At 48.6% G+C, this 115,343-nt stretch carries 86 protein-coding genes (2 of these 86 cut by a window edge); 45 read left to right on the top strand and 41 right to left on the bottom strand.

Features of this window, described 5'->3' with window-relative positions:
• The 12 genes from WBJ53_RS10770 to WBJ53_RS10715 form a co-directional block, all read left to right on the top strand.
• On the top strand, positions 1-37 hold the final stretch of the coding sequence (locus WBJ53_RS10770; protein ID WP_338876120.1) for a glycosyltransferase family 39 protein. The gene continues 1,757 nt to the left of window position 1, outside the view; 37 of the gene's 1,794 nt are visible here — the last part of the coding sequence; the start codon falls outside the window, past its left edge; it ends in the stop codon at positions 35-37.
• Positions 38-67: 30 nt separating this feature from the next.
• Positions 68-886 (top strand): transketolase, encoded by an 819-nt coding sequence (locus WBJ53_RS10765; protein ID WP_338876119.1) that lies wholly within the window; start codon positions 68-70, stop codon positions 884-886.
• Between the two features lie 86 nt (positions 887-972).
• The gene (locus tag WBJ53_RS10760) at positions 973-2,973 is read left to right on the top strand and encodes an NAD-dependent epimerase/dehydratase family protein (RefSeq protein WP_338876118.1); all 2,001 of its coding nucleotides are present in this window, start codon (positions 973-975) and stop codon (positions 2,971-2,973) included.
• A 70-nt stretch (positions 2,974-3,043) separates the two neighbouring features.
• The gene (locus tag WBJ53_RS10755) at positions 3,044-3,952 is read left to right on the top strand and encodes a transketolase (protein ID WP_338876117.1); all 909 of its coding nucleotides are present in this window, start codon (positions 3,044-3,046) and stop codon (positions 3,950-3,952) included.
• 121 nt (positions 3,953-4,073) lie between these two features.
• Positions 4,074-5,858, top strand: coding sequence for a hypothetical protein (locus WBJ53_RS10750; RefSeq protein WP_338876116.1), 1,785 nt, complete (start codon positions 4,074-4,076; stop codon positions 5,856-5,858).
• Positions 5,859-5,871: 13 nt separating this feature from the next.
• Positions 5,872-7,035, top strand: coding sequence for an acyltransferase (locus WBJ53_RS10745; RefSeq protein ID WP_338876115.1), 1,164 nt, complete (start codon positions 5,872-5,874; stop codon positions 7,033-7,035).
• Between the two features lie 138 nt (positions 7,036-7,173).
• Entirely contained in the window at positions 7,174-9,510 is a 2,337-nt protein-coding gene (locus tag WBJ53_RS10740; RefSeq protein ID WP_338876114.1) for a right-handed parallel beta-helix repeat-containing protein, read from the top strand.
• Positions 9,511-9,977: 467 nt separating this feature from the next.
• Positions 9,978-10,739 carry a glycosyltransferase family 2 protein gene (locus tag WBJ53_RS10735; protein WP_338876113.1) on the top strand — a complete coding sequence of 254 codons (762 nt, stop codon included), beginning with the start codon at positions 9,978-9,980 and terminating at the stop codon, positions 10,737-10,739.
• A gap of 124 nt (positions 10,740-10,863) precedes the next feature.
• Positions 10,864-12,261: an FAD-dependent oxidoreductase gene (locus tag WBJ53_RS10730; protein ID WP_338876112.1), complete on the top strand. Its 1,398-nt coding sequence runs from the start codon at positions 10,864-10,866 to the stop codon at positions 12,259-12,261.
• A gap of 137 nt (positions 12,262-12,398) precedes the next feature.
• Positions 12,399-15,116, top strand: a complete 2,718-nt coding sequence (locus WBJ53_RS10725) for a hypothetical protein (protein ID WP_338876111.1) — start codon at positions 12,399-12,401, stop codon at positions 15,114-15,116.
• Between the two features lie 53 nt (positions 15,117-15,169).
• Complete coding sequence (locus WBJ53_RS10720) at positions 15,170-16,171, top strand: hypothetical protein (protein WP_338876110.1); 1,002 nt, start codon at positions 15,170-15,172, stop codon at positions 16,169-16,171.
• A 383-nt stretch (positions 16,172-16,554) separates the two neighbouring features.
• Positions 16,555-18,297 carry a histidine kinase dimerization/phosphoacceptor domain -containing protein gene (locus WBJ53_RS10715; RefSeq protein WP_338876109.1) on the top strand — a complete coding sequence of 581 codons (1,743 nt, stop codon included), beginning with the start codon at positions 16,555-16,557 and terminating at the stop codon, positions 18,295-18,297.
• A gap of 71 nt (positions 18,298-18,368) precedes the next feature.
• On the opposite strand, the gene bshB1 is transcribed toward WBJ53_RS10715, so the two are convergent.
• Positions 18,369-19,088 (bottom strand): bacillithiol biosynthesis deacetylase BshB1, encoded by a 720-nt coding sequence (gene bshB1 / locus WBJ53_RS10710; RefSeq protein ID WP_338876108.1) that lies wholly within the window; start codon positions 19,086-19,088, stop codon positions 18,369-18,371.
• A gap of 176 nt (positions 19,089-19,264) precedes the next feature.
• On the opposite strand from bshB1, the gene WBJ53_RS10705 reads away from it, so the two are divergent.
• Positions 19,265-20,272: a nitrilase-related carbon-nitrogen hydrolase gene (locus WBJ53_RS10705; RefSeq protein WP_338876107.1), complete on the top strand. Its 1,008-nt coding sequence runs from the start codon at positions 19,265-19,267 to the stop codon at positions 20,270-20,272.
• A gap of 34 nt (positions 20,273-20,306) precedes the next feature.
• On the opposite strand, the gene WBJ53_RS10700 is transcribed toward WBJ53_RS10705, so the two are convergent.
• Together WBJ53_RS10700 and WBJ53_RS10695 are read right to left on the bottom strand one after the other, a co-directional pair.
• Entirely contained in the window at positions 20,307-21,440 is a 1,134-nt protein-coding gene (locus WBJ53_RS10700; RefSeq protein ID WP_338876106.1) for an AI-2E family transporter, read from the bottom strand.
• 78 nt (positions 21,441-21,518) lie between these two features.
• Positions 21,519-22,541 (bottom strand): LD-carboxypeptidase, encoded by a 1,023-nt coding sequence (locus tag WBJ53_RS10695; RefSeq protein ID WP_338876105.1) that lies wholly within the window; start codon positions 22,539-22,541, stop codon positions 21,519-21,521.
• 256 nt (positions 22,542-22,797) lie between these two features.
• On the opposite strand from WBJ53_RS10695, the gene WBJ53_RS10690 reads away from it, so the two are divergent.
• Positions 22,798-23,814, top strand: a complete 1,017-nt coding sequence (locus WBJ53_RS10690) for a substrate-binding domain-containing protein (RefSeq protein ID WP_338876104.1) — start codon at positions 22,798-22,800, stop codon at positions 23,812-23,814.
• Between the two features lie 61 nt (positions 23,815-23,875).
• On the opposite strand, the gene WBJ53_RS10685 is transcribed toward WBJ53_RS10690, so the two are convergent.
• Positions 23,876-24,709, bottom strand: a complete 834-nt coding sequence (locus WBJ53_RS10685; RefSeq protein ID WP_338876103.1) for an SdiA-regulated domain-containing protein — start codon at positions 24,707-24,709, stop codon at positions 23,876-23,878.
• A gap of 288 nt (positions 24,710-24,997) precedes the next feature.
• Here WBJ53_RS10685 and WBJ53_RS10680 point away from each other — a divergent pair, with 288 nt between their 5' ends.
• Positions 24,998-26,125, top strand: coding sequence for a histidine kinase (locus tag WBJ53_RS10680; RefSeq protein ID WP_338877180.1), 1,128 nt, complete (start codon positions 24,998-25,000; stop codon positions 26,123-26,125).
• 53 nt (positions 26,126-26,178) lie between these two features.
• Positions 26,179-26,955, top strand: coding sequence for a LytTR family DNA-binding domain-containing protein (locus tag WBJ53_RS10675; protein WP_338876102.1), 777 nt, complete (start codon positions 26,179-26,181; stop codon positions 26,953-26,955).
• 33 nt (positions 26,956-26,988) lie between these two features.
• Here WBJ53_RS10675 and WBJ53_RS10670 read toward each other — a convergent pair whose 3' ends face one another.
• Genes WBJ53_RS10670 through WBJ53_RS10660 form a run of 3 tightly spaced genes read right to left on the bottom strand, consistent with a single transcriptional unit; the run spans position 26,989 to position 30,088 of the window.
• Positions 26,989-27,369 (bottom strand): Hpt domain-containing protein, encoded by a 381-nt coding sequence (locus WBJ53_RS10670; protein WP_338876101.1) that lies wholly within the window; start codon positions 27,367-27,369, stop codon positions 26,989-26,991.
• A gap of 46 nt (positions 27,370-27,415) precedes the next feature.
• Positions 27,416-28,945, bottom strand: coding sequence for an ATP-binding protein (locus WBJ53_RS10665; RefSeq protein WP_338876100.1), 1,530 nt, complete (start codon positions 28,943-28,945; stop codon positions 27,416-27,418).
• Between the two features lie 3 nt (positions 28,946-28,948).
• A complete protein-coding gene (locus WBJ53_RS10660) occupies positions 28,949-30,088 on the bottom strand; it encodes an FIST N-terminal domain-containing protein (protein WP_338876099.1) in 1,140 nt (379 codons plus the stop codon).
• 345 nt (positions 30,089-30,433) lie between these two features.
• Between WBJ53_RS10660 and WBJ53_RS10655 the strand changes: the two genes are divergently transcribed.
• The 4 genes from WBJ53_RS10655 (at position 30,434) to WBJ53_RS10640 (ending at position 35,632) form a co-directional block, all read left to right on the top strand.
• Positions 30,434-31,354 (top strand): RluA family pseudouridine synthase, encoded by a 921-nt coding sequence (locus WBJ53_RS10655; RefSeq protein WP_338876098.1) that lies wholly within the window; start codon positions 30,434-30,436, stop codon positions 31,352-31,354.
• A 155-nt stretch (positions 31,355-31,509) separates the two neighbouring features.
• Complete coding sequence (locus WBJ53_RS10650) at positions 31,510-34,284, top strand: TonB-dependent receptor (RefSeq protein WP_338876097.1); 2,775 nt, start codon at positions 31,510-31,512, stop codon at positions 34,282-34,284.
• Positions 34,285-34,442: 158 nt separating this feature from the next.
• Positions 34,443-35,186, top strand: coding sequence for a DUF4405 domain-containing protein (locus WBJ53_RS10645; protein WP_338876095.1), 744 nt, complete (start codon positions 34,443-34,445; stop codon positions 35,184-35,186).
• A 146-nt stretch (positions 35,187-35,332) separates the two neighbouring features.
• Complete coding sequence (locus tag WBJ53_RS10640) at positions 35,333-35,632, top strand: hypothetical protein (protein WP_338876093.1); 300 nt, start codon at positions 35,333-35,335, stop codon at positions 35,630-35,632.
• Between the two features lie 64 nt (positions 35,633-35,696).
• Here the strand turns inward: WBJ53_RS10640 and WBJ53_RS10635 are convergent, their stop codons facing one another.
• The gene (locus WBJ53_RS10635) at positions 35,697-36,674 is read right to left on the bottom strand and encodes a helix-turn-helix domain-containing protein (RefSeq protein WP_338876092.1); all 978 of its coding nucleotides are present in this window, start codon (positions 36,672-36,674) and stop codon (positions 35,697-35,699) included.
• 647 nt (positions 36,675-37,321) lie between these two features.
• On the opposite strand from WBJ53_RS10635, the gene dtd reads away from it, so the two are divergent.
• From dtd to WBJ53_RS10615, 4 genes are all read left to right on the top strand, one after another.
• Positions 37,322-37,774, top strand: coding sequence for a D-aminoacyl-tRNA deacylase (dtd, locus tag WBJ53_RS10630; protein ID WP_338876091.1), 453 nt, complete (start codon positions 37,322-37,324; stop codon positions 37,772-37,774).
• 144 nt (positions 37,775-37,918) lie between these two features.
• Positions 37,919-38,560: an O-methyltransferase gene (locus WBJ53_RS10625; RefSeq protein WP_338876089.1), complete on the top strand. Its 642-nt coding sequence runs from the start codon at positions 37,919-37,921 to the stop codon at positions 38,558-38,560.
• 6 nt (positions 38,561-38,566) lie between these two features.
• A complete protein-coding gene (locus WBJ53_RS10620; RefSeq protein WP_338876088.1) occupies positions 38,567-40,954 on the top strand; it encodes a LysM peptidoglycan-binding domain-containing protein in 2,388 nt (795 codons plus the stop codon).
• Between the two features lie 291 nt (positions 40,955-41,245).
• Positions 41,246-41,812, top strand: coding sequence for a DUF3109 family protein (locus WBJ53_RS10615; RefSeq protein ID WP_338876087.1), 567 nt, complete (start codon positions 41,246-41,248; stop codon positions 41,810-41,812).
• A gap of 16 nt (positions 41,813-41,828) precedes the next feature.
• Here WBJ53_RS10615 and WBJ53_RS10610 read toward each other — a convergent pair whose 3' ends face one another.
• From WBJ53_RS10610 to WBJ53_RS10585, 6 genes are all read right to left on the bottom strand, one after another.
• Positions 41,829-43,394 (bottom strand): serine hydrolase, encoded by a 1,566-nt coding sequence (locus WBJ53_RS10610; protein ID WP_338876086.1) that lies wholly within the window; start codon positions 43,392-43,394, stop codon positions 41,829-41,831.
• Positions 43,395-43,557: 163 nt separating this feature from the next.
• Positions 43,558-44,403, bottom strand: a complete 846-nt coding sequence (locus WBJ53_RS10605; RefSeq protein WP_338876085.1) for a ThuA domain-containing protein — start codon at positions 44,401-44,403, stop codon at positions 43,558-43,560.
• Between the two features lie 96 nt (positions 44,404-44,499).
• Entirely contained in the window at positions 44,500-47,352 is a 2,853-nt protein-coding gene (locus tag WBJ53_RS10600; protein WP_338876084.1) for a TonB-dependent receptor, read from the bottom strand.
• Positions 47,353-47,522: 170 nt separating this feature from the next.
• Complete coding sequence (locus WBJ53_RS10595) at positions 47,523-50,090, bottom strand: TonB-dependent receptor (RefSeq protein WP_338876083.1); 2,568 nt, start codon at positions 50,088-50,090, stop codon at positions 47,523-47,525.
• A gap of 304 nt (positions 50,091-50,394) precedes the next feature.
• Positions 50,395-50,988: a YbhB/YbcL family Raf kinase inhibitor-like protein gene (locus WBJ53_RS10590; protein WP_338876081.1), complete on the bottom strand. Its 594-nt coding sequence runs from the start codon at positions 50,986-50,988 to the stop codon at positions 50,395-50,397.
• A gap of 117 nt (positions 50,989-51,105) precedes the next feature.
• Positions 51,106-51,786, bottom strand: coding sequence for a hypothetical protein (locus tag WBJ53_RS10585; RefSeq protein ID WP_338876080.1), 681 nt, complete (start codon positions 51,784-51,786; stop codon positions 51,106-51,108).
• 277 nt (positions 51,787-52,063) lie between these two features.
• On the opposite strand from WBJ53_RS10585, the gene WBJ53_RS10580 reads away from it, so the two are divergent.
• Together WBJ53_RS10580 and WBJ53_RS10575 are read left to right on the top strand one after the other, a co-directional pair.
• A complete protein-coding gene (locus tag WBJ53_RS10580) occupies positions 52,064-52,177 on the top strand; it encodes a hypothetical protein (RefSeq protein ID WP_338876078.1) in 114 nt (37 codons plus the stop codon).
• A gap of 23 nt (positions 52,178-52,200) precedes the next feature.
• The gene (locus tag WBJ53_RS10575) at positions 52,201-52,401 is read left to right on the top strand and encodes a hypothetical protein (RefSeq protein WP_338876077.1); all 201 of its coding nucleotides are present in this window, start codon (positions 52,201-52,203) and stop codon (positions 52,399-52,401) included.
• 134 nt (positions 52,402-52,535) lie between these two features.
• Here the strand turns inward: WBJ53_RS10575 and WBJ53_RS10570 are convergent, their stop codons facing one another.
• Positions 52,536-52,982, bottom strand: a complete 447-nt coding sequence (locus tag WBJ53_RS10570; protein WP_338876076.1) for a helix-turn-helix domain-containing protein — start codon at positions 52,980-52,982, stop codon at positions 52,536-52,538.
• 102 nt (positions 52,983-53,084) lie between these two features.
• On the opposite strand from WBJ53_RS10570, the gene WBJ53_RS10565 reads away from it, so the two are divergent.
• The 8 genes from WBJ53_RS10565 (at position 53,085) to WBJ53_RS10530 (ending at position 60,991) form a co-directional block, all read left to right on the top strand.
• The gene (locus WBJ53_RS10565; protein ID WP_338876075.1) at positions 53,085-53,933 is read left to right on the top strand and encodes an SDR family oxidoreductase; all 849 of its coding nucleotides are present in this window, start codon (positions 53,085-53,087) and stop codon (positions 53,931-53,933) included.
• Between the two features lie 169 nt (positions 53,934-54,102).
• Complete coding sequence (locus tag WBJ53_RS10560; RefSeq protein ID WP_338876074.1) at positions 54,103-55,674, top strand: amidase; 1,572 nt, start codon at positions 54,103-54,105, stop codon at positions 55,672-55,674.
• A 79-nt stretch (positions 55,675-55,753) separates the two neighbouring features.
• Complete coding sequence (locus tag WBJ53_RS10555) at positions 55,754-57,964, top strand: penicillin acylase family protein (protein WP_338876073.1); 2,211 nt, start codon at positions 55,754-55,756, stop codon at positions 57,962-57,964.
• A gap of 153 nt (positions 57,965-58,117) precedes the next feature.
• Positions 58,118-58,420, top strand: coding sequence for a DUF1330 domain-containing protein (locus WBJ53_RS10550; protein WP_338876072.1), 303 nt, complete (start codon positions 58,118-58,120; stop codon positions 58,418-58,420).
• A 93-nt stretch (positions 58,421-58,513) separates the two neighbouring features.
• On the top strand, positions 58,514-58,963 hold the full coding sequence (locus WBJ53_RS10545; RefSeq protein ID WP_338876071.1) for a hypothetical protein: 450 nt from the start codon (positions 58,514-58,516) through the stop codon (positions 58,961-58,963).
• Between the two features lie 6 nt (positions 58,964-58,969).
• Entirely contained in the window at positions 58,970-59,422 is a 453-nt protein-coding gene (locus WBJ53_RS10540) for a DinB family protein (RefSeq protein ID WP_338876070.1), read from the top strand.
• 24 nt (positions 59,423-59,446) lie between these two features.
• Complete coding sequence (ugpC, locus tag WBJ53_RS10535; protein ID WP_338876068.1) at positions 59,447-60,553, top strand: sn-glycerol-3-phosphate ABC transporter ATP-binding protein UgpC; 1,107 nt, start codon at positions 59,447-59,449, stop codon at positions 60,551-60,553.
• Between the two features lie 21 nt (positions 60,554-60,574).
• Positions 60,575-60,991: a DoxX family protein gene (locus WBJ53_RS10530; RefSeq protein WP_338876067.1), complete on the top strand. Its 417-nt coding sequence runs from the start codon at positions 60,575-60,577 to the stop codon at positions 60,989-60,991.
• Between the two features lie 79 nt (positions 60,992-61,070).
• Here WBJ53_RS10530 and WBJ53_RS10525 read toward each other — a convergent pair whose 3' ends face one another.
• The 3 genes from WBJ53_RS10525 to WBJ53_RS10515 form a co-directional block, all read right to left on the bottom strand.
• Positions 61,071-61,643, bottom strand: coding sequence for a DUF2911 domain-containing protein (locus tag WBJ53_RS10525; protein ID WP_338877179.1), 573 nt, complete (start codon positions 61,641-61,643; stop codon positions 61,071-61,073).
• Between the two features lie 206 nt (positions 61,644-61,849).
• A complete protein-coding gene (gene glmS, locus WBJ53_RS10520; RefSeq protein WP_338876066.1) occupies positions 61,850-63,688 on the bottom strand; it encodes a glutamine--fructose-6-phosphate transaminase (isomerizing) in 1,839 nt (612 codons plus the stop codon).
• A gap of 138 nt (positions 63,689-63,826) precedes the next feature.
• Complete coding sequence (locus WBJ53_RS10515) at positions 63,827-64,633, bottom strand: glycogen/starch synthase (protein WP_338876065.1); 807 nt, start codon at positions 64,631-64,633, stop codon at positions 63,827-63,829.
• A 136-nt stretch (positions 64,634-64,769) separates the two neighbouring features.
• On the opposite strand from WBJ53_RS10515, the gene panC reads away from it, so the two are divergent.
• Positions 64,770-65,609, top strand: coding sequence for a pantoate--beta-alanine ligase (gene panC / locus WBJ53_RS10510; RefSeq protein ID WP_338876063.1), 840 nt, complete (start codon positions 64,770-64,772; stop codon positions 65,607-65,609).
• A 73-nt stretch (positions 65,610-65,682) separates the two neighbouring features.
• On the opposite strand, the gene WBJ53_RS10505 is transcribed toward panC, so the two are convergent.
• Together WBJ53_RS10505 and WBJ53_RS10500 are read right to left on the bottom strand one after the other, a co-directional pair.
• Positions 65,683-70,551 carry a putative Ig domain-containing protein gene (locus WBJ53_RS10505; protein ID WP_338876062.1) on the bottom strand — a complete coding sequence of 1,623 codons (4,869 nt, stop codon included), beginning with the start codon at positions 70,549-70,551 and terminating at the stop codon, positions 65,683-65,685.
• A 300-nt stretch (positions 70,552-70,851) separates the two neighbouring features.
• Positions 70,852-71,544, bottom strand: coding sequence for a M15 family metallopeptidase (locus tag WBJ53_RS10500; RefSeq protein ID WP_338876061.1), 693 nt, complete (start codon positions 71,542-71,544; stop codon positions 70,852-70,854).
• Between the two features lie 144 nt (positions 71,545-71,688).
• Between WBJ53_RS10500 and WBJ53_RS10495 the strand changes: the two genes are divergently transcribed.
• Positions 71,689-72,924: a nucleoside recognition domain-containing protein gene (locus tag WBJ53_RS10495; RefSeq protein WP_338876059.1), complete on the top strand. Its 1,236-nt coding sequence runs from the start codon at positions 71,689-71,691 to the stop codon at positions 72,922-72,924.
• 54 nt (positions 72,925-72,978) lie between these two features.
• Positions 72,979-73,158, top strand: coding sequence for a hypothetical protein (locus WBJ53_RS10490; protein ID WP_338876057.1), 180 nt, complete (start codon positions 72,979-72,981; stop codon positions 73,156-73,158).
• On the opposite strand, the gene WBJ53_RS10485 is transcribed toward WBJ53_RS10490, so the two are convergent.
• Complete coding sequence (locus WBJ53_RS10485; RefSeq protein WP_338876056.1) at positions 73,155-73,817, bottom strand: DUF1345 domain-containing protein; 663 nt, start codon at positions 73,815-73,817, stop codon at positions 73,155-73,157. The two genes, WBJ53_RS10490 and WBJ53_RS10485, sit on opposite strands and share 4 nt — an antisense overlap.
• A gap of 374 nt (positions 73,818-74,191) precedes the next feature.
• On the opposite strand from WBJ53_RS10485, the gene WBJ53_RS10480 reads away from it, so the two are divergent.
• The 6 genes from WBJ53_RS10480 (at position 74,192) to WBJ53_RS10455 (ending at position 83,456) form a co-directional block, all read left to right on the top strand.
• Positions 74,192-77,233 (top strand): TonB-dependent receptor, encoded by a 3,042-nt coding sequence (locus WBJ53_RS10480; RefSeq protein ID WP_338876055.1) that lies wholly within the window; start codon positions 74,192-74,194, stop codon positions 77,231-77,233.
• A 28-nt stretch (positions 77,234-77,261) separates the two neighbouring features.
• On the top strand, positions 77,262-78,665 hold the full coding sequence (locus WBJ53_RS10475; RefSeq protein ID WP_338876054.1) for a RagB/SusD family nutrient uptake outer membrane protein: 1,404 nt from the start codon (positions 77,262-77,264) through the stop codon (positions 78,663-78,665).
• 186 nt (positions 78,666-78,851) lie between these two features.
• On the top strand, positions 78,852-81,848 hold the full coding sequence (locus WBJ53_RS10470; protein WP_338876053.1) for a glycoside hydrolase family 3 N-terminal domain-containing protein: 2,997 nt from the start codon (positions 78,852-78,854) through the stop codon (positions 81,846-81,848).
• Positions 81,845-82,300 carry a DinB family protein gene (locus WBJ53_RS10465; RefSeq protein ID WP_338876052.1) on the top strand — a complete coding sequence of 152 codons (456 nt, stop codon included), beginning with the start codon at positions 81,845-81,847 and terminating at the stop codon, positions 82,298-82,300. Before WBJ53_RS10470 ends, WBJ53_RS10465 begins: the two co-directional genes overlap by 4 nt.
• A 5-nt stretch (positions 82,301-82,305) precedes the next feature.
• Positions 82,306-82,845, top strand: coding sequence for an adenylate kinase (locus WBJ53_RS10460; RefSeq protein ID WP_338876051.1), 540 nt, complete (start codon positions 82,306-82,308; stop codon positions 82,843-82,845).
• Positions 82,842-83,456 carry a class I SAM-dependent methyltransferase gene (locus WBJ53_RS10455; RefSeq protein WP_338876050.1) on the top strand — a complete coding sequence of 205 codons (615 nt, stop codon included), beginning with the start codon at positions 82,842-82,844 and terminating at the stop codon, positions 83,454-83,456. Before WBJ53_RS10460 ends, WBJ53_RS10455 begins: the two co-directional genes overlap by 4 nt.
• 283 nt (positions 83,457-83,739) lie before the next feature.
• Here the strand turns inward: WBJ53_RS10455 and WBJ53_RS10450 are convergent, their stop codons facing one another.
• Positions 83,740-85,632: an amidophosphoribosyltransferase gene (locus WBJ53_RS10450; protein WP_338876049.1), complete on the bottom strand. Its 1,893-nt coding sequence runs from the start codon at positions 85,630-85,632 to the stop codon at positions 83,740-83,742.
• Between the two features lie 168 nt (positions 85,633-85,800).
• A complete protein-coding gene (locus WBJ53_RS10445; RefSeq protein WP_338876048.1) occupies positions 85,801-86,370 on the bottom strand; it encodes a hypothetical protein in 570 nt (189 codons plus the stop codon).
• Positions 86,371-86,643: 273 nt separating this feature from the next.
• Between WBJ53_RS10445 and lpdA the strand changes: the two genes are divergently transcribed.
• Complete coding sequence (gene lpdA / locus WBJ53_RS10440) at positions 86,644-88,044, top strand: dihydrolipoyl dehydrogenase (RefSeq protein ID WP_338876047.1); 1,401 nt, start codon at positions 86,644-86,646, stop codon at positions 88,042-88,044.
• A 60-nt stretch (positions 88,045-88,104) separates the two neighbouring features.
• Here lpdA and WBJ53_RS10435 read toward each other — a convergent pair whose 3' ends face one another.
• Positions 88,105-88,743, bottom strand: coding sequence for a hypothetical protein (locus WBJ53_RS10435; protein WP_338876046.1), 639 nt, complete (start codon positions 88,741-88,743; stop codon positions 88,105-88,107).
• Positions 88,744-88,790: 47 nt separating this feature from the next.
• The gene (locus WBJ53_RS10430; protein ID WP_338876045.1) at positions 88,791-89,015 is read right to left on the bottom strand and encodes a hypothetical protein; all 225 of its coding nucleotides are present in this window, start codon (positions 89,013-89,015) and stop codon (positions 88,791-88,793) included.
• 123 nt (positions 89,016-89,138) lie between these two features.
• Between WBJ53_RS10430 and WBJ53_RS10425 the strand changes: the two genes are divergently transcribed.
• Positions 89,139-90,503 carry a M20/M25/M40 family metallo-hydrolase gene (locus WBJ53_RS10425; RefSeq protein WP_338876044.1) on the top strand — a complete coding sequence of 455 codons (1,365 nt, stop codon included), beginning with the start codon at positions 89,139-89,141 and terminating at the stop codon, positions 90,501-90,503.
• Positions 90,504-90,552: 49 nt separating this feature from the next.
• On the opposite strand, the gene WBJ53_RS10420 is transcribed toward WBJ53_RS10425, so the two are convergent.
• The 16 genes from WBJ53_RS10420 to WBJ53_RS10345 form a co-directional block, all read right to left on the bottom strand.
• Complete coding sequence (locus WBJ53_RS10420) at positions 90,553-92,217, bottom strand: hypothetical protein (RefSeq protein WP_338876043.1); 1,665 nt, start codon at positions 92,215-92,217, stop codon at positions 90,553-90,555.
• A 157-nt stretch (positions 92,218-92,374) separates the two neighbouring features.
• Positions 92,375-93,961 (bottom strand): glycoside hydrolase family 43 protein, encoded by a 1,587-nt coding sequence (locus tag WBJ53_RS10415; protein ID WP_338876042.1) that lies wholly within the window; start codon positions 93,959-93,961, stop codon positions 92,375-92,377.
• Between the two features lie 77 nt (positions 93,962-94,038).
• The gene (locus tag WBJ53_RS10410; RefSeq protein ID WP_338876041.1) at positions 94,039-95,322 is read right to left on the bottom strand and encodes a glycoside hydrolase family 71/99-like protein; all 1,284 of its coding nucleotides are present in this window, start codon (positions 95,320-95,322) and stop codon (positions 94,039-94,041) included.
• An 18-nt stretch (positions 95,323-95,340) separates the two neighbouring features.
• The gene (locus WBJ53_RS10405) at positions 95,341-96,285 is read right to left on the bottom strand and encodes an alpha/beta hydrolase (protein ID WP_338876040.1); all 945 of its coding nucleotides are present in this window, start codon (positions 96,283-96,285) and stop codon (positions 95,341-95,343) included.
• A complete protein-coding gene (locus tag WBJ53_RS10400; protein ID WP_338876039.1) occupies positions 96,275-98,527 on the bottom strand; it encodes a c-type cytochrome in 2,253 nt (750 codons plus the stop codon). Before WBJ53_RS10400 ends, WBJ53_RS10405 begins: the two co-directional genes overlap by 11 nt.
• Before the next feature lie 117 nt (positions 98,528-98,644).
• Entirely contained in the window at positions 98,645-99,715 is a 1,071-nt protein-coding gene (locus WBJ53_RS10395; RefSeq protein WP_338876038.1) for a bile acid:sodium symporter family protein, read from the bottom strand.
• A 63-nt stretch (positions 99,716-99,778) separates the two neighbouring features.
• On the bottom strand, positions 99,779-101,143 hold the full coding sequence (locus WBJ53_RS10390; RefSeq protein WP_338876037.1) for an enolase C-terminal domain-like protein: 1,365 nt from the start codon (positions 101,141-101,143) through the stop codon (positions 99,779-99,781).
• Between the two features lie 52 nt (positions 101,144-101,195).
• Positions 101,196-102,191: a hypothetical protein gene (locus WBJ53_RS10385; RefSeq protein ID WP_338876036.1), complete on the bottom strand. Its 996-nt coding sequence runs from the start codon at positions 102,189-102,191 to the stop codon at positions 101,196-101,198.
• Between the two features lie 8 nt (positions 102,192-102,199).
• Positions 102,200-104,404, bottom strand: coding sequence for a PQQ-binding-like beta-propeller repeat protein (locus tag WBJ53_RS10380; protein WP_338876035.1), 2,205 nt, complete (start codon positions 104,402-104,404; stop codon positions 102,200-102,202).
• Between the two features lie 70 nt (positions 104,405-104,474).
• Positions 104,475-106,514, bottom strand: a complete 2,040-nt coding sequence (locus WBJ53_RS10375) for a hypothetical protein (protein WP_338876034.1) — start codon at positions 106,512-106,514, stop codon at positions 104,475-104,477.
• Positions 106,515-106,683: 169 nt separating this feature from the next.
• Positions 106,684-108,216, bottom strand: coding sequence for a RagB/SusD family nutrient uptake outer membrane protein (locus WBJ53_RS10370; RefSeq protein ID WP_338876033.1), 1,533 nt, complete (start codon positions 108,214-108,216; stop codon positions 106,684-106,686).
• A 46-nt stretch (positions 108,217-108,262) separates the two neighbouring features.
• On the bottom strand, positions 108,263-111,760 hold the full coding sequence (locus tag WBJ53_RS10365; RefSeq protein WP_338876032.1) for a TonB-dependent receptor: 3,498 nt from the start codon (positions 111,758-111,760) through the stop codon (positions 108,263-108,265).
• Positions 111,761-111,937: 177 nt separating this feature from the next.
• Complete coding sequence (locus WBJ53_RS10360; RefSeq protein ID WP_338876031.1) at positions 111,938-113,191, bottom strand: FecR domain-containing protein; 1,254 nt, start codon at positions 113,189-113,191, stop codon at positions 111,938-111,940.
• A gap of 134 nt (positions 113,192-113,325) precedes the next feature.
• Positions 113,326-113,916 (bottom strand): RNA polymerase sigma-70 factor, encoded by a 591-nt coding sequence (locus WBJ53_RS10355; RefSeq protein WP_338876030.1) that lies wholly within the window; start codon positions 113,914-113,916, stop codon positions 113,326-113,328.
• A 165-nt stretch (positions 113,917-114,081) separates the two neighbouring features.
• On the bottom strand, positions 114,082-114,573 hold the full coding sequence (locus WBJ53_RS10350; protein WP_338876029.1) for an NADH-quinone oxidoreductase subunit C: 492 nt from the start codon (positions 114,571-114,573) through the stop codon (positions 114,082-114,084).
• 58 nt (positions 114,574-114,631) lie between these two features.
• On the bottom strand, positions 114,632-115,343 hold the final stretch of the coding sequence (locus WBJ53_RS10345; RefSeq protein ID WP_338876028.1) for a M1 family metallopeptidase. 1,235 nt of this gene lie beyond the right edge of the window; 712 of the gene's 1,947 nt are visible here — the last part of the coding sequence; its start codon lies beyond the right edge, outside the window; its stop codon occupies positions 114,632-114,634.

Raw genomic sequence — 115,343 nt, 5'->3', positions numbered from 1 at the left:
TGACTTCAAAGGTTCAACCTATCGTTACGGCGAATAAGTCTTGCCTTCAAATCAACCAACTACGACTTTGACAACAGAAGCCATCGATCTGCAAACACTTCAGGGCCAGCTTCGGCTAAAAATTCTGGGTTTATATCATCAGGCTCATGCTGGTCATATCGGCTGTTCACTCAGTTGCGTCGACCTGATGATTGGCACGCTGGTGATGCGCAAACGCGAGCAGGATACGTTTCTGCTTTCGAAAGGCCATGCAGCGGCCTCACTCTATGCCTGCCTGAATTATACAGGCGAAATTTCGGACGAGGTGCTGGAAAGTTACTACAAGAACGGAACGACGCTCCCGGCTCACCCCGCCCCCAATCAACATAAAGGCATTCCTTTTGCCACCGGTTCACTCGGCCATGGTTTACCCATTGGATCGGGTATTGCTCATGCCAGCAAATTGCTGAACGACGATTCACGCGTGTTTGTGCTGATGTCTGACGGCGAAACCAATGAAGGAACAACCTGGGAAGCAGCTCATTTCGCCGTTCAGCGAGGCCTCGACAATCTGGTTGTGCTGATCGATAAAAACGGATTGCAGGGATTCGATCAAACAGCCAATGTGCTGGGCGACACCGCCGATGTACGTACCTGGGCAACTATGGGTTTCGACACCTACGAGGTCGATGGTCATAATGTGCCGGAAATTCTGAAAACCATAGATCAGGTCACCCAATCGGCAAACGGTAAGCCCAAAGTCGTCATCGCCAAAACCGTGAAAGGGAAAGGCGTTTCGTACATGGAAAACCGGCTCGAATGGCACTATCTGCCCATGACACCGGCTCAGTATGAACAGGCTCATGCCGAAGTGAGCGAGCGCTATTTATCGGCTCAGGTAGCCTGATCAGGAAATTTGTTTCATAACCGTTGGCTATAAAACTGTTGTCAGATACGACACATCCACCCTTTTGCCGTAATATTGCGGCCTGAATGAATCAGTCTGCCCCCATTTTGCTACCAGAAAAAATTGCCCGTCTTCAGGGACCCATTGTTGTTTTCGGAGCCAGTGGCTTCATTGGCGCGAATCTGTTCGAACAACTGTTTCGCGCTCGCAAGGATGTTTTCGCACTCACACACGACGCTACAAAAGCCTGGCGGCTAAAGTTGCTCGATGTGCCCGCCGAGAATATTGTTCACTGCGATATACTTTCCAATACGTCGGTTCAGGATGTGTTTGGAAAGCTAAAGCCCAAAACGATCTTCAACCTGGCGGCCTATGGTGCCTACAGCAAACAGAAAAACGTTAGCCTGACCTACGAAACCAACGTTTTGGGAACAGTAAACATTCTGGAGAACTGCTCCCCCGATATGGTGTATATCCACGCCGGAAGTAGCTCAGAATATGGGTTCAACTGCACCGCCCCCAAAGAAACGGACCCTGTTGAACCCAATAGCCACTATGCCGTTTCGAAAGTCTCGGCGGCTTACACGCTCCAATTCTACGCAAAAGTTCATGGGCTAAACACCCTCAACCTACGCCTGTATTCGATTTATGGCGGCTGGGAAGAACCCGACCGACTCATACCCCGCCTGATCGAAGAAGCGCGTGGCGGAAAATTACCTCCGTTGGTTTCGCCCGATATCAGCCGCGATTTTGTGTATGTCGATGACTGTGTCGATGCCTTTGTACAAGCAGCGCTTCGAGTCAATGAAACCATTCGCGGTCGATCATACAATATTGCTACCGGCCAGAAAACCACCATGCGCGAGCTGGTAGAAGTTACCCGGCAAACATTCGGGCTGGCTATAGAGCCAATTTGGGGAAGCATGAACAACCGCAATTGGGACCTCCCCGACTGGTATGGCGACCCCAATGCGGCCGAAGCTGATCTGGGCTGGAAAGCAACGACATCACTGAGCGATGGACTGCGCCAAACCGCCGATTGGCAGCTTTCGCATGAATACGAAAGTCGGGTTATTCCGGCCTTCAATACACCAACGCTCAACCCGGTCATCTCGCCAATTATTGCCTGCTACAAAGACGCTCAGGCTATTCCGTATATGTACGAGCGGCTGGTGAAAACCTTCAACGAAATGAAGGTTCGGTACGAAATCATTTTCGTCAACGACAACTCCCCCGACAATACCGACGAAGTACTGGCAGGTATTTGCGCCAAAGACCCAAACGTGATTGCCATCAAGCACTCGCGCAATTTTGGTTCGCAGTCGGCGTTTTTGAGCGGTATGGAAATCGCCACGGGCGATGCTGTGGTACTGATGGACGGCGACCTACAGGACCCGCCCGAAGTTATTCCGAAATTTTATGAAAAGTGGCAACAGGGCTACGACGTGGTGTATGGCGTTCGTGTACAGCGCGAAATGGCTCCTCATGTTCATTTCTTCTATAAACAGTTTTACCGGCTGTTCCGCAAAACGGCCTACATAAATATTCCGGTCGATGCGGGCGATTTTTCGATCATTGATCGGAAAGTGGTTCGCGAATTGGTCAACCTGCCCGAAACCGAGCAGTTCCTGCGCGGACTACGGGCCTGGGTGGGCTTTAAACAAACCGGCGTCGATTACGTACGCCCGGAACGTATGTTCGGTGTATCGACCAACAACTGGACCAAAAATATCTGGTGGGCCAAGAAAGCCATTTTCTCGTTTAGTTTCGCCCCACTGGAGCTGATGACCTACGCGGGTTTTGTGCTGACCGGATTGTCGGTGCTGGGTATTATCTGGCAAATACTGGCTAAGTTCGTATTCTTCCCCGACACGCCAGCCGGTTTATCAACCGTTATTATTTTGGTGATGTTCTTTGGCGGAATCAACCTGCTGGGGATTTCGTTTCTGGGTGAGTATATCAGCAAGATTTTTGAAGAGACGAAGAAACGGCCGAAGTTCATCCGCACGATGGTTCGGAAAGGGCAGCAGGTCTATAAAACGGCGGCCGAAATCAGCGCCCTGGTCGAACAACGGAAAAGTAAGTAATTTTAGTCCATCGGAAAATCAATCCTGACTCAACGCTGCTCTTTTAAGGGTAGTCTGTCTGCTGTTTAGTATGCGAAACGAATTTTCAGCCGCTATCGAGCGCCTGGCGCGTGAAGACGATAAAGTAGTATTTATTACCGGCGACCTGGGCTATAATGCGCTGGAAAATGTTGCTGAATCAATGGGCCCCCGATTTATCAATGCGGGGGTAGCTGAGCAAAATATGGTCGGCGTTGCGGCCGGAATGGCCTATAAAGGCTATAAAGTGTTTTGCTATAGCATTGCTCCTTTTGCCGTATATCGGTGCCTGGAACAGTTCCGAAATGATGTCTGCCTGCACAAAATGCCCGTTTTTCTGGTAGGCAATGGCGGTGGCTACGGCTACGGCATCATGGGCAGTACGCACCACGCGATCGAAGATCTGGCCTGTTTGAGTAGTTTGCAAAATGTAAACACCTACATTCCTGCTTTTTCGGACGAAGTTGCACCTATGTTAGAGCAAATCCTGACAGAAAGCGGACCGGCTTACCTTCGATTGGGGGTAGGCCCCAAAACACCCGATGGCGCCGAAAAGCTGGGTACCTTCAAGCATATTGTGCGGAGCAATGCCCCCGTTGGCACAGTAGTAGCCCTTGGCCCTGTAGCTGGTAATGTGCTGACTGCCTTACAGGACGAATTACTGGCCGGTCAGTTTGATGTTTACACGGCTACTAATTTACCGCTCAATCTGCCTTCTGGCCTGGCTCACCGCTGGGCTGGTAAACCGTTGCTCGTTGTCGAAGAGCACGTATCCATTGGTGGTTTAGCCCAGCAACTTTCGGTAAAACTGCTTGCCGATGGTGCTGCTCCGAGTCATTTCGTCAGTTTGTCGGCGCAGGGTTATCCGAATGGGCTGTATGGCGACCAGAAATATCATCAGCAACTATCAGGGCTCGATCCTGCCAACATTGCCCGACACCTGGCTTCGTTCACAAACTAAATCGGTTTTCAGTTTATGGTTCATCGTTTATAGTTTTTCGTTGCTCGGCTTATCAGCACACACCCTGCTCATGCAACGCAACCGTAAACGATAAACCGTAAACCATAAACTTTTCAACACTTTGCCAACGCTGCAACACGAATCTGCCCATACACTTGCTCCGATCCATTCGCGGTCGGCAGGTGGGCTATTGGGTGGTGCTTTGCTGGCGGTACCGGTTCTTGCGTTTGCCGTTATCTGGAATTACTACGCCGTTAACGTGCCGAAATGGGACGATCACGCCTTGCGTAATTTTCTGTATTTGTTCGATCAGGAAGATACTGTTTCGGGAAAAATCTACCAGTTTTTCCGGCAACACAACGAGCACCGCATTGTCTATGATCGGCTGATCGCGTTTCTGGATTATAAACTTACCGGAAAGCTCAACTTTCGGCATCTGATGGCAGTTGGTAACCTAAGTCTGGTTGGCCTCTTGCTCGTTTGCATCGGTGTGTTTCGTCGCGAAGGACGTTCGCCCCTGTATGCGCTTCCGGTTGCACTGATACTCCTGAATCTGGCTAACTGGGAGAATATGTTTTGGGGTATGGCCTCTCTTCAAAACTTCTCCGTCGTGCTCTGGGTTGTTCTCAGCATTTACTGGCTTACCTACACAAAACGCTGGGAGTTGGCGATAGCGTCGGCAGTGCTGGCAACACTCACCAGCGGCAATGGAATATTGGTCTGGCCCATTGGTGCCGTTCTGCTGATTCTTCAACTGAGCGAGTCGCGTATATCATCGAAAAATAAGTTCAGGCCGCTTATTATCTGGCTTTGCTGTGCAGCCCTGATTCTGGCTCTCTATTTTACGGGCTATGAAAAACCAGCCGGAAACCCACCAGACCGGGGCTCGTTTACCGACCTGACAAAAGGCTGGCTAGCTTTTCTTGGTGCTTCGGCAGATGTGCTCCCCATCAAATCGCCTTTACAGAACAGTATTCTTCTGGGTTGTTTTATGGCAATACTTGCTGCCGGGTTATTGGGTTGGGGCCTGATCAGGTATAGCCAATCAATCGTTCGTTCCTTACGTCAGTTAAACAACCCCAAAGCCAGAATTACAGCAAAGTCAATTCCAGCGATCACGTTGTTTTTCTGGGGATGCGTTGCATTTATTATTGGTACAGCCGCTGTTGTGGCCTGGTCGCGCACGGGCTTTGGTCTCGACATGATCATTACGAGTCGTTATAAAATTTACTCGCTGACGCTGCTAGCCCTGCTTTATGTATATTGTACCCTTGTTGGTGGGGACACTTTGGGGCGATGGATAATGGGCATCAGCTTAGCAGGAAGTATACTATTCTACTGGGCTTCTTATTTTTCGTTTCTGGACGATACGATCTGGTTTCGGCATTGGCAAACGACGAACCAGTTTAACTGGACCTATACGAACACTCAACCGATTGCTACGTCCGATTCGATCACCAATCATTATACCGACCCATCGCCTGCCTTCTACGACAATTTCTTACCGGTGCTTTACGGCCCCGCTCAGTCGATGGTTGTTCCCATAACGCTCTCCAAAGCGCCACATGGCTACATTGTTGAGACCAGCTCGCTCCTTCGGCCTGAACTCTTGACCCGGCAAACAACCGATGCCGATGCTGGCTGCTATCTGCTGGCGCGGTCTCCAAAACGGTCGTACCTGTTTCCGGTATGGCCTAACCGGCTTTCGCTCATACAGGCCCGATTGTGGCCAGCGAATCAATTTACTAACGGTTTCAAAGCCGACATCTGGACAGCCGAGATGGATGCAGGCACCTATCATTTATTTATCGTAAACCTTTCGAACGCTCATCAGTGTATGCTGTTGGCTACAAACCAGCTCATCACTTCGGCGGGCCGACCTAAGGATATTCAAAAAAACTGGTAATCAGTATCGAGTTATGCAAACAAATGCACCAACGACGACTGCCGCCCGCCCGGCTCTGAATCATCTCCAGCAACTGGATGGAGTTCGATTTATTGCCGTTGCGCTGGTGCTTTTCGATCATTGGATGGCCGGACGTATTGAAATGCCATTGGGGGCGCTGGGCGTAACGATCTTTTTTGTTCTCAGTGGTTTTCTGATCACCCGTATTTTATTATCCAGCAAAGACAAACTCAGTAGTGAACCCAACGGGGGCTTAGGAAAATACCTTAAAACATTCTACATCCGCCGAACGCTTCGCATTTTCCCAATCTATTATCTGGTCCTGTTTGTGCTCTATGCCATCAACGAACCCCCGGTTCGTAAAACGTTTGGGTGGCTGGCACTCTATGCAACCAATCTGTACATGGCCTATCACTCTACCTGGATGGGCACTGTCGATCATTTGTGGTCGCTGGCGGTAGAAGAACAGTTTTATTTGTTTTTTCCGCTACTCCTGTTCGTAGTGCCGCGCTCCTGGGTTCCGTTTACGGCTGCCCTTATGATTGTAGGAGCCGTTACGATGCGTTACGTGCTTTATCGCGCACACATGCCCTGGTTCATTGGCTACGTAACGATGCCTGCCTGCCTCGATTCATTCGGTCTGGGAGCCATCATGGCCTTCTGGTGGCTCTATCAGCGCGAGCGATTCAAACAGGTATTTCAGAATACCATCTGGCTCTGGATTAGTATTGTACTCTTTGCTACAGTCGTGATTGGTACCAAAATCTTACCCGCCATTCCTGATCCGCAGGGCTGGCTTGGCCATCATAACATCATGTCGGATGTGTGGGAACGGCTGGCGGGTTCGCTGATCGGTTTTTTCCTGATTGGCAGGGCGGTGCTGGGCTTTGGAGGACCGATGAAATGGATACTCGAAAATCCGGTTAGCCAGTATATGGGCAAAATCAGTTATGGCCTCTACCTCTACCATAACTTCATCTTCAACGTATACCACACACAACCAACCCATTTCACGCTCCGGTCGTGGCGACGGATTACGGACATTCTACCGTTTCTGAACAGCTCTTATTTCTTTCAGTTTAGTTATTATCTGACCTTAACCCTGCTGTTGGCAACGCTGTCGTGGTATCTGATCGAAAAGCCAATCAATAATCTGAAAGATCGGTTCTCCTACTAGTTTGGGCCGATTCGGTATAACTCTACTACGTTAGCTACTGAAACAAGGGCATAGCTCTAATTTTTTCAGAATTAGGATTATATAAACAGTCTCAATAAATTCCCTTCGTATTTCACCTGAAAATACTATACGGTGACAATGAGACTTACCCTTTTCCTATTCCTGGCCAACATTTCATGGGCATTTGCCCAACTTCAGTTTTATGTCTCTCCCAACGGTCAGGATACCAATCCGGGAACGCTATCCAAGCCTTTTGCTACCATAGAGAAAGCACTAAGCCGCGTTAAAACTGCTCCGTCTACCCGTGTTCAGATCAATTTGCGAAAAGGCACTTATTATTTATCGGCACCGATTCGTATTAGCCCAGACCTTACGGCAGGAAAAGCTCTTTCGGTGCTAGCCTATCCGGGTGAAAAGGTTTACCTGAGTGGTGGGCGACGATTGCACCTTACCTGGACGAAGAAACCCAAAGGAGTCTGGACGGCAACCATTTCGGGTGACCCATTTGAGCAGTTGTTCGTAAACGGCAAACAACAGATTCTGGCCCGTTACCCAAACTACAATGCACAAGCCCGCGTATTTAACGGAACATCCGCCGATGCCATCAGCGAAGATCGTATTAGCCACTGGAAGAATCCAGTTGGCGGCTATGTGCATGTTCTTCACCAGCATGAGTGGGGCGATATGCACTACCGGATTGCAGGCAAAGAAAACGGACACCTCGACCTGGAAGGCGGCTGGCAAAATAACCGCCCGGCACCGATGCATGCCCGCTATCGGTTTGTCGAAAATATTGCCGAAGAACTGGACGCCCCCGGAGAATGGTTCTACGACAACGTTTCGCATACGCTCTCGTTTATCCCCCCCGCCGGTGTCGATCCGCGAACTGCAACGATTGAGGTATCCCGCCTGAAAGACCTTGTTGAACTGACTGGCACGCCAACAACGCCGTTAAAAGAAGTCCGGTTCGATGGCATCCGGTTCGTTCATACCGAACGAACATTCATGGAAGTATATGAACCGCTACTTCGCAGCGACTGGATGATTTACCGGGGTGCTGCCGTCTTGCTCGCACATACAGAAAATTGCTTTATCGAAAACTGTGAATTCACCAACCTGGGCGGCAATGCCGTATTTCTGAGTGGCTATAACCGAAACTCCGGCATTCGCGGATCGCATATTCACCATATAGGAGCCAGTGGCATTTGCTTTGTAGGCGATACATCGGCCGTTCGTTCGCCCGCTTTCCGATACGAACAGTTTGTACCGTATGAAAAACTGGATCGCCAGGCAGGCCCCAAAACCGATGCTTATCCAGCCCAGTGCACGGCCGAAGATAACCTGATTCATCACATTGGGCAGATCGAAAAGCAGTCGGCAGGGGTTCAGATGTCGATAGCATCGGGCATTGTTGTCAGGCACAACTCCATTTATCAGGTTCCCAGAGCCGGTATCAACATTGGCGATGGCACCTGGGGCGGGCATGTGCTGGAGTTTAACGACGTGTTCGATACGGTACTCGAAACGGGTGATCATGGCGCATTTAACTCGTGGGGCCGTGACCGATACTGGCACCCCAGCCGCGACACAATGGACAGCCTGGTCAGCGTTCATCCTGAGTTGATTTTGCTTGATGCCCAGCAACCCACCATTATTCGAAATAACCGCTTTCGCTGCGATCATGGCTGGGACATCGACCTCGACGATGGCAGCAGCAATTATTACATTTCAAATAATGTATGTCTCAACGGTGGATTGAAATTGAGAGAGGGGTTCAAGCGGGTAGTTGAAAACAATATCCTGATCAACAATAGCTTTCATCCGCATGTCTGGTTCAAAAACGACGGCGACAACTTCCGCAGAAATATTGTGATGCGCCCCTATGCCCCCATCGGCATTCACGAATGGGGCAAGGAGATCGATTACAATTTATTTCCGAACGAAGCGGCCCTACAGAAAGCGCAGGCAAACGGGACCGATAAGCATAGCCTCTTTGGCGATCCTCGTTTCAGGAACCCAGCACTGGGAAACTACCAGGTCGGCACGGATAGTCCAGCCCTGCAACTTGGTTTTCAGAATTTTCCCATGAATCAGTTTGGTGTACAGAAGCCAGCGTTACGGACACTAGCTCAGACACCCCGGTTCCCGGCCCTGCTCAATGCCCAACAGGAAGTAACCGTCAGAGAAACAACCTGGCTGGGCGTTTCTCTTCGAAATGTACAAGGTTTGGGCGATCGGTCGGCCTATGGCCTGCCCGATGAAAAAGGTATTGTTGTTGTGGCCATTTCTCCGCAAAGCCCACTGGCCACTTCGGGCCTGAAAAAAGGCGATGTTATTCGAATGGCTAATAACGACGAAATGGCAAGTATTGGAAACCTAATGGCGATTCAGCAGCAAGTGAACTGGACCGGGCATATGACATTAACTGTTATTCGCAATCAACAGCGCATCCGTTTAACTGTTCCGCTAAAATAGGGCTGGGTTTTCGTTCATCTTCCCTGAAGATCAGTAGAAGGCAGGGTATTGTTTTCACCAATTTTATTACCTCACTAATAGTTCGTTACCGTTCACTCAGAGGTTGTGCAAAAAAATAACTATCCGGCACCTACCTCTAAATGAATCAAAACGGCACTAAATAAATTCGCGGGATAGGCTAACTCATTCACAACGAGTTAACATCCACTTCATTATAAGCGAAAAACCGGCTCACATATTACTAAAGCGAGCCTAAGCAGAAACCAGAATAAATGAAATCGGTAATTGCTGGTGCATTCTTCCCGCTGAATAAAGTCCTATTCAGTTTAGAAAACCACCAATAACATTTCCCTATATTTGCAGGGTTTTGTATCCGTACACCATCTGCGTCGCGGCTCATTGATTGCTCGGCGTTTTTTGGATCGGCCCTTACGGCCCACCAGTTACAAACTCCATAAATACGCTGCATGAGCATTCTGCTATCTATTGTAATGCCCGCTTACAACGAAGAAGAGGTAATCGATGTTGTTGTTAAGCAATGGACCGACCTATTGGCCCGCCAATTCCCCACCGAAAATACCCGGTTAATCGTTGTCAATGATGGTTCGCGTGATAAAACGGGAGCTATTCTGGATCAGATTAAGAGCAAGTATCCTAAACTGATTGTGGTTCATCAACCCAATGGCGGCCACGGCAACGCCGTTGTCAATGGCTATCGGCAAGCCATCGCGCTGGATTCGGAGTACGTATTCCAGACCGATAGCGACGATCAGTTTATTACGGATGATTTTGGGAAGCTTTGGGCCAGACGCCACGAATCGCCGTTTATTCTGGGCTATCGCGAAGAACGATACGATGCTCCTGCCCGATTAGTAATCACCCGTATATTGCGGCTCAGTATTGCGTTTATCTATGGTACGTATATCATGGATAGCAACATTCCGTTTCGCCTTATTCGGGGTAGCTTTCTAAAAAAATTATTGGCTCAACTGCCTACACCTACCCCTTTTGCCCCCAATATTTTCCTGGCTGTAATGGCTAAAAAAGCAGGGTGCAATACGTTCGATATTCCGATTACGCACAAGGAGCGGCAAACAGGCACGGTGTCTATTTTAAAATGGAAGCTGCTAAAAGTATGTATTCAGAGCTTCAAAGAACTCGCCCAATTCCGTCTTGATCTAAGTGGAAAGGTTAAAGAACTAAAGAAACCAGAGCCAGTAACGGTTTAAATGGGATTTCGGTTTATAGTATTGGGGTTATGATTTATGGTTATTCCGCCTAGTAGCACACATTCTATTGAGGCAACGCAACCATAAACCGAAACCCATAAACCGAATACCAAATGCTCAACCCATGAATTATAAATATGTAATTATTGGCTCAGGTCCAACAGGTCTTGGCGCAGCATATCGCCTGAAAGAATTAGGCATTACAGACTTCATTGTTCTGGAAAAAGAAAACCGGATTGGTGGACTCTCGAAAAGTTTCGTAGATGAAAAAGGGTTTACCTGGGATGTTGGCGGACATGTTCAGTTTTCGCACTACAAATATTTTGATGACCTGATGCTGAAGGCACTGGGCGCAGACGGCTGGCTCAGTCACCAACGCGAATCGTGGGTCTGGATCGAAAATCGGTTTGTTCCATATCCGTTCCAGAATAACATCAAATACCTCACGCCCGAAACCATGTGGAAATGCCTGGAAGGCATTATCCACAACTACAAATTTCCCAACAACCAGAAACCGGCCAATTTCAGGGAGTGGATTCTGGCAACCTTTGGGCCAGGGCTGGCCGAAACGTTCATGTTCCCCTACAACTTTAAGGTGTGGGCTTATCCACCCGAAGACATGAATGCGGTGTGGGTCGGCGAACGGGTTGCGATCACAGACCTTCAACGTGTCACGAAAAACATCATTTTTGACCAGGACGATTTTTCGTGGGGTCCAAACAGTACGTTCCAGTTCCCCAAAAATGGTGGAACAGGCGGTATTTGGGAAGCTGTTGGAGATCTGGTTGGCCGGGAGTATGTAAAACTCAACGCAACCGTTGAGAAAGTAATTGGACCAGAGAAAAAAATTGTGCTGGCCAGTGGCGAGGAGATTCACTACGAATACCTGATGAGTACCATGCCACTCGATCTGTTTACGCAACGGGTCGACGGATTGGACTCGAACATTGTTCAGACGGCGCAGGGATTAAAGCATTCTTCTACCAACGTTGTCGGCATTGGCCTGAAAGGGAAGCCTAAAGAAAGCCTGAAAACGATGTGCTGGATGTATTTCCCCGAATACAATAGCCCCTATTACCGCGTGACGGTATTCTCCAACTACAGTCCAAACAACGTTCCGGATATCAATCAGCACTGGTCGCTTATGACCGAAACCAGCGAATCGTCGGCAAAACCCGTCAATCGGGAAACATTGATTGACGATACGATTCGGGCACTGCTGGAAGATGAGCTGATTGAGTCGGCCGACGATGTAATTTCGACCTTTCATATGGCGTTTGACTATGGTTACCCAACACCATCGATTGAACGGGATGCTATTCTGAAAGTAGTATTGCCACAACTGGAGCCGTTCGGAATTTACTCACGGGGCCGGTTTGGAGCCTGGAAATATGAGGTTAGTAATCAGGACCATTCGTTGATGCAGGGAGTAGAATGGGCTAACCGTGTGGTGGCTGATGTGCCCGAATTAACAATGCCTTTTCCTGAAACGGCCAACGCCATGTGGGGAAAAAAACTATAGTCGAAAGCCCGTAATGTTGTAAGTTGCCAAAGTTGCAAGAATCGTAAGTCTGAAACGTCGCCAAAAGGTACTAATGCACTTACGACTTTCAGCCTGCGACGCTTGCAACTTTATGTTTTCGACGCTTACAACTAGTTATGAAACGACGCACCTGGATCGGTATTGGCGCACTTTTGCTGGTAGTTGGCGGTTGGCTGGGTTATCGGCAGCTTTTTTCGCCCCCCCCTACCGTCTGGTCTTTGATGCCAGCGGGGTCGCTACTGGTACTAGCCAGCGACCGACTACAGGACACCGTTTCTGCCCAGGATTTGCGGACGCATATTTCACTACAGCAACTGCCCATATTCAGTGAAGCCAGCCAACGACTCGATCAGTTCATTTATGCAGCAACCGACTCAGCAACGGCTATTCGTTTTGTAAAAAATAAAAACATCCGGTATTCACTTCATTCTATTTCCAAAACTACCCTCGATTTTATCTTTTACATTCCGACGTCGGAAGTAGATCAGGCTTACCTGCATCGTCTGACCAATCCAGACCCACGCCAATATCGTATACTGCGCCATACGTTTGCCGGCGAAAAAATTCTGGATCTGGTAACCCGTTCCAATGATCCCGTCGGATCGTTTATTCTGACCGAAAAGTTTCTGGTTGGTAGCCCTTCGGGAATCCTGATCGAGAACGTGGCCAAACGAATGAACCAATCGTTTCGGCTCTCACAGAACGAACCTAAGTTTCAGGTCGATGCCGACCACTGGGCTGGGCTATCCATTCGGCCAGAAGTGCTTCAGTCGCTGTTTGGTAATGCCAGTTCGCTGGTCCGGCTCTTTCTTCCCGAAGAGCTTAATTTACAGTTTCGCCCATCGGCGTCCCAATCTCATCTAATCGGTTATGCCGTCGACGAAATTGGTGCCCGGCAGGATGTTGCGTCGTTGTTTACCAACCAAACACCCCGACGGATACAGAATGCCGATCTGATTCCACAAACAACGGCAACGCTATATCACATTGGCGTTAGCGATGCTACCCGCTTTGGCAACTCACTTCGTAAACTGCTCCGCTCAGCATCCAGCAATTTTCTGCGCGAGCGATTCCAGCAAATCGAACCCAGCACCGAGGCTATTTACCGCTCGCTGGGCCCCGACATTCTGCTTTGTCGGATGGAGTCGCCAACAGGTGCTCGCCAACAGGTACTGGTTATTACCTCCAAAAACATTAAGGAACTTTCGAATGCGTATCAGCAGGCTGCCTACCGCGCCGGAGCCCAGGCTCCGGCGCCGTTGAAAAATTTTCTGGGGCACAAAACGTTATTGCTCAATGTCCCCGAGCTTCCGGCATCGCTTTTCAGTAGTCTGTTTACGGGGTTTCAACGGAGCTGGATCACTCAGCACGGCACGTCGCTTATTATTGCCAATGCCGAAGATGCCATGCAGGAATACCTCCAGCAGATCCAGCGCAAAGCGGTCTGGTCGACCGATGAACGCCAGGCCGATCTAGTTCGCAATACGCTTCGTCCGGCTAATTTTACAGCCTTTGTCCGGTTAAATCGAATCAATACCGATCAATCGCAAACCCTGTTGACCTCTACCTGGCCTCTGGCCTGGCAAAACCTGCTAACGAATACCGAAACCGGTTCGGCGCTATCGAATCTGGAGAACATTGCTTACCAGGCCAGCTATGGCAACGAAAAGATTCTGTCGACGTTAATACTAGGGCGTACGACCCGCCGGGCCAGCAATGCCGTATTGAATAAACTACTGCTTCAGAAAAAAGTAGACTTCAACGCTCCGCTCATAGCAGCTCCGGTTGTAACAGGCAGTTTAAGCGATGGCTCAGCTCAGTTTTATGCCCAAAACAACGCGGGCCAGTTTGTTCTGGTAACTCCTCAGGGCGACAAAATTGTACAGGATACAACCGATGGGCCCATTCGTAGCAATACCCTGGCAGTCGACTTTCTGGACAACGGTAATCTACAATATCTGTTCATGACCGATCGAACGCTGTACATTGCCGATCCTCGCAAAAAATCGGTACATTTGAATACGATCCGGATTCCAGAAGGTATTGATCCAACGTTTCTGAGCCGCCCACGGGGAAGTTTACAACGAAACTGGGTGGCGCTTGCGGCTCATCGGGACGGTCATATATACGCAATAGATCGCCAGCGCAAAGCCTTTGTACGTATCATTACAGCCCGCCAGAAAGGTTCTCTTCTGCTGCCTTTTCAGGCGATTGCCACGCCAGCCGGTATGGAAATCCTGGCTGCCCAACCTAACGGTACACTGAACCGCTGGCGGGAAAATGGCACTCAACTTCCGCACTATCCCATACGGATTGAACGAACCAATGAAGAAGAGCTCGAAGTTCGGTTTGCAGGTCCGGCCCTGTTGCCACCGGGACAATCGACCATACATACCATTACGGAAGAGGGTCAATTGATAACATTGAATCAGAATGGCCTGATTGCCAGCCGGACGCAACTATACAGGCCCGTTCGGAATGGTGTTTTTAGCCTGTTTCCCGACGAAGCCCAAACCAGTTGGCTATTACTACGCAAAACGGATACGGAAGTGGCTATTCTGGATCAGAAAGGACAGCGCCGGTTCGATGTCCGGGCGTTGCAATCGGGGCGCAATTCTGTTCGTTACCACCGGCTGGGCGCTGGTGTTGAATTGATTAGTGTTCAATCGGGAGGATTTACGACGCTCTATAACCTGAATGGACAAATTGTTGGCGACCGGCCCATTCCGAGCGATTTTCCGATTGCTCTACAATTTGACGAACGAACCAACGAATTATATATATTAAGCGGGGCCAAACAGGCTGTGCAGCTATTTAGTATCCGAATTCGGTAACTCCATTGAACAGGCTTTGCGGTTCAATGCTCTCAACTCCGAGCCACTACACTATGCGTTTTCTTCGATACACTGTTCTGACCATCGCCATTGTTCTATGGGCTGGTGGCCTTTCGTCAACAATCTCGCACTGGTTATATAACCTGAACGTTATTGTCGACGATTATCGCTATGGCGATTTATATCGTATTTCAGCATTACCTCAGTTTAAAGATAGTCAGCCCGTTTGCCCGGCATCGAACCGATCGAGCGATACAGCCACTACACATCTGTATATTATTGGCGATAGCTTTTCAGAAGAACAGCGAATTGGTCAGAACGATTTCCGGGTAAGTTATTATAAACGGGTAAAATGGGGATTCCCTGCCCGTATTCAGCTCGACTCAACCAAACGGAATGTACTTTTGCTCGAAACGGTAGAGCGGCATTTCCGGGAACATTTTGCCCAGCCAGTCAATGAGTTAATTGTTGAAACCGATACGGCCGCATCGCCCACGCCTACCCCATCAGTATGGCGTCGACTTTACGACGATCTGCACCGTAGTGATGTAGAAGAACGGTTATCGTCTGCATTGTTTAGCCACGACTGGGCTTTCTGGTTTAAAGAACTTAAAGCTTCTCTTACCCTAAACTGGTTCGACCGGGCCAGTTCGGGCGTGAGTTTGTCGCGCGATAAACAAAAGATTTTTCTGGATTTCGATACCGACACGACCCGCAAAAAACTATCGTCGTTCGTCGACTTTCCGAAATCAGAAGAAAAAACCCTGATCGATAGCCTTAATTCGGTTGCTAACCACTATAAACAACTGGGCTTCGATGCGGTGTATCTGTCTATAATACCCAACAAAGCGACCATCCTTGAGCCAAACCGAGGCAACTATAACCAGTTAATTCCTCGTATACAGAATAACCCGGCTCTGAAGATAAAAACCGTGGATGTGTATAATCCATTTAAGGAGTTGACGGAGTCGCCTTATCTGAAAGGTGATACGCACTGGAATTGTCAGGGACGATCGGTCTGGCTCACTGCAGTTCGCCAGCAACTGGCGATCTAGCACCATTCGCAAACTAATTAGTGCCCAAAAAAGTCAATATCATCAACAAAAAATACCGATAACTAACAAAATTTTATATTCTAGCCGCTAAAGTCTTTGTAGTGCTTAGATTCAAACCTTGTGACCACAACAAGAAAGTGGTTATGGCAAAAAACAGACAACTAGTGGATTCACCGGGCCAGCGTCGGTTATTGCATCGAATGGTACAGATACACGTAACATGTATCCTGTCTGCGCTGCCTGTTCGACGATCTCAGGCTCTCTGGCAAAGCCATTTTAGTTATCTGATTCGTTTATATGCAGTAGTGATACTTTTTAATGTACCAGTCCATACTACTTTCTGCCAAACCAGGCTTACCGATAGTTTAAAGCATCAATTAACCGTGATAAGCCATGATTCGAGCCGCGTGTTGCTGCTATCGGAATTATGTCTTCAGTATCGATTGTCGATGCCAGACTCGGCCATGTGGTATGGTCAGCAGGCTCTTCAGCTAGCCCGCGAAATCAATTATGTAAAAGGAGAAGCCGATGCATTAGGAAGCATCGGTTTTGTTATGCGCGAAGTTGGCAACTTGCCCAATGCATTGAAGACCGAATTTAAGGCTTATCAGATTGCGGAATCTCATAAACAGGTTTATGAAATGGCCCGTAGTCTGAATATTATCGGGAATATTTATTTCGACCTGAAAGACTATTCGCAGGCACTTATCTACTACCATAATGCCCAGCGCAAACACGCCAGTATTCGCAGCGAAACGGGTCTGGCCATTACACAATCGAACATTGGCAGTATTTATGAGCAGACGAATCGGCTGGATTCGGCCTGGCATTATGAGTGGCAGGCTTATCAGAAAATGAAACGGCTAAACCTGATCAACAATCTGCCATATGTATTGCGCGTTCTGGGAAATATTCAGTCTAAACGTGGTCGTATACGGCTGGCAATGCATTACTACCAGCAGAGTTTAGCCATTGCCCAGCAGGAAAATAATTTACGAAATCTGGCCTTTGCCAATACGGCTATTGCGCGCTTATATAAAAAAACCAACCAACTAGATTCCTGCATTTATTATGCTCAAAAAAGCCTCCTCGAAAGTGAAGAAGGCTCCTATAAACGCGGGGTTCTAATGGCAAGCAGCCTTCTGGCCGAAGTATACGAATCTCAAAATAGCCTGGAAGCCCTTCGCTATTACAAACTGGCCACAGTAACTAAAGACAGTTTATATGGTGCCGAAAAAATACAGGCGCTCCGAGGTATATCGTTCGATGAGCAGGAACGACAACGGGAAATGGAAGCCTCACAACTGGCTTATAAACAGAAAGTAAGTCAATATATCTTACTAATCAGCCTGGCTATTCTGCTGCTCATTGCCCTGATTTTATGGCATAACAATCTGCAAAAACAGAAAGCCAATGCAATGCTGCTCCAGCATCAGGAAAAAATTGGCCAACAGGCCCACCAACTGACTCTGATGATGCAGGAACTGCACCACCGGGTAAAAAACAATTTCGCCATCGTGGCCAGTTTGCTCAAGCTCCAGTCGATCCGGCTTCAGGACGAAAAAGCCATTCAGGCCATGCTGGCCGGGCAACAACGGGTAGAAGCTATGTCGCTTATTCACCAGCGGCTCTATCAAAGCGACCGCGTTACTTCGGTGAATATGGAAGAATACCTGACCGACCTGGCCCGAGGCTTAATGGATGCCTATGGCTACCATCCGGCCGATTTCGACCTTATTCTTACTGTCGAACAAAAAACGCTGGATGTCGATGTAGCCATGCCACTTGGCTTGATCGCCAATGAACTGATTACGAACGCATTCAAACATGCCTACACAGTTGTGGAGCGACCGATGCTTCGAATTGGCCTATACAAAGGCAACGGCATTACGCTGGAAATACAGGACAATGGTCCTGGCTTCGACATCGAACACTGGCAAACAAGCAGTAGTCGCACCACATTCGGTAAGCAATTAATCGTATCGCTCAGCGATCAGTTGGATGCTCAAACCGAATTACTTTATCAGAAAGGGACGTTGTTCCGCATCCATATTACCCATTTTCCGGTAAGTAGCCTACGGGCAACCATTGCCCGGCATTCGGCCGAGATTATGCCTCAGCATTAGAAGGATGCTCAGGCTCGCTGGCGATTGCGTTGCAGACGTACGTCTAGGGCATCTGCAACGCAATTGATCGCTTATCTTAACTGAAACAGATCGTTAACGCCCAGCATTCGTTTGGAAATAAATCCTTCACCAAACTCAGCCCCAATCATGTGGCCATGTTCGCGGGTACGGGCTTCGAGGAATTTCCAGAACGGTTCACTTGAGATATAACTTGCGGGCTCGCTGTTGTCAGGGTCAAAAAACTGACTCTTATAGGCTTTGATAGCCGCCAGTTTGCGCTCCCAATAGGGCGTCACATCAACCACAAAATCGGGTTTTAGCGATCGGTCCTGAATAAAATAGTAAATATAGTTTGGCCGAAACGCTTCCTGGGGCTGGCCATCTTTTCCAACGGTTTTGATCTGCCGAAGGCCTGCATAAAAACAGGCTTCTGTGACTAGCTGAGCAGCCCGGCCATGATCGGGATGACGATCATCGACAGTATTGGTCAGAATAATCTCGGGCCGATAATGACGAATAATGGGTATCAACGCCATTTGGTGTTCTTCGTCGTTCCGAAAAAAACCATCGCGAAAGCCCATATTCTCACGAGCCACCAGATTCATGATTCGTGCCCCTTCGGCCGATTCCTGCAAACGAATTTCGGGAGTACCCCGCGTTCCCAGTTCCCCTCTTGTTAAATCGACTCCGGCTACAGTTCTGCCGCGTTCAACTAACGACAGGATCGTTCCGGCGCAAGTCATTTCAATATCGTCGGGGTGGGCCGCAATGGCCAGTACATCAACCTTCATATAGTTTTGTTCTGTTATACGGGTAATTTAGTTAGGGCAGTATCCCTGATACCCTGACAATCAAACAAACATAGAATTTGTTCGCACTACCGGGTTTTATAGGCTATCATTTTTTCAATTGAAACCCCTAAATTTAGCCCTGAGACGGCAAAGTTTCACCCCACCCAAACCCATCTATGTCGTATAAAGCCCTTGCCCTACAGGCAACCTGTCAAACTGTCAATAGCTACCAAACCCGCGACGAAGTCGAAGCGGTTATGCTTCAGTCCATTGAACGTCTGGAAAAACAACTAGTCGCATCAATCAATTTTATTGGCCGGGATACTCTTCTGGTGGTTGTGCCAGAATATTTTCTGACGGGCTCTCCCCTGCACGAAACAACCGAACAATGGCGCGAAAAGGCGGCTCTCGAAATCGACGGACGTATTTACGAAGCCCTTAGCGCTATGGTGCAGCGGCAACAGATTTATTTTTCGGGGAATGCCTACGAACAGGACCCCTTTTTCCCAGAGCTCTATTTTCAGACCAGCTTCATTATTGGCCCCAGTGGCGATATTCTGCTCCGCTACCGACGGCTTAATTCCATGTATGCTCCCACACCACATGATGTTTGGGAACTGTATCTGGACGCCTATGGATACGATTCGCTGTTTCCAGTCGTCAAAACAAACATCGGCAATCTGGCCTGCATCGCGTCAGAAGATATTTTGTACCCAGAAGTAGCCCGATGTCTGGCCGTACGGGGAGCCGAAGTGCTCCTGCATTCTACGTCCGAACCAGGTAGTCCACTCCAGACACAGCGCAAAGTAGCCAAAGTGGCTCGGGCCATCGAGAATATGGCCTATGTTGTCTCGGCAAATTCGGCAGGACTGGCCAACAGCCCGATCCCGTTTGGCTCAACCGATGCAGGCTCCCGAATTATTGATCCGAAAGGCCTGATACTGGCCGAAGCCGGGTATGGCGAAAGCATGGTCGCCAATGCCGATATTGACCTGGCCGCTCTGCGCGAATTCCGTCAGCGGCCAGCAGCCGCCAACCTGCTGGCGCGTCAACGATTTGAGCTATACATTCAGAGCTATTCCGAGCATAAAATTTATCCGCCCGGCACCCTGTTAAGTCAACCCGCCGAGCGGCAGAATTTTGTTCGTACGCAGCAGGAAGTTATCAAGAAACTTTATAGCTAAGTACTGGGGTATTACTGCCTATTACCTGATATGCTTACGACGGATTGGCCTTAAGATTTTCAGCCTCTGCTGTTTTCCGGCGTCGTCGTGATAGCCGAAGCAGGTTGTTTCCCAATTCTTCGGGGCTCTGATCGCCCAGCAGTATTCCCCAGGCACGCAAACTCTCAACCCGATCGAAAATAACTTTCAAAATGGCGATGGCCGGAATCGACAGAAACATTCCCGATACACCGGCTAAAGCCCCACCTATCAGTACTCCAACAATTGACACTAACGCATTGACCCGGACTTTGGAGGCAACAATGAGTGGTACCAGCACATTGTTATCAATAAACTGCACGAACAGAAAGACGCCAACAACGCCCAGCAATACGCCAATATCTGGCTGATTACTAAATGTGATTAACACCGTCAGGGCAGTTGCAATGAGACCGCCGATATACGGAACCAGATTTAAAATAGCGGCAAACACGCCCAGCAACACCGCATATCGGACGCCCAACAGCAACAAGCCCACCGAATTCAGAACAGCAACGGTAATTGTTTCGACTAGCAATCCAACCATATAGCTCTGAATCACACCTTTAATTTCGGTCAGCACCTCGCGCACCTGAGCGGCATGTTTTTCGGGAAATAGCACAACCGCAAAATAGAGCAGCATTGAGCGATAGTACAGCAGCAAAAACACATAGATTGGAATGAGCGTCATGGTTCCCAGCGGGCCCGCCAGTACACTGATCGTATCTGGGCTCTGTAAGGTATCGAGTGTTTGCGTCTGCGCCTTCTCGATGTATTTGTTCTGTTGTCGGTAACTGACATTGTATTCGCGTCGAATCCACCGCTGGATGTCGTGATATACATCGTTGATATTCCGTTTCAGCTTAGGAATATCGTCCGTAAAATCGGCCAGTTGCATCGACAACAAAACCGTAACGCCCGCCAACAGAATGATCGCCAGTAGTAAAGCCAGGCTAATGGAAATTACTTTGTGCAGCCCCAGTCGGTTCAGACGATTTTCAACAGGACGGAGCAGTACGGCTAACAAACCTGCCATAGCCAATGGAACCAGAATATCCTGTCCCAGATAAATAGCCACTGCCAGAATAGCCAGCGATAGTAACGAATGCGAAAAACGGTGATAATGCGGGGGTAAGGTGTTGGGAAGCATGGTCCTGTTCCTGGAAAAACTCGTTCGATTTATGCGGGTTGGATAGTAGACAAAAAAAGGAAGTATGCGACTTTCGAGTTATAGTACGGCGCTTTCCAGCAACCGAATCGTGCCCTTATCGGCGTCGATTTCGGCATTGATCCCAATTGGAACCGTAAATTTGTCGGTGATGTGTCCAATCATGGCCCCCGCAAAAGCAGGCACGTTCAACGGTACAACCTGGTCGGTCAACACATCGTCGAACGTTAGCGAGCCATAGCCACCGCTACCGGGCTCGCAGGAAGTACACTTCCCAAACACAAAGCCCGCCAGTTGCTCCAATACACCCGCCAGTTTCAGATGCGTTAACATCCGGTCTACGCTGTAAATATCTTCGTGTGTGTCTTCTACAAACAGAATCTTGCCTTTCCAGTCGGGCAGGTAAGGCGACCCAAGCAAATGCGACAGCACCGTCAGATTACCACCTACCAGTTGACCACGGGCCTGGCCAGATCGCAGGGTAAAAATCCGATCTTTTGTCTGAGTCAGGTTATCTTCTTTTTTTTCAGGATTCTGGAACGTTACGGCCCGACCATCAATCAATACCTCCCGCAGCCAGCCTACACTAAATGAATTCCAGGTAACGGCTCCCACGGGCCCATGCATGGTTGCTAATCCTGTTTGGGCGTGAATGCCCAGCAGCAACGCTGTGATATCGCTATAACCAATCAAAATTTTCGGATTACGCCGAATGAGCTCATAATCGAGCAGTGGCAAAATACGGGCACAGCCCCAACCACCGTGCATGGCCATGATCATACTTACCGACGAATCGGCAAACATTGCATTCAGATCCGCTGCCCGGTCGGCATCGTGCCCGGCCAGATATCCGTATCGGTCATAAAAATGCGTTCCAAGTTTCGTTTTAAAACCCAATGCCTGCAACGACTCAATGGTTATCTGAACGGTTTCGCGACTGTAGGCCGGAGCCGCCGGACAAATTAGCCCTACCGTATCGCCAGGCTTTAGCCGATTTGGCTTAGTTGTTGAGAACCGCTCAGACGAGAACGGCAAAAAAGGAGCAAAAACCGCTGTTTTAAGCAGCGAACGGCGGGTTGGCATCGCTTATTGGTGGCGTTGATGATTGAGGTGGCTAAAATTAACAGCTAATTGTGAACTCATAGACTGAAACCTAAACTATTCTTCCAAATCAGAAAACTGGTTTACCTTCAAAGAATCTAATTTTATTTACTAAAATTCCAGTATTTTAACTTATCCATTGGTAAATGAGTAATTTGGCGACTGTTACTGGATACCACCCAACAGTATTTTCGCTTAATTATTCTGAAAACCAGCCAACCTAACCCCTGCACGCTTTATGCAATTGACTATAAATGAACGTTCCAGTACGCCAAAGTACCGCCAGATTGTAGAAGCGGTATTACATGGCATCGAAACAGGTTCATTACATCGCGACGAACAGCTCCCCTCTATTAATGAACTTAGTGAGGAGTTTTATCTGGCCCGCGACACGGTCGAAAAAGCATATAAATTTCTAAAAAAAGAAGGCATTATTCAGTCGGTACGGGGAAAGGGGTACTTTATCCGGCGAGAAAGCCCCGATCAGTTACGGGTTCTGCTCCTGATGAATAAGCTCAGTGCCTATAAAAAAATCATTTATTACGCCCTGCTCGATGAATTAGGACCAGGAACGGTTGTTGATCTGCGCCTGCATCACCACGATGCCGCTCAGTTTGCCCACTTAATTCGCGAAAATCAGGATCTGTATCAGTACTATGTTGTGATGCCCCATTTCTACGAACAGGCATCACGCCCCGTCAATCTTCAGGCTCTCCTGGCCGGGATTCCTTCCGAAAAACTGGTCTTGCTCGATAAAAACATTCCCGATCTGACGGGAAATCATGTCGCTGTTTATCAGGACTTTGAACATGATCTATATGAAGCGCTGGAAGCCGGGACCGATTTACTGGAAAAATACCAGAAACTGATTCTGATTTTCCCGAAAGATGTTCATTACCCAACAGATATTGTACGTGGCTTCCGGAATTATGCGATTCATCACAAAAAAGATTTCGCCATTCTGGACACAACCAACCAGTATACCATTGAATTACATACGGCCTATATCGTTCTTGAAGACAGCGATCTGGCCGAACTTGTCCGTCAGGCTCGTCAGCACGGCATGATTCTGGGGCAGGATGTTGGCATTTTGGCATTCAACGAAACTCCGCTCAAAGAAGTACTGGCCAATGGCATCACGGTGGTGTCGACCGATCATGAACAAATGGGCCGTACGGCCGCCCAGCTAATGCTTAGCCGACGATTTGAGAAAATAAAAAATCCATTCGGCCTCATCCGCCGAGGTTCGTTGTGAAATAAGTTTTCAGTGCGCTGCATTTAATTATCGTAAGACGATAGGCGGAGCCACTATAAACTTACCGCTTATAGTCAAACTTCAGAATATATCCTTTTTTGCCATCGCCCTCGCTGGAAATAAACATATCGCCATTAGGCGCAAAGCAGATACCTTCTGGCTGACGAAATTGCTTGGGGTCAAGCGGCTCGGAATACAAAATTTTAGCCTGTCGATTTGTAATCAGCAACCGTTTTCCGGCCGATGTCAGCATATACCACTCACCCGTGAGTGGATGCACCGCAATAGCTGAAGGCTTGTAGGTTTTCGGATCGATGCCTGCCGCTTCGAGTTGGTCGTCATTAAGGCTCATATCCTTAAAAACCGCTTTATTAAGCAGATCGAATGAATAAACTGCCTTATCGCTAGACTGACTCCCGTTCTTAACTGCAATCAGCAAGCGTTTGGTTTTGGGATCGTAACCCAGTCCTTCCACTTCCGTTTTTTTGGGTAAGTCGGTTTTTGTACGTCCTATCTGTTTCGACTCAGGCTCGAACCGAAACAGGTTTCCGTTGCTTTCGAGCACATACACCTCACCGTTTACGTACTCAATACCTTCAAAATCGCCATATCCGCCAAACCCGAAGCTATTGGCAACGGCTTTCTTTTGCGTATCGTATACAAACACCACCGCTTCTTCGTCCTGCACGCACAACAACTGGTCTTTTTTGTAATATGTTAGTCCCGAAATTTCCTCTAGTTCTTTGGGCAGCGTATACTTTTCGGTAGAGGCTGTTAATGTATAGGGCAATTTGAACGGAGCAGCCAGTTGGCCTGCTTCTGGCTTGTCATTTTTTTTCGATGACGTGCCGCAGCCTGCCAAAAGCACAGCTATTCCCAGCAAAAAACGATTCATATTGGATCAGATTTGCAACAAATGTACATCCGATGTAGCACAATTGTATGTACTGTTCAAAGCAGCCTCGCCACTTTAAAGGCAGACCCAGATAGCCCAACTTTAAGAAAATAGCCGTAGAATAGCGGTTCAATCCCTAAATAACCTCAATAAAAGACGTTTTCATTTCTCTAGTGACCTGCTCACAAACAGAATGGCGTCATTCAGATTAGCGAAATGGGCATTCCGCTCGTTTCATTTTTGTCGGTTATTAGCTATAATTAGATTTGTATAATGGCTATTCCCCCCCTGACATATCGCCTGACCAATCGGCAAAAGTGGCAACTCGCTTTAAGTGTGTTTGTCATTTACTGGCCTATTCGGCTCTATGTAGCGATTGCGACCTTTAGTTGGGCGCTGATTGTCCGGAGCATCCCTTTCTGGATTCTGGAAACAATATTGAGTGTTTTATTTTTCTATGCCTGGATAACAGTAACAGAATGGCTACAGCAACGGCTTTTTAAAAGCTTTGGCGATGGTTTTCTAATTGAATTCAGAATTCCGGCACAACTAGCTACACTTGGTATTGCCAGTGCGCTGGCAGTAGTGTTCAATATTGGCTTTTATACGCTCTGGCATAGTGTTGACGATACCCTTCAACAACGTTTTGGAATTGTCCGCGATCAGGATGCTCAACGTACTAAACCCAGCCCAAACGTTGTAGAAGAACGTCGCAAACGAACCGAACAACGACGGCGCAGCAATAACGGTATGACTGTTATGGCCATGTTATCGGCCTTTTATCTGGCAGCCAACCGCCGGGCCTACCGCCAGTTGGAAGATGTTCAGGTGCGGGCCGAACGACTCGAAAAGGAAAATGTTCAGGCCCAGTTTGCGGCCCTGAAAAGTCAGGTAAACCCCCATTTTCTGTTCAATAGCCTGAGCATCCTGTCGTCATTGGTTCATGCCGATGCCGATTTATCCGAAAAATTCATCGACCAGTTATCCAGAGCGTATCGCTATATTCTGGAACAGAAAGATAATGAGCGGGTGCTGCTCAAAACCGAGCTGGAGTTTATTCAGGCCTATCGGTTTTTGCTGAATATCCGCTTTGAAAACAAATTTGATGTTGTTATCAATGTACCGGAAGCCGATCAGAATCGCTATAGCATTGCTCCGCTGACATTGCAGTTACTGGTCGAAAATGCGGTGAAACATAATCGCATGTCGGCCAAAGAACCTTTACATGTACACATTCGGGTAGAGGGCGAGTGCCTGGTTGTTCAGAACAATCTGCAAATACGTCCTCAATCTGAAACATCAACAGGAGTCGGATTACAGAATATCATTACCCGCTATGCCATGCTCACAGAACGATCGGTTTGGGTTGGCGAGAATGAGGGCAGTTTTATTGTAAAAGTACCGCTACTAAGCTAAACAGAATGCACGGCTGCCATCTACCTCTTTCGTGCATTCGCTCTTGAACAATTATGAATGTAGTCATTATTGAAGACGAGAACCTAACGGCCAAACGACTTGAAAGTCTTCTGCTCAAATACGATCCGGCAATTAAGGTACTTAACCGGATTCCGTCGGTAGCCGAGGCTGTAGACTGGCTAAATGAACCCGACCGGCCCACTATCGATCTGGTATTTATGGATATTCATCTGGAAGATGATCTGGGATTCCGAATTTTTGAACAGGCCGAGCTAAACACCCCCGTTGTTTTTACGACCGCCTACGATGAATACATGATTCAGGCGTTTAAGGTAAACAGTATCGATTACTTACTTAAACCGATTAACTACGATGAACTTGTTGCTGCCATCGAAAAATATAAAGCGCTAAAAAAGCAATTTGGCCAGGCCAGCTCTGCCCCCGACCTGGAAACCATTTTAAACCTTATTGGCAGACAGAAACAAACCGAATATAAAGATCGGTTCATGATTACGGTGGGCACCAAAATCAGAAGTATCGACACAAACGATGTCGCTTATTTTTTCCTGGAAGAAAAAGTGGTGTTTCTTGTCACGAAAGATGGGCTGACTCTGCCAGTCGATTATAGCCTCGATAAGCTCACTCAATTGCTTAACCCAAAGCAGTTTTTCCGAATCAGCCGACAGTATCTGGTATCGTTGCCTGCTATACAGACTATTCATACCTTTTCGGCGGGCAAACTAAAACTGGATTTGGTGCCCAAAACGAAACACGATGTTTTTGTGAGCGGAGACCGTATGACCGAGTTTAAGGAATGGTTAGGAAAATGATCCGGGAAATCGGCGTTGTCCTGAAAAACCATTCTATGCCAGGTCATTCATTCGGGCTAGCTCGTCTCTAATCTTCACAACTCCCAGATCAAATCCCGACTTGAACTGACCCCAGGCCGTAAGAAACGGTTCTGATTGGGGGTTTCCTTTCACCATATCCTCCAGATTCCGAAAATCTGTTTCCAGTTGCGTAAGGCCAACCATACCCAGCCAGGGCAGTACCTGATGCATGGCGTTTGCTATTTCCGGCCATTGCTGCAAATAGACATCACGATCAAGTTTTTCAAAATCCGGCAATACACTGTCCAGAAACAGCCCAAAGGTATTTCGAATTAACCTTGGGTTATCACCATATAAACTAACCAGTCGCTCATAGTCGATAACCGCTACGAGATTTTTATCTGATGCCTCCATAGCACTTCGTTTATGAAGTATTGAGCAGCATCAGAGCCAAGCACGGTTAAGCACTTATCTGACGCTGGCTATACTTGGCAATTTTATTAAATAAATCTTTAGGATTAAAGGGTTTTGTAACGTAATCGCTCATTCCGACTAATACAGCCCGGTCGCGGTTGCTAAATGTAGCAGATGCGGTGAGCGCTATTATGGGTACATCGGCATTAATTTTTCGTATTTCCTGAGCGGCCGTGTAACCATCCATTACGGGCATCTGCAAGTCCATCAATATCAGGTCAAATTGTCCCTCCCGGCATTTGTCGACACCGATCTGACCATTTTCGGCTGTTTCGACGTTAATACCCCACATCGACAGAAATTTCAGTGCTACTTTTACATTGACTGGATAATCTTCTACAAGCAGAATTTTTAAGCCTCTCAACGTTTTATTATCAACCGTATCGGGCACCACTATTGCCGGAGCCGATGTATTGCCAATGGCAAGGTCAAGAATAAACGAAAAGGTAGCACCCTTCCCTTCTTCGCTCTCAATGCGAATAGTACTGCCGTAGAGTTCGAGCAATTTTTTGGTAATTACCAGCCCCAGGCCCGTTCCACCAAACTTACGGGTTGTGGCCGAGTTTGCCTGAGTAAACATTGTGAAGATGGCCTGCTGCTTTTCTTTAGGTATGCCGATGCCCGTATCCTGCACAGACACAAAAATGGAAGCCCGATCGGCAGTTCGGTTTTCCAGCGATAGCTCAATGGTTATTGTACCATTGCGGGTAAATTTAATTGCATTCGAAACGAGGTTGGTAAGCACCTGGCCAATTCGTAGCGAATCACCCATTAACGAATCCGGAATGTCATCATCGATCATCAAGCGAATACGGTTGCCATTTTCCTGCGCTTTCGCCTGCTGAGCCCGTTTGATATTCGAAACCAGGTGTTTCAGGTCAAAATTTATATCTTCCAGTTCAACTTTTCCGGCTTCAATTTTGCTGAAGTCCAGAATATCGTTGATCAATGCCTGGAGATGTTCTATTGAGAACTGGAGGGTTTTCAGGTTTTCGGTCAGGGCGGGTGGCACTTCTTCCTGAAGCATGAGATACGTCATACCTACAATACCATTCAGTGGCGTCCGAATTTCATGACTCATCATCGACAAAAAATCCGACTTAGCCTGAGTAGCCTGTTCGGCTACCTCTTTGGCATGGCGTAGTTCATCTTCAATTTTTTTCCGGTATTCGATCTGGCGTTGTAAAAAAGCCACTAATCCAACCAGATTATTAGGATCAAAATCGGCCTTTCCCTCATCGTCGGGAACTTCAATGAGATGAATGGCTTCTATTAGTTTCTCAACCGATTGTCGTCGCTGACTAACTTCTTCCTTTAATTTATCGTTAATCTCCGAATAATCGCGCTCATTTATGAGCGCCGAATGTTCGAGTAATTCTTTATCACGGTCAAAGTTTAGGTACGATTCATTTACAGCCTGAATAAACTGCAGAAAGCGTTCATGCTGCAAACACTCTGTTGTCAAATGCCGGTTGATCTGACGTTTTAGTATTTTATGTAGAGAATTTACCTCCATTGTTTATTGTTCAGACAGAATAGTAATTGTCATGGTTTGGTTGTGCAGTTCGCCGGGGGTAGCGGGGCCTGCCGGTGCAATTTCGCCGTAAGAATAAAAACCCGTCATAATGGGTTGGTTGCCAAAAATATCACGGGCTACTTCCACTTCTTCTTCCGTACGTTGGCCCAGCACCAGTTTACGTCCAACACAGCTAATCAATAAAGCCAGCTCGGGAGTCTTTCCTAGCTGTTGAAGCGATTTCTGAGCGGCCGTTGCCGAAGCTTCGACCAGCCGGTCCATATTTGCCCGCATAAACCGGACTCGGGCTCCTTCGGGAATGTCGCCCGCAAAAGTCATACTCTTAGCCGTTTCATCGATCGACAAAATAGTACGAACCAGCGGTTTCGAATCGGGTGTAACCCGAATCGACAGAGGAAAAAGCAACGCCGTTCCGGGCAGTCCATCGGCATATTTCCCAAGATAGTCTTTATATAGATCCAGGGCAATTCGATCGTCGATCTGGTATAGTTCGTTATAAGACGATTTGGTCACTTCCCGCTCCGGTCCAAACACATCCCAGCCCCCCATTGAACCATGACCAACTTTCAGGTCAGCACCGTATAAGCCAATACCAACAACTTTCCCAGCCGCAGGGTCCTGATTCACCCCCACCAATGTTCGTTCGAAACGGTCGGCATCGCCAGCCAACCCCCCTATCACGGGCACCAGGCGATTCAGACTTCGGTTTGTACCTTCTATTAAATCGCTCCCATTTACAACGCCACCGTCCGAAATAAGGATAATAGCAGCCAGATTGGCATCATCGAGTGCGTGCGCAATGGCCTCTCCTGCCTGGTAGCTTTCTTTATGATCGAAAATATCGACCTGAACCGTTCGAACCGTCGATTTTTCGAACTCAATGGCCGTAACTACGAGTGAATTATCCTGTACTTTGTCGGAAATTATTTCGCCCGATGTCGAATTGATAACAATCTGAGCGTTGGGGTACAAAGCATGCAGGTATGAATAGGGGATTGTGGATTCAAGCAGTTTACGCTCGCCAAAGGTTAAGACTAAATGTGCTTTCTCGGGCTGGAAACCCGGCGTTTCTGAGATTTGCTCCCAATTTCCATCCACAAATCTCAACTGCCCTATCTTCATAGACGTATAATAAACCTATTTATTAAAGTATAAATTTACTTTATCGACAAATTTCACGGACGAAAATATAAGTAAGTTTACTATTAATCATTAACTCTTGCGGTTATTTTACTTGTATTTTTTTTACCTACCGTATAATCCGCAAATTCAGCCGATCTTAGTTACTAAATCAGGTAGTTATGACTGAAAAAGTAACTTTCGGTAACTAGTCCAAACGCAAAAAAGTTATTTTTTGTCTCCTTGTCTTTGTTAGTGCTTTCTCTTTCTTAAGCATACGAACCGTCAACTCACAAGTATAAATTCGTTTCAACCGTAGTATACGAGGTCGAATCAGTATCTTTGCCAATGGAAAAATCCGATCTGCCCCGCTCACGACGCGGTCAACATAAAGATATCAGCTTCACGGTAGCTGAACCCTCTGAACTGATGACGTTTCTGATTCGTCAGTTACCGCACAAGAATCGTAACAACATTAAATCATTACTGCGTAATAAACAGATCACCATTGACGGAAAGGTGTATACGCAATTTAATCATCCGTTACGGGCAGGCCAGACAGTTACCATTGGCGCTACCCGAGCCTCGGTTTCTACTCAATATCGGGGTCTTACGATGCTGTATGAAGATCCTTTTCTGATTGTTATCAACAAACAGGCCGGGCTGCTCTCAATGGCTACCAACAAAGAAAAAATTCGGACAGCCTATAGTATTCTGAGTGATTATATCAAGCTGGAAAACCCTAAAAACCGGTTGTTTATCATCCATCGGCTCGACCGGGAAACCTCGGGCGTTATGATCTTTGCCAAAAGCGAAAAAGTCCAGCAGCTAATGCAGGAATCGTGGAATTCGACTACCAAACAGCGCACGTATGTTGCTCTGGTAGAAGGGATTCCTAACCCAAAAGAAGGCACAATTACCTCTTATTTGCGAGAAAGCAAAGCTCTGATTGTATACTCGAGTCAGAACCCGGAGAATGGTCAGCTAGCCACCACCAATTATCGGGTTCTGAAATCGGCCCATAATTTTTCGTTACTCGAACTGGAGCTGGAAACTGGCCGTAAAAATCAGATCCGGGTACATATGCAGGATATTGGCCACCCGGTGGTTGGCGACGCCAAATATGGTGCCACCTTTGACCCAATTGGTCGCCTGGGGCTTCATGCCGAAGTGCTTGCCTTTGAGCATCCGATTACGGGCGAGCCAATGCGGTTTGAGGCCTCGATTCCCAAGAGCTTTCTGACTGTCGTGAAAGAACGTAACGAGTAAGACCAACCACTGTTATAAGTAATTTACCTGAACCCGGCAACATTGCCTTCCCCTGCTCAATCGCCCGTTTCAGCACTAAAAAATCGGCATTCGGCCAGATTGATTTTCGGACGTACTATATAAGCCCCAATTTTGAGGCACCAATTCCGAACATCATGAAAACGCTATTACTGTCTATACTCATCGTTAGCTCAACAACTGCCTGGGCACAGGTGTCAACGACACCTGGGTCGCCAGCCAGTGGAACAGCAACAACACCGGCAAATACTGCCCCTGACCCTTTTGCCACACCAGCCAATCCAACTCCCAATAGTACAACAACAGCCCCTGACACATTTACTCTACCAGCTAATCAAACACAATCTGCCCAACCAGCCAAAATCCAGCCACAAGCCGCTCCAACGGCTTCTGAATCGGAGCCAATTGCCCGCGGCAATGGCAAGGTATCGGGGGTTATCATTGACTCAACGAGCAATCAGCCTGTCGAATTTGCAACAGTCGCTGTTCTGAGTACAACTACCAACAAACCAATCGATGGAACAACGGCCGATGCTTCGGGCAAATTTAGCCTCAATAAGCTGGCTCCGGGCCGCTATCGGCTTTTATATACGTTTATTGGCTACAAGGATAAACGTTCTAAAGTAATTACCATTGGCAAGGGGACGGATATCGACATGGGCACCATTAAACTTGCTTCGGATGTAAAAACCCTGAAAGAAGTAAACGTAGTTGGGCAGGCGGCCATGATTGAAGAAAAAGTTGACCGTCTTGTTTACAATGCCGATAAAGATATTACGGCCAAAGGGGGTGATGCCAGCGACGTAATGCGGAAGGTTCCTATGCTTTCGGTTGACCTGGATGGTAATGTTAGCCTCCGTGGTAGCAGCAACGTAACTGTGTTGATCAACAACAAGCCGTCGACCATTATGGCCAGCAGCGTGGCCGATGCGCTGAAGCAAATTCCGGCCGACATGATCAAGACGGTAGAAGTCATTACCAGCCCGTCGGCCAAATACGATGCTGAAGGGTCGGCAGGGATCATTAACATTGTTACGAAGAAAAATACCTTACAGGGCGCTACGCTGAACGTAAACGGTGGTGTTGGAAACCGGGGTAGCAACCTGGGGCTGAACGGCAATTTGCGGACCGGGAAAATGGGCTTTAGTCTGGGAGGATTTGGCCGGGCCGAATACAATGTCCGTGGCTCATTCAGCAATGACCAGACAACAAAATCAAGCACGGGTGATGTGCATACGCTACAAACGGCCAACACCCTGTCGAGCCGGTTGTTTGGCAATTATCAGTTAGGCTGGGATTACGATATTGATAAAAACACGTCGCTGACGGCCAGCCTTCGCTACGGTGCCCGCAATGGAACAGCCAATCAATATAATTTGCTGACTCAGACCTTCCAGCCTACGGGGTATTTTCCATCGGTAAACGACCGGAATGTGCAAACCAAAGATCTATCGGGTACAGTTGATGCTAACATAACGTATACCCGTACGTACAAACCGCAGCAGGAATTTAGCCTGTTGGCCTTATACAGCCGGAATAACCGAACCAACAATTTTGTAGCCGATATTCTGAATAATACCGATTTCGAAACGATTACATCCCGCCAGAAAAACGACAACAATAGCTATAACCAGGAAACAACACTCCAGGCCGATTACCAGACGCCGATCAAGAAAAATCAGATGCTGGAATTTGGTGCCAAAGGTATTTTCCGGCAGGCCAATAGCGACTATCAATACTTTATTGCGAGCGGTGCCGAAGGTGATTTCCAGACCGACCCGACCCGCAAAGGCAATACTTTGTTCTACAATCAGAACATAGCCGCTTCTTATTTGTCGTATACCCTGTCTACCAAAAACAAATACACCATCAAGGCCGGTGCCCGCTACGAATATACCTTCATCAATGCTAAGTTCAGCAACGAAACGGCAGGTCAGCAAACCGACATTCCAGATTATGGAAACCTGGTGCCGAGTATCAATATTTCGAAGAGCCTGAAAGGAGGCAAGATTATTAAACTGGCATATAACCGCCGGATTCAGCGCCCAGGCATTCAGTTTCTGAACCCCAATATTAATATATCGAACCCAACCAATATCTCTCAGGGAAACCCTCTGCTATCGCCCGAATTGACCGATAACTTTGAGTTCGGTACCAGCACAAATATCAAAGGTCTGTATCTGAATGCAACGTTGTTTGCCCGGCGCACTAACAATGAAATTACGGCCGTACGCGACGTAACTCAGCAGTTAATTGGCGACGTCAATACGCAGGTCATTCGGACTACCTATCAGAACGTAGGCCATCAGAATGCTTATGGTCTAAACCTGTTTGGCAACGCCAACCTGTTTTCTAAACTACAAATTGGTGGTGGTATCGACCTCTATCATGTTAGTCTGACCAACAACAATGCGAACCCCATTTATGCGGCTTCAAACTCGGGTTGGGTCATTTCGGGTCGGTTAAATGGTAGTGTGTCGCTTTCGAATGGCTGGGCTTTCCAGGTCTTCGGTGGCATGCGCGGCAAACAGGTACAGCTTCAGGGCTATCAGACCAGTATGTACTTCTACAACCTGGGTATTCGAAAAGAATTTAAAGATAAAAAAGCCAGCATTGGCCTGGCTGCCGAGAACTTCCTGAACCATCCGTTCACGATGCATTCAGAACTGTCGTCACCAATTCTTATGCAGAATACAACAACGAACTACTACAACGCAGGCGTTCGTCTGACATTCAGCTATCAGTTAGGTAAAATGAGCTTCGACGCTCCCCGCAGAAACCGCAAATCGATTAACAACGACGACCTGAAAAATGGCGAAGGTGGTGGCGATGACAATGGCGGTGGCCAGCAACAACAGCAATCTGGACAAGGTAGTACTGGAGGAAGTCGTAGTGGGCGTCCACGCAAATAAAAGCCCAACCTCTGATCAAAAATCTTAATTAGAATAGGTTGGTGGTTAATCCCTCTGGCGGTGCCGGAGGGATTCCTTGTTTTAAAGCAAAATTAAATTTCTTTAATCACCCAATGCGTGCCATCCAACGCTTATTTTTGCCTGTTAATTAACCTAAAATGAAATCAAAAAACTTAGTTAGCCTCTCTGTTGCACTGGCCTTTCTCGTTTTAGCCAGTACTGGCCTGTTAATTTATTTCGGGCAGGGTACTCATCCCGTCGAACACACGCATGCCTGGTTCGGCATTCTGTTTGTGATTGCCGCTGTATTCCACATCGTCAATAACTGGGCTTCGCTCAAAGGCTATTCCCAGGACCGTAAAACAGGTGGTATTCGAAAAGAGTTTATTATTCCAACGGCACTGGCTGCTGTTTTCGCCATTGGTATTGCTGCCGATGTACCCGTATTCGATAAGCTGGCAAATGCCGGAAAAATGCTGGTTCGTGGCAACAAGCCCAAACCCGGTGGCCCGCTCTCTCAACAAGCCGTAGATTCCATTGCGCACAGCACAGAAGCGACTTACCTAAAGGCATACAGCACAAGCGATACGGCCAGCCTATGGTCTGTGGTCGATAAAAAAGCTCTTATCAGAAATGAATCAGGTGCAGTTGGTACTGGCTCAGAAACGCTGCCCGACCTGATGAAACTAGCCAGCACTTCGGCATCACAACATACCGTCGATCGGGCCGAATCGATTGATAATAATTTCATTATGGTCTATGGCACCCTCACAAACCCGAGTAACCCGGCCAAACTCTTATACAGCCATTTACTGAAACAAAAAGATAACGCCTGGAAAATTGTAGCTATCCAAACGGCTCAACCCACATCATTGCCAGGCACTCCCGTTGCTTCGAAGTAATGCTCATCTGCGGCTTGTTCGTAATTGTATTGCGAACGGAGCCGCAGATGTCTACTACTAATTACCTTTGGTGCATAGCAAGGCCGCTAGGTTTGCACCTAATATAGTTTTTTTATAATTTTCACACCAAAATAAAAGCATTTTCTATGAGCGATATTGATTGGAATACTCTTGATAATCCTGATGTTCCTCAATCTGATAACCCTTCAGGTGGAAAGACCAGCCTTTCAGACAAAGAGACACTCGAAGAAATGTTCATCGAGGCAGGATGTGCAATTTACCAAAAGTATATAGACGGGGGGTATCTCGATAGTGATGGTATTCCAGATTTGGCAAAAGCTCCCGAAAGTCTCCAGAAGAAACTAATGGATTTTGCAAAAGAAGTTGAAAAAGCCGGACTGGACGTAGATGATATTATGACAAAAGTAGAACAAAAATTCTCATAAATTTGGCTTTGTTGCATGAGCTAGGCGGAAGGGATTGTAGTATAACCCATGCAACAAAGTCCCACTAATTTAGTGCTTCTTTATTGTATTTATTTCGATAATCTAACGGTGAAATTCCGGTTATTTTTTTAAATACCGTTCGAAAGGCTTTTGTATCATTATAGCCTACATCATACATCAATTCGTTGATTGTTTTCCGGCTGGTTTCCAGTCCTTTTTTGGCTGCTTCAATTTTCACGCGCTGTATGTATTCGGAGACCGTATTTGCTGTAGCTTTTTTAAACCGTCGCTCCAGGTTTCTCCGGCCAAGTGCAAACATAGAAGCTAATTGATCGACTGTTATTTTTTCCTGAAAATTTGTCTCTATAAATTCCTGTGCTTTTTTTATTGGTTCGTCTTCATGCCCTTTTTGCCCCTGAAAAATAGTAAATGGTGATTGCGTTTCCCGATCTATTTCAATAGCGAAAACTTTGGCCGACAGAATGGCAATATCACGGCCTGCATACTTCTCGATCAGGTATAAAATGAGGTTCAGATACGAGAATGCTCCACCGCTTGAATAAATGCCCTGTTCATCGGTGATGATTTTCTCGGTCACCAATTCCACATCCGGAAACATCTGCTTAAAGTTGTTGGCAGCCATCCAGTGAGTAGCACACCGTTTTCCCGTCAAAAGCCCCGTAGAAGCCAGCAAAAAGGCTCCAAGGCACAAACTCGCTACTTCAGCCCCGTTTTCATACTGCCTGATAATCCAGGGAATAAATGCCCGGTTTATTTCGATAGCGTTGTTAATCTCACCATCGATCGCTGGAATAATAATGAGGTCGGTTTTCTGCACATCGTCGATTAGTAGGTCTGTGTTGACCGTAAAAAGGCCACCCCCTAGCCGAGTCTCCTTCGATAGGCCTACAAGCTGCACTTTAAACATGGGTGATTCGCCCCTGCCTTTCATAAATTCATTTACCTGGCTAAGCAGTTGTCGGGAGCCTTCAAGACTCCCTAAAATAGCGCCTTTAGGGACTAGGATTGATATGTGCTTCATAGCTCAAATATAAAAAGAAGCCGCCGAAAAACCAATCCTTTTCCTCATCAATAAGATTAACTTTTTCAGTATTTTCATTTCAATAAATTAGGAAAAATTTATCAGCTAAACAACAAAAAATAATCCATCTACAAGCACCTATTATGCTCAAAAACAAAAGGCAAATTCCATCATCCAACATCAACAAAGTTTAGAATTTTTCCAACATTTCCCTCACCCGCAAAAATCATCGACGAACACTACCGTTCGCTCAAAACAAGCAATCCGGCTGGTGACTCTGTATCCGATACGTCGGTCATAAACTCCCGGTTCAGCATACAGGCCTCCCGTGTTGCTTCCGGGCACAAAGTGCTAATTTTTTCGGAAACTTAGATCCATAGAGCAACGGCCTTCGATCAATGGTTTCCGTTTAAAGGCATCATAACCGATTATACCCAGCCTATCTGGTTTTACCAGCAGAATTCGCAGGGGAGTCCTCTGATCGATATTCGGGGAGTGCAGGGCTTATGGATAGCTTGGCTACGCGTTTTATTGGATGGCTAATTGAGTCTTTTTTTCGACTTCCGCCAGTTCGTCACTAATTTTAAGCCCGGTATGCCCAACCCACGATCGGGCTTTCATTGATCCATTGCTTTCCCTTTTGAATTATGCTTGCTGTTATTCAACGCGTTTCTCAGGCTTCGGTCACGATCGACAACCAGACCAAAGGCCAGATTGAAACAGGCTTTCTGATTTTACTTGGCATTACACATACCGATAGCCGCGAAGATGTTGAATGGCTTAGCAAAAAAATTGTCGGTATGCGTATTTTCAGCGATTCCGACGGCAAAATGAACCTGGACCTGGCTACAGTTGGAGGCAATATTCTATTGATCAGCCAGTTTACCCTACATGCCAGCACTAAAAAAGGAAATCGGCCCAGCTTCATCGACGCGGCCCGGCCCGAAGTAGCCATTCCGCTCTATGAAACCATGATCGCTCAATTGTCGGCTGATTTGGGGAAGCCCATTCAGACCGGCGAATTTGGTGCCGACATGAAAGTATCCCTCCTGAACGATGGTCCTGTAACGATTCTGATCGATTCTAAAAATAGACTATAGCCTTCGTTTTGCTACCTAATACTATTTTTTTAGTACTACGATCTCATTTTGAACGTTCGTTACCTAAAAAATACTACTTTTACTTAAACCAGCCCATTGGTTATTTCGCTCTGGCAAACGAGATGGTATAACCGAGTCAGCCGAATGGATTTTTTGCCCTCCAATCTTACTGCTTATGCCGAAGCACATACGTCGCCCGAAAGCGATCTGCTTCGTCAGCTCAATCGCAATACCCGTGCTCATATTATGGCTCCCCGAATGCTCTCGGGACATATGCAGGGTCGCTTTCTGTCAATGATTTCATGGATGGTTCGGCCCCGACGTATTTTGGAAATAGGGACTTATACGGGTTATTCAGCACTTTGTCTGGCCGAAGGCTTAACCGACGATGGTGTGCTGATTACTATCGATCATAATGAAGAGCTCGAAGATTTTGCCCGTTCCTACTGGCAGCAATCACCGTTGAATAGCAAAATCGATTTTCGCCTTGGCCTGGCTGCTGACCTTATTCCAACACTCAACGAAACCTTCGATCTGGTATTTATTGACGCTGATAAACGGAATAATTCGCTCTATTTCGATTTGATTTTCGACAAACTCAGACCGGGGGGCCTCATCCTTGCGGATAATGTTCTATGGAGTGGCAAGGTTATTGAGCCCATAAAACCATCGGATCAGGATACGCCTGCAGTGCTGGCTTTTAACGAAAAAATACAGGCCGACCCACGCGTTGAAAATGTGCTGCTGCCCGTCCGCGACGGGATAATGATGATACGCAAACGCTGAATTACGATGACTAAACAAGCCGCCGTAGCGGTACGATTTATGAAAAAACAGACGTACTCTCTAACCCTCTTACTTACTCTAATCAGTCTGATCGTATCGGCACAGACGTCGGTGCCCCTAGTGCCCGAACAGCTAACGTTTGCTGATATTTCGGTCCGGCTCGACCCCGATGCCCGCCGTATTGTTCAGCAGGATGTGAATGCACTACTGGCCAATCGGCAGTATTGGACAGCCAAACTCGATCGGGTGGCGCTCTATTTCCCGATGATCGAAGCCATTCTGATTGACGAAGATGTGCCGACCGATTTCAAATACCTCGCGGTTCAGGAAAGTTCGCTCACACCGGATGCGGTATCGGCTTCGGCAGCTGTCGGCTACTGGCAGTTCAAGCGCGAAACAGCCACCAGCCATGGTATGCGTGTTGATGATGAGATTGACGAACGGAAAAGCATTACCGCATCAACGCACGGAGCGGCCAAATACCTGAAAAAAAGTAATGCTCAGTTTAATAACTGGGTAGCGTCGCTTTATTCCTACTACCTTGGAGCAGGCGGCATTGCCAAACTGATTCCTCCCGACTGGTCGTATGCCCGCGAAGTAGCTCTCGATGGCCGAACAGACCGCTATATTCTGCGGTTTTTTGCCCACAAGGTTGCCATCGAAAATGCACTCAAATTTCATCAGTCTGGCAACCAGTTCGCCCTGATCGAATATGCCAATGGTGGTGGCAAAAGCATGCGCACCATTGCCGACGAATTAGGGGTAGATGAATTTGAGCTTCGTAAATATAACCGCTGGGTATTGGGCGAAAGCGTTCCGACAGATAAGGCGTATGTAATGGCTATTCCCGTTGGTAATAACCAAATCAACGATGTTCGTCAGAAAATTGCCAGCAGTACCTCTCAGAAACCTCAGGATTACGCCCAGAACGATGTAGGGTTTCCGGTATTACGCCGGGTAACAACAGGGTTGAGCAGCAAAAACGAACCCGTTCTGTATGAAATTAACGGGCTGCCCGGAATTCAGGCCCAGGCCGGCGACAATAGTGCTTCGCTGGCCCGAAAGGCAAAAATCAGTCTGTCGAGTTTCCTGCGCTACAATGATATGGGCGAACGCGACCCGATTATTGTTGGGGATGTGTATTATCTGGCCAAGAAAATGAAGAAAGCGCTGGTGCCCTTTCACACGGTTCGGCCCGATGAAACAACCCGAAGTATTTCGCAACGCTATGGTATCCGGCTCAAAAAACTGATGCGCTACAATCGTATCGATCGATTGCAAAAACTAACCGTTGGTCGGGTAATGTGGTTGCGCGAACGTCGGCCTGCCAACAAGCCAATTGAGATCATCAATGCGCCAACCGCCCCCGTTTACGACCAAACGCCTACCCCTCCTACCCGTTCCGACGCTACAGTAGCCGACCGCAGCTCAACAGGATCGCCCCGAACGGTAAGCGGGATGGACAATATTCCCCGTAATCCTTCAGAACGCAAAAAATACCAGCCTAAACTCGTTGGTGGTGGCGTAACACCCAATGACGGCACATCGGAACCCGCAACGACGCCCGCTCCTGAACCAACCCGTACGACCACCAGCCCCTCGGTTGAAGTGCCGACCACTCCGGCACCCGATAATCGTCCGGCCACAACGAGCAGCAATCGCTCAACAACTGACGATGGCACACAGCGCGTTGTTATTGTTCGCTCCAGCGATCCCTCAGAAGCACCACGAACTGTTCCGGTAGCTACTGCTCCCGAGCGCGAAAAAGCGCCTGCGCCTAAAAAACCAGCCGATACGTATGCCAGCAGCCGCCCAGTCAAAACGTCTTCGGTTTCTCAACCCGATCGGAACTACGAAGGCCCTAGCGAGCAGCAGGCCGATGGCAGCATAACCGACGTATCGTCCGTTCCGAGCCGGTCGGGTAGCCCAGCCGTAGTTAAAAACAATCCGCGGTCTGCTTCATCGGGCAATAAGCCCTTGCCCGAACCCGTCAAACCCTCGCCATCTGCCGTTAGCCGGGGGGCTGCCATCAGCGGTTCTGCCAGTCGCTCAGCCGCAACACACACCGTAGAAGCCGGTCAGACATATTATAGTATTTCAAAAATGTATGACCTAAGTGTCGATGAACTGCTTGCCCTCAATAATCTGACAACGAACGATGTGCTCGAAGTGGGGCAGAAATTAACGGTAAAAGCAGGCAATGGCCAGGCCCAGACCGCGCCACGCACCGATAGTCCTCAACAGGGATCGGTAACTTACCATACTGTGGCTAAGGGTGAAACGATGTTCCGCATTTCAAAACAGTATGGCGTAACCATCGAACAAATTCAGGAATGGAATAATCTTAGTGACGTTGGGGTAAAAGAAGGCCAGAAAATCAAGATCATGAAGTAAGTTCCTTCTTAGTTTTTCAACACAAAAGCCGTTCTTAATTGACTGAGAGCGGCTTTTGTGTATGCAACCTATTTTCGCCAGTCAGCGATTGGCTCCAGCCTTAGATCAGGTTTGCTTTTTCGTGAAATAACAAACCTTTGTTTGCAGAGATGTATCTTTACATACTGAAACGATCGCCAGCCGACTCTTTTCCGGAGCACTGCTACAAATCTGATCCACTTCGGTTACGGAAGTATGGGCTAATAACCCACAATTACTACAATCTGGCGGGTTGCGGCTCGCCATATGGCTATGATTCTTATTGAAAATACCTGTATAAGCGACGACGTCGCCGAAAAATTTTTCGTCTGCAATTTAGATAAATGCAAAGGAGCCTGCTGTGTTGAGGGCGATATGGGTGCCCCGCTGGAAGGCGACGAACCGGCTATTCTCGACCGCATTTTCGACGAGATTAAACCCTATCTTTCGCCCGAAGGAATTCGGGTAATCGAACAAAAAGGGGGCTACGAATCCGATGGTGACGGCGGTTTTGTTACCACAACGGTTGGTGGTCGCGAGTGTGTATATGCCACCTGGGACGAACGCGGCATTCTGAAGTGTGGTATTGAAGAAGCCTATAACGACGGCAAAGTTGACTGGAAAAAACCGATTTCCTGCCACCTATATCCCATTCGTGTTACCAAATACGAGTCGTTTCATGCGCTCAACTACGACCGTTGGCCTATCTGTAGCCCAGCCTGTAGCTTCGGCGAACAACTCAATGTACCTATCTACAAGTTTGTCCGTGAGGCTCTCATCCGCGCTTATGGCGAAGAATGGTATGCGCAACTGACAAAAGCAATCGAAGAGAAGGAATAATTAGTCAATTGACTAATTATTCCTTAACCCGTTGCAGATCGAGGTCCTGAAAATCGAAACTAAAGTCGGTCAGGGGCGAGATCGGCTTCATTTTTATGGAGCTGGGTTTCATTCCATCATCGACGGAGAAGGTCACAAATGCATCGGCATCCAGGCTCCGGTTGTTCCATTTAACCACAAATGTATTGCCTTTGTAATAAAAAAGCTCACCGGTTAGCTTTGGCGAACGCACCGACCGAAACCACCATTTGCCGCCCTGCTGGCTTAGCACTACATCGCCAAACCAACGGTCGCGATACGTTCCGGCATAGTTCGAAAAATCAATTGACTTTGTGTTTTTGCTCTGCTCGCTGGCAATTCCTTCCCAGATTTCCTTAGCAATTTTGTCGGCTTCTTGCTGCCCCTGCTTCACGCGCTCGCCGTAACGGCTAACCCAGTCGGTTGCAGGTAGCCCCAGATAGCTATCTTTTATGGTGTTCGTAATGGCACTGAAAGCTGCGCCCGATTGCTGGTTCGTAAAAACAATAATTCCGAGTTGTAGTTCAGGAATCAGAGTTACCTGCGTGGCCATGCCAGCCAAACCACCCGTGTGTGTTACTTGCTTGTAGCCTTTCACATCGCTGAGTCCCCAGCCTAATCCATAAGCAGAAAAATGCGTATTATAAGGCGGAATGGGCGTTGGGCTTACGGGCAGAATGGTTTGCGGACTCCACATATCGGCGTGTATTTTCTCCGAAAACAACTGCTTATTATCGCCGTATTTCCCTTTATTTAACTGTGCAATAACCCATCTACTCATATCGGCCACGCTGGAGTTGATCCCCCCGGCCGAATACCCGAATCGAAACATATCACGACTGATTACCTGCACTTTTCCGTTAACTGGCGCGTGGGCATCAATCACGTTAACCTTGTCGGCCAGCCGTTCGTAAGACCCCGCACTGCGGTTCATGCCGAGTGGTTTCATAATCCGCTCTTCCACAAACTCAGACCAGCTCTTGCCGCTAACCCGCTCAATCACTTCTCCGGCCACCATGTAGAGCAGATTATCATAATCATATTTCGTCCGAAAGCCCGACACGGGTTTCAGGTAGCGCAGATTATGGATAATGTCTTTCATGGTGAAATTGCTGGAATCGGGCCAGAACATCAGATCGCCCGCTCCAAGACCTAAGCCGCTCCGATGAGTCAGCAGATCCCGAATGGTAAACTCCTCGGTCACGTAAGGATTATACATACGAAACTCCGGTATGTAATCAATGACCTTATCGTCCCAGGTCAGTTTACCTTCTTCCATCAGCATTCCCAGTGCTGCTGCCGTAAACGCTTTGCTATTCGAGGCAATACCAAACAGCGTATTTTCATCGACTTTAGCGCCTGTTTTTAACGAACGCACGCCATAGCCTTTCGAATGGATAACCTTGCCATCTTTGATAACGGCGACGGCTATGCCCGGCACATCGAATGTGGTTAAGGTTCGCTGCACTAAGGCGTCAATCTGCGGAGCGTTGATGGGCTGAGCTATAGTGGAGCCTACAAGCAGCAGGCCTGTTAAGAGCGTGATCAGTAATCGGGTTGTCATGAGATCGTGAATGGCAGAAACTACGTATGGTTAGCCTTTTCGGTTAGGTTGCCTAAAATTAGCCGAATCAGACCAATAGCAAGACAGATTAGCAGAAAAACAAGCTCTGCTGTAGCTAATTGCAGCCCAGCTCCCCGGCAAAAGAGCGACACCAGCGAAGTAATTACTTCGTTTTCTTTTTTTGCCCTCTACCCAGCCACAGTAAACTATTGATAATAAGCTGGTTCTGAGTTTCGTTGGCGAAGGTAAACGACAGTTCTTTGTTCGTTTTATTTTCGTAGTCTATGTCGTTATGACCCATATTTACATACACCATTCTGTACTTTTTATTGGTCCAGACAACCGGATAATAGCCACTATGCCATATTTCGTGCGGCTTAGGGCCGGTTCCTAACGGAAAACTGGCCGGATCGATTGACAGCAGAATACGGATATCGGGATTCGTTCGTAAGTCGTTTTCCCAACGATACCATTCATTGGGTGCTGATTTGAAGGTTTCGGGCAATTTTTTGGTGACGGGGTGCTTTCGGTCTTCAACCCGTAGTATTGCCGAAGTGGGACGCCAGGTATTGCTTTTATATTGCCCCGATCCCAGAAACTGATTGTGATACCAATCCCAGTTTTGTGGATAGGCAGATGGCGTTAGGGCAAAAGCGGCAAAATGGAAACCAAGCCAACCCCCTCCATTCTCCATATATTTTTGAAAAGCCTCCCGCTGAGCGGGTTCTTCGGGGCGCGTATCCAGGAACAGAACGACCTGATAAGTAGCCAGAAAATCGGCATTCAGATTATTCCAGTTGTCGGTCGAGTCGTAGGTGAAGTTGTATTGAGCAGCCATTTCAGGAAACCATCGATTGGCCTCGTGCACAAAGCTAATGTGTGCACGATCGTTTTTGGCCGTGTAGAAGGCAATTACTCTGAACGACGAAGCGGTAGACTGTGCATACCCGCTGCCCCAAAAACACAGGCAGCAAAAAACAAGAACTGACTTCCGAAAAAATGAAGGCATCGTTAATCTGTAATAAGTAGCGAAAAATACATTCCTTTAAAGCAAAGAAACGCTCTTATCAATAAGTCCATATATCCATCCATTTTACCCACTCTGTTAGAGCAGTTCGTCGAATAACACGCTCACATAATACAGTCCGCCGATCCGGGCAAGGCCATACCCCTGCGCATAATACTGGTTTAGTAGATTTGTCCCTCCCAGCTTCACAATAGATTTGTAGTGCGGCAAACGGTACGAAACCTGTGCATCGAGGCTCCCCCACGAGGGCAACCAAACATCGCCAGCCGTAATGCCCTGCTCATACCAGGTCCGTCCGGTCCAGCGGTACAACAAAGTAGCCCCGATTCGGTCGGTCAGGTGCGCATTACTCAGGCTGATAGTAAAGCGATTTTCGGGCGAATTAAAGTAATTACGGCCTTTCTGAATAACTTCAGGGTTGCTCATCCGGCGCCTGACAATATCATTTCCCGCATTGTCTTTACTGAGTTTACCCTGTGCATCGCGCAAGGTAATGGTCCCTACCTGATACGCATAATTTCCGCTCAGCAGATACCCTCGCCCTGGCTCATAATTCAGACTAACGCCAGCTCCATTGACAAATACCTTGCTGAAGCTGTTAAAATTGATTTGCAGGGTTCGGTAAGCTCCGCTTGTCAGATCGCTTATCTGGGCAGTATTGGTCTGGAAAAAGGGCTGAGCTGTAATCAGATCGGTATAAGCGCTATGGAAGAAATAAGCATCGAACGTTAGTTTATTCGTTAGCAACACATTATACCCCACCTCCCAGGTCTGCATTTTTTCGGTTGTCATTGGAGCAGGAATATAGGCCTGACTCCGGAGTCGATCTTCCGTAATCAGTTTATCCATAAAACTAGCAACACTGGTTGCCGGATAGGCTGGATGCGTCAGTAAACCTGCCGATTCGATGGCAGAGGCATCTCCGCCATCTTCGCCATTTTTTCCGGGTGCCGGAGCCGCAAACAGTTGCATAGGGGATGGATTGCGAAACGCCGTTTGCCACGATACCCGAAAGGCATGATTCCCTGCACTAACGACAGCAGCAGCCCTGGGCGAAAACCGCCCGTCTACATATTGATTTTTGTCGTACCGAAGCGTAACCGTTGGTTTTACGATTACAGAAGAACCTACCTCCAACGCTTTGGTAGCCTGCACATAAGCCCCATATTCGTTGATTGAATACTCCGATCCGTCGGCTTTCAGGGCAAATAACGTTCCTGCCGAATTTAACGCATAGTGCCGAACACTGGCTCCGGCAATCACATCGGCAAACCCAATCAGGTTCGTGAAATTATACATACCTTCATAATGCCAGAGCGACGAGTTATCACGAAAACGGGTTCCGGTCGTATTTTCGAATCCAGCAATGGTATCGGTATTGAACGTAGTTGACAGCCGATCGCGGGCTCTATTGAACGCACTAGTACCAGGCAGATAGCTCCCCCGATCAGCTTCATTACGGGCCAGTCCGGCACTGACTTTATTGTCGATATATACCTGTCCGAATTCCGTTGCCCATTGATCCAGCGATTTCCAGGCATTATTAACCCCAACAGCCGTTTGGCCGATACTCCAGCCTTCGGCTTTCTGCTGGGTTGTGTAGGCTCGCAGGAAGAAATTTTCGCCACGAATTTCGGCTTTGAACTGATTTTGCCGATAATCGGGGAAATAATTACGGTAGTTTCCGGTCTGAATAAAATTACCATTCCCATAATACCAGCCCAGCGATGCTTCAACCTTATCGGCAAGCTTATAGTGTATGGACACGTTTGCCCGGTTATTAAACACGCTGCCGCTATTACCCAACATGGCCAGTTCCGAATATCCCGTCCGGGTTACCAGCTTGTTTTGCAACGACACATTGGCATAATCGGACGGAAACAGATACGCCCCTCCGGCATTTATTTCATCGCCATAAACATTTACTCCGTCATATTGCAGATTCGCGCTGGCATTACTGTTGGGCCGATAAGCAATGCCAGTAGCAATATTGCTCTGTCGGCTATTGGTAGCAAAAAAATTATCGCGGGCGCGGGTCGAGCGGTCATCATAATTGTCAGCAATAAAGTCGGTTGCGCTTATGTGTTGAAAATTGATCTTTATGGCCAACCGGTCGTTGATTTCTTTGGCATACCGAATAGCAATATTGCCGTAGCCTTTGGGCCCAAACCCTGGTTTACCAAAATTGTTAGCTCCTGCTTTTAGCTGAGCACTCAATCCCTGGTAGGTGAAAGGATTTTTGCTGGTGGTCGATAATAATCCCTGCATGGCACCTGGGCCATACAACGCCGACGAAGCCCCCGGCACCAATTCAATCGTTTCGACATCCAGATCAGGCAAACCAGCAACATTTCCAAAGCCGAAACCAAGCCCTGGCGAACGGTTATCCATACCGTCGGTCAGTTGCAGAAACCGGAAGTTGTCGGTTGCACCGAAGCCGCGCATATTTACCGATTTAAAAAAGAAACTCTGCGTAAAGAAATCGACTCCCCGGAGATTTTGTATGGCATCGAAGGGGCTGATTGCGGGCGATTGCCGAAATTGATCAACACCAAGTTTCTCGGTCGTTACGGCCGCCATACGACGGGGTTCCTGCACCCGGCTGGCCGCTACAATCCGATCGTCGGGCACAATGGCATCGGCTACGAGTGTTGCCAGAACACGACGGAAATTATTGCCCCGAACCTGAATGTTCTGACGTTGATAACCATCTAATGAAGCCAGCAGAACGAAAGGCAGCGCTTGAGCCGTTGGTAGCATGAAATGGCCATCGGTCTGAGTAACGGCACTTTCGCTGGTTCCCCGAACAACAATTGTTACGCCGGCTAACGGCTGTTGGTTCGCATCAGTAACGATTCCCTCCACATTGATCTGCGCCAGTACGGATAATCGGCTCGTTAACGCCAGTAACAGTAAAAGAAATTTCTTCATAGGTGAGTAGTATTAAAAATATAGCAGGATAAAACGCCTTAAAATTACAAAAGCTGCCCGCGTTTAGTAAACACGAGCAGCTTGAAGCAGGGCAAAACTTAGGATAGAACCTTAATTTCTACTTAAGGACCTTTTTTGTCATTCGACTACTCCCATAATCAATGACCAATTCAGAATGTATACCGGAACGTAATGCCATAGGTGCGCGGATCGCCTACGATGCCTGCATAATGCCCGGCACTTCCGGGAGCCGCCAGCAACTGCTCATAATAATTGGTATTGGACAAGTTGCGTCCCCACAGAAAAACCGAAATTCCGGTCGATGCTCTAAACCCAAGGCGGCTATTCGCCAGACTATAACCATCAATATTTAAATACTGAGAAGGCGATGGACTCGATGAAAATGTTGACCGATAGAAGGCATCAACACCAAAAAAGTAATTTCCTTTTAAGCTAATGAGCTGCCCTTTGGCAGTCACTTCGCCCCCTACCGAACCCGACCATTTGGAGATCCCTGGCAACACACCTCCCGAAATATCTTTAAAAGCCTGTTCGCCACCGACTTCTTCGAGGGGTACGGGCGCATTTTTAAATGACACATATAGTCCATCGGTATACGCCAGGGCCGCATTCAGTGTCAATCGATTGGCCACCCGTATGTTTCCATCTACTTCAACTCCCAACACACGCACCTTTTCGGCATTGGCCAGATAGCCCCGGTTTACGCCCGGTTCCGGCGTTTGCACCTGGGTCTGGTAGTCTTTAATATCGGTATAATGGAACACCACATTCAGGAGTGAGTTGGGCGTAGGTCTTGTTTTGATCCCTAATTCGCGATGGGTTACAAACTCAGGCTTCACTTTAGCCAGATCGAGTAATACCTGTCCATTCGCTGTTGGCAAACCGCCAATGTTAACACCTACAGGTTTGTAGCTTATCGAGAAGGTCCCGAATGCATTGATCGACCTATTGATTTTGTATTGCAGCGTTAATTGTCCAGATAAATTACCCGACGATACATCCGTATCGAACGCCTGATTAGTATAAACAGCATTCTTCAGGGCCAGCAACGCAGCGTCGGTAGTCTGAAGCCCGCCATAGGTCTCACGTTTATAGTTGGCAATTTTCCGGTCATAATTATACCGGATTCCGGGTAATAGGTGAATCTGATCGGTTATGGCCCAGTCGGCCTGGCCAAAAATAGCCAGACTTGTGCTTTGAATTCGGTTGGTCGTATGGATACCAAAATTATCGAACAGACCCGGTGTTTGCCAGAGCGGGCTAATGGAACTTTGGGCAAACCGCCACTGGGCCGAACCGGCTTCTTCGGTCTGAACAGGATCGGATTTCAAATCCTGCCAAAGCCCAAATACCCCAACAACGCCATTTAATTTAGCAGATACTTTACCAGCATACCGTATTTCCTGCGACCACTGGTTATGGACCGAATTGCCAGACGAAATGGTGAAAACTGGTAATCCAATATAATCCCGATCGTTCAGCGGGTCCCATTTCCAGTATCGCCAGGCTGTTGTAGACGTCAGCGTTCCAGAACCTAGCTTAATGTCGGCGTTCAACGATACACCCCCAAGCTGATTATCGGCCTTTGAGGGTGTGTCGAGGTCAACGATCCGTTGAAAAGCACTCGTGTAAGGGATTGTATAGTTCAAATCGGCAATTATGGCATTAAACTGACGGTAGGCAGCTCGTTTTGTGGCGACAACCCCCGCTATTGGCCAACCGTACCCATTGGGCTTCTGATCGGAAACATCTGCGATCAGGGTAAATTTTACGTTGTCGGAAGGCGTATACAACAGTTGCCCCCGCACTCCAATATTGTTAATGTCATTAATACGCTCCTGGGTGTGCACATTGTAGAACAAACCATTTCGCTGCGTTCCGGTAAACGATATACGGGCTGCCAGCTTACTGCTCAAGGGGCCCGTCAGCGAACCTTTTGCCTGAATGAATCCGTAGTTGCCATAACTCAGCTCAAAACTTCCACTCGGCGTAAAACCCGCCGGTCGCGTTGAAATATTAAAAGCGCCCGCCGTTGTGTTTTTCCCAAACAAGGTTCCCTGCGGGCCTCTTAATACCTCTACCTGTTCAATATCGATAAAATCGAGTGCCGTAGCCGCCGGACGAGCATAGTAAACCCCATCGACATAAAAGCCAACCCCAGGGTCGATACCATCGTTGGTTAAGCCGAATGTAGAACCCAACCCCCGAATATTAAGCGTAGTATTGCGAGCATTGGAGGAATATAACTGTACAGTTGGTACCAGCTCTTTCAGGCGATTTACATTAAAAGCTCCGGCATCTTCGGCACGAGTACCGCCCACAATTGAAATCGGAATGGGTACATCCTGCGACGATTCCTGACGACGCCGGGATGTAATGACGACATCGGCCAACTGATTGGCGGCTTCTTCGAGCTGGATTTCGGTCTGATTATCAGTCATAACAACTTCTTTTGTCTGATACCCTACAAAAGAGACCACAACCGTAAATGGAAGCTTCTGGCCAGTAAGCAGTTTAAATTGTCCCTCCAGATCGGTAGTGCTGCCATTGGTTGTTCCTTTGATGGTTACTGTTGCCCCAACCAATAGTTCTTTGGTGCGGGCATCGATGATTTTCCCAGAAACAGTTGAGTTGATAACGGGTGCATGCTGAGCAGATAGTGCGAACGGGATCAGTAAGGCCCCAATCAGAAACGATGATGTTAAAATTTGCTTCATTCTATTTATTTGACAGGTTATATAGTTTTTAAGGTCATGCAATAGACATTTCATGGCTGCCATCGGCCTTTCAGCCTATGTACATGACTGGGTGGTTTTGCATTGCTACCTATTCTCCGATTACTCCCGGTATTAGATAGACTATTAGTACTTATAATCTATTGATTTAATAGATTTATCACAAAGAAACGGAAAGCCTGCTCTTATTTCCAACTATTTTTATGGAAAAAGAGTGGGTTTTCCGTTTCTGCTACCCGAAGGCAGCTCCCGGAGGCAGGTTAACTAGTTCTGGCAGAAGGCAATACTATTCGAAATACCCCCTTAACTCTCCATAGCCAAGAATATGGCCTTTCATGGCTTCAATAACCTGCTGCTTCGTCGGAACATCGGTAAAGGAGAGCGATTCATCGAGGGCGTAGATCCGAAACCAATAAGCATGGCGCCCGGCAGGTGGGCAAGGGCCAATAAATTTGAGATTCCCGGCAGAGTTTTTACCTATTTTCCCTCCCAGCAATTGCATTTGCTCCGCTGTAACGGCTTCAGGAATACTTCTGACCGAAGCCGGGAGGTTGTAAAGCACCCAGTGGGAGATATTAAAGATAGGCAATGTCGGTGTGGGCACGTCGTAGTCCGTCGCCAATAGTACATATGATTGGGTATCGGGCAAATTATTTTCCCAGGCTAAAGCGGGCGATGCCTCTGCACCACGACAGCTACAGTTTACGGGCATATCGCCATTGGGTGGAAATGAACTACTGGACAGGGCAATATTCTTATGCAATGTTGCCAGATAAGCCTCTTCATCGTCGCGTTGGCCCTTTGCCCGATAATGCATTACGACCATAAATAACCCAAACAGGACGATCAATCCCAGAAGAATTCTCGTAGAAGAGCGCATAAAAACAGCCGGCTAAGTACGTACGCAACGTTAACCGGCTGAATATAAATAAAGTTTATTAAGTTTTGAGCTGCTTTAGCGAAAGGACACGCAGCTGTCATTGTCAGGCAATCTGACCTACGCGGCTCGACTACTTTGTGGGCGACGCAGCGCCGGACGCAGCGATTGGGTGCTGGACCGAACTTCTTCAATCACCTGCTCCGATACCAGACCCAGGTGGTTGGCGCGTTTCAGCACATAATCGAAGGGCAGATTGAAATAGTTGGCTACTTCGCTACGAAAACTATCCGGAAATTTCGACAGACGAAGGCCAAAGAATTTACGCACTTCTTCTTCTGGCAGCATAGCCGCCAGGGCAACCCGCTCGGCTTCGGCCAGTAGCTCAACCCGCGAAGGATAGAGGTATTCGAGGCCAATTGACGCCCCCAGAATATTCAGAAACAGATTCTTATACATTGCCGATAGTTCGGCAGGTAAAATAACCCAGCCCTGTTCGCGAAACTTAGCCGAAAAACCGGTTAATCCCTGCTCACCCCGAAGTTCTCCGGCAATGAGCTCATGGGGAAACTGCAACCGCTCATCGGTTTTTTGAAGCCGGAACACAACCGCTTCGATTGGGCTTTTATGAAACAACAAATCAGCAGGCATAACCTGAGTGCTTTCCCACTGGTCGGTCATGCGCATAAACAAACTTTCATTGACGGGCAGGTTTTCGGCACTGCCCAGGCTAATAAGCATCCGGCGGAATGCGGCCAGAAAATCGATCTGGAGTTGATTCGAAATGGAACGTCGCTTCATGCGGTTTGTATTGCCGGTTTGGTTTATGTTTTATCCCCAAACCGACATCATTAGTATGGTTGTCTGTTGGAAATTGGGGAGGTAAATATAAACAACAAACGTCTGATTTCAAAGCAGTAAGCGTGCCAAAACGAGCCAGCTTATCGATTTACTTATTTTTTAATTCTGGCCTGCGAACGCGTGTTCCTTCCGGCACACATGCTCGCCCGTTTTCTTGTTTCATAGCTGTTTTTCGTCCAAGAATCGCGGTTCCGGAATTTGTGGGTGAAAAACAGCTATGAAACAAGAAAACCGAACCAATATGCTTTGGGTATCGGAAGGATTTACGGTTTATTTCGAATACCTGATTCTGCACAGAGCCGGACTTATGACCGAAACTGAACTAATTTAGCCATCGACACAACGCTCCGCGAAATGCCCGCTGCCTGGACGGGTTTAAACCTTCAGCCAAAAGCAGATAGCCTGCTCATTTCGAGCATCGACTGGGAATCACCAGCCTGGAAAGCCGGAATCCGTAGTGGCGCCGTACTGCCAAAAGTCAATGATCTGCCCGCTACGTTGGCTGCCATGAAAGCCTCCAGACCCGATGAAACCCTGAAACTGCTCGTTTATTAAGGTGGACAAACCGAAGAAAAAACAATTGTCCCGACAAAGAAATCGGAACGGAGTTTCCAGATCACCCGCCTTCCAAACCCCAATAAACGCCAGGCCGCTATTCTGGAAAGCTGGCTAAATCGAAACTAACACAGCTACAACTCTGCCATCACAACATTACGCTCGCGGGTGTCATAACGCTCGCGGGCCTGTATAATCTGTTGGCTGTGGTTGCTGGCCCAATCGCCCAGCTCGATAATCTGCACCAGTAAACTACGACCCAGATCGGTCAGTTCGTATTCGACGCGGGGCGGAATTTCGGCATAGACCCGGCGTTTCACCAGCCCGTCGCGTTCGAGGGTTCGAAGCGTTACGGTAAGCATCCGTTGCGATACACCATCGATTCGTTTCTTCAGTTCGTTGAAACGAAGGGTTCCGGCATCGCCCAGATGAATGATCGATAAAGTTGACCATTTATCGCTAAACCGATCCAGAATATTTCGAATTGGACAGGACGACAGCAACGGCCCGGTTCTTTTCAAAATATTTTGCAATTTTTTTTGCAGATCATCCTGCTGATTATCAACAATAGTTCTGTCCATGTTCCTGACTTACAAATAAATGCCTTCTTGTGTATACTTTAGTTACTAAATACTTTTGAGTTACCAAAAGTAACTAAGACACAAATATAACCAGCACACACAATGATTGCAATAACTGGCGCTTCTGGCCATCTGGGAAAAGCCACGCTCGAATTTTTAGTAACCCAAACCAGCCCCGAAACGCTGGTTGCTCTTGTTAGAGATCCCGAAAAAGTCACCGACCTTTCTGCCAAAGGCATTCAGGTTCGAAAAGGTGATTATGACGACTCTGCCACACTGGTTTCCAGTCTGGCCGGGGTTGATAAATTAGTCCTTATTTCTGGTTCTACCATTGGTGAAGAACGCATTCGTCAGCATACTACCGTTATCGAGGCTGCTAAAGAAGCCGGGGTTAAGCACGTTTTCTATACCAGTTCGCCGAGTCCATCGGCCAATGCGCTGTTTGGAGCTGCTATTGACCATTTTCATACCGAAAATGTGCTGAAAGAGTCTGGGCTAACGTATACCATTTTCCGCAACAATCTCTATCTGGATATTTTGCCGATGGTTATTGGCGATGCGGCACAATCGGGTAAGCTCTACTATCCGGCCGGTGATGGTAAGGTTAGTTTTGTGCTTCGTGCCGACATTGCCGAAGGTCTCGCCAAAGCATTGACTACCGACGGTCATGAGAACCAGGTCTATGAGATTGGCGCGCCTACGGCCTGGTCTTTTGGCGACATTGCCGAAGCATTGAGCCACAACGGCAAACCGGTGGCGTACATCGATATTCCAAACAGTGCGTATGAAGCCGAATTGCTCAAACATCTGCCTGCTCCTATCGCCACGCTCTATGCGGGCATGGCCGAAGGCATGAAGCAGAATGATTTCAACAAGCCCGATATAACGCTGGAAAAGCTGTTGGGCCGAACGCCGGTTAGTTTGGGAGAATTCCTGAAAAATCTGGCCTAGATCTTAGTCATTGGTCATTAGAATGATGTTTTCTAATGACCAATGACCAAGAATTTCATAAAGCCTTCTTTCAGCCTTATAAACACGAACTTAATCTCCGATTAATTGCCCTAAAAAATCTGGAAAGCGTATTTTTGCCATACGATCATCTGTTTCATCAACAAATCGCATGGCAAAACTATTGCGTTTTCTTTCTCTATTTCACTTTGTTGTTTCCATTCTGTGGCTATCGTCGGTGGAAGCGCAACCTAAGCCGTCAAAAGCCCCTGCGTTCAATCTAATTGACGCAACGATCAGCGATATACATCGGGCCTTTCGGGCTGGTTCACTAACCAGCGAACAGTTAGTGAATGCTTATCTGAACCGCATTCGGGCGTACGATCAGCCCAAAAAACTCAATTCGATCATTATTATCAATCCAGAAGCCATCGCTACGGCCCGGCAACTGGATGCCGAATTTCGAAGAACCGGCAATCTTCGGCCACTCCACGGCATACCGGTTATTGTCAAGGATAATTACAACACCAGCAACCTGCAAACAACCGGAGGTTCGATAGCCCTGAAAGGTTTTCAACCTACAGAAGATGCTTATCAGGTTCGTAAACTCCGCGAAGCAGGCGCTATTGTACTGGCCAAATCGAACATGGCCGAATGGGCCTTTACGCCCATGCATACCCAAAGTTCAATAGCGGGCGAAACACTCAATCCCTATAATCTGGCCTATGTTCCGGCCGGATCGAGTGGCGGCACGGCTGCGGCAGTGGCTGCTAATCTGGGAGCGGTTGGATTAGGCTCTGATACGGGCAATTCCATTCGTGGTCCATCGTCGCATAATGCGCTGGTTGGTTTTCGAACATCACTTGGCTTAGTTAGTCGATACGGTATTATTCCGCTCTATTCGCGCAATGATGTTGGCGGCCCCATGTGCCGAACCGTTGACGATGCCGTCCGTCTGCTTGAGGTTACGGCCGGTTATGACCCGCATGATCCCATTACGCAAAATAGCCAGGGCAAGGTTCCTAAAAACTACAGGCAATTTCTGCGGAAAGATGGGTTGAAGGGCGCTCGTATCGGTGTATTGCGGCAACTGACTGAGAAAAACATTCATCCTGAAATCAAACAGCTTTTCGAGCAGGCCATCGCCAACCTGACTCGGATGGGTGCTCAGGTAGTTGATGTCACGATTCCTGATTTCGATTCGCTACGTGCCAACCAGTCGTGTGCTGAGTTTAGAACCGATATTGAAAACTACCTCCAGACATTTGTTAAACGAGATACCCTGAAAACGCTGGAAGACATTATTCGGGTTGGTGGCTATTCGGCTATTGTGCGCGATCGGCTGACCTATCAGCAAACGCATCAGGGTCGGGCCAGGCATCCCGAAATTCCCTGTGGCGATCCTTTTACCGATCCATTGCGAATCGCTTATCGAAAAGCAGTAGAAACCGCAATGGCCCAGCAGCATGTCGATGCCCTGATTTATCCAAGCTGGAATTACCCACCGGCTCTGGTGGGCGATGCCAAAGGCTACAAAGGTGATAACAGTCAGTTGATTGCCCCCGCAACCGGCCAGCCCGCCTTCACGATTCCAATGGGATTTACGACCAGCAACTTGCCCGCCGGACTTCAGTTTCTGGGACGCATGTTTGATGAACCAACCCTAATCCGGCTAACGTATGCCTATGAACAGGGAACGCATCATCGGATTCCTCCGCAACAATTTCCGGCTCTTGGTCAGTAAATTGGGTTAATCCGTTTTTTTTACCCTCTTTTCGCGTAGTATTATGGTTCCGTCAAACTCACTCCATCATCGATCCTGCATGAATCACTTCTGGTTGCTATCCGTTTTCTCTTTCGCCTTTGTTACTGCTGCGTTTTCGTCGCTGACAGCCACAGGCCAACCCTTTAACAAAAGTGAAATAGCCCGTTGGCAGCAACAAGCTAAACAAATTACCATCACGCGCGACACTTGGGGAGTGCCACACATCTATGGCAAAACTGATGCCGATGCCGTTTTTGGCGTTTTATATACCCAGTGCGAAGATGACTTTGCCCGCGTTGAGGAAAATTACCTCGACGCCATTGGTCGACTGGCCGAAGTTGACGGCGAAGCGGCTCTTTACCACGATTTGCGGGCGCGGTTGTTTATGGATACAACGCAGGCATTGGCGGTCTATAAAAAAAGTCCGGTTTGGATGAAAAAACTGCTGGATGCCTTTGCCGATGGCGCCAATTATTACCTCTACACGCACCCAAACGTGAAGCCCCGGCTCCTGAACCGGTTTCGACCCTGGATGCCTTTGATGTTCAGCGAGGGGAGTATTGGCGGCAACATTAGCGTTGTATCGACCGATCGGTTAAAGGATTTTTATGAGAAACGTAAAACGTCCTGGCTCTACGATTTCGACAAGTTTGAGCGCGAGCCGGTAGGCTCCAATGGTTTTGCCATTGCCCCTTCTAAAAGTGCAACCAAACATGCGCTCCTGCTCATCAATCCACATACCTCGTTCTACTTTCGGTCTGAAGTGCATCTGATTAGCCAGGAAGGGCTAAATGCCTATGGGGCGGTTACCTGGGGTCAGTTTTTCATTTATCAGGGTTTCAACGAAAATTGCGGCTGGATGCATACCTCCAGCGGTGCCGATTCGATGGATGAGTACCTGGAAACCATCGAGAAAAAAGGCAACAACTACTACTATCGCTACGGCAACGAATGGAAACCTGTTCGGACCCAGAAAGTGCGGCTTCCCTACAAAGTAGGCAACGATATTCAGTACAAAGAGCTTACAATGTACTTTACGCAACATGGCCCCGTGGTTGGTCAGAAAGGCGATAAGTGGGTAACCGTCAGCATGATGAACACGCCTTTGAATGCGCTGGAGCAATCGTATCTGCGCACCAAAGCCAAAGGCTATGAGAGTTACAAAGAGGTGATGAAGCTGAACGGCAATGCCTCCAACAACACCGTCTTTGCCGACCGCAATGGAACAATCGCTTACTGGCATGGCAATTTCATGCCTAAACGCGACCCACAATTCGACTGGCGCCAGCCCGTAGATGGCAGCAATCCCAAAACCGATTGGAAAGGTTTACACGCGGTGGAGGAACTGGTTCAGGTGCGTAACCCAGCCAGTGGATGGATTCAGAACTGTAATTCAACGCCCTTTACGGTTTCGGGCAATAGCAGCCCCGATAAGAGCAAATACCCGGCCTATATGGCTCCCGACGCCGAAAACTACCGGGGCATCAACGCGGTGCGCGTATTGTCGCAGAAATCTATTTTTACGCTTGATACGCTCATAGCAGCCGCCGACGATCCACATCTGGCGGCCTTCGACGACCTGCTCCCCTCCCTCCTCTCGGCCTACAAAACCGTATCGGGCGAAGAAGCCAATAAAACTGCCGATTTACGGGAAGCCATTCAGGTACTGGAAAGCTGGGACAAGAATTACGGCGTTTCGTCGGTTGGTACGGCGCTGGCTATTTTCTGGGGCGAAAAAATTCAGAAGTTGGCTCGCAGCCGCGTTCCGGCCGACCAGCGTCTCGACTACCTGACACTGACCGAGTTTACCATTAGTAATACAACGGCTCAGGAAAAAATTGACGCGCTGAAAGAAACCCTCTCGGAACTAACGCGCGATTTTGGCACCTGGAACACCCCCTGGGGTGGCATTAACCGTTATCAGCGGCTCACGGGCAACATCCAGGAAGCCTTCGACGACAATCAGCCGAGTATTCCGGTTGGGTTTACGCCGTCGGCCTGGGGGTCGCTGGCAGCTTTTGGTGCCCGAACGGCGCCCAATACCAAAAAGCGGTATGGCTATGTGGGCAATAGTTTTGTGGCGGTTGTCGAGTTTGGTCCTAAAGTAAAAGCGCGTTCGGTCGTGACGGGCGGTCAAAGCAGCCAACCCGGAACGCAGCATTTTACGGATCAGGCTCCGCTGTTCTGCGCTGGTAAATTCAAAGATGTCTGGTTTTATCCTGAAGACGTGAAACAACACGTAGAAAAAACGTACCATCCGGGCGAGTAACAACTGGCGATTTTCACCTTTTTTTCTGCTCATACGCCATACAATCGCGTATGAGCATGGCTCGCGTCTGTGACGCATCGTTAGCCTTATAAACACGAACCTCGGCCATACGCGATACAATCGCGGACGAGCGCCATCATTAACAATAAAACTATGATCTATTTCACTCAACTGATCTATATCAACGAAGGGCAGGAAGACATTTTCCATCAATTTGAAGAGGTTGCTATTCCGTTGATCGGGAAATATAATGGACGTTTGCTAGCCCGAATCCGTCCTACCGACGAATCGGTTATTGAACACCAGATCGAAAAACCCTACGAAATTCACCTTGTCGAATTCGACAATGAGCAGGACTTTCATGCCTTTAGCCGCGACGAAAGCCGTAAGCAGTTCCTACACTTAAAAGAACAGTCGGTTAAAGAGTCTATTCTGATTCAGGGCATCAGGCTTTAAGCGTTCGCAGCTTAAAGCCTATAGCTTCCTGGCGTTACTTCCGTTAACTTGCCAAGCAGTAGCCCTGTGTGGGCATTAGGCTATTCCAAAACGATGACGACCAAAACCTTACTTACTCTAGCAGCATCTACGTTTACATTCTGGGCTTGTGAGACAAAAAAAACAGATACTCCCCTTGTTGGTACCTGGGAATTAGTATCGGCCACAACGATCGAGAACGATTCCAGTTTTTCGACGTTCGACCCCACTCACAAAATGATCAAGATCATTAATCCCACCCATTTTGCCTTTCTGAATCATGCCATCAGTCCCAAAGATTCAGCCAGCAACGAATTTTCGGGGGGCGGTGGCAACTATACGCTGGTCGATAGCACTTACACCGAGCATCTGGATTACTACATCGACAAAGCCTGGGAGAATCATACCTTTGACTTTGTGGTCAATATTAAAGGCGATACGCTCACGCAGAAAGGTGTTGAAAAACTCGAAAAACTGGGCATCGACCGGATCATTATCGAAAAATACAAGCGCATCAAAAACTAGTCCCTAATGCAAAAAGAAATTTTGCTGGAAATTCTGACCCAGAATCAAACGACCTGTTCAACGGTTTTCCATAAAATTACACCCCAAAATGCAGCCTTTCGACTAAACGAACAGGCTGCATCCGCTGGCTTCATCTACCGCCATATCGGTGAAACGATCAACCTGTTCGGCTTATTTTTTGGCATACCGACAACCATCCAGAATACAACGATGGGCAAATCCGACAATGGGCAGGGGCGCGATATTGAAGCCAGTCGCCTGCTGATTGAGCAGGGCTTTGACTGGCTTCGGCAATATATTGAAACGACACCCGATTCGGCCTGGCTCGACCCGATCGATACCCCATTTTTCGGCACCGTTTCGCGAGCCCGGCTCTTTTCTCACATTCTATCCCATAATTCACATCATGCCGGGCAACTTGCGCTGACGCTGAATCGGGGAAGCACTGTATCGGAGTAATTTGCTTCAAATGAATCCCTATCTATGGCAACAGTAGAAATCCGTAACCTTATCAAGCAATACCCCGGCGCTACTCAGGCTGCCATTCCTAATGCAAACCTTACTATTGACGATCAGTCATTTGTTGTATTGGTAGGCCCATCGGGTTGTGGCAAATCGACCCTTCTGCGTATGATTGCGGGTCTGGAAGATATTTCGGGTGGGGAGTTGCTCATTGATGGAAAACGGGTTAATGACCTTTCGCCCAAAGACCGCGACATTGCGATGGTTTTCCAGAACTACGCGCTCTATCCGCACATGAGCGTATACGAAAACATGGCATTTGGGCTAAAGCTTCGCAAGTTTTCCAAAGTTGAAATTGAGACGCGGGTTCGGGCCGCTGCCGATATTCTGGATATGAACGAGCTGCTGGATCGCAAGCCTAAAGCCATGTCGGGAGGGCAACGGCAACGAGTGGCCATTGGTCGGGCCATCGTTCGCGAACCAAAGGTATTTCTGTTCGATGAACCGTTGTCGAACCTCGATGCCAAACTGCGGGTACAGATGCGGGTCGAAATTAAACGGCTTCACCAGCGACTCAAGGCTACAATGGTCTATGTTACCCACGACCAGATCGAAGCCATGACAATGGGCGACAAAATTGTAGTCATGAAGGCAGGCGTCATTCAGCAGGTCGATTCGCCCATGAACCTCTATCACCAACCGGCTAATTTGTTCGTTGCAGGCTTTATTGGGAGCCCATCCATGAACTTTAGTAGAGGCAGGCTGGTCGGCGAAAGGGGTGGCTTACGGTTCGTTAACTCCGCCTTTAATTTCCAGCTTCCGACGGATAAGGCCGATGCGCTGAAAACTCATAGCGGCAATGAGGTAATTTTAGGCTTCCGGCCCGAAAGCATCTGCGACGTTCGATTCGCCAATGAGAAAGTACTAACCGAACCGCAACGAATTACAGTCGACGTAACCGAACCAATTGGTAGCGAAACCTTTGTTTATTTCACGCATACCGACCAAACCGCCTGCATGCGTGTATCGTCGGATATTGGGTACGCTCCTGGCGAAGGTATTGAGGTTGGTTTTGATAGCGACCGGCTCTATTTCTTTGATCCGCAAACCGAGCAGCGCTTGTTTTAAACAGAATTCCCTCCGTACTTTATGATGAACTTCTTTACTGCAGCAGGCCTTTTCCGGGAAAGTGGCCTGACTCTCATTCGAATCGTTCTTGGAATATTTCTGATCTATCATGGCTGGGAAGTGTTCGACCCGGCCCAGATGAAAGAATATGCAGCCTGGGACACCTTCCGGCAATCGGCTTCACCTTTGTTTATGGTTTATCTCGGCAAAGGGTCCGAATTTGTGTCGGGCCTATTGCTTCTGGTGGGGTTTCTAACCCGAATTGGTTGCCTCATTGTTATCGGAACCATGCTCTACATTGTCTTTTTCATTGGGCATGGAAAAATTTTCTACGAAGATCAGCACCCATTTCTGTTTGCATTGCTGGCCCTGGTCTTCTTCTTCTACGGACCAGGCCCCTGGAGCCTCGATGCTCTGTTTTGGAAAAACAACCGTTGATGTAACGAAACCACAGAGTGGCCGTTCTGACTTTTCGGCAAAAAAGTCAGAACGGCCACTCTGTGAGCTAATCAATTCATTATAACGCAATTGGAACGACAACCACGGTTGTGTCCCAGCCCATATACATAACTGCGTTTTTGGCGTCCTTTTTCGCAAACTGAATCGAGAAATTTTCAATCTCGCTATCGGCTTTCTGAACCGGTACGTTCACCCGGGCCACATCCAGTGCTTCATTATAGCTATAAGCGCCCCACTGATCCAGATCAGAACTCAGGATGATTGTCCACTCCTTTTCGTTCGGGATAGCCAGCAAGGCATAGTTACCGGCCGGTATTTTTTTACCACCGATGGTAACGTCCTGATAAAATTTTACCTCAGGCGCTTCATTCGCCCCAACCCGCCAGACTTTTCCATAAGGTACCAGTTTCCCAAAAACTTCCCGTCCGTTTTTAGCCGGTCGGGTATAGGTGATCCGAACCATAGCCTTGTCAGTACCAATTTTGGCAGGCGCAAATTTACGGTCGTGCGCATAATCGTCGGGATAATAGGCCATATCCATCGGCGATTTATCGAGTCCCCGAAAGGTTTGAGCCGAAGCCGCAAGAACCGTAAAACACAGTAATCCGAACAAAAGACTAGTTTTTTTCATCATGCTCATCAATGCAAAGTCAATCCAGGTGAATAACGTATCCTTGCAATATACTTCACCCATACGTTTTCTGGACACTACAGGAAATACAATACTCAAAAATCTGCCATTTATTGCTCTGTTAGCCCTTGCCGGAGATGCCAGGTATACTAAAAGGTGCGATGAAAGAGACTATCATCGCACCTTTTAGTATACCTGACCGATACCTACTCCACGGTCACTGACTTGGCCAGATTTCGCGGCTGATCGACATTTCGACCACGCATAACGGCAATGTCGTAGGCCAGTAACTGTAGTGGGACAACCGAAACCAAGGGCATCAAAACTTCATGAACTTTCGGAATTTCGATCGTAAAATCAACCATCGATGGCAGATGTGTGTCGCCCTCGGTAGTTATGGCAATGACCCGTCCTTTGCGGGCTTTAACTTCCTGAATGTTTGAAACAACTTTCTCGTAGGAACTGTCGTTGGTAGCAATCACCACTACGGGCATATCTTCGTCGATCAGCGCAATCGGGCCATGTTTCATTTCGGCGGCCGGATAGCCTTCGGCATGAATGTAGCTGATCTCTTTCAGCTTCAGCGCTCCTTCCAGAGCTACCGGAAAGTTAAGACCACGGCCGAGGTAGATAAAATTACGGGCATAGGTGAAAATGTAAGCGATTTCCTTAATCTTATCGGCTGCCTGCAATACTTTCTCCACCTTCGCCGGAATGCTTTCCATTTCGGCCAGTAGCAGCCGAAACAGCGAGTCAGAAATGGTACCTTTCCGCTTAGCAGCCGCCAGCGCCATCAGGGTCAACACCGTTACCTGTGCCGTAAAAGCTTTCGTACTGGCTACGCCAATTTCGGGTCCGGCGTGCGTATAGGCACCCGCATCGGTTGCCCGTGCGATGGACGACCCAACTACGTTGCAGACCCCGAAAATGGTGGCCCCTTTCGATTTTGCCAGCTCAATAGCCGCCAGCGTATCGGCTGTTTCGCCCGATTGCGAAATGGCAATCACAATATCACCTTCTTTAATGATCGGGTTTCGGTAGCGAAACTCCGATGCATATTCCACTTCAACCGGAATTCGGGCCAGCTCTTCAAAAATATACTCGGCAACCAGCCCGGCATGCCACGACGTACCACAACCAACAATAACGATCCGTTTCGATTTTGCCAGTTTATCCAGGTAGTCGCGCAAACCACCGAGTTGAACCATTCCCTCGTCGGCCTGCACACGGCCGCGCATGGAATCGGCAATAGAACGCGGCTGCTCAAAAATTTCCTTGAGCATGAAGTGATCGAAGCCTCCTTTTTCAATAGCTTCCAGTTCCAGTTCCACCTTCTGAACATAGGGCGTTGTCGTCGTATTATCGAGCGTTACAACCTTGATGGCACCATCGCGAATGACTGCAACTTCGTAATCGTTCAGGTAAATAACATCTTTGGTATACTCAACAATGGGGGTGGCATCCGAAGCCAGGAAAAACTCGTTTTCGCCTACGCCAATAACCAATGGCGAGCCTTTCCGGGCCGCAATTAGCTGAGTTGGGTCTGTTTCGCTCATGACCACAATAGCATAGGCTCCAACCACCTCCTGCAAGGCCAGCCGAACGGCCTCTTCGAGCGTTCCGCCCTGGTTCTCCCAGATGTCTTCGATGAACTGACCCAGCACTTCAGTATCGGTTTCGCTGGAAAATGTGTGGCCTTTTTTCAGCAGTGTCTGCTTAATGGCTGCATAGTTTTCAATGATACCGTTATGAATGATGGCCAGTTTGCGGTGAAACGAATAATGCGGGTGAGCATTTACGTCGTTGGGCTCGCCGTGCGTGGCCCATCGGGTATGCCCCATACCAATTGTTGCATGAACGTCTTTGCCTGATAACTCCTGTTCTAATGCCGCAACTTTTCCCTTTTTCTTGTATATCCGCAACCCCTGCCCGTTCATAAGGGCAACACCCGCGCTATCATAGCCCCGGTATTCGAGCCGTTTAAGTCCTTTTATCACTAATGGGCATGCTTCCCGATACCCAACGTATGCTACAATGCCACACATAATTCCGTTCTCTGTTTACAATTTTGGTGTTATTCCGACTGTCGGTGAGTAATGAACAGGGGCAAAGTAAAGCCAAAAGCCGGAATGTCCGGCTTTTGATGGCATGAGATTTATTTTATTACCCGTATAACTAGTTCATTAACCAGCCAGTTGCGTGTACAGATTGTAATAACGCTCCGTTACATCTTCATCTTCAGTGCTATCGAACTTGTGCTCGGGCATATTATCCAGAATGGCATTGAGGCTATCGCTTGTTTCTTCTTCTGCCCGTACGACGGCATCGGCATAGGAGCAACCAATTCGAATAAATCCCTGAAAATCAGCCGTTTTAAGCGCTTCCAACATCGAATCATCAATATCCATCATTCGGGCTTTTTCGATGATGTCGCCTTCAAACCGGTGCTCAAATGCGTTATTATAGACCGTAAAAACCGATTTGGTGTCCTTAAACATCGGGTCGTTTTTATAGGTCGTTTTCAGGTACAATGGAATCAGGGCAGTCATCCAGTCGTTGCAATGAACAATATCGGGCGCCCAGCCTAATTTCTTAACGGTTTCCAGCACTCCTTTGCAGAAGAAGATAGCCCGTTCATCATTATCATCGTAGAATCGGTTTTCCTTATCGTGGAAGACGTACTTACGCTGAAAATAATCCTCGTTATCAATAAAATAGACCTGCAACTTGGCCGTTGGGATCGACGCAACTTTAATAATCAGCGGTTTTTCTTCATCACCAACGGCGATGTTGATACCCGATAGCCGCACAACTTCATGCAACCGATTCTTGCGTTCATTAATAAGCCCGAAGCGTGGCACTAAAATTCGAATCTCCATTCCTCGCTCCTGCATAGCCTGGGGCAGTTTGCGGACAAAATCGGCGACGTCAGACGTTTTCAGGAAAGGATTGATTTCACTGGCCACGTAAAGGATGCGTAATTTGCTCATAAAAACGGGCGGGGTGTGTTGTTTAAACTCCGAAAAAACTTGCAAAATTATACAATTTTTTCCCGTATTTCAATACATTTTACCCAAAAAAGATACCAAACCTGTATCATTGCAGCCGGAAAATCCTCCGCTAGTTATGAATCGCTTTACTACAATTACCGACCTTCGCCAGTACTTTTTGCCCCTTCGTTCAACGCATACCATTGGGTTAGTGCCTACTATGGGAGCCCTGCATAAAGGTCATCTTCAACTTGTTGAAAATGCCAGGCAGGAAAATGACCTCGTTATAGCCAGCATCTTCGTAAACCCCGTACAGTTCAATAATCCCGACGATCTGGCCCGCTATCCGCGTACGCTGGAAGACGATTGTCAACAACTGGAAAGCGTTGGTTGTGATGCCGTTTTTGCTCCATCTGTCGACGAAATGTATCCAGAACAGCCAACGCTTCGACTCAACTTTGGTGAGCTGGAAACCGTGATGGAAGGCGCTTTCCGGCCAGGTCACTTTAATGGAGTCGGCCTTGTGGTGGCCAAACTATTCAACATTGTCCAGCCCAATCGTGCTTATTTTGGGCAGAAAGACTTACAACAGGTAGCGGTTGTCCGGCGGCTGATTCGCGACCTGAGTTTCCCCGTCGAGCTTGTCCGTTGCCCTATTATCCGCGAAACCGCCGGCCTGGCCATGTCGTCACGAAATCGTAACCTCACGGCCGATGAACGCAATCAGGCTCCTGCCTTGTTCGAAGCCCTGAATATGGCTCACGACCTGCTTCGGGAAGGGGAAAGTATAGTTCAGGTAAAAGCCGCCGTTGACAGCTTTTTCAACAGCCGTCCACATTTCCGGTTAGAGTATCTTGAAATCGCCAATGCCGATACCATGCAGCCCGTCGACGAAGTGCTGGCTCCGGGTCAAACCGCTATTTGCCTGGCTGCTCATTTAGGCAAGGTCCGCCTGATCGACAATCTGGTGTTCTGATAGTACAACAAACTTTCATAAGTCAAAAAGGCCGCCTTGTGAGCGACCTTTTTGACTTATGAAAGAAGAGATTTTACTCCTTAATCAACTTCATGACTTTGTTTTGGGTATCGGTCATGATTTGCAGGAAGTAAATACCACTCGACCGACCCAACGGTAATGTAGCCCGTTCGACCAGTGTGGGCCGCTCAATCGACGTTTCGCTGATGCTACGGCCCCGGCTATCGATGGCCTGTAGGCGAAGTGTCTGTCCGGTTGCGCCCCGTACTTCAATGTCGACCGATTCGTTTACAACCGGGTTTCCTAGTATTACGACCGATAACGTTTCAGTAGTTTCGCTCGCACCCAGACGCACTGGCATCGTACAGGCCGCCAGCCAGTTGTAGCTAAACGTAGCCACTACTCCCGACTGTTCTGCCTTCAGCGTGATGGTCGGATTGTCGGTGTACAAACGCAGGGTATAAGGACCCGATGCGGTTGTTGGCACACGTTCATTTACCACCGAGAACGTAATCGTACTGTTGTCGCTATTGCTGTAGACCGGTGTAAAGGTCACGTTCCGTTCAGAGGCCGAAATCGTTTCACAATAAATCGTGTTGACACTGGCAATGGTGAAACTGCCCGGATTGCTCACCCCTTCGGCATTCACCGTCAACGGGAAGCTGGTGCTGACCGATAAACTCCCCGGATCTGTCGCTGTGACCATGATCGTGAACGGCGAACCTACCGTTGTCGAGGGAGTACCCGAAATGGTAGCCGGAGCCGTAAAGCTCAGGCCAGCAGGCAGGCTACTTACGGCCAGGGTCAGGCTACCCGGTGTTTCGGCATCGGTAAAGGTGTTCGAAGGAATCGTGAAGCTAAACGCCTGATTGACCGTTGCCGACTGGGGAGCAATGGCATTGGCAACCGTTGGAGCCGTGTTTCCGCCCGGATTATTACAAGCCGCCAGCCAACTATAGCTGAACATGGCCGGATTGCCATCCTGAGAGGCCCACAGCGTAATGATCGGATTATCGGTGTATAACGACAAGGTATACGGACCAGAATTGGTTGTAGCCGCCATTTCGTTCACCACCGAGAACGTAATCGGCGAGGTTGTTGTCCCACTGTAGACCGGCGTAAAGGTCACGCTACGCTCACCCGCCGAAATGGTTGCACAGTTAACCGTGGTCACGCTGGCAATGGTGAAACTGCCCGGATCGCTCACCCCTTCGGCATTCACCGTCAACGGGAAGCTGGTGCTGACCGATAAACTCCCCGGATCTGTCGCTGTGACCATGATCGTGAACGGCGAACCTACCGTTGTCGAGGGAGTACCCGAAATGGTAGCCGGAGCCGTGAAGCTCAGTCCGGCAGGCAGGCTACTTACGGTCAGGGTCAGGCTACCCGGTGTTTCGGCATCGGTAAAGGTGTTCGAAGGAATCGTGAAGCTAAACGCCTGATTGACCGTTGCCGACTGGGGAGCAATGGCATTGGCAACCGTTGGAGCCGTGTTTCCGCCCGGATTATTACAAGCCGCCAGCCAACTATAGCTGAACATAGCTACCGTACCCGACTGCTCCGCTTTCAATGTAATAATTGGATTATCAGTGTAGAGTTGCAGCGTGTAAGGTCCGGCATTGGTCGTGGGCAGCGTCTCATTCACGACCGAGAACGTAATCGTACTGTTGTCGCTATTGCTGTAGACTGGTGTAAAGGTCACGCTACGCTCACCCGCCGAAATGGTTGCACAGTTAACCGTGGTCACGCTGGCAATGGTGAAACTGCCCGGATTGCTCACCCCTTCGGCATTCACCGTCAACGGGAAGCTGGTGCTGACCGATAAACTCCCCGGATCTGTCGCTGTGACCATGATCGTGAACGGCGAACCTACCGTTGTCGAGGGAGTACCCGAAATGGTAGCCGGAGCCGTGAAGCTCAGTCCGGCAGGCAGGCTACTTACGGTCAGGGTCAGGCTACCCGGTGTTTCGGCATCGGTAAAGGTGTTCGAAGGAATCGTGAAGCTAAACGCCTGATTGACCGTTGCCGACTGGGGAGCAATGGCATTGGCAACTGTTGGAGCCGTATTCGGAGCCGTCAGTTTCGTCAGGTCGAAACGAGCCGAAATCGGATTGTGGTCAGATGTCGTGTTGCCGTAGTTCGGAATACTGAACGGTTGCAGAACCGAAACTGAGTTGTCGATATAACCGGCCTGTAGGTCATTTGACACAATCATGTGGTCGATGAAGCTGGCCGATGAGTTAAAGGTCGAGCAATTCTGCTGTTCCAGCGGCTTTGTCAGTACGTCGTAATTAGTGGCATCGGTCACGAAATTATCGAACGATGAAACCGGTGAGCCAGTGTAGATTGATGTTGTCGACTCATCGTTGTAATCGCCCAGCATAACAATGTTTGCATTCGGATAGTCCGTATCGAGTAAGGTTTTGAGATCGGCAAAATCCTGCTTCCGACGATTGAAGTCGGCCGATGCACTCCCCGATTTGGCATGAAGCGCCACTACATGGATGCGACGCGTAACCCCATTGATTGTTGCATCGGCCACGAACATGAATGGCAACCGTCCCGACGACCAGCCATTGCCTCCCGGATAAGTGTAGAGAGCAGACGAGTTGTACAACAGCGCTTTTGTTTCGGCCAGATCCGGCGTAACGGTAGCTGTATTGTAGATCACACAAACTTTCTGAGCCAGTGACGTAGGGCCAAACACCTTACCACCCGTTACCTGCTGATCGCACTGATCCTGAAAGAAATACGAAAACTTATCGGAACATACATAGCTATAGCTACCAGGAATAGCAGCTACGGCTGCACTGAATCGATTGATATCGCTCACCTCTTCGACTGAGATAATGTCGGCGTCCAGTTTGGTCAATACCGTTGTGGCATTGGTCTGTTGCAGATCTTCGTTCGTTGGGCCCATATCGTCATAGGTATAGGTACCGTTCGGGCAAACGATCGACCCACCATCGGCCCCAAAGAACTCCATATTCCAGGCTGCAATATCGAGCGTCTGTCCGCGGGTCAGCGTTGTCGACTCTGTACCTCCGCAATATGAATCCTGCGCGGCCGTACTACCAGGAATATCGGCCAGAATCCGGGGCTGAAGCTGCATACCGTTCGTACCTGTAGTGGTCGCACCCGACACAAAGCGGTCTGAAATACCCGTTACGCTCACCGGATTGCTCGGACGACCTGCGCCTGCCAGTGGTGAGTTGGCACTGATGCGCAACGTACCCGACTGCCCAGAAGCCGTTACTGTATAGCTGGTCCCTCCCGAAAATGTTGGGTCTGATCCGCTAATCGTTGCATTATCAATAGCCACTAGTTGGCCTTGATAATTGGCCAGTTGATCGGGTGTAATCGTCATAGGCGTAGGAATCACGGTACCAACACCAGAAATAACCGTAAAGCTGGTGGCGGCTGGCGACGTAATTTCCAGATAGCCATTGTACACCGTAACCGGGCCACGAGCCAGCACCGAATCACCCAGTTGCACCAGCGATGCCAGATCATCGCCCGTCGAGCCACTGTAAACGGCAATGCCTCCTGTTTGATCCTGAATGTAAATCTGGCGGGCGCCAAGCTGATTGGTCACCGTTACGCGCCCCTGAATCGTATAGGTATTTCCTACGCCCGCCCGCGCAATGGAGATCGGCGTATAAGGCGAATTCGAATTGACAGTACCATTTACCGTCACCGTTGCCGTGAGGCTCGTCGATGTATTGGTAATAGTGCCACTGACAATGCCAGCCGTAGCTGCTGTCAGGCGAACATACACAACTGGCAATGCGGTTGCTGATGGGATCAGGATTGATGAAGCAAACCCGCTTCCCGAGGTTGAGCTAACCTCAACACCAGCCGGAGCGGTTATAGTGATATCTTCTGAAAGATTAGCCGTTGTCAGCGTATACGATTGTTCAGCCGAAGCGGTTCCCTGCGTAGCCGTAAAACCCGACAGTGTAGTAGGCGATGCCGATAAGAGCGGAGCGCTCGGTGCGTTCACCTGCCCGCTAACGGTAACTGAAGCTGTCAGCGTGCTACTTGCCGTATGAGTGATTGTTCCACTAAACACTCCGGCCGTTGCCGTACTACTCAATCGCGCATAAATAACCTGAGAAACACTCCCCGACGAGGGCGTAATGGACAGTGTTGGCTGGAATGTACCATTATCGGTACTTAATTCGATACCAGCCGTTGCCGAAACCGAAACCGGATTTGCCTCCAGGTTGGCTCCCGTCAGCGTATAGGACAGTGATGCCGAAGCCGTTCCCTCTGTAGTTGTAAGTCCTGTTAATGAAGTTGGTATTGCCGTTAAAACACTACCGCCACATGGGCTGAGCGCCGTAGCGGAGTTTCTCGGATTAGGCGTTCCTGCACTAAAATCCGACGAGTTATCATTTGTATCCGTACATCCATTGCCTGCCCGCAAAACAGCATTTGTATTACTTGGCGCGGGCGTTGAGCCGCTTCCTTCGTAACAATTAGCCGTTGTACCAAATCCTACAAAGTCAATGATTGATGCTCCCGTCGGACAAGTACCACTCAATGCCGTTGTAACATTTACCAACGCTACTTTCCCGGCGGAGGCACTCAAATTGATACTCCCTGACAAATCACTGGTGGGCAAATCGACCCCATTAGATCCGCCAGAACTTTCTTTTATTAAAAAGTATCCGCCAGCCGCTATTGTACCACTCAAGGGTGTTGTATTAGACCAGCTACTGCCAGTAGCACTAGCGTACTGTACGCTCCAGCCGTCAATCACTACGGGAGTGTTACCCCTGTTAAATAACTCAATAAAATCATTTTTATAAGTAGCATTTGAGTTGCCACCACCGCCATACACCTGGCTAATAACAACCTGCCCTCTGGCAACCGGAGCAATCAGCAATACCATAAGCCATAGCCATAGCTGGCTTACCGAACGTAAACGTCGAAACATACAGGAAATTGGATTAGTTAAGTTTATGTAAAACTACGTTAAAGATAGGCCCCTAGTTTTTCCTGATTATTAAATAATAGGTTTCTACGATCATTTTAATCCAAATCAATACTACTTTTAATTATTTATAGTTTACTTATAACTATATTAATACAATATTTATTAGCAATACTGCTGCATTTTCTACCTTCCTATATTTTCAATAAACCATAACAGGTCGCTTACATTAACGTAAGCAACCTAACCATTTATTACAGATACAATTCAGGCTTATTGTTCCCGATAATAGCAGATAAGTAATTAATCCACGATCCGAAACATCATTTTAGCTTTCTCGCGGGATAATGCATTGAAATGCCACCACTCGTATTCGATGGGGCTAAAGCCGCCCTGTCGCATAGCCGTCCGCAGAATATGCCGATTGTCGATTTGCTGCTGCGTCAGTTTACCGGCTTTCAGTAGTTCGTCTTCGCGCGAGGGGTAAGCCAGTTCGCCAAAGAAGTCGTATTTAGTACCCATATCGAGCGGCTTGCCATCTTTGGTGGCTACCGTCAGATCGACCGCGCAACCGTAGTTATGAATAGACCCCTTGCGTGGATCGGCTACGTATTTCTGGCGTTCATTTTCTGGCAAGTCGGGCAGGGCATTCCACAAATTCCACTGCGCCGACCGGGGTCGGGCTGCATCATAGACCAGTAATCGTAAATCAGGGTGAGCAGCCTGAAGTGCCTTGCTGGCACTGGCCAGTTTCTGGGCAGCCATTGGTTGCATATAGGCGCGGGTAAGGTCGCCATATACATCTTTCCCAACAAAGTTATCGGTAGTCGAATATTTGAGTTCTACCAGAATGGACGGATCAACCTTCTGAATATTGACCAGTCCCTGCTTAATCATCGCTTTCTCAGACTCGGGCTGAGCGGTAGCAATGAGTGAATGAGCGAAAGAGTGAATAAGTGAATAAACAAAAAGAAAAGACAAAGAAGACCGATTCATGCTATTGTAAGGGGTGTAAAATTGATTTGTGGCCGACAATAGCGTAAACTTACAGGATTTCTCAGTTAAACACCGTCCCAAAACCAAATCACTCTTTCAACGTCCGTTGCGACACTGTTTCACCCTTTCGCTCATTATAGAACGATGGCATTAAACTATATCTGGGTTGCTTTTTTTGTAATTGCCTTTCTGGTAGCGCTGGCCAAACTGATTTTTCTGGGCGACACCGAAATTTTCAAAATTATTGTCGAAGGCTTATTCGACTCCTCTAAAGTTGCCGTTATGGACATTGCGCTACCGCTGGCGGGTGTCATGACGTTTTTTCTGGGGTTACTCAACATTGGCGAAAAGGCCGGTGCTATCAACCTGCTGGCTCGTATCATCGGGCCGTTTTTCCATAAACTCTTTCCCGAAGTCCCGAAAGACCACCCGGCCAACGGCCAGATGATCATGAACTTTTCGGCTAATATGCTCGGTCTCGACAATGCAGCCACCCCCTTCGGCCTGAAAGCAATGGCGAGTTTGCAGGAACTGAACCCCAGCAAAGACACAGCCTCCAATGCTCAGATCATGTTTCTGGTGCTACATACGTCGGGGCTCCAGATCATTCCGCTCAGCATTATGGCGCAACGGGCTATTCTGGGAGCCCAGGACCCTTCCGATGTGTTTATTCCGTGCGTAGTTGGCACGTATGTTACCACAGTGGTGGCATTGATAGCCGTAGCGATCAAGCAACGTATTAACCTCCTCAATAGTACCGTAATGGGTTGGCTGGGCGGCATTACAGCCTTTATTGGCGTGGCATTGTGGTTGCTGGCAGGTCGGCCTAAAGATGAAATTGAAACTTTCTCGAAGGTCTTTGGTAATGTGGTTCTGTTAACTATTGTTGTTGCATTTCTGCTGGGTGCCATCCGCAAAAAAGTCCCGATTTTTGAAACGTTCATCGAAGGAGCCAAAGGAGGCTTCGAAACTACCGTCAAAATTATCCCTTATCTGGTTGGTATGCTCGTGGCTATTGGCGCTTTCAGAAATTCGGGAGCAATGGATTACCTCGTCGATAGCCTTCGGTATCTGTTCTCACAAACCGGCATCAATACCGATTTTACCGACGCGCTACCGGTTGCCCTGATGAAGCCTCTGAGCGGTTCTGGTGCGCGGGCGTTGATGATCGATGCCATGAAACAATTCGGGCCGGATTCATTTGTTGGTCGTCTGGTCTGTATTTTTCAGGGTTCGGCCGATACCACCTTCTACATCGTTGCGCTTTACTTTGGCTCCGTTGGTATTCGAAACTCCCGACACGCCATTCCCTATGGGCTCTTTGCCGATTTTGTGGGTGTTGTTGCTGGTATCGCCCTCGGTTATTTCTTCTTTCACTGAACAAAATCCGGTGAGTCATCATTAATGCTTAAACGACTCAACACACGAACTATAATGAACATTACCCAAGTACGCGAACATCTGCACCGGCTCATCGACGAAATTGACGATATCTATGTTCTGAATGGGCTCTATCGTAATCTGCTTTCCGAAAAAAGGCAACGGGATGAGTATGAGAAAGAACAGGCCGAACGAGCCAGGCGGCAATCACGTTCGGGCGGACGATCGAATTAGAGTTTCCCGGAAAGGCCACCCACAGTGAGCGCAATAATGATTGTGTTGAACAGAAAAGACAGCACACCATGAATAAGCGCTGCCCGACGTATACGCTTCGACGTTATAGCTACGTCGGATACCTGACTGGTCATACCGATCACAAATGAGAAATAGGCAAAATCCAGATAATCAGGTTCGGTGTCGTTCGGAAAATCCAGTCCGCCGGGTCGTTTGGCCTGTTTTTGGTCATCGCCATAGAACAAATGTGCATACCGAAGCGTAAAGAGCGTATGCACCAGTGTCCAGGCACTTGCCACGGCCAACACCGCCAGAATCGTATTCTGCGTGCGGTTTGCGTCGGTTATTGAATCGAGCAAATCGAACACTGCAAACAGGCTGGCCATTGCGGCAATTACCACAAAAATCGAAATCAGGACCCGACTAGAATCTTCGATCCGCGAAATATGCGGCAAGTCGCGCGGGTGCGCAATTCCAATAGCCAGCCACATCAGCAACAGACTCGTAAGGGCAAATACGACCCAGGAGAGAGCAAGGCGGGCCGATCCATGAAAATTTCCGGGCGCCCCTATATAGGTAACAAGCGCCATAATAAGCGCAATGATTACGCGATGGCTGGTATCGAACCGGCTGATAGTGCGTAAAAAACGTGTTAGCATAGCTGTTTTCACAATATACCAGGCAGGTGGTCCAACATGAGCAAATGCTATTGTTTAAGCGTCCTCACCGGCCAATAACGATACGCCAAAATAATGGGAAAGCATAAATTTCAATCACATAATCGAATAACAGGAAAATATATATATTAACTAAATAAGATCTTGGCATCTATTCATTAACAACTAAATAATCCTAAAAAATACAATCCAAACAAAAACCTTAAACAGAATAAAATTTTGCAATAAAATTATTAATTGAATTATAAAACCAATGTATTATAATTTTATAATATATAAAATCAAAAAATACAGCTAATATGTAATTTTACAAAGGAGAGACTTCTTCAACAAAAACTAACAAATATCAAACTTTCATGAAAAAAGCAGTACAAAATATGCTTTTTTGGGGGTTACTAATGCTAAGTATAAGCAGTAGCCTGTATGCACAGACCGTCACGGTTAAAGGGAAGGTCACATCAGCCGAAGAAGGTATAACCCTTCCGGGAGTTAGTGTCATTGTTAAAGGAACCACCACTGGTACGACCACCGACAATGATGGAAACTACAGCATCAATGCCAGCCAAAATGCGACGCTGGTGTTCAGTTTTGTGGGAATGACCTCAAAAGAGGTAAAAGTGGGGAACCGTAGTGTGCTAAACGTTGCACTCGATCCAGACGCCAAAACGCTCGACGAAGTTGTCTTTGTAGCTTATGGTTCGCAGGACAAAAAAACCATTACCGGCTCTCAGGCATCATTAGACAGCAAAAACTTCACAAACAATCCACTCCCTTCGGCCGATCAGATGCTTCAGGGAAAAGTGGCAGGTTTGCAATCGACCGCTTTTTCGGGCCAGCCGGGCGCCAATCAGCAGGTGCGGATTCGGGGAATCGGTTCAATCAATGCCAGTGCCGATCCGCTCTACGTTATCGATGGAGTACCCGTAAACTCGGGCGACGTATCACGCTTAACCACCAGCGCAAACACACTGGCGGGTCTGAACCCAAACGACATTGAAAATGTAACGGTGCTGAAAGATGCCGCGTCGACATCCATTTATGGGTCGCGGGCGGCCAACGGTGTTATTCTGATTACGACCAAAAAAGGAAAAAGCGGCAAAACCCAGGTTCGGATGGATGCCGAATATGGTGTCAACAGCCTGGCTATTTCTGATCAGGCCAAGCCTTTGAACCGCCAGCAGTATCTGGATTTGACCCGCGAAGGACTAGTCAATGCTGGCTATAGCGACGCGCAGATTACGACAACACTTAACTCCTTAGGAGCCGATAATACCTACGACACCGACTGGCTCGGTCTGGTAACCCGGCAGGGCAAAACCAATCAATACAACCTGTCGGTATCGGGCGGAAATGAAAAAACGACGGTATTTGCGTCAGCCGGTTATTATAAGCAGGAAGCCACGGTTATTGCCTCCGATATGGAACGGATTTCGGGTAAAATCAATCTGAAACACAATTTTCTGGACAAACTGAGCCTGGGTATCAACACAACCATTTCGAATACATCGCAGAAAGGCCCTTCCAATGGTAGTACCTATGCCAACCCGGTTTGGGGTGCCTATGGCCTGCGCCCAACCATGACACCGTATGCCGCCGATGGCACACTGAATACATCCCGAACCGACTATCCTAACATTTACAACCCGATTGTTATTGCTACGTACGATAAGCGGACGCTGAACACGCTGAAAGGGCTGGGAAGTGTTAGTTTAAACTACAACCCGATTCCAGATCTGAACATCAGCACACGCTATGGTATCGACTACAATGGTCTTGAAGAAAACCGCTACAACAACCCATTCATGGGCGACGGTCGAAACAGCAATGGGCAGGGCTTTTCGTACTACACCCGGTTGTTCAACTGGGTATGGACCAACCAGGCCGACTATCGGTTACACCTTTCGGCCGACCGCGAGTTCTATGCCGATGTGAAAGTGGGCTACGAAGCCCAAAAGTCATCGACTTATCAGATTAGTGCATCGGGTACAAACTATCCGGCCAATCTCGATCTGATTCTGCCGGTGGTGGCCGCAACGCCAACCACTGCGCAGGCTACGGGCAGCGATTACACATTCTCCAGCCTGTATTCAAACGTGAACATCAGCTACCACGATAAATATGTTTTATCGGGAAGTTTCCGCCGGGATGGGTCGTCGCGCTTTGGCTTCAATAACCGCTATGGTAACTTCTATTCGATTGGCGCGGCCTGGAACATCGATCAGGAAGAATTTTTACGGAACAATGAAAAGATCAGTTCCTTAAAACTCCGTGCATCGTATGGCGTAAACGGTAACGGTAATCTGCTTACCTCGTCGGGAGGGCCCGGTAACTACCTCTGGCGTTCGACCTATGGATATGGCTATAACTACAACCAGAACCCCGGTAGCGCGCCCAACAACGTTGGTAACCCCGACCTGACCTGGGAGTTGAACAAACCCTTCGATGTAGGGGTAGAAATTGGCCTCTTCAACGACCGGCTGAATATCAATGCCGATTACTATGTCCGCAAAACCAGCGATCTGATTCTGGAAGTACCACTTTCGCGGACCAGTGGCTTCTCTACGTATTTCGACAACGTTGGAGCCATGAAAAACAGTGGCCTCGAACTTACCGTGAGTGGCAGCCCTATTCGCAAAGCACTTCGCTGGGATGTGTCGTTCAACATTGCCTTCAACAAAAATACGATTACGGCCCTCGACAATAACCAGGACATCATCTCAGGGAGCTTTATTCGTCGGGTTGGCGAAAATTTTCAGACGTTCTACCTGCGCGAATGGGCGGGAGTCGATCCGCAAACGGGTAGCCCGCTCTGGTACAAAAACACCACCAATGCCGACGGCACAATTGACCACAGCACAACAACCAGCTATAACCAGGCCCAGCAAGTTCTGGCCGGTAGCGCCAGCCCCAAAGCGTTTGGTGGTTTCAGCAATACGCTATCGTGGAAAGGTCTGACGCTGGATGCGCAGCTCGTGTATACCTACGGAAACTACATTCGTGATACCTGGGCTCAGTACTACATGGGCGATGGCTACAATCCTTCGCGAAATAAAATCGTACAGCAATTAGATCACTGGCGGCAACCGGGCGACGTCAGCGAAAATCCGAAGTTTGTGTATAACAACTCCAATCAGTCGTATTCGTCCTCAACCCGCTTCCTCTACAAAGGCGACTATATTCGCCTGCGGAACATCACCCTGTCGTATGCACTGCCTGCGGCCCTAGTTCGGAAAGCCAAGCTGAGCAATGTAAATGTGTATCTGAGAGGCACCAACCTCTGGACGCTGAAATTCGACAAGAAGCTCTATTTCGACCCAGAGCAAGGCATATCGGGCGAAACCAACAATAACGTCTTCATCAGCAAAGTCGTTTCGGCTGGCTTAAACCTCACGTTCTAACCACTGCTAACGACCCAATTCAACTATCATGAAAAAAGTAATTTATAGTAGCTTACTCATCAGCACCCTGGGACTATGGTCCTGTGGCGAAAAATTCCTCGACCAGGTTCCTTACGATAGCGTAAACAGCGACATCGCCATCCAGAACGAAAATGATATGTCGAACGCCGTAAACGGTATCTATTCAGGAATGCGGAGTTCGAACCTCTACGGTCGCACGATCCCGTTTGTCAACGACGTGATGGCCGATAACGTTTACATTTCAACGGCAAACTCGGGTCGCTATCTGGCCCAGAATACCTACGGCATCAACTCGCAGGATACGTATTTTACGAACCTCTGGGCGAGTGGTTATCAGGTTATTCTTCGGGCTAACAACGTTGTCAATGCGAACGTTACCACCACAACCAACACCGATCAGTATAAAGGCGAAGCGCTGACCACACGGGCTATTATGTACTTCGATCTAGTTCGGTTGTTTGCCCGCCCTTATACATCCGACTCTACCGGAATGGGCGTTCCGATTGTGCTGGCCTATGATCCTATGGCCAAACCCGGCCGAAACACGGTAGCGCAAACCTATGCCCAGATTGTGAGCGATCTGACGCAGGGGTTCAGCCTGATGACGGTTACCAACAAAAACTCGTCCTATGTGTCGAAATACGTTGCCCAGGCCATGCTTGCCAAAGTGTATCTTTACAAAGGTCAATACGAAAAGGCTAAAGCGGCTGCTCTGGATGTTGTCAGTAAGGGAGGGTATTCGCTGGCCGATTCGGCAAGCTATGTCGCATACTGGAACAACCCGGCTCCCCGCACCGACAAGCTGGAAACGATCTTCGAAATATCGGCCGATAACGTAAACAACGCCGGTTCCGATGCGCTGGCCAATATGTACAGCCAGGCGGGTTATGGCGACGGGCTGGCGGCAACAGATTTGTATAATCTGTATAGCGACCGCGACGTTCGGAAAAAACTGATCATTGCGGGCAAACGTTCGGGCAACGACGCGCTCATTGTGAACAAATATCAGAACGTATCGAACAACAATGATAAAGATGATTTCAAAATCATTCGGTACGCCGATGTGCTGCTAATTCTGGCCGAATCTTACTATCGGACGGGTGACGAAACCAATGCGCTGAAATACCTGAATATGGTTGCTCAGAAACGAGAACCATCGCTAAAAGCCTATACCTTCACGGGAGCGGCATTACTGGATGCCATCATTACCGAACGCCGGAAGGAACTGGCCTTCGAAGGCGACCGCTTCGACGACCTCAACCGCCTGGGCCGCGATATTACACGAAGTACACAATATCCATCGGCGGCTCAAAACATCCCATTCACCGATTATCGGCGGGTTGCTCCCATTCCACAGGACGAACTGAATGCGAATGCGGTTATCAGAAGCCAGCAAAATCCGGGTTATTAAGTACCGCTGAATAAATCGGGGGAGTTGGCCCATGTGCTCAACTCCCCCGATTTTGTTTATATACAGTATACAAACGACTCTTTATAGTGTCGGGATGCTTAAACATCGATTAAGAGAAGAACATACGGGTTTGTGGTAGCTTAGCTTTTTGTACTTTTGGTATTTTAAGACCCAATTTCTTCGCTCATGCCTTCGTATCGGCTCCTGCTTATTACTTTCATCAATGTACTTTTTGCCATAACGGCTTTTTCCCAAGCATCTCCTCCTTTTTTAACACTCAGTCAGGCCCAGAACCGATGGGCCGACTCTGTTTATGCCTGCCTAACACCCGACGAGCGAATTGCGCAGTTGATTATGGTGGCTGGCTATTCGAACCGCAAACCCGCCTACGAAGACTCGCTCGTGAATCTGGTCCATAGCTACAAACTAGGCGGGGTAGTCATGTTTCAGGGCGGTCCTATGCGGCAGGCCAAACTCACCAACCGGCTACAGGCACTCTCGGCCGTTCCCCTGCTTATTGCCATGGATGCCGAGTGGGGTCTGGCCATGCGGCTGGATAGCACCGTTCGGTATCCGTATCAGATGACGCTCGGTGCCATTCAGGGCAACGATTCGCTGATTTATAACATGGGGGCCAGTCTGGCCCGTCAGGCCCATCGGCTGGGCGTTCATGTCAATTTTGCCCCATCGGTCGATGTCAACAACAATCCCAATAACCCGGTCATTAACTTTCGGTCCTTTGGCGAAGACAAATATGCGGTTACGCGTAAGGCACTGGCCTATATGCGTGGCATGCAGGACAATGGGCTCCTGACCAGTCTTAAACATTTTCCTGGTCATGGCGACACCGGCACCGACTCGCATTACGATTTACCGCTCATTAACAAAAGTCGTTCGCAACTCGACTCGCTCGAACTATACCCATTCCGGCAGTTGATCAAATCCGGTGCCGCTGGTGTTATGATCGCTCACCTGAGCATTCCGGCCCTCGACACGACCCGCAACCGCCCCTCGACGCTTTCGCCCGCCATTGTTACGAACCTGCTTAAAAACGAACTCGGCTTTCAGGGACTGATTTTTTCGGATGCCATGAATATGAAAGGCGTCACAAAATATTTTCCGTCGGGGCAGGCCGACGAACTTGGCCTCGAAGCGGGTATGGATGTGCTGGAGTTTACGGAAGATGTTCCGGCAGCACTGGCTCAAATCAAACAAGCCGTTGCCGATGGGCGTATTTCGCAGGAGTCGCTGGATGCCCGCTGCCTGAAAGTGCTCCGCGCCAAAGCCTGGGCTGGCCTCAACAACTACAAGCCCGTTGTGCTCGACAATCTGGTGAACGACCTTAACCGGGTGAGCGACGACCTGCTGAATCGCAAACTCACCGAAGCCAGTCTGACGGTACTGAAAAACGATAATAGCGTCCTGCCTCTACAGCGGCTCGACACTCTGCGCATCGCTACGGTATCGGTCGAAAGCGACAAACTAACCGCTTTTCAGAAAATGGCTGCCAACTATACCGAGGTCAAGCATTTTAACATCACCTCCAAAACACCCGATTCAACGCTGGCGGCCGTTCGCGATTCGCTTCAGAACTACAATCTGCTCCTGGTAGATGTGCATCTGAATAATATTCGCCCGGGTGCTAAATACGGTCTGCAAGCCAAAACCGCCGGCCTTGTCAGCGAACTGGTAGCTACCGGCAAGGCCATTGTTACCGTATTTGGGAATGTCTATGTGCTCGACAAACTGACTTTCCCGGCCGATACAGTACAGACCAACCGAAATATAGAGCAGGCGCGGGCCATTGTAATGCCCTATCAGCTAACCAACTACACAGAAGAACTATCGGCTCAATTGATTTTTGGAGCTATCGGTGCTAATGGAAAACTGCCAGTTACCGTAAACCAACGCTTCCGTACGGGCGACGGACTGGCCATCAATCCGATTGGTCGTCTGAAATACACCATTCCCGAAGAAGTGGGCATCGACAGCCGTTTCCTGACCCAACAGGTCGATTCGCTGGTCAACGTTGGGCTAACCCAAAAAGCCTTTCCGGGCTGTGTGGTGCAGATGGCCAAAGATGGCAAAGTAATTTTCCATAAGGCTTACGGAAATCACACCTACGATGCATCGCTGGGAGCCGAGCCCAAACCGACTCAACTAGACGATCTGTTCGACATGGCGTCGGTGACGAAGGTGAGCACCTCCACGCCAGCACTGATGAAGCTCGTTGATGAAGGCAAATTCAATCTGGACGGCAAAATGGTCGATTACCTGCCGTTTCTGAAAAAATCGAACAAAGCCGATCTGGTCTGGCGCGATGTGCTTACCCACCAGGCCCGGCTGAAAGCCTGGATTGCCTTCTGGAAAGATACCAAGAATGAAGATGGTACCTGGAAACCGCGCACGTTTAAGCCCGCACGTTCGGCCCGTTTTCCAATTGAGGTGACCGATAGCCTGTTTGAGTTTAAGGGTTATCCGAAAGTTATCTATCAGCAAATCAAGGACTCACCCCTGAACGAAAAGAAAGAGTATGTCTATTCGGATTTATCGTTTATTATGTACCCACTGGTCATAAAACGACTTACCAAAATCGATTTTGAAGATTATCTGAAATCAACGTTTTATCGACCAATCGGTGCCTCAACGCTAACCTATAAACCACGTCGGTTCTACTCGCTCAACCGCATTGCACCCACCGAATACGATTCGTTGTTCCGCAATACGCTCATCTGGGGCCGGGTTCACGACGAGGGAGCGGCCATGCTCGATGGGTTGTCGGGCCACGCGGGTCTGTTCGGCACCTCGAACGATCTGCTCAAGATGGTTCAGATGTATTTGCAGAAAGGGTACTATGGTGGCCAGCAGTTTATTTCGACCAAAACCATGAACGAGTTTACGCGCTATCAGTTTCCTGAACTGGGCAACCGGCGCGGACTGGGCTTCGATAAACCCTCGTTCAAATACTCAGGCAATGCTCCAAAATCGGCTACAGAAGCCAGTTTTGGCCATTCGGGCTTTACGGGTACCTTCATCTGGATTGAACCTGCCTATAATCTGGCCTATGTCTTTCTGTCGAACCGCGTGTATCCAACCCGGAACAATAACCGAATTAGCGAGTTGAATACGCGAACCAACGTTGTTGAAGCGTTGTATCAGGCAGTGAAACGCGGGATTCAATGAAAAACTACCTTGTCCATTTACTAAATTACGAACTCTGGGCCAACCTCCGGGTTATTGACGCACTCGAAACGCTGGAAAATCCCCCGTCACGCGCTATTGCCGTGATGGGGCACATTCTGTCGGCTCAGCATGTGTGGCTTAACCGAATCATGAAAGAAACAGCCTATGTAGCCATCTGGGAAGACATTCCTATTAGCTGGATGGCCGAGACGGCCGAACGACAGCACCGCAAAATAGTCAGCTACATCACTACACTGGCCGAACCCGAACTACTGCAATCCTTCGACTATGCTACCTCGAAAGGGGTTCCCTACCAAAGTACGCTGCTCGATATGCTAACCCACATGAGCCATCATGCGGCTTACCATCGGGGGCAGGTCGTTCAACTGATTCGGCCGCTTCTGACAGAAGCCCCCGTAACCGATTTCATTGTCTGGACAAGAGAAGCATAACCGCCATGCGTATTCATCTTGTAGGCGCATCGGGTTCAGGGGTTACCACATTAGGCGAAGCACTGGCCGCGCGCTTGTCGATTCCCTATTTCGATGCCGATGCCTATTATTGGCTCCCGACCCAACCGCCTTTTCAGGTTCGGCACGATCCAACAGTGCGCAATCAGTTATTGAAAACAGATCTCAACCAGCATCCGAACTGGATTGTAGGTGGCTCGCTGGATAGTTGGGGCAGCTACTGGGAAACGCTATTTGATTTGGTTGTATACCTTTGGATTCCTGCTGATATTCGTATTCAACGGCTATGGCAACGGGAAATTGATCGTTATGGCTTCGGAGCCCAACAAAATGCCGAACAACGTCAACGTTCCGAAGCATTCATTGAGTGGGCCGCTGGCTATGATTCGGGCTTGCAGCAAGGGCGTAGTAAACCCCGACACGAAAGCTGGCTGCAACAACTCTCCTGCCCCGTACTTCGTCTTGAAGGCGATCTGACCGTCGAAGAGCGAATAACGGCTGTGTTGGGAGCTATTGATCAGCCATGAAAACACCAAAAGACATTGTTCGCGACGGATATGATCGTTTGGCGGGTGTTTACCGCAAACACTATCAGAATGATCATAAAATTCGCTACGAAAGCTGGCTGACCGAATTTAGCAAACGGCTTTTGGTCAATACCTCTATTCTCGAATTAGGCTGTGCCGACGGTATTCCTACGGCTGAGTATCTAAGCCAGCGTTTTAACTACCTCGGTATCGACCTGTCGCCGGTACAGATCGAACACGCCAGAAAAAACGTACCAGTCGCTCAATTCGAAGTCGGTGATATGACAACGCTATTGTTTCCCGACGAATCGTTCGGTGGTATTGTGGCGCTTTATTCGATCATCCACGTTCCGCTGGCCGAGCAGCCCGATCTGTTTCGGGCCATGTATCGCTGGCTTCAGTCGCCAGGGTATTTGCTATGTGTGGTGGGTGCAGGCGAATGGACCGGTACTGACAACAACTGGTTGACACCCGGCACCACCATGTACTGGAGCCATGCCGATGCTACTACCTACGCCAATTGGTTTGCCGAAACAGGTTTTACGATCATCAAAACCGCTTTCATACCAGAAGGCGAGTCGGGACACACATTGTTTTTACTGAAGAAGTAAAGAAACCTGCTCTTATCATGCTGCTTTACGCATACCCGTAAGCGTTTCATCAAGCAATGTTCTGTAATAATACAAAACCGGGCGTATTCCCCCAGTAATGAATACAATTAGAACACAGATGACGCGGATTGGACGGATTTTTATTGCTAAAAGCTACATTCGGCCTATTTATCCGTAAAAATCCGTCCAATTTGTGTTCCCCCTCTTTTTATAAGAACGTCCTGTAATACCAAAAGAGACGCAAACTCAATTGCGTCTCTTCTCAGAACTTTATCAGTTACAATTAGTAAGCTCGTACCAGACGGCCTTCCATGAAATTCACGAATGCCTTATTAACCACACTGTTTCCACCGGGGGTTGGGTAGTTTCCGGTAAAATACCAGTCGCCAGAGTGATTTGGGCAGGCTCGATGTAAGTTTTCAACAGTTTGGTAAACCACGGCTACTTCGGCGTTCAGATCAGCAGGTGTCACAATCTGCGCTACTTTCTGCGAGAGTTCTTCGTGGGTGAACGGATCGAAAATCGCTTTTACGTAGTTCTGCTGCGACGAATTCCCCGATTCAATAGCTACTACGCTCTGTGCATACACCTCATCGACCAGATAATCCTGTCCGCGGTCGCGAAGCAGTTCGAGAGCGGCCCGGAAGGCAACAAACTCCTTAAACTTCGACATATCGATGCCATAGCAATCGGGAAACCGGATCTGCGGTGCCGACGAAACGATAACGATCTTCTTCGGTCCCAGCCGGTCGAGCATTCGCAGAATACTCTTCTCCAGCGTAGTTCCCCGAACAATGGAGTCATCGACCACAACCACGTTGTCAACGCCCTTCCGAATCACCTCAAACGTGGTGTCGTATACGTGCGAAACCATATCGTCGCGCTGGGTATCATCGGCAATGAACGTTCTCATTTTTACGTCCTTCGACACCAGTTTCTCAACACGCGGCCGGAATGAAAGCACCCGGTCGAGTTCTTCCTCGAACAAAATGCCTTCCATAATGGCTTTCTTCCGTTGTTTGTACAGATATTCTTCCAACCCTTCGACCATGCCAAAGAATGCCGTTTCGGCCGTATTCGGGATGTAGGAGAAAACCGTATTTTCGAGATCGTAGTCGATTTCTTTCAGGATCTGCGGAACCAGCAGTTTACCGAGGGTTTTGCGCTCATTGTAGATATCGGGATCGGTAGCGCGGGAGAAGTAGATTCGTTCGAAGCTGCACGAACGTTTTTCAATAGGCTTCACGAACTGGAGTTCGTTGTATTCGCCGTATTTGTCGATGATCAGCGCATGACCCGGCTGCACTTCTTTAATTTCGCTGTATTCGGCATTGAATGCTGTTTTAATGGCTGGTTTTTCGGAAGCTACCACAACCACCTCATCATCGGCATAGTAATAAGCGGGGCGAATTCCGGCCGGATCGCGGGCCACAAAAGCGGCTCCAAATCCTGTCATTCCAACCATGGCATAGCCCCCATCAAAATCGCGGCAGGATCGGTGTAATACGCGCTGAAGATCGAGGTTATCTTCAATAATATCCGACAGGTCGGGGTTTTCGTAAATTCCTTTGAACCGGTCAAATACGCGCTGGTTTTCTTCGTCGAGGAAGTGGCCGATTTTTTCCATCACCGTAACAGTATCGACCTTATCTTTTGGGTGCTGACCTAGCGAGACGAGTTTATCGAACAGGCTATCGACGTTGGTCATGTTAAAATTCCCGGCAACGACCAGATTCCGACTGCGCCAGTTGCTTTGCCGAAGCATGGGATGGCAGTTTTCTATTTCATTGGCTCCGTGCGTGCCATATCGGAGGTGGCCCATCCAGACTTCGCCCGTAAATGCGATATTTTCCTGGAGCCATTTTGCGTCTTTTGCTTTTTCTTTATTGCCTTTTATGGCCTTACGAAACTTCTTGTTAACCTTTTCGAAAATGTCTGTTACAGGGCGTTGATCAACGGATCGGTAGCGGCTGATGTAGCGGTGCCCAGGAGGAACATCAATTTTGATGTTAGCAATACCGGCTCCATCCTGGCCCCGGTTGACCTGCTTTTCCATCAGCAGATACAGTTTGTTTGCGCCGTAGAGGGCCGTACCGTATTTGTCGATATAATACTGATACGGTTTGCGGAGCCGAATGAGGGCAATCCCACATTCGTGTTTAATAGCGTCGCTCATAACAAGGACCATGTAACGGCAAAAAATCGCCGTGGCAATCGAGTATTTGGTTGATGAAAAGGTAACGGACTAATGCCCCATTTCGTTCGACAATAGCCCTGAACAAATATAGAAAAAGTTACAGGACTACCATCCTTAAAACAACTCACCTCCCAAAGAAACTTAGCGTTAGTGAAGCTGCCCTTCAACCAAAAACTCGTTTTTATCGAAATAAGACAGCTTTTGATAGCCAGTTAACCTATACCGTTTCACACGCCATTGCTGATTTCCGGCCAGGCCACTTTCCAGTAATAAATGGCGTTCTGACGAATAGAGTGGGTTGCTGGTCTGCAAAACGGCTTCAATCAATCGGGGTTGGCGAGTGGCCGAATCAAGCTGAACAAATAATGATCGAACGGTTAGCCGTTCTTCCGATTTTTTTAGTGTATACCGATACGTCAGCGAATCAGGCCGGGTAATCTGGTAGCTGTTCCGAAGTGCAGGTTTGTTAATATCGACCTGCGTGAACAATTCAAGTTCGCGACTCCAGTTCACTTCGTTCGTCTTTTGCTCAGACTGTTTCTGATTAATTGAAATTGTCTTCGCAACGAGCGGCTTTTGAGCCGAAAGCTCGTCGATCTGGCGTTTTACGAAACTCAGAACGTCGTAATACACATTGGGTTGGTTCTGCTGGGCAGAATCGGTACAACTGCTGGTGGTGAGAACAAAAAGCAGGCAAACAGAATAAACAAAGCGCATAAATCAGTAAAATACGGCACCGGATGGAGCGTACCGTATAGTACCACCAACATGATTTTTAAGAAATCAGTTTGGGTAATCGATTTCTGAACCAAATTTGCAGTCACAATGCTATTTAGATGGGTTACGGTTCATGGTTTATGGTATATGGTTTACGGTTTATGGTTGCGCTGCCTCAATGAGATGTATGCTAAAAGGCGGAGCAACCGTAAGCCGTAAACCATGAACCGTAACCCATGAGCCGTAAACCGTAAACCTAAGAACAACTGCTTCATGGAATACGATGTTATTATGATCGGTTCGGGACCGGGCGGCTATACCGGTGCGATTCGCTGCGCTCAACTCGGACTCAAAACAGCCATTATCGAAAAATACCCATCTTTGGGCGGTACCTGCCTCAACGTCGGTTGTATTCCGTCGAAAGCCCTGCTCGACTCGTCGGAACATTACTATAATGCGGCTCATACCTTTGCGGAACATGGCATCAAACTGAACGACTTACAGGTCGATCTGGCCCAGATGATCAAGCGAAAACAGGAAGTTGTCGACGTAACGACCAAGGGAATCAATTTTCTGATGAAGAAAAACAAGATCGACGAAATTCACGGCGTTGGTTCGTTTGTCGATCCGCATACGATTAAGATTACCAAAGCCGACGGTTCTGAGCAAACCATCACCGGAAAGAATATCATCATTGCTACGGGCTCGAAACCGATGTCGTTTCCATCGATGCCTATTGATAAAAAACGGGTCATTACGTCGACTGAAGCCCTCAAACTTACCGAAGTCCCAAAACACCTGATTGTAATCGGTGCGGGCGTAATCGGTGCCGAATTGGGTTCGGTGTATGCCCGGCTTGGCGCCAAAGTATCGTTCGTTGAATTTGCCGATTCAATGATTCCGACGATGGACAAGACGCTCGGTAAGGAGTTGCAAAAAGTCGTTAAAAAACTCGGTGCCGATTTCTATTTCAGCCATAAGGTGACGAAGGTAGAAAACACGGGCGACGAAGTTATCGTTACGGCCGACACGCCCAAAGGGGAACAGATCACCATCACTGGCGACTACTGCCTGGTGTCGGTGGGTCGGCGTGCCTATACCGACGGCCTGAATCTGGAAGCTGCTGGCGTGAAAGTCGACAACCGGGGCCGGGTTGAAGTCGACGATCATCTACGCACCAACGTTCCACACATCTATGCACTCGGCGACGTGATTCGCGGGGCTATGCTGGCACACAAAGCCGAAGAAGAAGGTACGTTCATTGCCGAAACCATTGTGGGTCAGAAACCGCATATCCATTATCACCTGATTCCGGGCGTGGTGTATACCTGGCCTGAAGTGGCATCGGTTGGTTTAACGGAAGAAGAAGTGAAGCAACAGGGCATTCCCTACAAAGTGGGTTCTTTCCCGTTCAAAGCGCTGGGTCGGGCGCGGGCCAGTATGGATGTCGACGGATTGGTAAAAGTGCTGGCCAATAAAGAAACCGACGAAATTCTGGGCGTTCACATGATTGGCGCTCGTGCGGCCGACATGATTGCCGAAGCCGTTACGGCGATGGAGTTCCGGGCCTCGGCCGAAGATGTGTCGCGGATGTCGCACGCGCACCCGACCTATACGGAAGCCTTCAAAGAAGCCTGTCTGGCCGCTACCGACAACCGGGCCATCAATATGTAGTTGCCGGTGTTGCCGTGCCACGGTTCAGAACCGTGGCACGGCTATTTCGCCTATACAGATTTAATGCCCATATTCTTTACGAAGACTGGCCACAAACGCAACGGTCACTCCTACCAGGTCGGCAATTACCTCATCGGAATAATCCGTTTTGTCAAGAAGATTCTGGACAAACGCCCGTTGTGCCATAACAATCCCCTTCTGCTCTCCCTTCTCTTCTCCCTGTTTTTCGGCACGTTGTAACAAAAATTCTTCGAGGCCCATTGTTGTTGTTCGATTTGTCAATAATCCTACCCGTTCTTCAAATTTAGTGTAAAGTTCAGCATCCTCAAAACGCACATAATACCTCAAAAAATCCATTAGAACGCGGATTTTGTTCTTCGAAATTTGTCGGTTTAACAGGCGTTTTGCCAGATCGATTTTCAACGAAAGTAGCTTTTCAGCACTTATAGACTTCTTTTTTCCTAACAAGGCTACTTTTACGGTTTGCACAACCGTAGCAAATGGGTTATTGCTTTGGTTTAGTAATTCATCGGACTGATCGGCAATTTTATAGGCGTTGAAACCATAATGTAGTTTTGTTCCCAGAAAAGTATGTTCGTAGGCATCTGGGCGAAATTTTGGGTTTGAATCGGTTAAAATAGCAAAGGCAGCAATAGGACGCTGATATTTATCCAGTATTCGATAGTAGTAGGTAAACATTCGATACTCAAAATCTGGGTCTGGATACCCTTGAACTTCTATATGAATCAACACCCATTGCTCATCGCCCTGGCACGTATAGACCTTAAATAACGCAGATGAAACTCGTCGTTTTCGGGCGGGAATAGCTGCTCCAGCTCTTTATCCAGAAACTCTAACCCCCGCTCCATTACAAAGTAAGTATCGGCGTCGGGGATAAAATACCGCAGAAAGTCGTCAAAAATATCCTCCAGAATTGCTTTCCAGAGCGTATCGTCTCGTTGAATAGCCACAAAGAAACCAAAATACCATAAAAGTATAAAAACTAAAATCAGGAAACGGGAAATCCTACGGCCCGTTTTCCTACAGCCGGGCTTTTCTGTATCTTGCCTTTTTAACGAATACAACCGCCAATCATGAACAAACTATATACCCTTCTTTTGGGCTTGTGCGTTTCCTATGCCCACGCTCAAAATACCGACTCGGTAACAATCCGAAAAATCTACAACGAAGCCCTTGCCAACGGTAAATCCTACGAATGGCTTCGGTATCTGACCAAACAGATCGGGCCACGCCTTAGCGGTTCCGATGGTGCCCAAAAAGCCGTCGACTGGACTAAGCAGGTCATGGAGAAAGAAGGGTTCGACCGGGTTTTTCTTCAGGACGTAATGGTGCCGCACTGGGTGCGGGGAGCCAAAGAAGAAGCCTATATCAAAAATGGCAAGCAAAAAATTACCGTACCTATAGCCGCTTTGGGCGGTTCGGTAGCAACAGGGCCAAAAGGTGTTGAGGCCGAAGTTATTGAGGTTAAGAATTTCCCTGAATTGAGGGCTATGAGTCCCGATCAGGTAAAAGGGAAAATTGTGTTTTTTAACCGCCCTATGGACCCCACCAAAATCAACACCTTCGAAGCCTACGGCGGGGCCGTAGACCAGCGGGCCAATGGTGCTTCTGAAGCGGCAAAGCTTGGTGCCGTTGGCGCTATTGTTCGCTCAATGACCAACATCCACGACGATCTGCCACACGTGGGTAGTATGCGCTACGCAACGGGGGTACCCCTGATTCCGACAGCAGCCATCAGTACCAATGGAGCCGATCAGCTTAGCAACCTTCTGGCCGAAAACCCAAAGCTGACCTTCTATTTCAAACAGAACTGCGAAACCCTGCCCGATGCCAAATCGTATAATGTGGTAGGCGAAATCAAAGGCAGTGAAAAACCCGACGAAATTATTGTAGTCGGTGGTCACCTCGACTCCTGGGATCTGGCCGAAGGGGCTCACGACGACGGTGCCGGTTGCGTTCAATCTATCGAAGTGCTGCGCATCCTGAAAGCGTTGGGCATCAAACCGAAACGCACGATTCGGGCCGTTATGTTCATGAACGAAGAGAATGGCTTGCGGGGTGGAGTCCAATATGCCGATCTGGCGAAGAAAAACAATGAGAAACACATTGCGGCCGTAGAATCGGACAACGGTGGGTTTACACCACGTGGCTTCGGTATTGTTGGAACACCCGCCCAGCGCGCCAAAGTAGAACCCTGGAAACCGCTGCTGGCCATCTATGGTCTGCACGAAATTGGTGCCGGTGGCGGTGGTGCCGACATTGGTCCCCTGGCGCAGTTGGGTACAGTTCTGTTCGGTTTCAAACCCGATTCGCAACGGTATTTCGACTACCACCATACATCGGCCGACCGTTTCGAAACCGTCAGTCAGCGGGAGCTTGAATTAGGTGCGGCCTCAATGGCATCGCTGGTGTATCTACTCGATCAGCATGGGTTATAGTTTACGGTTGCTCCGCCAATTAGTTCCTCTTCTGCGGAGCAACCGTAAACTATAAACTTTTATTTATCACCTTTCTGGCTTCGTCGAAATCGGCGGGAAGGGGTGCGTTTCGTTTTTCGATCTTACCGGTTCGGCTGATTACCATTGCCGATAAATCGCCGTCGGGCCGCATCCGTTCGACAGCATCATATAACTGCGAATCTGTCAGCAACAGATGGTCGCCGGAAAGATTATAGCGGGTTGCCAGCTCAGGCCATAAGGCTTTATCGTTGCCGGGCATCGGCACATAAATCAACGCAAAATCGCGGGGGCTGTAGGCGTTGCGCAAACGCTGTGCATCGAGAGCCGCCTGCCGACCAGCTTCATCCGACGGCGATGCCAGCAGCACATAAATAACCTTGCCCCGGTTGGCATTGATAACCTGATTAAATAACGATGATCCACTCGTCAGGTCATTGCGCGTAATAAATACGCCCGGCGAAATTTCCAGACTACTGGCCTGTGGTCCAGCTTTTCGCAGAGTTTCGATAGCCGCCCGAATGCGGGTACTATCTTTCACTTCAAGGCTATATAATTCATCGAGCGATTCGGCCAGTTCGGTTTCCTTAACCTGGGGCCGGGCATAGCTATATAATAAACGGGCATAATTAAGCGTCAGCGCAGGCAATGAATTCGCCAGCCAGTAGGCGGCCAGATAATTAACCGAAAGACTGTCGTACTGCTGGCGACTCCGTTGAATCATGGTTTCGTAAGTAACCAGCCGTTGCAGTGTATCTGGATTTCGCCGAACGATTCCGTCGAAAAACCGAAGTTCGGCCGGACGGGCCGAATTTTTAATGGCATAATCGTTCAGCCGCAACCGTTCGTCGGCTGTAAGGTTTTTACCGTACCGCTCCAGCAACAGCGACAACGCCCGAACTGAGATTCCATTCGACCGGCTAACCTGTGCCGAAACGCGCTGTGTAACGTAATTACCAAAGCGATTCATCGCAAGAGCACGAGCCCCCGTCAACAATTGATCATTGGATGGCCGGAGCGAATCTGCCAGCGACTTGTCGATTTCATCGTTCTGGTAAGCCGCCTTATCGTACACAAAGGCGGCAGCATTGTAGCGATCGGCGGAGCCAACCCAACGGGTGAGCAGCGGAAACGGCTGTTCCTTAGCCGAAAATGCCTGCAATGGGGCCAGATATTCGCCATAAACAACCCGGTAGGTCGACGGGTCGCTCATAGAGCTTACCCGATCCGACAGCTTTCGGGCATCGGGTTTGTTGGGGTAAGTAGCCTCGAAGGCTTTGTAACGAGCAAACTGCTGGTTCACCTGTGCATTGACGCCCCCAAACTGAAACGGAACCGCCACCGTAAACAATGAATCGGCATCCAGTTCAATACTGAGCGTTCCGGCCGAAGCCAGAAAAGCGGTAGAAATCCGCCCATAGGTGAAATACATTTCCTCCTGCGGATAAATTAGCGGCATCGACACGCGAAACGAACCATCCACATTCAAAGGAGCCTGCCGGGCCAGTTCACGACTGGATTGAAGAATATTATTCCGGCTAATCTGAACCGAGGAGGCTTCGCGATATAACTGAGCCGACAAATGGCGAATTCGTCCGGTTACGATCACCGAATCGCGTTGGGCATACCCAGCCAGCGGTAATGCACAACAGACAATTAGGAGCAGGTTACAATAAAGTCGACAAGGGTTTTTCATTCTTTAACGAGAACAAGATAAAACACCAGGGTGTTTAGACAATTGGGTAAAGATAAGACTGGATTGCATCCTACTAAACACTGTTGTCGATTCGCTGGCTATTTTCTGTCTGTTCCGACGAAGAAGAATCCATTTTCGCTTCCTGAATTACACCCTTTTATTCATACGTTATCCGTACTGACCGTACCGAACCCACTGCCTTATCTCCGGCAACGCTCAACCCAACTCGTGGAGCCCGATCCCAGCGTGGCAAGAACGAACCATCGAGCCAGGCATCGGTCATTAACTGCGTTTTTCCATTGGTTGTCTGCCAGCTAAATTCGTAAAACTGCCCGAAACGACTGCGAAGCTGAAGCCGAACAGGTGCTGATACATCGGCAATCGGCGCTGTTCTGAGCACCCTACGCTGCCCGTCTTTCACTTGCCACAACTCTACCTGATTGTTACGAACACCCAGCCCCAACGCATTGCTGGCATCGCCATAGAGACAAATGCTTTGAAGCGAATTTTGTACGGGATTGATTTCGGTCGTAAACGTATAGGAGCCTTTTTTAATCACCAATCCCAGAAAGGTACCGGTTGTATTGATGGTAGTATTAGCCAATTGCAAAGCTCTATTCTCAATAGTAAAGATGGGTTTTGGCAAACTCACATCCCAAACCCAGGGTATATCGGTTACATTTTCACTGAAATCGATAGCCCGATCAGGTATATTTTTCTGCCAGGCTGGTAGTGGACTTTCGGCCTGAGCGGGTGGTGTTGTACCGTAGCGAAAGACAGGCCATTGTGTTTTTTCGTTCCAGACCAGCTCGCTCAGCACACCCTGACGGCCGACCTGGGTAAAATCGACAGCGCTATACGCATGATGCAGATAAAAGAACCGATTATCGGGCGTTGTTACGACCGTTCCATGGCCGGGGCATTTCCAGCTTTCGTCGCTAACCAGCACCGGATTACCGGCATATTTCTCCCACGGCCCCTGCAATTTTTCGGCGCGGGCTAGACCTACCTGATAGTTACACTGGGCTCCGCAACAGGTATTGCCCGAATAAGTCATGTAATAATAGCGGCCGTGTTTAAAAATAGCCTGCCCTTCGGCTCCTCCCGATTCCCAGTTGTTGCCATCGGCTTTCAGCATCGGAAACGCTTTCCCAACAACTTTGAGTCCATCTGCCGATAGTTCGGCTCCCAGAATTTCGATGTCTTTGCCTTTATCGAGCCCGTAGGCTTTCCAGCTAATGTACAGTTTTCCGGCGTCTTCAACCACAAAAGCGTCGATTGCCTCCGAAGTCCATTCCAGTAAAAGGCCATGATCGGTAAACCCTTTTCGAAGATCGCGGGTAGAAGCCACACCGATATACGAATGCTTATCGGACTTACGGCGTGCGGTGTAGTATACATAAAAAGTCCCGTTCCGATAAAACAATTCCGGAGCCCAGTAGCTTCCCATTGTCCAGTCGGGCAGATTCTGAAAAACCGGTCCTACATATGCCCAGTTTACCAGATCTTTCGAGGTATAGACAGGATAGGCAGGCCCCCACTCCGACGATGTTCCGGCAGCATAGTAGATATCACCAACCCGAATAACGGATGGATCGGCAAAATCGCCCGCAATAACCGGATTTCGGTAGGTAATAACCGGCTTAGGTTGCGAAACAGACTGAGCTATACTGGAAATGGCAACGGATAGACACAGAAGAGCAGACGGAATAAAGCGAAGCATAGGTTCTTTTTTAGAGGACATTAGCAGAACTGTGGTACGGTTAAGTGGGCCAGATGCCCTTGGGTCTGTTATAACCGTGCCACAGTTCTGCTAATATCCTACTTTTTTCGGGAAGGTTTTTCGGCGCTATACCCCTTCCTGCCATGAAACCAATTGGCAGCCTGCCCCGTAAGCCACAGATAGTAGTCCGAATCCAGATCAGCCTCGATTCCAACAAACTTTCCGTCGGCATTGAGTGGCAGATGGCCTTCTTTTTGGGTTTTAAAGATAGCGGTTCCTTCGTCAACCTCATCAAACATGGCCACATATAAACTCGTTACGCCTGCCTGTTTGGCGCCTGCCACCTGTTGCCAGAGGAAGTTGCCCTTTAGCCGTGGAATCTGATTATAAACCGCTGGGCTATTTTTTAGATTTCCCCAGCTAAACCCTGGAAATACCAACGGCACATAATCCACCTGATTGGCTGCGCACCAGGCTATATCGCCGGGCAAGGTCGCATCGGCTACTGATGCGTAGGTCTGAGCGGTATACCGTCCAACGGCCCAGGGCATAATGATGTCGACACTTTTGATAAGCGGATGTAACAAATTCGATGGTTCCGTATCCTTCGTCATCGTTCGCCAGTAGTAGGGTACGCCCAGTAGAATCGACGTTTTATTGGTTGAGCTCTTTAGTTTCCCTACCACCGTTTGCACATCGGCAACTGTATAGTTACGCCCATCGTTAAAGCCAACACCCCAGATCGCCAGCAACGGTTTACCATTATGGCGCAGATACGTAGGATTTGCCTTATTACTAAATAGATCGAACTGCCGCTGAAGCTCGTTCCAATCGTCGATCAGTAAATCCATATCGGCCGACGTTGCGCCACTCAAGTCATACATAATGCAGAGCGCCCGCTTGTATTTTCGGGCCGCTTTCAGGGCATTGGCCAGCACCTGATTAAAATGTCGTTTGCCTTTTTCGGATTTCACTTCGACCAGAAATCGCTGCATGAATACGCCATCGATTCCGTATTCTTTCATCCACTTAAAATGCAGATCAACACTAGACTCATCGTAGGGACTGTAGACATAGGCCGGTTTCCCATCGGCATACGAAAAAGCTGTCGGATACGTTTTCGGGTATTCGTTCACATCGGGCCAAAAGTCGATCGAAGCATGCCCCGGTTCAAATGTGTCTTTCTTCTGGTAATGATGCCAACCCCGATTCGACGCATCACCCTGAGCCGCAAACCATCCCTGATAGCCCGCCATCACCAGCCCTTTATAGCTGGTGTACAAACACCCCGTTTCATCATAAACAACCGTCCTCGACTGGCTATTGGCCGTAAGAGTCTGGCAAAAAATAAGGATAACGATCAGAAAAATAAGCCTTTGCATACGATCTGCGCCCTAGAGTTACTCCGTCAATTTCAGCGTTCGAATCAGGAAAGCATCCAGCAAATCCATAAATCCATCGCCAGATGGGAATGCGTGTCCACCATTGACACTCATCCAATACGTGGTATCAGCCCCAAGGTTTTGCAGTTTTTCGTGCAGCAACTTCCCATGCAACCCCGGCACAATAGGATCAATATCGCCATCGCAAATGAGCAATGGCGGCACATCTTTCCGCACTTGTCCCATTGGGCACATCCGCCGGTATAAAGCCATGTGCTCCGGCGAATCCGGTGTAATACCATGAAACAACATGCGTAAGCGGGGCCTTGAGTCATAGGGAATCTTAGGATCAGGCACGCGAAACGTTATGCCACCATATGCACTCGTCACGGCATCGTCGGGGCCCTGATTCCAGAATCGGATAAAATCGGTAGGGGCAATGAATCCAAAACAACCGGCAACACGGGCACTGTACCCTTCCAGCTCATCGGTGGGTCCACCATCGTCGAAATCGTCGGGGACCATAGCCACCATCAGGCTCAGATGCCCCCCAGCCGACCCACCCATACAGTCGATCCGATCGGGATCGATGTTAAACCGGGCAGCATTTTTTCTAATAAACCGAATGGCATTGCGACAGTCGCGGATGTTTTGTGGAAAACCGCCCCGTTCACCCAGCCGATACGAAATCGAAAATAGGGCAATGCCTTTTTTTGCCAGATAATCGGGAATACCCGTTACCGGCTCCCCCCCACTCCACCAACCACCATGAATATCGACCATAACGGGGGTTGGCTTCTTCGCATCGATGGGCAAAAACGCATTGAGGGTTAACACATTGCCATCAACCGTACAATAAGGTATTCTCAGTTCACTTCGGTAAGCGGGTGCCGGAACACCAGCCCCCGCAACGATAGCTGGTCCGAAAGCAATGACAATCAGTACAAGAATGCTATTTTTCACCCTCTTTTGGCTTGATGAGTTCAGCTAGTGTCCAGGTTTTATCCCGGCCTGCGGTTTTTGCCCGAGCCGCTTTTACATCAGTTGGACGAATCGGAACTGCTGGAGCAAACTCATTCCGAACATAGCTCAGAACGGAAGCAATCCACTCGTCGTCATTAGCACCCATAGGCGGCATCATATCGGGATAGGTTTGCTCATCAATGGGACCTGACAGCCCATGCAGCAAAATCTGAATCGGAATGTTTTTGTCCTGATTACGTAGGCGTTGCGAGCCCACCAGCGAAGGAGCTACCTTGCTGGGCAAGCCTTTTCCGTCGATACCATGGCAGGTTGCGCAGAGCGATTTATAGATCGTAGCCCCGTTGAGCACCAGTTTCCGGTCGGCTTCGTCCAACCGCCCCAGTTTCAACCCAAACTTTTTCACATCTTCGTTTTTGTCGAGGCTCACTTGGGCTCGGGCCAGCATTTCATTGGCTGGTGCTGCCGCCCGCATTTCCTGCGACAAGGCTCTGGCAGCAGGCAACGAACTGTAGGAAGCCGACAGAATTACCTGTGTCCGAACGTCGAAGCTGGGGTCGTTTTTCAAGTGGCTCAATTGTGTCAGCCATTGCTCATCGTTTTGTTTCAGATAGGGTTCCGTTAGTCGAACAGCCGTACGGCGCACCTGCGCATCATCGTCTTCAAGGGCTTTCTGAATGGTTGCTTTATCCAGTACATTGAGTCCTTCTAGTGTCCAGAGGGCATGAATCCGGCCCAGAGCTGTGGCATTTTGCTGGCGATTGGCCATTGCTTTCAGCGTTGGCACCACCGACCGGTCGTTGCGCACGATGAGTTCTTTCTGGGCGTTGTCGCGCCACCAGCCGTTCGGATGATCCAGGTAGGTAACCAGTTTACTGCCCGGTTCATCGAGCATATGCGGAGCCTGTCCCGGCTTCATGCCGTCGTGTACCAGTCGATAAATACGACCGTGCTGAATGTTTTTATCCAGACCAAGCCGCTGAATCTGCGGGCGCAGGTAACTTCCGGGGCGGGTCCAGTTGCCTTCCTGAATAATTCCCCGGTTCATATCGACCAGATAGAGGCAACCATCAGGACCAGTATACATATTTACGACCCGGAAATTCATGTCCGTTGAGGCTATAAATTCCTGCTTGTCATAGGCGTTTTCGAGCGTTGTCTTTCCATCTTTATTGATGACTTTTGCCCGCCGAATCAGGCGGCCAACGGGTTCGCTAATCAGCAAATCGCCCGATAGATCGGCAGGTAACCGATCGCCCCGAAAAACGACCTGGCCGCAACTGGCGGTAAAGTGATTGAGGGTCGTATCGGTCGTACGAATGCGGGGCACGCCCCCCTGAATATCGGGTGTTTTGATGATTGGCCAAACAGCGTTGAACTCCTGCGTATACTGATCGGAAAATTCCATGCGGCCATAAATGGGGTTAATTTGAAAACCCAGCGCTGGCACTTCGCCACCCGCCGATGAAAAATACAAGCGGCCGTAATTATCGTGCGTGAGCCCCCACTGCCCACCCGATCCGCTGGGAATTGAGTCAGCTTTCAACACGCCATTGCTATACCGGAACCGGATCGGGTCGACGGTCACATAAATCCAGTTGTCGAGATTCCAGTCGAGGCCGCTACGCTGGTGCTCCAGATTACCGGGTGCTTTTCGGCCCAGTTCAAATACGGGTCTTTTTTGATCGGCAACTCCATCGCCGTTGGTATCTTTATAGCTATAAATATCGTAGGTATCGGTTTCGTTGACCAGTAATTCGTGTCCGACACACATCAGCATACGGGGCAACAGCAGTTTATCGATAAACACCGAACTTTTGTCCATTTTGCCGTCGCCATCTGTATCTTCCAGCAACTTTACCCGGCTGATGGGCGCATGCTCGTTTGAGCCGTCAATGTCCTGCATGTAGGTATCCATTTCGGCTACGTACATCCGGGCATTACCATCCCAGGCAACGGCAACGGGCTCATGAATCATGGGTTCGCTGGCAACCAGTTCCAGATGATAGCCCTCAGGCAACCGAAAGGTTTTTAAGCTCTGCTCGGGCGTTAAATAGGCGGGCGACGGATTGGCCGTGAATGCAGGAACGGTGTCGGCAACGTCGGTAGTGGTAGCCTTCGTCGATTGCTGCGTTGTTCCCATCGACGAATTACGCGATACCTGACAGGTAACTACCAGAGCTGAGGCAGCCATAAGGCCAGCAAACCAGATTTTCTTTTTCATACGTTTTTCTTGAATGTGCAGTACGCTACAGCAAGTACGACACAGTTGCCACTTTAGGCCAGTTGGGTTTTCTGAAAAATTTATATTTCTGAAAACTTTATACTTACCTCTTTTTACTCATTCCCGAACACTCCGATGCCACCACGAAGCCAGCATAGAACCCGTAATGTTCATCAGCGGGCCGAATATAGCCGGGGCCAGTCCAACCGTAGCCATCTTCCCCATTTCTTTGGCAATGCCCGAAGCCAGCCCACCGTTCTGCATACCAACTTCGATGGCGATGGTTCGGCAGTCGCGTTCGTTCATTCTGAATAACCGGGCCGACCAATAGCCCAGCAGATAACCGCAGAGGTTATGGATCAGGACCAGCCCAATCAAAATCGGCCCAATCGACAATAAACTGTTGCGCCCGGCAGCGGTGATTACAACAATGATGAAGGCAATCCCGAACATCGACACCAGTGGCATGGCCTCATCGAGCCATTTAGCTTTTCCGCTCAGAAATTTGTTAAAAAGCAGCCCGGCCCCAATCGGCAAAATCACCATCTTAATAATATCCCACATCATGTGCAGCACATCAATTTCGACAAAAGCGCCCGCCAGCAATTTCATTAGCAAAGGCGTTACGAAGGGAGAAATGGTGGTCGAAATGGCCGTTATGGTAATCGAGAGCGCCAGATTGGCCTTGGCCAGATACGAAATTACGTTCGATGCCATGCCGTTGGGCGAGCAACCAATCAGAATAATACCAGCCGCAATTTCGGGATCGAGTCCGCTGAAATTCGCAATCGTAAAACCCAGCATCGGCATAATCGCGAAATGACTAACCACACCGATAAAGACGCCTTTGGGCATTTTAACCACCCCCACAAAATCCTCCAGACTCATCGACGTTCCCATACCAAACATAATCAACTGAATGAGTGGCGTAATTAGCCCCGACAGGTTAAATCCATTTACTTCAATGAAATAATTCGGGTAATACAGGGCGGTTGTTACTGAGGCAAAAATGATAACGGTATACGAAAATCCTTTCAGATGCTCGTATCCTCTAAAACCAACAGCCAGCGTAATGAAAAAAGCAATCAGGTACGGTCCGGCCTGCGGCAAAGCGTCTTTTGACACCAGATAGAGGGCAATAAACAGACACACTGCGCCCAGGCCCAGCACGAATTTATACACATTCATAGATACAGAAAATAAGCTAGGCAACTCCCAAAAACTTGCTGTTTTCGGGAGTTGCAGGTAGAATTATGGCTTCAAAATCGTGCCGTCGCTTTTCCGAACGGTCCAGCGCGATTTGGTTCCGATGGGATATTTAGCGGCTTCTTTCTCGTTGATATCGACACCTAGTCCGGGTGCATCGCTTACTTCATAGTAACCATTTTTGATGGTCGGGCAGCCGGGGAACACTTCTTTCACCTTATCGTTGAACATCTGCGATTCCTGAATACCGAAGTTCCAGACGGCAATATCGATACTGTTGTTGGCTGCATGTCCAACCGGCGACGTATCGCCGGGGCCATGCCAGGCCGTCCGAACATTGAACCACTCGCCCAGACGCGCCACTTTCATTGCGGGTGTAATGCCGCCAATCTGCGAAATATGAATCCGAATAAAATCGAACCACTGATTCACCATCGGCTCTTTAAACTCATTAGTATTGTTGAAGAGTTCGCCCATGGCAATGGGCACCGAGGTCGATTCGCGTAGTGTCTTAAACCACTTCATATTTTCGGGCGAGAATGGGTCTTCGACGAAAAATGGACGGTATTCTTCCAATCTCTTGATCATGTTGATCGCATCGATGGGCTCTACCAGCTCGTGCATATCGTGTAATAACTGAACGTCTTCACCGCAGCGTTTACGAACCACATCGAACATCTTCGGAACGCGCTTCAGGTAAGTTTTCTGATCCGAAAAATCGTCGGTATCTTTAGCAAAACCAGCCGTTTTAAAATCGGGCTTAATGTCGTTCATAGCCCCTACGCCACCGTAACCGCCCTGCTGAATCCGTACGTGCCGGAAACCCATTTCCATAAACTGCTGTACCCGATCGGCAATAGCCTCGGGTGTTGGGCCACTAGCGTGCGTATAGGTATCGACCGCAAACCGGGCTTTGCCACCCAGTAACTGATAAACCGGCATATTGGCCCGCTTGCCTTTAATGTCCCACAACGCCTGATCCAGCCCCGACAGCGCATTGTTCAACACCGGACCGTTCCGCCAGTACGAACTTACATAAGCCGACTGCCACATATCTTCGATATTGTCGACATCCTTGCCCACACAAAATTCGTTCAGGTAGGTGTTAATGGCTGGCACCACAACCAGCGCCCGCTGGGTGAAGGTTGCACAGCCGATTCCATATAAACCAGGCTCGGATGTTTCAACTTTCACAATTACCAGATTGGAACCTCCTGGCGCAGTGGTTATGGCTCGTACACTTTTGATGGTCACAGGGGCCGCTCCTTTGGCATAGGCAGGCGTTTGATAGGTTTCGGCACGTGCTTGCGGGCTACCGAACAATCCTAAAATTCCGGCTGACGATCCCATCCCTAATAGTTTCAGCGCATTCCGACGGCTGGTTTCTGATTGAATTTCTGGCTTGTTCATTGCGGGTTTATTGAGTTATAGAATCAAAAGTTCAGGCTGTTGCGTTATTTCACTACGGTTTAGTGTAATACTGATAGGCAATCTGCCAGCTAAAGGTTTTGCCCGGCTCTACTTTAATGTCGATGTAGGGTTCGGGGCATACTGTGGTTGGCGACGACCAATACACAAGTCGGGCAATTGCCCGGTCGCCCGTGACCTTCACACCAGCACCCGTTTTGGTATTCTCGACCCCAATGGCATAGGGAACTGGTTTCCCGGCCGACAAATCGGGAAAATATGCCTGTTCGCCCTTATTCAGATTGCGCAGATAGATCAGTTGGTTTCCCTGAAGCCTGGCTACTTCGCCAAGTCCTTTACCACCTTCGGCCGATAGATCGGCAATTGGAAACGTTACGGAATAGGTCGGGCCAGTTGGTTGCTGATCGATCACAAAAAAGTTATGATCATAGGCCATTGTTGAAATCAACCGCGTACCGGTATTCTTCAGCGTGTGCGTTATGACCAGTTCAGGCTTTCCTTTTGTCAGCTTCAGTATTTTCTGATAGTCATAGGCATACTGGCTGCCTTTGAACGTATGCCTGAAGAGCACCTGGTTGTCCTTTTTCTTCACGATCCAATGCCCCAGATCGACCCTCGGATAAAGTCGGAATGGGCTGTAGGGTTTATCGTCGGGTTTGGTCAGGCTACCAATACCAATCTTAACAAACGACTCCCCTGCTTTGGCATCGGCATAGCCCAGTGGGCCAAATTCTTCGACCGGCCCCATCACGGCATCGTGCAGGGTTGGGCTGTAGCTGTCGAACCACTGACCATGATACGTATGCCCATTGTATTCGAGACTGGCCACCACACCCGACCAGTCGAAGCGTGTGCCCCGATAATATCCCTTGCTGGCATCGGGCAGGTACAGTTTCGCCTGCACCAACCCATTGGTGATGTCGGCCTGCGGAACATCCAGCGCTGGTTTCAGGCTGAGCAGCAGACTGGCCAGACCAATACCGCAAAAGCCAATGAGCAAGGAAACGTATGCTGACTGCCTGTTTTTCATAAGCCGACCTAGTAGCGTTTAAGCGCAAAAGCAACATAATTTCCTCCAATCTTCTGGCCACGCCCACCGCCAGCCGCAATGACGATATACTGGGTTCCGGCAACTTCATAAGCAATTGGCGTAGCAAAGCCCCCCGCTGGAAGCTGATACTCCCAGACCACCTTACCCGTCTTCTTATCGAAAGCGCGAATTTTCTCATCTTTCGTACCAGAAATGAACACCAGTCCGCCTGCGGTTGCGAGTGGCCCGCCGTAGCTATCGGTTCCGGTGGTGGGGACGCCTTTCTTCGCCAGTTCGGGATACTCACCCAGCGGCACCCGCCACAGATAGTCGCCCGTGTTCAGGTCAATGGCGTTCAGCGTTCCCCAGGGCGGTTTGATGCCCGGATACCCATTCTGATCCGTAAACCGCTGCCAGACTTTGCTCACATAGGCCGGAACGTAGGGGAAACCGCTGTTTTTAGAATCACTCGATTTTGTGGTAGCTGCACTGGCAACCGTAGCCGAACCCGAATCTTTGTTGAGCAGGAAATTAACCAACGCATCACGTTCCTTATCGGAAAGGTGCTGAAACGAAGGCATACGACCACTGCCCGTTTTTAGAATGGCTTTAATTTCGTCGGCCGATCGCTTTTTACCAATGTCGATCAGCGACGGCAGTTCCGGACCACTCCCCCGCCGATCCTGCCCATGACAGGCTGCGCAGTTAGCTACATAGAGAGCGTTCCCAATGGTGAGGGGTTTATCCTGTTTGCTCAGACTAGCCCGCTCGGTCATGATTAGCTCCCAGGGTTCTTCATTGACGTTCTGGTAAAGAATACCGTCGGGGTCAATAGAATTGCCTCCCCATTCGGCTCCACCGCTATAACCAAACAGCAATGTTCCATTCGTGCTCGGTGGTGTAAATTTGTTCGGAGTCCTAATCTTTTCAAATCGTTCTTTTACATACGCATGAGCTTCTGGTGATAAATCGGTAAGATCGGCTTCGGTATAGATCTGGCGCGACAGCGGCAACGGTTTCAGTGGGTATTTCTGCGTTGGCCAGGGGTGTTCGCCCGGCAATCCGTTTACGGGCACTTTCCGTTCCTCAACCGGAAACAGCGAGGTCCCTTTATCCCGATCCAGCACATACACCAGGCCGTCTTTTGTGGCCTGCACCACCGCATCGATCCGCCGGAGTCGCCCGTCGGAGCCTTTCCGTTTCAGCGTAATCAAATTTGGCGGAGATGGATGATCGCGGTCCCAGAGATCGTGGTGGATGGTCTGATAATACCACTTCAGCTTTCCCGTTTCGGCATCCAATGCCATAATACAGTTGGCAAACAGGTTTTTTCCTTTTCTGTCGCCCCCATAGAAGTCCGATGCCGGAGAGCCCGTACCGAAAAAAACCATACCCCGCTTCTCATCAAGCGACATACCACTCCAGTTATTGACAGCCCCAATTTTCTTATAGGCATCAGCAGGCCAGGTGTCGTAGCCCAGTTCGCCCGGTTGCGGAATGGTATGAAACACCCATTTCAGTTTTCCCGTCAGCACATCGAACGCCCGTATGTGGCCGGGAGCGGCATCGCCCGATTCCGAAACGCTCGATCCAATGACGAACGTATTGCGATAAACAATACCCGGCGAAGTAGCCGTAACCGACAGTTTACTTACGTCATGATCCAGATTGGTTTGCAAGCCTTCGTGCAGATCAGCTTTGCCATTTGTACCAAAACTGGCAATTCCCTCACCGGTTTCGGCATTTACTGCATACAGACTCGACCCAACGGTATACAATATACGTCTATCGCTACCCGACTCCCAGTATACTACGCCCCGATTTGAGTTTAGCCGGTCTGATTTTGAGGGTTCAAATTTCCAGATTTGTTCGCCCGTGTCGGCTTTCAGCGCAAAAAGTTTAAGCTCAGGTGTGGTACCGTACAGAACGCCATGAACAACAATTGGCTGGCACTGAATGGCGCGCTCCCGTCTTCGTCCCGGATTGTTCGGGTCGGGTTTTTCGGACGCATCATACATCCAGGCCACCGCTAATTTTTTTACGTTACTGGTATTGATCTGGGTCAGTGGCGAATAGCGGTTACCAGCTTTGTTACCACCATAGTAGGGCCAATCCTGCCCAGTTGGCAACTCGCCCTCCCACTTCTGGGTACCGAACATAAAACAACTCCCAGCCAGTAGGGTAGCAATGGCAATTCGGGGTATGGGGATCATAGCATTCATTGAGCGCAAGCAGCGCCGAAAAATAGTTTGTTTGTTGCGTGTGCTCATTGTACACTGACAGTTAGCGAAGATGCGCCATCAGCGATAAAGCACCCTGATTATCAGCATCTACTTTCAGAACTTTCTGAACATATCGGGTTGCTACGCTTTTATTATCCATCCGGAAGTAAGCGTCGGCAATTTGATTGAGAATGGTTAAATTAGCTGAGTCGCGCTGGTAAGCCCGTTTAAGCTCAATAACCCGCTCGGCGTACCCGCGAACTAAGCCCAGATTAAACTGCGTCGTGTTATGCTGAATGGCATAATCGAGATAGGGCATTGCTTCCTGCGGTCGGTCGAGTTGGAGCGTAAGCGCAATCAGGTACCTTGCCCTATCGAACGATGGAGCCAGCGCAAACGCCTTTTTGAAGTAGAAAACAGCCGTTTCTTCGTCTTTCAGTTCACCACTGAGCATAGCCGCTTTTTCGGCATAGCGCGCATCGGTCGGGTATTCCAGCACTAAGGTTTCCAGCACTTTTCGCGCATTGGCCAGTTGCCGACTGCGCATGTAGTGGTCATACAAATCGCTGAGCGCATCCAGCCAGGGCAGTTGCCGAAATGTAAGATCGTATGCCAGCTTTTCCTCTACCGTTGTGACCGAAAACGAATCGGCTTTCATGACCTCCTTAAATGGCCAGTTCCGTTTCAGGTTTGCCACTTTATAGATACCAGCAAGCGAATCGACTTTTGTAATGGGCATATTGTGCAACAGTTGTTCGAAACTCATTTCCTTTTCAGGATCGGGCGAAATAAAATTTTCGGCTTTCAGGCTCGTATAAAACGCTTCTGACAGCAACGCATACCCCATCAAATCGGGATGAACATGCTCCAGAATCAGCTCATCGCCAATTAATTTATTGGTTGAATGGGCTTCAAAAACCTCTTTAGTATCAACCAAATGCGCGGTCTTGTAGGTACTACACAATTGCTCGATAATGCCGTTTAGCGAACCCGGTGCCCGGAAACGCAATCCGTCCAGATCGCGGGCTCGGGCAAAATAGGCTTTGGCATAGCCAAAGTTACCCAGTTCATACGCGGTTTTCCCCAGGTAAAAAGTACACAATGCGTGCGTATTATTGCTCTGGTTGGCAGCCTTGAAAAAGGTATAAGCCAACGAATAATCGTGTCGATTAAAGGCCGCAACACCGCGCGAATAATTCTGGACAAAGCCCGGAAATTTCTGGCTATCGACCGGAAAACTGACGAACGGTTTTAAATCTTTTTCATTACTGACCAGGTTGCTGACAAAAACAGGAATAGTATGTTCATTGAGCAAACCCAGTGTCTGGTCCATGTTGGCTCTAAACTGCTCAACGCCCCGTTCGTATAGCTCCGACTGATAGGGTATCTGCTGCTCGGCCACCATCAGCTTCATCCGCGTACCGCCCGACGGTTGCCCATCCGGAGTTATTAAATGACGAGCGTGTTCATAGGTGTTGACCAGCAACTGCGCCAGCCGAAGTTTACGCAGTTTCAGAATACTATGTACGAGCGAAGGACTTCCGCCAATCTGCTCCGTTGAGCCAACACCTAATGCTCCGTAATATTCGTTGTGCCCCGTATAAATCAGAACCGCATCGGGCTCATACTCAACAACCTCTCTGGCAAATCCCAGTACACAATACGAGTTTACCGCAGTTAGAGACAGGTTAATGATTTCGAAGTTTTTATCAGGAAACGTATGCGTTAACCGATACTGTAGCCAGCGATGAAACGACCCGTTATGAAAATAAGGATAGCCAATTGTGGTTGATTCGCCGAGCACGAAAATGCGGCAGGTATTCGGGTCTTTTTTCTTTTTAAAGGGTTCTATATTACCCGTTGTGGCAATTTTCTGATTCAGGAAATAGTTCTTCGACGCATTTGGGTTCAGAACGAGAAACTCGCCATTTTCAGGATAATCGACAAACAGACTCATGTCATAGCCATAGCCAACTACCCGCAATAGCACTTCCAAAAAACACAGGATCAGCAGCGAGAAGAGAATACTGATTAGTTTGAAGAGTATGATCCTTCGGGAGGTTTTTCTGACGGGCGGATTATACTCTTCTATAGTATTCATTTTTGCTGGCTTAACAATTCTTCTTCGCACAAATTATGACTCAGGCTTATAAAAAGCATAGTAGAAGCTCTACCATGCTTTCCTACCTAACCTATGAATAAAAATTATCTTGTGCCTTCCCGAGAGCAGGAAGCTTCCGGGAAGGCTGGTTAAAGAGGTTTAGAATAGCTTAGTATCCATCATTCTGTTTCCAGTCGGGATTCCGGGCCATTTCGTTCACCGGAATTGGGGCCAGATATTTCTGATTGACATTCACATTGGCCGGAATCGGATTTTCCAGCGGACTCCGTTTAGCGATGATCTGCGGAAGCAACTGGAGCCGAACAATATCGAACCAGCGCACGCCGAACTCGCCCGCAAACTCATAGGCCCGTTCGTATACAACCGAATCGCGGAACGCAGTTGCCGATAATCCAGCGGTCAGATTAGGCAAACCGGCCCGTTTCCGAACCTGGTTGATGGCATCGTAGCTGGCCGTTGTTGGGCCGCCGTTTGCCATTGCTGAAGCTTCGGCATAAGCCAGCAACACCTGCGGATACCGAATAACATCGTATACCTTATTGGTACTTGGATTGATCGAATTAATAACCGTTTCGGTTTCCGACACACCATCGCCATTCAGACCGGCCCGGAATTTTTTGTAGTACGGATGACCAGCATGCGTCTCGGGCGAATCCCAGGGTACGAGCTTAAATGTTTTGCCATCGGGCTGCCGCAGTTTGAGGGTCGTGTAGAACGTAGCATCGGTACGCGTACAGTTAGGTGCCGCCTTGTAGAAGTTAATTTCCGGATAATAATCGTCCCAGCCGCTCGACCCATTGGTAGCAATCTCATCGAGGGGAACCGACGACGACCCCGAGCTCCGCAGGGGCAACCCACCGCTTACGTTATACTGAAACCCAAAGATCGACTCCGTGCTGTTATTGGTCGTAAATACGGTAGCATAAGGCGTATTCAGATTATACTGGCCCGATTTCATCACCGAATCAGCTTCCGTAGCCGCCAGTTTATAATAACTATCCTGATTCATTGGCCAGCCGGTCATGGTTAAGTACACATCGGCCAGCAACGACCGGGCCGCCATCTGGTTTGCTTTACCTGGTTGCCCCGGAAACGATGTTGGCAACATTGCCTTTGCTTTTTGTAAGTCGCTGATAATGGCTGCATACACCTTATCGACTGGGTCTCTTGGCGGTCGATCGTTCACGTCGATCTGGGTCAGAATGATGGGCACCGGGCCAAACGTCCGAACCAGATAGTAGTAGCCAAGCGCTCGCAGAAAATAGGCCTGCCCGGCCGCCTGGTTTTTCAGTTCATCGGTCGAATTTACCTTGGCATAGTTGGCAATCACGTTATTGGCCTGATAAATTCCCTGCCACGGCCCTTGCCATTGCGCCACCAGACTGGCGTTTCCGCTGCCGCCACTCAACCGGTCGAACAGTCGAAAATCTTCTTTGTTCAGACCCGGATCGGTAGTAAAATCGTCGGAGCCGAAATATGACGTACTTCGATTGGTAAAACCCCAGGCCCCATCGCGGGCAAACTGAATGTAGATAGCGGATACGGACGCATCCAGATCCGATTGGGTTTTAAAATAGGTAATTGGGGTCAGACTAGCTTTCGGGTCCTCCTTAAGGCTCTGGCATCCACCGGCCAGAATCATAATGAGGAATGCGAGTGATAGCAAATAGGTAGTGTTCATGATTCTGTTTCTTAAAGAAGTCTAAATCGTACAAACAGGTCACGGATTACAGCCCCAGGCGTAGGCCCAGCGTATAGGTTCTTGGGTTCGGAATAACGCCCATTTCAAGTCCCTGCGTAATCGCATTCGTGCCGTTCGACACTTCGGGATCGTATCCCGGATATTTGGTGATCATGAACAGGTTCTGACCACTCACATACACTTCCAGGCTACGCGCTTTGGCTTTGTTCAGGAGTGTTTCAGGCAAACGGTAGGTAAGCGACAGGTTTTTTAGCTTGGTATAACTACCATTATAGACGTACCGGCTGCTGTTGTTAAAGTTCTTGCTGGTGTTGCTGAAAGCCGGATTGTCGGTCTGATTCTGCGGAGTCCAGATGTTCAGTGCTTCGGTAGTGGTAGCGTTCCGCTGATCGCCCAGGCCGCCCCACAGATAGGCCAGCGTCTGCGAATAAATCTGGTTGCCGTGGGTGCCCTGAAACATGAAGCTCAGCGTAAAGTTGCCGTAGCTGAAATCATTGATAAACCCAAACGAATACTTCGGTGTACCGTTGCCGATTGCCATCCGGTCGTCGGCTGTATAGGCATGATCACCATTCACATCTACGTATTTGGCATCACCAGGTTTCATGCCATACTGTGCTGCCTGATCAGCTTCGCTGGTTTTCCAGGTGCCCAGGAATTTATAACCATAAAATTCACCTAGCGGACGGCCTACCCGCAAAATCGACGCGTTGCTCAATGCCGATCCAACCCCATTGACGATTACATTGTCGAGACCACCCAGATCAAGAACCTTGTTGCGGTTGAACGAGATGTTGAAATTGCTGGTCCAGCGCAGTTTACCCGTAGCGATAGGGGTTCCCGTCAGCAAAAATTCAAGCCCTTTGTTTTCGACACTACCAATGTTCCGCAGGTAGTTGCCACCACCCAGGTAAAAGGGTGCCTGATAGCTATACAATAGGTTCGAAATCTTTTTGTAGTAGGCATCAATCGTTAGCCGTAACCGTCCGTTCAGCATGGCGGCATCGATACCAGCGTCGTACTGCGAAGTGGTTTCCCATTTCAGGCTGCTCGACACCGGTGCCCCTAAAGGCGTCGCTACACTTGGCGTTGACCCATCGTAATAGTAGGCTGGCTGGGTGCCCCCAGTGGTGATCTGTGCAATGGTGGCATAAGCCCCTACCGCCTGATTACCTGTCTGACCATAACTAGTCCGTAATTTCAGGTCATTAAACAGTCTTGAATTCTGCATAAACGACTCTCGGGCCAGATTCCAGCCCAAGGCCAGCGACGGGAAGGTGCTGTATTTCTGTGTCAGGTGCGACGAGCCATCAGTCCGGACACTGGCTGTTAACAAATATTTGTCTTTATAGGCGTAGTTGACCCGACCCATGTACGACTGCAACGCATCGGCCGAATAACCCGACGAGGTTTGCTGCGACGTTCCTAAACTTAAATTGTAATAACCCAGCGCATAGGTCGACAGGCTGTTGGCGCGGGCATTTACCGACATACCCTGCCCCTGCTGCTGTTCGTACAAAGCCGTTACGGTTACGGCATGATCGCCAAAATCGCCTTTGTAGGTCAGGAAGTTACTGTTCTGAAAATTCCAGTTGCGCGACGCATTCACCTGGGCATACAACACCCCGTTGCCAGTGCCGGGCCCGAAAAGAGTCTGGTTAAACGGCGACGACACCTGATACGTCGTATTGGTCGTAAACGTCAATCCTTTCAGAATCTGATAAGTCAGAATGCCCGTTCCGGCAATATTTGTATTCCGGCTATCGTCGTACTGACTCGAAGCCCTTGCAACCGGATTGTACTGGATCGACGCATACGGAGCCGTCAGGATAAACGCACCCGTTGCGGGGTCACGAACCGGCGACGTAGGGTCCCATTCGGTAGCCTGCGTGAAGGGGTCTGTCAAATCACCGGCGTAGTTGTTGTTGCGGCTCTGGGGCAACACGGTAGCCAGATTAAACTTCAGATTGATCTTGTTATTGATTTTGGCGTCGATATTGGCCCGCAGCGTAGCCCGCTTGTAATACTGATTCAGAATTAAACCGGGCTGATCGAGATAATTGGCCGATATTAAATATTTAAACGCCGAAGAACCGCCCGACACATCGAGTTGATAATTCTGAATGATAGGCTCCTGATGCAGTTCGCGCTGCCAGTCGGTGCCACCACTGGCTCTGAGTGCCTGTAGCCGATCGTCCGAAAAAGCGGGGGCATTCCCCGTCGATGCAAACTGCGTGTTAACCGTACGGGCAAAATCATAGGCATTCATCAGCGACAGTTCGCGGGGAACACTGGCCCGGCTGAACCAGGTACTGAAGTTTACTTTTGCCTTCCCTTCCTGCCCCGATTTGGTTGTGATCAACACGACCCCATTCGAGCCTCTGGACCCATAAATAGCCGTTGCCGAAGCATCTTTCAGGATTTCCAGTGATTCGATGTCGTTCGGGTTCAGCGATTCGATATTGCCATTGATAAAGCCGTCGATTACATATAGCGGTTCATTTGAGCCTGTAATTGAGTTCGATCCTCTAATGCGCACGCTCAGCCCTTTCCCCGGCTGACCACTGCTACTAGCTACCACAACCCCAGATGTGGTACCTTGCAAAGCCTGTTCTACGCGCACCAGCGGTCGTTTGGCAATTTCTTTGGCCGATACAGTGCTGGTTGCGCCCGTAACATCGCTTTTGCGCTGTTCGCCATAGCCCACTACCACCACTTCCTGCAGGCCTTTCTCGCTCACTTTCATGGTGACATTCAGGGTAGACTGGTTGCCAATGGGTACTTCCTGGCTTTCGTAGCCGACAAAGCTAAATACCAGCGTTGCATTTTTGTCGGGTACATCCAGTCGGAATTGGCCAGTCGGGTCAGACGTTGTCCCCTTCTGAGTTCCTTTTATCACAATGCTCACTCCCGGAAGTCCTTCCCCTTTTTCATCTACGACTCTACCCGTAATAGGCACAAACACATGCTTGAAATGAGGCACTTTATCGATCAGAATTTCGGCAATTCGCTTATCGAACTCCGACCGCGAATCGGCTCTCAAACCAGACCGGGGCTCAGTAGCCGCGGGCGTTGTCGAATAAATAGTTCTGGCTGAACCAGCGTCTTCTTTTCGTTTAATAACAATTGTCTTACTAACAATAGAATAGCTTAACGGTTGGTTTTTGAACAATTCGTTCAGTGCCGTTTCGATGGTCGCATTTTTAATATGCAACGACACCTTGTTGCTTTTTGTCAGCAAATCGGTCTGAAAAAAGAACGAATAACCACTCTGCTTTTCAATCTTATCCAGTACTTTTTCGAGAGGAGCATTTCGTTCATTTATCGTTATGCGCTGACTATAGCCAGCCGCATAAATATGCAGACAGGAAGCCAATAAGAGTATGCTGATAAAATTAAGCCGCATAATCCATTTTCGTTTCAGTCCGGGACTGATGCCCGTTAACCAGGACATTGCCCGATTACTCAACTGCCCCCACGACTTTGCCAGGCATAGTCGTAGGTTAAAAGTAGAATAGTTCATACTTTTGTAAGGGTTTGGGATTTGATAAAAACTTGTACGTCAACAGTTTTTTCTTCTCTGCGTTAGCAGACAGACTGTCTCAGACTTTATGCCGGAAGTGCTCGCAACACATTCCGGCTTTTTTATGTCTGAACACCCTGGAGTCGGACCGGGCCTTGCCCAGCCCGACCGGTTCGATCAGGCTTTAACGATAATTTTTCGTCCTTCTATTTTAAAGTTCACACCACTTAACTGAAGAATTTGAAAAAATTGTGACAGGGGCACATCCCTCGAAATCTTTCCTCTGAACTTGGTTTCGGGAATTTTCCCCTGAAAATCGACTTCAACATCATACCAGCGTGAAATCTGGCGCATAATGGTGGGCAGGTCGGTATCTTTAAACTGAAACTGTCCATTTTTCCAGGCCACAGCTTCTTCCAGATCGACTTTCGCCACTAAATTCAGCTTCGCCCGACTATTCAGATCCAGTTGTGCCTGCTGCCCCGGTTTAAGCACCAAAGCCGCCTGCTCTGCTTTATGTTCGATCGATTTCGTATGCGTCCGGGTAACCTTTACTTTCCCTTCGAGCAGGGTAGTTTTCACACTATTCTCATCGGAATAGCTATTAATGTTGAAGTGTGTGCCCAGCACTTCGACAACCTGCCCAACCGTTACGACCAGAAATGGCATGGCTTTTCGGTGGACATCGTTGGCATGGGCAATTTCGAAATAAGCCTCACCTTTCAACTCCACTTTACGCGTATTTTCCAGGAACGCTGTTGGATAAGTAAGTGATGAAGCCGCATTTAACCAAACCCTGCTCCCATCGGGCAAAACAATCCGGAATTTGCCGCCCCGTGGCGTGGTTATGGTGTTATAAACCAGTTTCGATGCATTTTCAGTGGTGCCTGATGGTGCCAGCCTCGAAGCATCGTAAACCAGTTGTCCATCTGCTGTTTTAGTAATGGTTATTCCGCCCTGTCGGGCAATTTCGCCATTGGTAGCATCATCGAGGATAATCTGTGAGGCATCGGCCAGTGTCAAAATAGCCTTGTCGCTTCCAGGCGAAACGTCCGCGGGCTGTTGAGCAACCTGTTTAACGGGTTCTGATTTATACAGAAATCGGTAGCCTAGCAGGCCCGATACAACCAAAACCAGTGCAGCAGCAGCATATTTAATCCAACGGTAACCTATATACGTAGTGTATACTGGTTTATCATAATCCGTTGCGGCAACAATTCGTTCCCAGGCAGCCTCTTTGTCGAACGATGCCAGTAGCTCAAGCTCACGCTGAACAGCATCTTCGCTCGTCAATTTTTCGAACAACGCCTTATTTCGATCGCTCTGAGCAATCCAGTCGTTCAGTTCCGCTTTTTGCTGATCGGTTAGTTCTCCTTTCAGATAGCCTACGATCAGTTCGGCCTGCTCAAAATAGCTGCTATAATCCTCCATACTGCTGCTTTACACTATAGAGACACCTGAGAGGTAAAACGGGATAAAGAGACTAGAACTTTTTAAGATTTTTTTCTCCGAAAAGAAGGCAAGGCGACTAATTGGGACTTATAATACCCTTATAGCCAACAGAATCAAAAAATATCAATAGAGTCAAGCAGAATCAAAATCCCTAACAATTCGGGTGTAAGCCGCAATCGAAGCAATTCCAGCGCCCGATATTTCTGTTTTTTAACGGTATTGACCGACATACCCAGTTCATCGGCTATTTCCTGATTTTTTTTACCTTCCAGATAGCTCATTTCGGAGATGATCCGATAATGTTCGGGCAGGGCTTCGATCGCCGAATGAATTTCGGCGATCACCTCCGATGAAATGATTGATTCGATAACGGGAAGTTCTTCAGGTTCGGTCTGTCCCTGCTGCTGTATGTAATCATCGACCACTCTATTGTGCCGAATGCTGTTCAGACTGGCATTACGCACCGAGCTATAGAGGTAATTTTTTATGGCCACTTTATTAGGTACAACCGAATCCCGCTCCTGCCAGTATTTTATGAAAGCATCCTGCACAATATCCTGCGCCTGCGCCTGATCCCGAATTATTTGAAACGAAAAGTACACCAGGCGGTTATAAAATTCCCGGAACAGCGAATCCAGTTCCGGGTGGTTCAGGCCGTCAACTGAACTGCCTTCCGCCGAATGCATTTTCCGTATAACACCCATTGTTTGACTGTCGATCTAAACCAATTCTGTCAACTTACTAGCTTGCACAGTAGCAAATATCGAATAAATAATCTGCAAATAATTCAATTACAGCAAAAAACGCACAAAAAAACCTCGCTTACGTTACCTGTAAGCAGCTAATGCTACGCTACTTTTAACGAAGTTTCATTTTGTCTTTATACCATGATACTGGTCTTCTTCGCGGTAATCGGTCCGAAGCGGATGACCAACCCAATCGGTAGGTAACAAAATTCGGCGCAGATCGGGATGATTCCCAAACGAGATACCAACCAGGTCAAATGCTTCGCGCTCGTGCCAGTCGGCGGTGCGCCACAAATGGGCCACACTCGGCACAGAGGGTAACTGCTTCGCACCCGTCTTTCGCGACACAGTTATTTTCATCATCAGATTGTGCTCATAAGGAATCGATGTGAGGTTATAGATCACCTCCATTGTATCGGCCTTAGGTCCATTGTCGATGGCCGTAATGCAAGCCAGCAAATCGAAGAACAGGCGTTCGTCGTCGCGCAGAAACAGGCAAACATCGGCCACCATTGAAGCAGGCACTGTCAGAAAAGGCTGAATCGCCTGCGCATTATACTGAATGTCAGGACCGAACTCTGCTGTAAGAATATCGGCAATTTCGCTAAACGTCATAGTTCAGAACTGAGGCTAAACGGCCTCAACATGGTTCACTTTTAGGTTTCAACCCCACTTATGCCAGCCAGGCCAGCCACTGCATCCAGTTTTCGATCCAGAACAGAAACTTAGCTGCAAATTTAGCAGCCGGAGCCGACGATGGTTCAAGCGTCAGGCTATTATTGTTGAGGTTGGTATCCATATAAATCTTCTGCTTCGGATCAACGGCGGCCCATAGCACTTTTGCATTTTCGGTCAGCACAAACTGACGCTGCCGGGCTTTGCCATCCCAGAACAGCATCAGTTCTTTGCCATTATCGAAATGCACCAGCACATCGACCGGCATTTTGCCATCTTCATTTCGCTGAACCGTTACGACGCCCTGCAGAACACCATTCTGTCTGCGGTTTTTAATCGAGATCAATTCATAGTCAACAACCTGGTCGCCATATAGTGCTTCTTCAAAAAACCAGTTCATGTTCGGGCCATATTTGGTACCGAGCCGCCTGCCCACAACTTCGTTCACAATCGCAATAAAATTGTCGGCATCAGGATGTTTGAATTTCCAGCGGATAAAGTATGTCTGCATGATCTCATCCAGTACAGGGCGACCAACCAGCCCTTCGAGTGTTTTGAGCCAGGTTGCCGTTTTGGAATAGGTCAACACACCATATTGACCATCGGGCAATTGCCAGGTATTGCCAAACGACGATCCAATGGCCGGATTGTCCTGATGTACGTAACTATCGCGGGAGCTTTCCATATCGCCCATCTTAAAGCCAAACAGA

Origin of the sequence: Spirosoma sp. SC4-14 (assembly GCF_037201965.1) — a bacterium.
Taxonomy (GTDB): Bacteria; Bacteroidota; Bacteroidia; order Cytophagales; family Spirosomataceae; genus Spirosoma.
This window is presented reverse-complemented; position numbering and strand designations above follow the sequence as displayed.

Bases quoted from the DNA above. Each gene is read 5' to 3' on its own strand.
- WBJ53_RS10760 (WP_338876118.1), top strand. From the start codon at position 973: ATGAATCAGTCTGCCCCCATTTTGCTACCAGAAAAAATTGCCCGTCTT.
- WBJ53_RS10755 (WP_338876117.1), top strand. From the start codon at position 3,044: ATGCGAAACGAATTTTCAGCCGCTATCGAGCGCCTGGCGCGTGAAGAC.
- WBJ53_RS10745 (WP_338876115.1), top strand. From the start codon at position 5,872: ATGCAAACAAATGCACCAACGACGACTGCCGCCCGCCCGGCTCTGAAT.
- WBJ53_RS10740 (WP_338876114.1), top strand. From the start codon at position 7,174: ATGAGACTTACCCTTTTCCTATTCCTGGCCAACATTTCATGGGCATTT.
- WBJ53_RS10735 (WP_338876113.1), top strand. From the start codon at position 9,978: ATGAGCATTCTGCTATCTATTGTAATGCCCGCTTACAACGAAGAAGAG.
- WBJ53_RS10730 (WP_338876112.1), top strand. From the start codon at position 10,864: ATGAATTATAAATATGTAATTATTGGCTCAGGTCCAACAGGTCTTGGC.
- WBJ53_RS10725 (WP_338876111.1), top strand. From the start codon at position 12,399: ATGAAACGACGCACCTGGATCGGTATTGGCGCACTTTTGCTGGTAGTT.
- WBJ53_RS10720 (WP_338876110.1), top strand. From the start codon at position 15,170: ATGCGTTTTCTTCGATACACTGTTCTGACCATCGCCATTGTTCTATGG.
- bshB1 (WP_338876108.1), bottom strand. From the start codon at position 19,088: ATGAAGGTTGATGTACTGGCCATTGCGGCCCACCCCGACGATATTGAA.
- WBJ53_RS10705 (WP_338876107.1), top strand. From the start codon at position 19,265: ATGTCGTATAAAGCCCTTGCCCTACAGGCAACCTGTCAAACTGTCAAT.
- WBJ53_RS10700 (WP_338876106.1), bottom strand. From the start codon at position 21,440: ATGCTTCCCAACACCTTACCCCCGCATTATCACCGTTTTTCGCATTCG.
- WBJ53_RS10695 (WP_338876105.1), bottom strand. From the start codon at position 22,541: ATGCCAACCCGCCGTTCGCTGCTTAAAACAGCGGTTTTTGCTCCTTTT.
- WBJ53_RS10690 (WP_338876104.1), top strand. From the start codon at position 22,798: ATGCAATTGACTATAAATGAACGTTCCAGTACGCCAAAGTACCGCCAG.
- WBJ53_RS10685 (WP_338876103.1), bottom strand. From the start codon at position 24,709: ATGAATCGTTTTTTGCTGGGAATAGCTGTGCTTTTGGCAGGCTGCGGC.
- WBJ53_RS10675 (WP_338876102.1), top strand. From the start codon at position 26,179: ATGAATGTAGTCATTATTGAAGACGAGAACCTAACGGCCAAACGACTT.
- WBJ53_RS10670 (WP_338876101.1), bottom strand. From the start codon at position 27,369: ATGGAGGCATCAGATAAAAATCTCGTAGCGGTTATCGACTATGAGCGA.
- WBJ53_RS10665 (WP_338876100.1), bottom strand. From the start codon at position 28,945: ATGGAGGTAAATTCTCTACATAAAATACTAAAACGTCAGATCAACCGG.
- WBJ53_RS10660 (WP_338876099.1), bottom strand. From the start codon at position 30,088: ATGAAGATAGGGCAGTTGAGATTTGTGGATGGAAATTGGGAGCAAATC.
- WBJ53_RS10655 (WP_338876098.1), top strand. From the start codon at position 30,434: ATGGAAAAATCCGATCTGCCCCGCTCACGACGCGGTCAACATAAAGAT.
- WBJ53_RS10650 (WP_338876097.1), top strand. From the start codon at position 31,510: ATGAAAACGCTATTACTGTCTATACTCATCGTTAGCTCAACAACTGCC.
- WBJ53_RS10645 (WP_338876095.1), top strand. From the start codon at position 34,443: ATGAAATCAAAAAACTTAGTTAGCCTCTCTGTTGCACTGGCCTTTCTC.
- WBJ53_RS10640 (WP_338876093.1), top strand. From the start codon at position 35,333: ATGAGCGATATTGATTGGAATACTCTTGATAATCCTGATGTTCCTCAA.
- WBJ53_RS10635 (WP_338876092.1), bottom strand. From the start codon at position 36,674: ATGAAGCACATATCAATCCTAGTCCCTAAAGGCGCTATTTTAGGGAGT.
- dtd (WP_338876091.1), top strand. From the start codon at position 37,322: ATGCTTGCTGTTATTCAACGCGTTTCTCAGGCTTCGGTCACGATCGAC.
- WBJ53_RS10625 (WP_338876089.1), top strand. From the start codon at position 37,919: ATGGATTTTTTGCCCTCCAATCTTACTGCTTATGCCGAAGCACATACG.
- WBJ53_RS10620 (WP_338876088.1), top strand. From the start codon at position 38,567: ATGACTAAACAAGCCGCCGTAGCGGTACGATTTATGAAAAAACAGACG.
- WBJ53_RS10615 (WP_338876087.1), top strand. From the start codon at position 41,246: ATGATTCTTATTGAAAATACCTGTATAAGCGACGACGTCGCCGAAAAA.
- WBJ53_RS10610 (WP_338876086.1), bottom strand. From the start codon at position 43,394: ATGACAACCCGATTACTGATCACGCTCTTAACAGGCCTGCTGCTTGTA.
- WBJ53_RS10605 (WP_338876085.1), bottom strand. From the start codon at position 44,403: ATGCCTTCATTTTTTCGGAAGTCAGTTCTTGTTTTTTGCTGCCTGTGT.
- WBJ53_RS10600 (WP_338876084.1), bottom strand. From the start codon at position 47,352: ATGAAGAAATTTCTTTTACTGTTACTGGCGTTAACGAGCCGATTATCC.
- WBJ53_RS10595 (WP_338876083.1), bottom strand. From the start codon at position 50,090: ATGAAGCAAATTTTAACATCATCGTTTCTGATTGGGGCCTTACTGATC.
- WBJ53_RS10590 (WP_338876081.1), bottom strand. From the start codon at position 50,988: ATGCGCTCTTCTACGAGAATTCTTCTGGGATTGATCGTCCTGTTTGGG.
- WBJ53_RS10585 (WP_338876080.1), bottom strand. From the start codon at position 51,786: ATGAAGCGACGTTCCATTTCGAATCAACTCCAGATCGATTTTCTGGCC.
- WBJ53_RS10580 (WP_338876078.1), top strand. From the start codon at position 52,064: ATGAAACAAGAAAACCGAACCAATATGCTTTGGGTATCGGAAGGATTT.
- WBJ53_RS10575 (WP_338876077.1), top strand. From the start codon at position 52,201: ATGCCCGCTGCCTGGACGGGTTTAAACCTTCAGCCAAAAGCAGATAGC.
- WBJ53_RS10570 (WP_338876076.1), bottom strand. From the start codon at position 52,982: ATGGACAGAACTATTGTTGATAATCAGCAGGATGATCTGCAAAAAAAA.
- WBJ53_RS10565 (WP_338876075.1), top strand. From the start codon at position 53,085: ATGATTGCAATAACTGGCGCTTCTGGCCATCTGGGAAAAGCCACGCTC.
- WBJ53_RS10560 (WP_338876074.1), top strand. From the start codon at position 54,103: ATGGCAAAACTATTGCGTTTTCTTTCTCTATTTCACTTTGTTGTTTCC.
- WBJ53_RS10555 (WP_338876073.1), top strand. From the start codon at position 55,754: ATGAATCACTTCTGGTTGCTATCCGTTTTCTCTTTCGCCTTTGTTACT.
- WBJ53_RS10550 (WP_338876072.1), top strand. From the start codon at position 58,118: ATGATCTATTTCACTCAACTGATCTATATCAACGAAGGGCAGGAAGAC.
- WBJ53_RS10545 (WP_338876071.1), top strand. From the start codon at position 58,514: ATGACGACCAAAACCTTACTTACTCTAGCAGCATCTACGTTTACATTC.
- WBJ53_RS10540 (WP_338876070.1), top strand. From the start codon at position 58,970: ATGCAAAAAGAAATTTTGCTGGAAATTCTGACCCAGAATCAAACGACC.
- ugpC (WP_338876068.1), top strand. From the start codon at position 59,447: ATGGCAACAGTAGAAATCCGTAACCTTATCAAGCAATACCCCGGCGCT.
- WBJ53_RS10530 (WP_338876067.1), top strand. From the start codon at position 60,575: ATGATGAACTTCTTTACTGCAGCAGGCCTTTTCCGGGAAAGTGGCCTG.
- WBJ53_RS10525 (WP_338877179.1), bottom strand. From the start codon at position 61,643: ATGAAAAAAACTAGTCTTTTGTTCGGATTACTGTGTTTTACGGTTCTT.
- glmS (WP_338876066.1), bottom strand. From the start codon at position 63,688: ATGTGTGGCATTGTAGCATACGTTGGGTATCGGGAAGCATGCCCATTA.
- WBJ53_RS10515 (WP_338876065.1), bottom strand. From the start codon at position 64,633: ATGAGCAAATTACGCATCCTTTACGTGGCCAGTGAAATCAATCCTTTC.
- panC (WP_338876063.1), top strand. From the start codon at position 64,770: ATGAATCGCTTTACTACAATTACCGACCTTCGCCAGTACTTTTTGCCC.
- WBJ53_RS10505 (WP_338876062.1), bottom strand. From the start codon at position 70,551: ATGTTTCGACGTTTACGTTCGGTAAGCCAGCTATGGCTATGGCTTATG.
- WBJ53_RS10500 (WP_338876061.1), bottom strand. From the start codon at position 71,544: ATGAATCGGTCTTCTTTGTCTTTTCTTTTTGTTTATTCACTTATTCAC.
- WBJ53_RS10495 (WP_338876059.1), top strand. From the start codon at position 71,689: ATGGCATTAAACTATATCTGGGTTGCTTTTTTTGTAATTGCCTTTCTG.
- WBJ53_RS10490 (WP_338876057.1), top strand. From the start codon at position 72,979: ATGAACATTACCCAAGTACGCGAACATCTGCACCGGCTCATCGACGAA.
- WBJ53_RS10485 (WP_338876056.1), bottom strand. From the start codon at position 73,817: ATGCTAACACGTTTTTTACGCACTATCAGCCGGTTCGATACCAGCCAT.
- WBJ53_RS10480 (WP_338876055.1), top strand. From the start codon at position 74,192: ATGAAAAAAGCAGTACAAAATATGCTTTTTTGGGGGTTACTAATGCTA.
- WBJ53_RS10475 (WP_338876054.1), top strand. From the start codon at position 77,262: ATGAAAAAAGTAATTTATAGTAGCTTACTCATCAGCACCCTGGGACTA.
- WBJ53_RS10470 (WP_338876053.1), top strand. From the start codon at position 78,852: ATGCCTTCGTATCGGCTCCTGCTTATTACTTTCATCAATGTACTTTTT.
- WBJ53_RS10465 (WP_338876052.1), top strand. From the start codon at position 81,845: ATGAAAAACTACCTTGTCCATTTACTAAATTACGAACTCTGGGCCAAC.
- WBJ53_RS10460 (WP_338876051.1), top strand. From the start codon at position 82,306: ATGCGTATTCATCTTGTAGGCGCATCGGGTTCAGGGGTTACCACATTA.
- WBJ53_RS10455 (WP_338876050.1), top strand. From the start codon at position 82,842: ATGAAAACACCAAAAGACATTGTTCGCGACGGATATGATCGTTTGGCG.
- WBJ53_RS10450 (WP_338876049.1), bottom strand. From the start codon at position 85,632: ATGAGCGACGCTATTAAACACGAATGTGGGATTGCCCTCATTCGGCTC.
- WBJ53_RS10445 (WP_338876048.1), bottom strand. From the start codon at position 86,370: ATGCGCTTTGTTTATTCTGTTTGCCTGCTTTTTGTTCTCACCACCAGC.
- lpdA (WP_338876047.1), top strand. From the start codon at position 86,644: ATGGAATACGATGTTATTATGATCGGTTCGGGACCGGGCGGCTATACC.
- WBJ53_RS10435 (WP_338876046.1), bottom strand. From the start codon at position 88,743: ATGTTTACCTACTACTATCGAATACTGGATAAATATCAGCGTCCTATT.
- WBJ53_RS10425 (WP_338876044.1), top strand. From the start codon at position 89,139: ATGAACAAACTATATACCCTTCTTTTGGGCTTGTGCGTTTCCTATGCC.
- WBJ53_RS10420 (WP_338876043.1), bottom strand. From the start codon at position 92,217: ATGAAAAACCCTTGTCGACTTTATTGTAACCTGCTCCTAATTGTCTGT.
- WBJ53_RS10415 (WP_338876042.1), bottom strand. From the start codon at position 93,961: ATGTCCTCTAAAAAAGAACCTATGCTTCGCTTTATTCCGTCTGCTCTT.
- WBJ53_RS10410 (WP_338876041.1), bottom strand. From the start codon at position 95,322: ATGCAAAGGCTTATTTTTCTGATCGTTATCCTTATTTTTTGCCAGACT.
- WBJ53_RS10400 (WP_338876039.1), bottom strand. From the start codon at position 98,527: ATGAAAAAGAAAATCTGGTTTGCTGGCCTTATGGCTGCCTCAGCTCTG.
- WBJ53_RS10395 (WP_338876038.1), bottom strand. From the start codon at position 99,715: ATGAATGTGTATAAATTCGTGCTGGGCCTGGGCGCAGTGTGTCTGTTT.
- WBJ53_RS10390 (WP_338876037.1), bottom strand. From the start codon at position 101,143: ATGAACAAGCCAGAAATTCAATCAGAAACCAGCCGTCGGAATGCGCTG.
- WBJ53_RS10385 (WP_338876036.1), bottom strand. From the start codon at position 102,191: ATGAAAAACAGGCAGTCAGCATACGTTTCCTTGCTCATTGGCTTTTGC.
- WBJ53_RS10380 (WP_338876035.1), bottom strand. From the start codon at position 104,404: ATGATCCCCATACCCCGAATTGCCATTGCTACCCTACTGGCTGGGAGT.
- WBJ53_RS10375 (WP_338876034.1), bottom strand. From the start codon at position 106,514: ATGAATACTATAGAAGAGTATAATCCGCCCGTCAGAAAAACCTCCCGA.
- WBJ53_RS10370 (WP_338876033.1), bottom strand. From the start codon at position 108,216: ATGAACACTACCTATTTGCTATCACTCGCATTCCTCATTATGATTCTG.
- WBJ53_RS10365 (WP_338876032.1), bottom strand. From the start codon at position 111,760: ATGAACTATTCTACTTTTAACCTACGACTATGCCTGGCAAAGTCGTGG.
- WBJ53_RS10360 (WP_338876031.1), bottom strand. From the start codon at position 113,191: ATGGAGGATTATAGCAGCTATTTTGAGCAGGCCGAACTGATCGTAGGC.
- WBJ53_RS10355 (WP_338876030.1), bottom strand. From the start codon at position 113,916: ATGGGTGTTATACGGAAAATGCATTCGGCGGAAGGCAGTTCAGTTGAC.
- WBJ53_RS10350 (WP_338876029.1), bottom strand. From the start codon at position 114,573: ATGACGTTTAGCGAAATTGCCGATATTCTTACAGCAGAGTTCGGTCCT.